Origin of the sequence: Nocardiopsis sp. NPDC050513 (assembly GCF_044457925.1) — a bacterium.
Lineage (GTDB): Bacteria > Actinomycetota > Actinomycetes > Streptosporangiales > Streptosporangiaceae > Nocardiopsis.
On record NZ_JBITHK010000003.1, the window covers coordinates 1 to 114,215 of the forward strand.

107 protein-coding genes and 1 riboswitch (1 of these 108 running past the window's edge) are annotated in these 114,215 nt (G+C 72.1%); of the genes, 60 read left to right on the plus strand and 47 right to left on the minus strand.

Annotated features, from left to right (window positions below; genetic code table 11):
- Positions 1-245: 245 nt before the first annotated feature.
- Both ACIBFB_RS05185 and ACIBFB_RS05190 read right to left on the minus strand, forming a co-directional pair.
- On the minus strand, positions 246-956 hold the full coding sequence (locus ACIBFB_RS05185; RefSeq protein WP_397226450.1) for a DUF4142 domain-containing protein: 711 nt from the start codon (positions 954-956) through the stop codon (positions 246-248).
- Positions 957-961: 5 nt separating this feature from the next.
- Positions 962-1,624, minus strand: a complete 663-nt coding sequence (locus ACIBFB_RS05190) for a hypothetical protein (protein WP_397226452.1) — start codon at positions 1,622-1,624, stop codon at positions 962-964.
- Positions 1,625-2,289: 665 nt separating this feature from the next.
- On the opposite strand from ACIBFB_RS05190, the gene ACIBFB_RS05195 reads away from it, so the two are divergent.
- Entirely contained in the window at positions 2,290-2,760 is a 471-nt protein-coding gene (locus ACIBFB_RS05195; RefSeq protein WP_397226454.1) for a hypothetical protein, read from the plus strand.
- Positions 2,757-4,214: an NADH-ubiquinone oxidoreductase-F iron-sulfur binding region domain-containing protein gene (locus ACIBFB_RS05200; protein WP_397226456.1), complete on the plus strand. Its 1,458-nt coding sequence runs from the start codon at positions 2,757-2,759 to the stop codon at positions 4,212-4,214. The genes ACIBFB_RS05195 and ACIBFB_RS05200 overlap by 4 nt, the downstream gene beginning before the upstream one ends.
- Positions 4,215-4,265: 51 nt before the next feature.
- Here the strand turns inward: ACIBFB_RS05200 and ACIBFB_RS05205 are convergent, their stop codons facing one another.
- On the minus strand, positions 4,266-5,177 hold the full coding sequence (locus ACIBFB_RS05205) for a universal stress protein (RefSeq protein ID WP_397227498.1): 912 nt from the start codon (positions 5,175-5,177) through the stop codon (positions 4,266-4,268).
- A 248-nt stretch (positions 5,178-5,425) separates the two neighbouring features.
- Between ACIBFB_RS05205 and ACIBFB_RS05210 the strand changes: the two genes are divergently transcribed.
- Positions 5,426-6,148 (plus strand): DUF998 domain-containing protein, encoded by a 723-nt coding sequence (locus tag ACIBFB_RS05210; RefSeq protein ID WP_397226458.1) that lies wholly within the window; start codon positions 5,426-5,428, stop codon positions 6,146-6,148.
- Between the two features lie 133 nt (positions 6,149-6,281).
- Here the strand turns inward: ACIBFB_RS05210 and ACIBFB_RS05215 are convergent, their stop codons facing one another.
- Positions 6,282-8,396, minus strand: coding sequence for a HelD family protein (locus ACIBFB_RS05215; RefSeq protein WP_397226460.1), 2,115 nt, complete (start codon positions 8,394-8,396; stop codon positions 6,282-6,284).
- Positions 8,397-8,624: 228 nt separating this feature from the next.
- Entirely contained in the window at positions 8,625-9,530 is a 906-nt protein-coding gene (gene coaA, locus ACIBFB_RS05220) for a type I pantothenate kinase (RefSeq protein WP_397227500.1), read from the minus strand.
- 367 nt (positions 9,531-9,897) lie between these two features.
- Here coaA and glmS point away from each other — a divergent pair, with 367 nt between their 5' ends.
- Positions 9,898-11,751 (plus strand): glutamine--fructose-6-phosphate transaminase (isomerizing), encoded by a 1,854-nt coding sequence (gene glmS / locus ACIBFB_RS05225; protein ID WP_397226462.1) that lies wholly within the window; start codon positions 9,898-9,900, stop codon positions 11,749-11,751.
- A gap of 66 nt (positions 11,752-11,817) precedes the next feature.
- Here glmS and ACIBFB_RS05230 read toward each other — a convergent pair whose 3' ends face one another.
- Together ACIBFB_RS05230 and ACIBFB_RS05235 are read right to left on the minus strand one after the other, a co-directional pair.
- Positions 11,818-12,183: an STAS domain-containing protein gene (locus ACIBFB_RS05230; RefSeq protein WP_397226464.1), complete on the minus strand. Its 366-nt coding sequence runs from the start codon at positions 12,181-12,183 to the stop codon at positions 11,818-11,820.
- A gap of 148 nt (positions 12,184-12,331) precedes the next feature.
- Positions 12,332-12,883: an ATP-binding protein gene (locus ACIBFB_RS05235; RefSeq protein ID WP_397226466.1), complete on the minus strand. Its 552-nt coding sequence runs from the start codon at positions 12,881-12,883 to the stop codon at positions 12,332-12,334.
- Between the two features lie 317 nt (positions 12,884-13,200).
- Here ACIBFB_RS05235 and ACIBFB_RS05240 point away from each other — a divergent pair, with 317 nt between their 5' ends.
- Together ACIBFB_RS05240 and ACIBFB_RS05245 are read left to right on the plus strand one after the other, a co-directional pair.
- Positions 13,201-14,085 carry a helix-turn-helix domain-containing protein gene (locus tag ACIBFB_RS05240; protein ID WP_397226468.1) on the plus strand — a complete coding sequence of 295 codons (885 nt, stop codon included), beginning with the start codon at positions 13,201-13,203 and terminating at the stop codon, positions 14,083-14,085.
- 443 nt (positions 14,086-14,528) lie between these two features.
- Positions 14,529-14,765 (plus strand): DUF397 domain-containing protein, encoded by a 237-nt coding sequence (locus tag ACIBFB_RS05245; RefSeq protein WP_358561955.1) that lies wholly within the window; start codon positions 14,529-14,531, stop codon positions 14,763-14,765.
- A gap of 271 nt (positions 14,766-15,036) precedes the next feature.
- On the opposite strand, the gene ACIBFB_RS05250 is transcribed toward ACIBFB_RS05245, so the two are convergent.
- The gene (locus tag ACIBFB_RS05250; RefSeq protein ID WP_397226470.1) at positions 15,037-16,398 is read right to left on the minus strand and encodes a KamA family radical SAM protein; all 1,362 of its coding nucleotides are present in this window, start codon (positions 16,396-16,398) and stop codon (positions 15,037-15,039) included.
- A gap of 420 nt (positions 16,399-16,818) precedes the next feature.
- Here ACIBFB_RS05250 and plsX point away from each other — a divergent pair, with 420 nt between their 5' ends.
- Positions 16,819-17,916 carry a phosphate acyltransferase PlsX gene (gene plsX / locus ACIBFB_RS05255; RefSeq protein WP_397226472.1) on the plus strand — a complete coding sequence of 366 codons (1,098 nt, stop codon included), beginning with the start codon at positions 16,819-16,821 and terminating at the stop codon, positions 17,914-17,916.
- 156 nt (positions 17,917-18,072) lie between these two features.
- The gene (locus tag ACIBFB_RS05260) at positions 18,073-18,906 is read left to right on the plus strand and encodes an SDR family oxidoreductase (RefSeq protein ID WP_397226474.1); all 834 of its coding nucleotides are present in this window, start codon (positions 18,073-18,075) and stop codon (positions 18,904-18,906) included.
- A gap of 240 nt (positions 18,907-19,146) precedes the next feature.
- Here ACIBFB_RS05260 and ACIBFB_RS05265 read toward each other — a convergent pair whose 3' ends face one another.
- Genes ACIBFB_RS05265 through ACIBFB_RS05280 form a run of 4 tightly spaced genes read right to left on the minus strand, consistent with a single transcriptional unit; the run spans position 19,147 to position 20,007 of the window.
- Positions 19,147-19,305 carry a hypothetical protein gene (locus ACIBFB_RS05265; RefSeq protein ID WP_397226476.1) on the minus strand — a complete coding sequence of 53 codons (159 nt, stop codon included), beginning with the start codon at positions 19,303-19,305 and terminating at the stop codon, positions 19,147-19,149.
- A complete protein-coding gene (locus ACIBFB_RS05270; protein WP_397226478.1) occupies positions 19,302-19,502 on the minus strand; it encodes a helix-turn-helix domain-containing protein in 201 nt (66 codons plus the stop codon). Before ACIBFB_RS05270 ends, ACIBFB_RS05265 begins: the two co-directional genes overlap by 4 nt.
- Positions 19,499-19,738: a hypothetical protein gene (locus ACIBFB_RS05275; RefSeq protein WP_397226480.1), complete on the minus strand. Its 240-nt coding sequence runs from the start codon at positions 19,736-19,738 to the stop codon at positions 19,499-19,501. The genes ACIBFB_RS05270 and ACIBFB_RS05275 overlap by 4 nt, the downstream gene beginning before the upstream one ends.
- Positions 19,738-20,007, minus strand: a complete 270-nt coding sequence (locus ACIBFB_RS05280; RefSeq protein WP_397226482.1) for a hypothetical protein — start codon at positions 20,005-20,007, stop codon at positions 19,738-19,740. Before ACIBFB_RS05280 ends, ACIBFB_RS05275 begins: the two co-directional genes overlap by 1 nt.
- Positions 20,008-20,176: 169 nt before the next feature.
- Between ACIBFB_RS05280 and ACIBFB_RS05285 the strand changes: the two genes are divergently transcribed.
- Positions 20,177-21,034: a helix-turn-helix domain-containing protein gene (locus ACIBFB_RS05285; RefSeq protein ID WP_397226483.1), complete on the plus strand. Its 858-nt coding sequence runs from the start codon at positions 20,177-20,179 to the stop codon at positions 21,032-21,034.
- 11 nt (positions 21,035-21,045) lie between these two features.
- The gene (locus ACIBFB_RS05290) at positions 21,046-21,228 is read left to right on the plus strand and encodes a DUF397 domain-containing protein (RefSeq protein ID WP_397226484.1); all 183 of its coding nucleotides are present in this window, start codon (positions 21,046-21,048) and stop codon (positions 21,226-21,228) included.
- 146 nt (positions 21,229-21,374) lie between these two features.
- Here ACIBFB_RS05290 and ACIBFB_RS05295 read toward each other — a convergent pair whose 3' ends face one another.
- Positions 21,375-22,004, minus strand: coding sequence for a class I SAM-dependent methyltransferase (locus tag ACIBFB_RS05295; RefSeq protein WP_055702157.1), 630 nt, complete (start codon positions 22,002-22,004; stop codon positions 21,375-21,377).
- Here ACIBFB_RS05295 and ACIBFB_RS05300 point away from each other — a divergent pair.
- From ACIBFB_RS05300 to ACIBFB_RS05320, 5 genes are all read left to right on the plus strand, one after another.
- Positions 21,993-22,930 (plus strand): IS5 family transposase gene (locus ACIBFB_RS05300; RefSeq protein WP_397226486.1). Its coding sequence is split into 2 segments (ribosomal slippage): positions 21,993-22,410 and positions 22,410-22,930, totalling 939 coding nucleotides; the frame shifts between segments, so codons are not numbered across the junction. The two genes, ACIBFB_RS05295 and ACIBFB_RS05300, sit on opposite strands and share 12 nt — an antisense overlap.
- Positions 22,931-23,103: 173 nt before the next feature.
- Positions 23,104-23,427, plus strand: coding sequence for a DUF397 domain-containing protein (locus tag ACIBFB_RS05305; RefSeq protein ID WP_397226488.1), 324 nt, complete (start codon positions 23,104-23,106; stop codon positions 23,425-23,427).
- Positions 23,428-23,437: 10 nt separating this feature from the next.
- Positions 23,438-23,629, plus strand: a complete 192-nt coding sequence (locus ACIBFB_RS05310) for a hypothetical protein (protein ID WP_397226490.1) — start codon at positions 23,438-23,440, stop codon at positions 23,627-23,629.
- Between the two features lie 151 nt (positions 23,630-23,780).
- The gene (locus tag ACIBFB_RS05315) at positions 23,781-24,254 is read left to right on the plus strand and encodes a carboxymuconolactone decarboxylase family protein (RefSeq protein WP_397226492.1); all 474 of its coding nucleotides are present in this window, start codon (positions 23,781-23,783) and stop codon (positions 24,252-24,254) included.
- Positions 24,255-24,321: 67 nt separating this feature from the next.
- Complete coding sequence (locus ACIBFB_RS05320) at positions 24,322-25,242, plus strand: RNA polymerase sigma-70 factor (protein WP_397226494.1); 921 nt, start codon at positions 24,322-24,324, stop codon at positions 25,240-25,242.
- A gap of 80 nt (positions 25,243-25,322) precedes the next feature.
- On the opposite strand, the gene ACIBFB_RS05325 is transcribed toward ACIBFB_RS05320, so the two are convergent.
- Positions 25,323-26,144: an NmrA family NAD(P)-binding protein gene (locus ACIBFB_RS05325; RefSeq protein WP_397226496.1), complete on the minus strand. Its 822-nt coding sequence runs from the start codon at positions 26,142-26,144 to the stop codon at positions 25,323-25,325.
- Between the two features lie 87 nt (positions 26,145-26,231).
- Here ACIBFB_RS05325 and ACIBFB_RS05330 point away from each other — a divergent pair, with 87 nt between their 5' ends.
- The 5 genes from ACIBFB_RS05330 (at position 26,232) to ACIBFB_RS05350 (ending at position 32,277) form a co-directional block, all read left to right on the plus strand.
- Complete coding sequence (locus ACIBFB_RS05330; protein WP_397226498.1) at positions 26,232-26,654, plus strand: winged helix-turn-helix transcriptional regulator; 423 nt, start codon at positions 26,232-26,234, stop codon at positions 26,652-26,654.
- Positions 26,655-26,720: 66 nt separating this feature from the next.
- Positions 26,721-27,848, plus strand: coding sequence for a methyltransferase domain-containing protein (locus tag ACIBFB_RS05335; RefSeq protein WP_397226500.1), 1,128 nt, complete (start codon positions 26,721-26,723; stop codon positions 27,846-27,848).
- Positions 27,849-28,485: 637 nt separating this feature from the next.
- On the plus strand, positions 28,486-28,857 hold the full coding sequence (locus ACIBFB_RS05340; RefSeq protein ID WP_397226502.1) for a hypothetical protein: 372 nt from the start codon (positions 28,486-28,488) through the stop codon (positions 28,855-28,857).
- Between the two features lie 484 nt (positions 28,858-29,341).
- On the plus strand, positions 29,342-31,087 hold the full coding sequence (argS, locus tag ACIBFB_RS05345) for an arginine--tRNA ligase (RefSeq protein WP_397226504.1): 1,746 nt from the start codon (positions 29,342-29,344) through the stop codon (positions 31,085-31,087).
- A gap of 164 nt (positions 31,088-31,251) precedes the next feature.
- Positions 31,252-32,277, plus strand: coding sequence for a hypothetical protein (locus tag ACIBFB_RS05350; RefSeq protein ID WP_397226506.1), 1,026 nt, complete (start codon positions 31,252-31,254; stop codon positions 32,275-32,277).
- Between the two features lie 5 nt (positions 32,278-32,282).
- On the opposite strand, the gene rbsK is transcribed toward ACIBFB_RS05350, so the two are convergent.
- Entirely contained in the window at positions 32,283-33,182 is a 900-nt protein-coding gene (gene rbsK, locus ACIBFB_RS05355) for a ribokinase (RefSeq protein WP_397226508.1), read from the minus strand.
- Entirely contained in the window at positions 33,179-33,991 is an 813-nt protein-coding gene (locus ACIBFB_RS05360; protein WP_397226510.1) for an exodeoxyribonuclease III, read from the minus strand. The genes rbsK and ACIBFB_RS05360 overlap by 4 nt, the downstream gene beginning before the upstream one ends.
- A gap of 309 nt (positions 33,992-34,300) precedes the next feature.
- On the opposite strand from ACIBFB_RS05360, the gene ACIBFB_RS05365 reads away from it, so the two are divergent.
- From ACIBFB_RS05365 to ACIBFB_RS05380, 4 genes are all read left to right on the plus strand, one after another.
- Positions 34,301-36,247 (plus strand): acyl-CoA dehydrogenase family protein, encoded by a 1,947-nt coding sequence (locus ACIBFB_RS05365; RefSeq protein WP_397226512.1) that lies wholly within the window; start codon positions 34,301-34,303, stop codon positions 36,245-36,247.
- A gap of 50 nt (positions 36,248-36,297) precedes the next feature.
- Positions 36,298-37,524 (plus strand): winged helix-turn-helix domain-containing protein, encoded by a 1,227-nt coding sequence (locus ACIBFB_RS05370; RefSeq protein ID WP_397226514.1) that lies wholly within the window; start codon positions 36,298-36,300, stop codon positions 37,522-37,524.
- A gap of 107 nt (positions 37,525-37,631) precedes the next feature.
- Positions 37,632-38,264 carry a TetR family transcriptional regulator gene (locus ACIBFB_RS05375; RefSeq protein WP_397226516.1) on the plus strand — a complete coding sequence of 211 codons (633 nt, stop codon included), beginning with the start codon at positions 37,632-37,634 and terminating at the stop codon, positions 38,262-38,264.
- Between the two features lie 8 nt (positions 38,265-38,272).
- Positions 38,273-39,886, plus strand: coding sequence for an FAD-dependent monooxygenase (locus ACIBFB_RS05380; RefSeq protein ID WP_397226518.1), 1,614 nt, complete (start codon positions 38,273-38,275; stop codon positions 39,884-39,886).
- Positions 39,887-39,947: 61 nt separating this feature from the next.
- On the opposite strand, the gene ACIBFB_RS05385 is transcribed toward ACIBFB_RS05380, so the two are convergent.
- A complete protein-coding gene (locus ACIBFB_RS05385; RefSeq protein WP_397226520.1) occupies positions 39,948-40,766 on the minus strand; it encodes an alpha/beta fold hydrolase in 819 nt (272 codons plus the stop codon).
- Between the two features lie 97 nt (positions 40,767-40,863).
- Entirely contained in the window at positions 40,864-41,532 is a 669-nt protein-coding gene (locus ACIBFB_RS05390; protein WP_397226522.1) for a DUF4097 family beta strand repeat-containing protein, read from the minus strand.
- A gap of 226 nt (positions 41,533-41,758) precedes the next feature.
- Between ACIBFB_RS05390 and ACIBFB_RS05395 the strand changes: the two genes are divergently transcribed.
- Both ACIBFB_RS05395 and ACIBFB_RS05400 read left to right on the plus strand, forming a co-directional pair.
- Positions 41,759-42,493: a helix-turn-helix domain-containing protein gene (locus ACIBFB_RS05395; RefSeq protein ID WP_397226524.1), complete on the plus strand. Its 735-nt coding sequence runs from the start codon at positions 41,759-41,761 to the stop codon at positions 42,491-42,493.
- Positions 42,494-42,788: 295 nt separating this feature from the next.
- On the plus strand, positions 42,789-44,213 hold the full coding sequence (locus ACIBFB_RS05400; protein WP_397226526.1) for an FAD-binding oxidoreductase: 1,425 nt from the start codon (positions 42,789-42,791) through the stop codon (positions 44,211-44,213).
- A 78-nt stretch (positions 44,214-44,291) separates the two neighbouring features.
- On the opposite strand, the gene ACIBFB_RS05405 is transcribed toward ACIBFB_RS05400, so the two are convergent.
- The gene (locus ACIBFB_RS05405; protein ID WP_397226529.1) at positions 44,292-45,434 is read right to left on the minus strand and encodes an acetyl-CoA C-acetyltransferase; all 1,143 of its coding nucleotides are present in this window, start codon (positions 45,432-45,434) and stop codon (positions 44,292-44,294) included.
- 226 nt (positions 45,435-45,660) lie between these two features.
- Between ACIBFB_RS05405 and ACIBFB_RS05410 the strand changes: the two genes are divergently transcribed.
- Together ACIBFB_RS05410 and ACIBFB_RS05415 are read left to right on the plus strand one after the other, a co-directional pair.
- Positions 45,661-46,803 (plus strand): acyl-CoA dehydrogenase family protein, encoded by a 1,143-nt coding sequence (locus ACIBFB_RS05410; RefSeq protein ID WP_397226531.1) that lies wholly within the window; start codon positions 45,661-45,663, stop codon positions 46,801-46,803.
- A 33-nt stretch (positions 46,804-46,836) separates the two neighbouring features.
- On the plus strand, positions 46,837-47,004 hold the full coding sequence (locus ACIBFB_RS05415) for a hypothetical protein (RefSeq protein WP_397226533.1): 168 nt from the start codon (positions 46,837-46,839) through the stop codon (positions 47,002-47,004).
- Positions 47,005-47,054: 50 nt separating this feature from the next.
- Here the strand turns inward: ACIBFB_RS05415 and ACIBFB_RS05420 are convergent, their stop codons facing one another.
- From ACIBFB_RS05420 to pdxH, 4 genes are all read right to left on the minus strand, one after another.
- Positions 47,055-47,825 (minus strand): NPP1 family protein, encoded by a 771-nt coding sequence (locus ACIBFB_RS05420; protein WP_397226535.1) that lies wholly within the window; start codon positions 47,823-47,825, stop codon positions 47,055-47,057.
- A gap of 125 nt (positions 47,826-47,950) precedes the next feature.
- Positions 47,951-50,263, minus strand: coding sequence for a SpoIIE family protein phosphatase (locus tag ACIBFB_RS05425; RefSeq protein WP_397226537.1), 2,313 nt, complete (start codon positions 50,261-50,263; stop codon positions 47,951-47,953).
- Positions 50,264-50,409: 146 nt separating this feature from the next.
- Positions 50,410-51,111, minus strand: coding sequence for a metal-dependent transcriptional regulator (locus ACIBFB_RS05430; RefSeq protein WP_397226539.1), 702 nt, complete (start codon positions 51,109-51,111; stop codon positions 50,410-50,412).
- 424 nt (positions 51,112-51,535) lie between these two features.
- On the minus strand, positions 51,536-52,189 hold the full coding sequence (gene pdxH / locus ACIBFB_RS05435) for a pyridoxamine 5'-phosphate oxidase (protein WP_397226541.1): 654 nt from the start codon (positions 52,187-52,189) through the stop codon (positions 51,536-51,538).
- 175 nt (positions 52,190-52,364) lie between these two features.
- Here pdxH and serC point away from each other — a divergent pair, with 175 nt between their 5' ends.
- The gene (gene serC, locus ACIBFB_RS05440; RefSeq protein ID WP_397226543.1) at positions 52,365-53,495 is read left to right on the plus strand and encodes a phosphoserine transaminase; all 1,131 of its coding nucleotides are present in this window, start codon (positions 52,365-52,367) and stop codon (positions 53,493-53,495) included.
- Positions 53,496-53,677: 182 nt separating this feature from the next.
- Complete coding sequence (locus ACIBFB_RS05445) at positions 53,678-54,676, plus strand: glycerophosphodiester phosphodiesterase family protein (protein WP_397226545.1); 999 nt, start codon at positions 53,678-53,680, stop codon at positions 54,674-54,676.
- 9 nt (positions 54,677-54,685) lie between these two features.
- Here ACIBFB_RS05445 and ACIBFB_RS05450 read toward each other — a convergent pair whose 3' ends face one another.
- Positions 54,686-55,135 carry a VOC family protein gene (locus tag ACIBFB_RS05450; RefSeq protein WP_397226547.1) on the minus strand — a complete coding sequence of 150 codons (450 nt, stop codon included), beginning with the start codon at positions 55,133-55,135 and terminating at the stop codon, positions 54,686-54,688.
- A gap of 61 nt (positions 55,136-55,196) precedes the next feature.
- Between ACIBFB_RS05450 and ACIBFB_RS05455 the strand changes: the two genes are divergently transcribed.
- Genes ACIBFB_RS05455 through ACIBFB_RS05470 form a run of 4 tightly spaced genes read left to right on the plus strand, consistent with a single transcriptional unit; the run spans position 55,197 to position 57,984 of the window.
- A complete protein-coding gene (locus ACIBFB_RS05455; protein ID WP_397226549.1) occupies positions 55,197-55,793 on the plus strand; it encodes a CGNR zinc finger domain-containing protein in 597 nt (198 codons plus the stop codon).
- An 8-nt stretch (positions 55,794-55,801) separates the two neighbouring features.
- Positions 55,802-56,251, plus strand: coding sequence for an SRPBCC domain-containing protein (locus tag ACIBFB_RS05460; protein WP_397226551.1), 450 nt, complete (start codon positions 55,802-55,804; stop codon positions 56,249-56,251).
- 30 nt (positions 56,252-56,281) lie between these two features.
- Positions 56,282-56,647 carry a hypothetical protein gene (locus ACIBFB_RS05465; RefSeq protein WP_397226553.1) on the plus strand — a complete coding sequence of 122 codons (366 nt, stop codon included), beginning with the start codon at positions 56,282-56,284 and terminating at the stop codon, positions 56,645-56,647.
- Entirely contained in the window at positions 56,644-57,984 is a 1,341-nt protein-coding gene (locus ACIBFB_RS05470) for a glycosyltransferase family 4 protein (protein ID WP_397226555.1), read from the plus strand. The genes ACIBFB_RS05465 and ACIBFB_RS05470 overlap by 4 nt, the downstream gene beginning before the upstream one ends.
- Positions 57,985-57,997: 13 nt before the next feature.
- Here ACIBFB_RS05470 and ACIBFB_RS05475 read toward each other — a convergent pair whose 3' ends face one another.
- Positions 57,998-59,323 carry a hypothetical protein gene (locus ACIBFB_RS05475; RefSeq protein WP_397226557.1) on the minus strand — a complete coding sequence of 442 codons (1,326 nt, stop codon included), beginning with the start codon at positions 59,321-59,323 and terminating at the stop codon, positions 57,998-58,000.
- Between the two features lie 84 nt (positions 59,324-59,407).
- Positions 59,408-60,499 (minus strand): hypothetical protein, encoded by a 1,092-nt coding sequence (locus ACIBFB_RS05480; protein WP_397226559.1) that lies wholly within the window; start codon positions 60,497-60,499, stop codon positions 59,408-59,410.
- 235 nt (positions 60,500-60,734) lie between these two features.
- On the opposite strand from ACIBFB_RS05480, the gene ACIBFB_RS05485 reads away from it, so the two are divergent.
- The 8 genes from ACIBFB_RS05485 to ACIBFB_RS05520 all read left to right on the plus strand — a co-directional run bounded on the left by ACIBFB_RS05485 (position 60,735) and on the right by ACIBFB_RS05520 (position 69,180).
- Positions 60,735-61,286, plus strand: coding sequence for a DUF6668 family protein (locus tag ACIBFB_RS05485; RefSeq protein WP_397226561.1), 552 nt, complete (start codon positions 60,735-60,737; stop codon positions 61,284-61,286).
- 43 nt (positions 61,287-61,329) lie between these two features.
- Positions 61,330-61,626: a hypothetical protein gene (locus ACIBFB_RS05490; RefSeq protein ID WP_397226563.1), complete on the plus strand. Its 297-nt coding sequence runs from the start codon at positions 61,330-61,332 to the stop codon at positions 61,624-61,626.
- Between the two features lie 22 nt (positions 61,627-61,648).
- Entirely contained in the window at positions 61,649-62,392 is a 744-nt protein-coding gene (locus ACIBFB_RS05495; RefSeq protein WP_397226565.1) for a hypothetical protein, read from the plus strand.
- 62 nt (positions 62,393-62,454) lie between these two features.
- Positions 62,455-63,879 (plus strand): hypothetical protein, encoded by a 1,425-nt coding sequence (locus ACIBFB_RS05500; protein ID WP_397226567.1) that lies wholly within the window; start codon positions 62,455-62,457, stop codon positions 63,877-63,879.
- The gene (locus tag ACIBFB_RS05505; RefSeq protein ID WP_397226569.1) at positions 63,866-65,371 is read left to right on the plus strand and encodes an SCO6880 family protein; all 1,506 of its coding nucleotides are present in this window, start codon (positions 63,866-63,868) and stop codon (positions 65,369-65,371) included. The genes ACIBFB_RS05500 and ACIBFB_RS05505 overlap by 14 nt, the downstream gene beginning before the upstream one ends.
- On the plus strand, positions 65,368-66,984 hold the full coding sequence (locus ACIBFB_RS05510; RefSeq protein ID WP_397226571.1) for an ATP/GTP-binding protein: 1,617 nt from the start codon (positions 65,368-65,370) through the stop codon (positions 66,982-66,984). The genes ACIBFB_RS05505 and ACIBFB_RS05510 overlap by 4 nt, the downstream gene beginning before the upstream one ends.
- Positions 66,981-68,681, plus strand: a complete 1,701-nt coding sequence (locus ACIBFB_RS05515; RefSeq protein WP_397226573.1) for a type IV secretory system conjugative DNA transfer family protein — start codon at positions 66,981-66,983, stop codon at positions 68,679-68,681. Before ACIBFB_RS05510 ends, ACIBFB_RS05515 begins: the two co-directional genes overlap by 4 nt.
- Before the next feature lie 76 nt (positions 68,682-68,757).
- The gene (locus ACIBFB_RS05520; protein WP_397226575.1) at positions 68,758-69,180 is read left to right on the plus strand and encodes a DUF4913 domain-containing protein; all 423 of its coding nucleotides are present in this window, start codon (positions 68,758-68,760) and stop codon (positions 69,178-69,180) included.
- A 34-nt stretch (positions 69,181-69,214) separates the two neighbouring features.
- Here ACIBFB_RS05520 and ACIBFB_RS05525 read toward each other — a convergent pair whose 3' ends face one another.
- From ACIBFB_RS05525 to ACIBFB_RS05535, 3 genes are all read right to left on the minus strand, one after another.
- Positions 69,215-70,084: a hypothetical protein gene (locus ACIBFB_RS05525; RefSeq protein ID WP_397226577.1), complete on the minus strand. Its 870-nt coding sequence runs from the start codon at positions 70,082-70,084 to the stop codon at positions 69,215-69,217.
- Positions 70,085-70,184: 100 nt separating this feature from the next.
- A complete protein-coding gene (locus ACIBFB_RS05530; RefSeq protein ID WP_397226579.1) occupies positions 70,185-72,014 on the minus strand; it encodes an AAA family ATPase in 1,830 nt (609 codons plus the stop codon).
- 112 nt (positions 72,015-72,126) lie between these two features.
- Complete coding sequence (locus ACIBFB_RS05535) at positions 72,127-73,188, minus strand: hypothetical protein (RefSeq protein ID WP_397226581.1); 1,062 nt, start codon at positions 73,186-73,188, stop codon at positions 72,127-72,129.
- A gap of 93 nt (positions 73,189-73,281) precedes the next feature.
- Between ACIBFB_RS05535 and ACIBFB_RS05540 the strand changes: the two genes are divergently transcribed.
- Positions 73,282-74,007, plus strand: a complete 726-nt coding sequence (locus tag ACIBFB_RS05540; protein WP_397226583.1) for a 3-keto-5-aminohexanoate cleavage protein — start codon at positions 73,282-73,284, stop codon at positions 74,005-74,007.
- 115 nt (positions 74,008-74,122) lie between these two features.
- Here the strand turns inward: ACIBFB_RS05540 and thpR are convergent, their stop codons facing one another.
- A complete protein-coding gene (gene thpR, locus ACIBFB_RS05545) occupies positions 74,123-74,713 on the minus strand; it encodes an RNA 2',3'-cyclic phosphodiesterase (protein ID WP_397226585.1) in 591 nt (196 codons plus the stop codon).
- Positions 74,714-74,931: 218 nt separating this feature from the next.
- Between thpR and ACIBFB_RS05550 the strand changes: the two genes are divergently transcribed.
- Both ACIBFB_RS05550 and ACIBFB_RS05555 read left to right on the plus strand, forming a co-directional pair.
- On the plus strand, positions 74,932-76,047 hold the full coding sequence (locus tag ACIBFB_RS05550; RefSeq protein WP_397226587.1) for a hypothetical protein: 1,116 nt from the start codon (positions 74,932-74,934) through the stop codon (positions 76,045-76,047).
- A gap of 42 nt (positions 76,048-76,089) precedes the next feature.
- On the plus strand, positions 76,090-77,640 hold the full coding sequence (locus ACIBFB_RS05555) for a glycosyltransferase (RefSeq protein ID WP_397226589.1): 1,551 nt from the start codon (positions 76,090-76,092) through the stop codon (positions 77,638-77,640).
- A gap of 38 nt (positions 77,641-77,678) precedes the next feature.
- Here the strand turns inward: ACIBFB_RS05555 and ACIBFB_RS05560 are convergent, their stop codons facing one another.
- Both ACIBFB_RS05560 and ACIBFB_RS05565 read right to left on the minus strand, forming a co-directional pair.
- The gene (locus tag ACIBFB_RS05560; protein WP_397226591.1) at positions 77,679-79,082 is read right to left on the minus strand and encodes an MFS transporter; all 1,404 of its coding nucleotides are present in this window, start codon (positions 79,080-79,082) and stop codon (positions 77,679-77,681) included.
- 151 nt (positions 79,083-79,233) lie between these two features.
- Positions 79,234-80,667 (minus strand): NCS2 family permease, encoded by a 1,434-nt coding sequence (locus ACIBFB_RS05565; protein ID WP_397226593.1) that lies wholly within the window; start codon positions 80,665-80,667, stop codon positions 79,234-79,236.
- 269 nt (positions 80,668-80,936) lie between these two features.
- On the opposite strand from ACIBFB_RS05565, the gene ACIBFB_RS05570 reads away from it, so the two are divergent.
- From ACIBFB_RS05570 to ACIBFB_RS05580, 3 genes are all read left to right on the plus strand, one after another.
- Positions 80,937-81,215: a DUF2530 domain-containing protein gene (locus tag ACIBFB_RS05570; protein WP_397226595.1), complete on the plus strand. Its 279-nt coding sequence runs from the start codon at positions 80,937-80,939 to the stop codon at positions 81,213-81,215.
- Positions 81,216-81,266: 51 nt separating this feature from the next.
- Entirely contained in the window at positions 81,267-82,766 is a 1,500-nt protein-coding gene (locus tag ACIBFB_RS05575) for a methyltransferase (protein WP_397226598.1), read from the plus strand.
- Between the two features lie 110 nt (positions 82,767-82,876).
- A complete protein-coding gene (locus ACIBFB_RS05580; RefSeq protein ID WP_397226600.1) occupies positions 82,877-83,737 on the plus strand; it encodes an MOSC domain-containing protein in 861 nt (286 codons plus the stop codon).
- A gap of 27 nt (positions 83,738-83,764) precedes the next feature.
- Here the strand turns inward: ACIBFB_RS05580 and ACIBFB_RS05585 are convergent, their stop codons facing one another.
- The 4 genes from ACIBFB_RS05585 to ACIBFB_RS05600 all read right to left on the minus strand — a co-directional run bounded on the left by ACIBFB_RS05585 (position 83,765) and on the right by ACIBFB_RS05600 (position 89,710).
- On the minus strand, positions 83,765-86,887 hold the full coding sequence (locus ACIBFB_RS05585) for a sacsin N-terminal ATP-binding-like domain-containing protein (RefSeq protein WP_397226602.1): 3,123 nt from the start codon (positions 86,885-86,887) through the stop codon (positions 83,765-83,767).
- Between the two features lie 197 nt (positions 86,888-87,084).
- Positions 87,085-87,840, minus strand: a complete 756-nt coding sequence (locus tag ACIBFB_RS05590) for a DUF3027 domain-containing protein (protein WP_397227502.1) — start codon at positions 87,838-87,840, stop codon at positions 87,085-87,087.
- Between the two features lie 198 nt (positions 87,841-88,038).
- Positions 88,039-88,422, minus strand: a complete 384-nt coding sequence (locus tag ACIBFB_RS05595; RefSeq protein ID WP_397226604.1) for a cold-shock protein — start codon at positions 88,420-88,422, stop codon at positions 88,039-88,041.
- Positions 88,423-88,939: 517 nt separating this feature from the next.
- The gene (locus tag ACIBFB_RS05600) at positions 88,940-89,710 is read right to left on the minus strand and encodes a hypothetical protein (RefSeq protein ID WP_397226606.1); all 771 of its coding nucleotides are present in this window, start codon (positions 89,708-89,710) and stop codon (positions 88,940-88,942) included.
- Between the two features lie 154 nt (positions 89,711-89,864).
- On the opposite strand from ACIBFB_RS05600, the gene ACIBFB_RS05605 reads away from it, so the two are divergent.
- The 5 genes from ACIBFB_RS05605 (at position 89,865) to ACIBFB_RS05625 (ending at position 95,662) form a co-directional block, all read left to right on the plus strand.
- Positions 89,865-92,321, plus strand: coding sequence for a helicase-associated domain-containing protein (locus ACIBFB_RS05605; RefSeq protein ID WP_397226608.1), 2,457 nt, complete (start codon positions 89,865-89,867; stop codon positions 92,319-92,321).
- 118 nt (positions 92,322-92,439) lie between these two features.
- Positions 92,440-92,859 (plus strand): hypothetical protein, encoded by a 420-nt coding sequence (locus tag ACIBFB_RS05610; protein WP_397226610.1) that lies wholly within the window; start codon positions 92,440-92,442, stop codon positions 92,857-92,859.
- A gap of 92 nt (positions 92,860-92,951) precedes the next feature.
- A complete protein-coding gene (locus ACIBFB_RS05615) occupies positions 92,952-93,401 on the plus strand; it encodes a hypothetical protein (protein WP_397226612.1) in 450 nt (149 codons plus the stop codon).
- A 25-nt stretch (positions 93,402-93,426) separates the two neighbouring features.
- A complete protein-coding gene (locus ACIBFB_RS05620; protein ID WP_397226614.1) occupies positions 93,427-93,885 on the plus strand; it encodes a hypothetical protein in 459 nt (152 codons plus the stop codon).
- A 130-nt stretch (positions 93,886-94,015) separates the two neighbouring features.
- Positions 94,016-95,662 carry a DNA repair helicase XPB gene (locus ACIBFB_RS05625; protein ID WP_397226616.1) on the plus strand — a complete coding sequence of 549 codons (1,647 nt, stop codon included), beginning with the start codon at positions 94,016-94,018 and terminating at the stop codon, positions 95,660-95,662.
- A gap of 27 nt (positions 95,663-95,689) precedes the next feature.
- Here the strand turns inward: ACIBFB_RS05625 and ACIBFB_RS05630 are convergent, their stop codons facing one another.
- The gene (locus ACIBFB_RS05630) at positions 95,690-95,926 is read right to left on the minus strand and encodes a hypothetical protein (RefSeq protein WP_397226618.1); all 237 of its coding nucleotides are present in this window, start codon (positions 95,924-95,926) and stop codon (positions 95,690-95,692) included.
- Positions 95,927-96,153: 227 nt separating this feature from the next.
- Here ACIBFB_RS05630 and ACIBFB_RS05635 point away from each other — a divergent pair, with 227 nt between their 5' ends.
- The 3 genes from ACIBFB_RS05635 to ACIBFB_RS05645 all read left to right on the plus strand — a co-directional run bounded on the left by ACIBFB_RS05635 (position 96,154) and on the right by ACIBFB_RS05645 (position 98,289).
- Complete coding sequence (locus ACIBFB_RS05635) at positions 96,154-97,146, plus strand: R2-like ligand-binding oxidase (RefSeq protein ID WP_397226620.1); 993 nt, start codon at positions 96,154-96,156, stop codon at positions 97,144-97,146.
- A gap of 242 nt (positions 97,147-97,388) precedes the next feature.
- Complete coding sequence (locus ACIBFB_RS05640; protein ID WP_397226622.1) at positions 97,389-97,652, plus strand: hypothetical protein; 264 nt, start codon at positions 97,389-97,391, stop codon at positions 97,650-97,652.
- Between the two features lie 112 nt (positions 97,653-97,764).
- Positions 97,765-98,289 carry a hypothetical protein gene (locus tag ACIBFB_RS05645; RefSeq protein ID WP_397226624.1) on the plus strand — a complete coding sequence of 175 codons (525 nt, stop codon included), beginning with the start codon at positions 97,765-97,767 and terminating at the stop codon, positions 98,287-98,289.
- A 41-nt stretch (positions 98,290-98,330) separates the two neighbouring features.
- Here the strand turns inward: ACIBFB_RS05645 and ACIBFB_RS05650 are convergent, their stop codons facing one another.
- Positions 98,331-99,407, minus strand: coding sequence for a zeta toxin family protein (locus tag ACIBFB_RS05650; RefSeq protein WP_397226626.1), 1,077 nt, complete (start codon positions 99,405-99,407; stop codon positions 98,331-98,333).
- Positions 99,408-99,532: 125 nt separating this feature from the next.
- Between ACIBFB_RS05650 and ACIBFB_RS05655 the strand changes: the two genes are divergently transcribed.
- On the plus strand, positions 99,533-99,964 hold the full coding sequence (locus tag ACIBFB_RS05655; protein ID WP_397226628.1) for an NUDIX domain-containing protein: 432 nt from the start codon (positions 99,533-99,535) through the stop codon (positions 99,962-99,964).
- 13 nt (positions 99,965-99,977) lie between these two features.
- On the opposite strand, the gene ACIBFB_RS05660 is transcribed toward ACIBFB_RS05655, so the two are convergent.
- Positions 99,978-100,859, minus strand: a complete 882-nt coding sequence (locus ACIBFB_RS05660; RefSeq protein WP_397226630.1) for a lysostaphin resistance A-like protein — start codon at positions 100,857-100,859, stop codon at positions 99,978-99,980.
- 143 nt (positions 100,860-101,002) lie between these two features.
- Between ACIBFB_RS05660 and ACIBFB_RS05665 the strand changes: the two genes are divergently transcribed.
- A complete protein-coding gene (locus ACIBFB_RS05665; RefSeq protein WP_397226633.1) occupies positions 101,003-102,739 on the plus strand; it encodes an ABC transporter ATP-binding protein in 1,737 nt (578 codons plus the stop codon).
- A complete protein-coding gene (locus ACIBFB_RS05670) occupies positions 102,736-104,541 on the plus strand; it encodes an ABC transporter ATP-binding protein (protein WP_397226635.1) in 1,806 nt (601 codons plus the stop codon). The genes ACIBFB_RS05665 and ACIBFB_RS05670 overlap by 4 nt, the downstream gene beginning before the upstream one ends.
- A 22-nt stretch (positions 104,542-104,563) precedes the next feature.
- Here the strand turns inward: ACIBFB_RS05670 and ACIBFB_RS05675 are convergent, their stop codons facing one another.
- The 7 genes from ACIBFB_RS05675 to thrC form a co-directional block, all read right to left on the minus strand.
- Positions 104,564-104,983 (minus strand): hypothetical protein, encoded by a 420-nt coding sequence (locus ACIBFB_RS05675; protein ID WP_397226637.1) that lies wholly within the window; start codon positions 104,981-104,983, stop codon positions 104,564-104,566.
- A gap of 80 nt (positions 104,984-105,063) precedes the next feature.
- Positions 105,064-106,695 (minus strand): chaperonin GroEL, encoded by a 1,632-nt coding sequence (groL, locus tag ACIBFB_RS05680; protein ID WP_358562114.1) that lies wholly within the window; start codon positions 106,693-106,695, stop codon positions 105,064-105,066.
- Between the two features lie 301 nt (positions 106,696-106,996).
- Positions 106,997-107,797, minus strand: a complete 801-nt coding sequence (locus tag ACIBFB_RS05685) for an ABC transporter permease (RefSeq protein ID WP_397226640.1) — start codon at positions 107,795-107,797, stop codon at positions 106,997-106,999.
- 17 nt (positions 107,798-107,814) lie between these two features.
- Positions 107,815-108,786 carry an ATP-binding cassette domain-containing protein gene (locus ACIBFB_RS05690; RefSeq protein WP_397226642.1) on the minus strand — a complete coding sequence of 324 codons (972 nt, stop codon included), beginning with the start codon at positions 108,784-108,786 and terminating at the stop codon, positions 107,815-107,817.
- A gap of 379 nt (positions 108,787-109,165) precedes the next feature.
- Positions 109,166-109,783 carry a PadR family transcriptional regulator gene (locus ACIBFB_RS05695; RefSeq protein WP_397226644.1) on the minus strand — a complete coding sequence of 206 codons (618 nt, stop codon included), beginning with the start codon at positions 109,781-109,783 and terminating at the stop codon, positions 109,166-109,168.
- A 121-nt stretch (positions 109,784-109,904) separates the two neighbouring features.
- Complete coding sequence (locus ACIBFB_RS05700; protein ID WP_397226646.1) at positions 109,905-110,183, minus strand: ubiquitin-like small modifier protein 1; 279 nt, start codon at positions 110,181-110,183, stop codon at positions 109,905-109,907.
- An 88-nt stretch (positions 110,184-110,271) separates the two neighbouring features.
- Positions 110,272-111,531, minus strand: a complete 1,260-nt coding sequence (gene thrC / locus ACIBFB_RS05705) for a threonine synthase (protein WP_397226648.1) — start codon at positions 111,529-111,531, stop codon at positions 110,272-110,274.
- 13 nt (positions 111,532-111,544) lie between these two features.
- Positions 111,545-111,687, minus strand: a riboswitch (SAM riboswitch).
- Between the two features lie 297 nt (positions 111,688-111,984).
- On the opposite strand from thrC, the gene ACIBFB_RS05710 reads away from it, so the two are divergent.
- A complete protein-coding gene (locus tag ACIBFB_RS05710) occupies positions 111,985-113,421 on the plus strand; it encodes a trehalose-6-phosphate synthase (protein WP_397226650.1) in 1,437 nt (478 codons plus the stop codon).
- Between the two features lie 258 nt (positions 113,422-113,679).
- On the opposite strand, the gene ACIBFB_RS05715 is transcribed toward ACIBFB_RS05710, so the two are convergent.
- A protein-coding gene (locus tag ACIBFB_RS05715; RefSeq protein WP_397226652.1) for a GrpB family protein crosses the window boundary here: on the minus strand, positions 113,680-114,215 show its 3' portion. The gene runs 61 nt beyond the window's last position; 536 of the gene's 597 nt are visible here — the last part of the coding sequence; the start codon falls outside the window, past its right edge; its stop codon occupies positions 113,680-113,682.

Below are 114,215 nucleotides of genomic sequence, written 5' to 3' on the forward strand. Positions count from 1 at the left end.
TCGGGGTGCGGGTGCGGTGGGCGGGTCCGCCTGGAGGGTCGCGGCCCGGTGCGTGGCCGGGTTCTTTCTTGCGGCATTTTCTTACCCCCCTGCGGGCGGGCGCGCGGTGCGCACCGCGCGCCAGCGGGATGGACACGGAAGAAGGGGTGCGGGGCCCGGAGGGGGCGGGCGCGGTGAGGGAGGGCGGGCGCGCCGGGCGCCCCTCCGGGCCCCTGTGGGGAGTGGTTCGTGAGCGTTCGCCCGGGTCAGGGCAGCGGGCGCCGTTCCGGAGGACGCGGCGCGGGCAGTTCCCCGTACTCGACCAGACCGGTGCTCTCCAGCAGCGTGATGTGCCTCAGCACCATGAGCATCGCGTGCTGGCAGAAGGAACGGACGAGCTCGTTGCGCGTTCCCGCCCGGACCTCGGCCAGGACCTGGACGACCCCGCCGTGGGCGGCGCGCAGGCGGTTGGCGAACACCCGGTCGAACTCGGCCCCGGACAGTTCGGACAGCTCGTCCATCCAGCGCTGCTGGTCCCGGTTGGGTGCGTTGGGCAGGCGCACGTCGAGCCGCGCCGCGAGGTCGCGCACCTGCTCGTCCATGAGCGTGTGGTCCTCGGCCAGGATCGCGCCCACCTCGCGGACCCGGTCGAGTTGGGCCCGGTCCCGGGCCTGCTGGCCCACGGGGATCTCCCACAGGCCGGCCTGGCGCACCTTGATCAGCGCGTCGACGTCGGCCGGGCCGAGCGGGCCGGACTCGGTGCTGACCCAGTCGTTCCAGAACACGCCCGCGACGCTCGTGGAGCCGTTCGGGGCGATCATGAACACCGTCATCGACGCGACGACCAGGAAGCCGACCACGCCGAGGAGCTCGATCGAGCGGGGGGACCGCCAACGCGCCCGGCTCCCGCGCGAGGAGGCGCCGGGATCGGCGCGGTGGATGCCCTCGACGCGGCGCTGGGTGCTGCGGAGAGCCATCGCGATCAGGCTCCGGACCGAGCGGGGACGCCCGGGGCCGTCACGCGGTGGGAGGGCGGCTGCCGACCGTCGCCGCCGTATCCGTATCCGTCCGTGCCGTCGGAACCGGCGTCGGTGGAGCCGTCGGCCGCGTCCTGGGCCGCGGTGACCATCCCGCCGTCGGGCGCGACGACGTACCAGGCGTCGGCCACACCCTGGCCGTTGACGTCGCCCGGGGCGGCGTCGCCGGTGTAGGTGTACAGCGGCCATCCGGAGTAGGCCACCTGTAACGACCCGTCGTCCCGCTCGATCGTGGCCACGAGGTCGGCCGTGGCCGCGCCCTCGACGCTGACGGGCGCGCCGTCGTCGCCGACGTCCAGCGGCGGCCAGTTCTCCGCGCATCCGTCGACGCAGGACGACTCGTTCCGCGGGTCGTCGGCGAACCGGTAGAGGACGTTGCCGTCCCCGTCCGTGAGGATGTCGCCGAACCGGTCGTCCCAGACGGTGCCGAGGGCCACGACGTCACCGCCGCCGCCCGTGTCGGGTGCGGTCTCGCCGTCGTCGGCGGAGGCCGCGTCGCCGGGGGCGCCCCCGGCGGGGTCGACGGCGGGATCGCCGGTGGAGCATCCGGTGACCAGGAGGAACAGGGTCAGGCCGAGGGCGGTGGCGCCCTTCACCTCTGTGTTCACATGCCTCTCCCATCAGACTGGGTTACCGAGCGTCTTTATCTGACCGTGATAGCCCGGCTGCCGCACAGTATGGCGCGGAACATCGGCTCGCCCGGCATTCGCAAGTGCGTTCTTTCACCGATCTCACTTCTGAACTGGGGTTTTGTCGGAGGAAAAAACCCACGCCAGGGTCTTGACAACCGGGAACCGCCGGAGGAAAAACCGAGAACACCTGGCGGAGACCGTCGACCGGTGCTACCTTCGGCCGCCACGAGCGTGACTCGCGAACCTCCCACCAATTCGGTCGCGCCGTGCGGAAGCACACCGCACGGCGCAGAACAGAGGTGGACAGCATGTTCGAAAGAAACCGCAGAACCCGCGGAAGTACGCTGGATGTCAGACACCTGATCCGCAGCCGCCGACCGCGCCGACCACGCCCGTGGCACTGGGTTTCACTCCTGGTGGGAGCGGTCACGGCGAACACCCTTCTGGCTCTGACCGCTCCCGAAAGCCTCGTGGTGACCCGCGTTGTCCAGGATCTTCTCTGGACCTATTCGGGCGCGATATCGCTTGCCGGACTCACTGTGACAATGACTCTTGGCATTATCGCCACAGACCGGATTATCAGCACCCCACGCCTGCGAATAGTCCACCAATCATCCCACAAGGCGGCGGCGCTCATTTCCATGGGCTTCCTCTTTCCCCACGTCGTCCTGCAGATTTCGTTCACCCGGTTGAACGCGGCCCACGCGGTACTCCCGTTCGGTGCGGACGCGGCGGTCGCGCACGGGATCATCGCCACCGATCTGTTGATCGCCGTCGCCGTCACGGGAGCCCTGCGCGGACGGTTCGCCGGGACGTCGCGTTCGTGGACGTGGCGCGCGGTCCACCTGGCCGCCTACCTGTGTTGGCCGCTGGCCCTGGTGCACGGGTTGACCGTGGGACGGGCGCCCTCCGCCTGGGTCGTGGTCGGCTACCTGCTGTGCCTCCTGGCCGTCTGCGCCGCCCTCGTCCTGCGCCTGGTGGTGACCACACGGCCCGAACCCGACGAACGGGTAGGCGACCGGGCCGCCTCCGAACTCCTGACCCCGCCCGGCTCCGTCCCCGCCCCCGAACCCGCCGTCCGCCCGTCCCCGCACCGGGAGGGACACCCGTGATCACCCTGACCATCGGCCGCCCCCGGCTGACCCTGGGCCTGGACGAGCACCAGCGCGTCGACTTCGACACCCACCTGCGCCTGCACGGCGAGCTCCCCGGGATCACCGCCGACGACCTCGTCGTCCTCGCCGAACTCGGCGCCCTCCGCGGGTGCGGCGGCGCCGGATTCCCCTTCGCCCGCAAACTCCGCGCCGTGCTGCGCTCCGCGCTCCGCCGGCGCGCGCCCGCGCGCGTGGTGGTGAACGCGGCCGAGGGCGAGCCCGGCAGCGCGAAGGACCGGACGCTGCTCGAACGCCTCCCCCACCTGGTGCTCGACGGCGCCGAGCTGGCCGCCCGCGCCCTCGGGGCGCCCGAGGTCGTCGTGGGGGTCGCCGACCGCCGCGTGCCCGGCGCCGACGAGGATCCGGCCCAGGAGTCGCTGCGCGCGGCGGTGGCCGAGCGCCGGTCGGCCATGGTCTTCCGCATGGTCCGGACACCGCACCGGTTCGTCTCCGGGCAGGCGGGCGCCCTCGTCCAGGCCGTCAACGGCGCGGCGCCGATCCCGCCCGGCGAGCCGCGGCGCGCGAGCGAGAGCGGGGTCGCGGGCCTGCCCACCCTGCTGTCCAACGCCGAGACCTACGCGCACGCGGCGCTGCTCGCCCTCGGCGGCGCCTACCGGTACTCGTCGGTGGGGACCGCGGACCAACCGGGAACGGTCCTGCTCACGGTCGGCGGATCCGTCGTCGTGGAGGCTCCCGCCGGAACCCCTCTGGTCCAGGTCCTGCACCTGTGCGACGTCTCCCCCGGGCAGGCCGTGCTCGTCGGCGGCTACCACGGGGCCTGGCTCGCCCCCGACGTCGTCGCCCGGGCCTGCCTGTCCCGCGAGGGGATGGCGGAGGTCGGCGGCACCCTGGGCGCGGGCGTCGTCCTGCCCCTGTCCGGTTCGACGTGTCCGTCGGGGGAGGTCGAACGCGTGCTGCGCTATCTGGCCGGGGAGAGCGCGGGCCAGTGCGGTCCGTGCGTGCGCGGGCTGCCGTCCCTGGCCGAGTCGTTCGCCGCCCTGGTCGGCGGCGAGGGCGATCCGGAGTCCGTGCTGGCGGCGGCGGAGGTGGGCGAGGGCAAGGGGGCCTGCGCCCACCCCGACGGGAGCGCGGCGTTCGCACGCAGTGCGCTGGCGGTGTTCGCCGAGGACCTGTCCGCGCACGCGCTCACCGGAGGGTGCGGGCGTCCCGTCGCCGGCGAGCTGCCGTTGACGGAGGAACCGGCGGACCGCGGGGCCCGGCTGCACCTGGACTGGTCGCGCTGCGACGGCCACGGACTGTGCGCGGAGCTGCTGCCGGGCCTGGTGCGGCTCGACCGGAACGGGTACCCGCAGGATCGGGACGTCCTCGTCCCGGACGCGCTGGTGGGCGACGCGGAACTGGCCGTGCGCATGTGTCCGGAGCTGGCGCTGCGCCTGCGTACCCGCGGCTGAGGAACGGGGCGGCGGGCCGGGGCGGAGCGGCGAGGGGCCGCCGGGCCGGGGTCAGCGCAGTATCGCCACGGGCCCCTTGGCGCCGTGCAGGACCGAGTGGCTCACCGACCCGAGCAGCAGACCCCGCACGCCGCCCCGCCCGCGGGAGCCGACCACGATGAGGTCGGCGGGGGTCGCCTCCTCCAGCAGCGCGACCACGGGGTGGGCGCGCACCACGCGCGGGGTCACGGCCACCCCCGGGTGCCGCAGGCGCGCGTCGGCGATCTCCTCCTCCAGGGACTGGCGCGCCGCCTCGGCCGCCGTGGTGTCGTCGAACAGCTCGGGCGGGATGGGGCCGGTGGCCGCGGCGAAGGCGACCAGGGGCTGCCAGGCGCACACCGCGACCAGTTCGGCCTGGGCGAACTCCGCCTGGGCGAAGCCGAACTCCAGCGCCCGGCGGCTGGGCTCGGAACCGTCGACGCCGACGATCACCCGCCCCCGGACGCCGTGCGCGGAGGCGTGCGCGTGCGGCATGACCACGACGGGGACGGGCGACCGGGCGGCCAGTTCGATCCCCACCGACCCCACGAACGCCGCGAGGAACCCGCTGAGCCCGCGCGACCCGACCACGACCGCGGCGGCGCCCGGGTCGGCCGCCTCCACGAGCAGGGCGTCCAGCGGACGGGCGGAGGACAGCCGCGGGTCCACCTCCAGTTCCGGGAAGAGGCGGGACACCCAGTCGGCGGCGTACGCCAGGAGGCGCTCGGCCGCGGTGGTGTCGGCCCCGACCACGGGCTGGGGCTCCTCCCCGGGGACGGGAGCGGCGAACACGCCGACGGTGGCCGGGGAACTGGCCGCGACGACGATCCGCAGCCCGAGCCCGCGCAGCACGGCCTGGTGGGCGGTCCACTCCAGCGCGTGTCTGCTGGAGTCGCTGCCGTCCACACCCACGATCAGCCACCGGGTCGTGGCCGCACCGTCCATCACGTGTCGCCTTCCTGTCGGTCATACCCATGACAGCGCGGTTCCCGACGGTCCCGCGCGCGGAGTACTGGTCCTTGCCTGCTCCCCGATCATGGCGCGCCAACACACACCTGTGGATAACGGTGCCGCCGCGAGTTGGGTGACGTAGGTTCGAAAGCGAGCCGCATTCCGTCGGAGGACGGAACGTGAACGCGCCGGGCCACGTCCCATAGAGGAGTAGAGGGCCGTCAGCGGAACCGGAGGGCGCCATGCCTGACACGAGCACCGCGAGTCTGCACTGGGACTACCGCGACGGAAGGGTCGCGGCCGTGGCCGCGGCCGTGGTCTTCAGCCTGTGGGTAGCGGAGATCGTCCTGCCCGGCGGCGGGGCCGCGCAGGGCGCGCTGGCCGAGCCGGGGACCACCTTCGGCCGTTTCCTCGACAGCACCCACCGCATCGCGTCGATCCTGGTCATCGTCGCGGCGGCGCTGGGGCTGTCCCTGGGCGCGCGACAGACGCGGCGCTGGCTCCGGGTCTCCTGGTGGTCGATGGCGGCCTTCGGCGCGGTCTCCCTGGCCACGTCGCTGATGCCCGGCCCGTGCCGGGTGTCCACGGACGTGGCGTGCGCCGCGGAGGCGCTGGCCGAGGGCGTGCACGGTGCGTCGGTCGCGCAGGCGCTGCTGTCGGTGGCGTCGGTCGTCGCGGCGCTGCTGAGCGTCGTCGCGCTGACGGTGAACCGGTGGCGCGCGAGCGATCCCGCGTGGCTGTTCGTGGCGGTCATGGCCGGGCTCCAGGCGGTCACGGCCACGGCCGTCCTGGTCCTGGCGGGGGTGCGGTTCTGGTCCGCGGGCGACGGGGACCCGGGGGTCGCGCTGGGCCTGCTCGAACGGGCGCACCTGGTGACCGTCGCGCTCTGGCTGCTGGCCGCGGGGATCATCCCCGGCCAGTGGAGACGCACGCACGACGGACAGGCGGCGGGGGTCGCGCACTGACGGGACGCCGCTCTGCTCCTCGGTGTCTCGCACCAGCGGATCTCCCAGATCTCGGCCGCCGGTTCGGCCACCGCGAGCTGACGGCCCGGGGCCCGGCCACCGCCACGACGGACACGGGCCCCGGTCCGCGGCCTCACCCGAGTGGTTCGGGGAGGGGCTGGGTGTGAACCACGCGCAGGGTGCTCACCGCGCGGGTCAGCACCACGTAGAGCCGGTTGGCCCCGCGCTCCTCGGCGGCCACCACGGAGGCGGGTTCGGCGACCACGACCGCGTCGAACTCCAGGCCCTTGGCCAGGCTCGCGGGCACGGCCACCAGGCGGCCCGCGTCGGGGTCGGCCGCGCCGAGGAGCGGAACGGACAACCCCTCGGCGGTCAGGGCGTCGCGCAGGGCCGGGAGTTCCCGGTCGGCCGCGATCAGCCCGACCGATCCCTCCCCCTTGAGCGCGTCCCGGCACGCCTCGGCGACGGCCGGGGCGAGCGGCCCGTCCACCGAGGTGACGGTCAGCGCCCCCTCCGTCCGGCGGACGGCGCCGGGCGCGCCCAGTCCGGGCGCGATCGCGGGCAACAGGCGGGCCGCGAAGTCGATGATCTGCGCCGGGACGCGGTAGCCGCGGTCCAGGACGCGCAGATGGCCCGTGGGCTTGCCCAGGTGTTCCAGGAGCGTGGACCAGTTCTTCGCCGCCGACGGGCTGGTCCCCTGGGCGATGTCGCCGAGCACGGTCAGCGAACCCGACACGCAGCGCCTCCCGATCGCGCGGCACTGCATCGGGCTCAGGTCCTGGGCCTCGTCCACGACGACGTGCCCCAGACCGGCGGGGCGCTCCACCAACCCGGCGGCCTCGTCCACCAGCGCCAGGTCCTCCTCGGACCAGTGCGCCGACCGGGGCCCGCGCGGCCGTCCCGGCAGCAGGACGGCGGCCTGCTCGTCGGGGGTGAGCAGCCCGTCGGCGGCGCGGGCGAGGCGCTCGGGGTCGGTGAGCAGGCCCAGCACCAGCGTGAGCGGGTCGACCTTGGGCCACAGGGCGTTCACGGCCGACCTGACCGCGGGGTCGCGGCGCACCTGCGCGTGCGTGCGGTCGTCGCACACCTCCCCTGCTGCCTCCATGAGCGACAGGACGGCGTGCGCGATGCGGTGCGAGAGCAGTTCACGGCCCGACCCGTAGGCGACACCGCGTTCGGCCAACTCCTCCAGCAGGGGGCGCAGGTCCTCCGGGTACAGGCGCCAGCGGCGGGCCCCCCGGCGGACCACCACGGCCTCCCCGGGTGCGCGCAGGCGGGACCACAGGTCGCGGCGCAGGACCTCGGCCATCCGTGCCCCGCCCTTGACGCGCGCGGCGGCGGGCTCCTCGGTCCGGCGCACCCACCCGGCGGCGGGGCGCGCGCGTTCGGGCAGGTCCGCGGTGAGGAGTTCGGTCACCGTGGTCTGGGCGACGTCCACCTCGCCGAGCGCGGGCAGGACGTCGCGGATGTAGGAGAGGAAGGAGCGGTTGGGGCCGATGATCGCGACGCCGGAGCGGGCGAGGCGTTCGCGTTCGGTGTAGAGGAGGAAGGCGACGCGGTGCAGGCCGACGGCGGTCTTGCCGGTGCCGGGCGCGCCCTGGACGCACAGTGTGGTCTCCAGCGGGGCGCGGACCAGGTCGTCCTGTTCGGGCTGGATGGTGGCGACGATGTCGCGCATCGGGCCGGTGCGGGGGCGCTCGATCTCGGCCGCGAGCAGGTCGCCGGCGGCGGGGCCCGCGTCCTCGGCGGTGAGCGGCTCGTCCTCGAAGGCGGTGAGGACGGCCTCCGCGCCGCTGCCTCCGAAGCCGTAGCGGCGGCGGTTGAGCACGCCCATCCGGTCGGTGGGCGAGGCACGGTAGTAGGCGACGCACAGGGGCGCGCGCCAGTCCAGGACCATGGGTCGCCCGTCGGCGTCGTGGACGTGGCGGCGGCCGACGTGCACCCGGTCGGGGGCGTCGGCGCGCCCGGCGTCGTCGTCGTCGACGAAGACGGTGCCGGGGTCGAAGTCGAGGCGGCCGAAGAAGAGCGGGGCGCCGGGCACGTCGGCCAGGGCGGCGAGACGGCGCTCGCGGCCGCGCCGGAGCGCGGCGTTGGTGACCTTGTCGTTGACGACGTCGCCGAGCATGAGGGAGGTGCCCTGGACCTCCTCCCGCATGCGGGTCAGCGCGGCGCGGGCGGCGGCGAGGTGGTCGCGTTCGGCCCGGAGCTCGGGGCTCACGGGCACGTCGGAGGGATCGGTCGTGGTCATGCACGGACCTCGGAGGCGCTAGGCGGGACATGGCACGGCCACGCGCGTGCGCGGGTCCCGCCCCGGTCGCCTCGGAGGCCCGGTTCGTTCCGATCCGTCACAGCACACGGCACCCAGGAAGGGGCGCGGCCGGATGAAGAGGGGCCAACCCTAGCGCCGCCGGAGGCCGTCGGCAACCGGAATCGTCCGTCCGGCGGCGCGGCCTTCGGGCGCCGGGTCCGGCGCGGGTCAGGTCTTGCGCAGGCGGACCCGCTGGACGCGGTGGTCGTCGCCCTTGAACAGGACCAGGGTGGCGCGGCCTCGCGTCGGGCGGATGTTCTCCACCAGGTTGACCTCGTTGATCGTGCGCCAGGTGTTGGCCGCGAACTCCAGGGCCTCCTCCTCGCCGATGGTCGTGGCCATGTGGTGGAAGTAGGAGCGCGGGTCGGCGAACGCGGTGCGCCTCAGTTCCCGGAAGCGGTCGAGGTACCAGCTCCGGATGTTCTCCACCTTGGCGTCCACGTAGATGGAGAAGTCGAAGAAGTCGGCCACCGCCAGGCGCCCGGCGGTCGCCGGTTGGAGGACGTTGATGCCCTCGACGATGAGGATGTCCGGGCGGCGGACGGTCTGCCGCTCGCCGGCCACGGTGTCGTAGGCCAGGTGGGAGTAGACGGGGATGTCGATGCGCTCGGCGCCCGCCTTCATCTCCGACACGAAGCGCACCAGCGCGCGGCGGTCGTAGCTCTCGGGGAAGCCCTTGCGGCGCATCAGCCCGCGCGCCTGGAGGACGGCGTTGGGGTGGAGGAAGTTGTCGGTGCTGACCAGTTCCACGTCGGGGTGGTTGGGCCACTGGGCGAGCAGGGAGCGCAGCAGGCGGGCGGTCGTGGACTTGCCGACGGCGACGCTGCCCGCGACGCCGATGATGAACGGCGAGGGCCGGTCGGCCTCGCCGAGGAAGCCGCGCACGGCGGCGTGCCTCTGCTGGGTGGCGCCGACGTAGAGGTTGAGCAGGCGCGACAGGGGCAGGTAGACGTCCCGTACGTCGTCCAGCGAGGTCGGGTCGGTGGTGCCGCGGAGCGCGGCCAGGTCCGCCTCGGTCAGGGACAGCGGCGTGGAGGCGCGCAGGGCCGCCCAGGCCGCTCTGTCGAGCTCCACGTACGGCGAGGACACGCCGTTCTTCGTCGCGTAAGACACGGTTGACCACACTAGACGAGCCCCCTGAGCGCCCCGGGCGGCCGGTCCCCCCTTGGGCGTGCACGGCGGACACCCGCCCCGCGCCTCCCGGCCGTCCCGCGATGTGAACGTGCCCGAAACCACACGTTCACGCACCCGGCCTCCCAGGAATTTTTTCCCGGTTCCGAACTCGCGAGTACGGTTCCACTCTGCGTCACGACGCCGCCCCCGACCTGCGCGGTCTACCCGCAGTACACCAAATGGTCTATACCGTTACCTGCGAAAACAGCGAGTGGTATGGGGCACTGGTTGGTCGCTTCACCATCCGGTTTGGCCTACGCTGGCGCTCATGTGCGGAATCGTTGGCTACGTCGGGCCGCAACCGGCGCTCCAGGTCGTCGTGGACGGCCTCGCGAGGTTGGAATACCGCGGATATGACTCCGCGGGCGTCGCGGTGCAGGGCCAGGGCGCCCTGCACACCGAGAAGCGGGCGGGCAAGCTCGCCAACCTGCGCCAGGCGCTGGACAACCACCCCGTGGACGGGGACGGCGCCGGGATCGGCCACACGCGCTGGGCCACCCACGGCGCGCCGAACGACGTCAACGCCCACCCCCACGTGGACAACGACCACCGGGTGGCCGTGGTGCACAACGGCATCATCGAGAACTTCGCCGCCCTGCGCGTCGAGCTCGAGGACCAGGGCTGCAAGTTCACCTCCGAGACGGACACCGAGGTCACCGCGCACCTGCTCGCGACCGAGCTCAGGCAGCGCGGCGACGGGGACCTGGCCGCCGCCATGCGCGCGATGTGCCGCCGTCTGGAGGGCGCCTTCACGCTCGTGGCGACCTCGGTCGACGACCCCGGTCTCGTGGTCGCGGCCCGCCGCAACTCGCCGCTGGTCGTCGGCCGCGGCGAGGGCGAGAACTTCCTGGCCAGCGACGTGGCCGCGTTCATCGCGCACACCCGCGAGGCCGTCGAGCTGGGCCAGGACCAGGTCGTGGAACTGCGCGCCGACTCCGTCGTCGTCACCGACTACGACGGCAACGCCGTCGACGTGCGCGAGTACCACGTGGACTGGGACGCGTCCGCCGCCGAGAAGGGCGGCTACGACTACTTCATGCTCAAGGAGATCGTCGAGCAGCCGCAGGCCGTGGCCGACACCCTCCTGGGCCGCGTGACCGCGGACGGCCAGCTGACGCTCGACGAGATGCGGCTGTCCCCCGAGGAGCTGCGCACGGTCGAGAAGATCGTCATCATCGCGTGCGGGACCTCCTACCACGCGGGCCTCATCGCCAAGTACGCCATCGAGCACTGGTGCCGCATCCCGTGCGAGGTCGAGGTGGCCAGCGAGTTCCGCTACCGGGACCCGATCCTGAACCAGCAGACGCTGGTCATCGCCATCTCGCAGTCCGGCGAGAGCATGGACACCCTCATGGCGGTGCGGTACGCCCGTGAGCAGCGCGCCCGCGTGCTGGCGATCTGCAACGTCAACGGTTCGACCATCCCGCGCGAGTCGGACGGCGTGCTGTACACGCACGCGGGCCCGGAGGTGGGCGTCGCCGCGACCAAGACCTTCCTGACCCAGCTCGCCGCGTGCTACCTCATCGGCCTGTACCTGGCCCAGGTGCGGGGGCTGAAGTTCGGCGACGAGATCAGCGCGGTCATCGCGCAGTTGGCCACGATGCCGCAGCAGGTCGAGCGGGTCCTGGACACCGTCGACCCGGTGCGGGACCTGGCGCGGTCGATGTCGGACGCCGACACCGTGCTGTTCCTGGGCCGCCACGTGGGGTACCCGGTGGCGATGGAGGGCGCGCTCAAGCTCAAGGAGCTCGCCTACATGCACGCGGAGGCGTTCGCGGCGGGCGAGCTGAAGCACGGCTCGATCGCGCTGATCGAGGACGGCGTTCCGGTCGTCATCGTGGTGCCCTCGCCCAAGGGCCGCAGCGTGCTGCACGACAAGATCGTGTCCAACATCCAGGAGGTGCGCGCCCGCGGCGCCCGCACCATCGTGATCGCGGAGGAGGGCGACGAGTCGGTGCGGCCGTACTCGGACGTGCTCATCGAGATCCCGGCGGTGCCGACCCTGCTCCAGCCGATCGTGTCGACGATCCCGATGCAGGTGTTCGCGTGCGAGCTGGCCCTGGCCAAGGGCAACGACGTGGACCAGCCGCGCAACCTGGCCAAGAGCGTCACCGTGGAGTAGCCGCCCTCCGGAGCGCGGACGACGGGGTGTGTCCCGGGGAGTTCCGTCCCCGCCGGACGCGCCCCGTCAACGCGTTCGGGCGGCGGTGCGGTCGTGGGCGGCGCGGGCGTCGACGACGTCGGTGTGCGTGGGCAGCACGCCGTGCAGCGACAGGACGTCCAGGATCCGGGAGAGCTGCCGGGGCGGCGCGGCCAGGACCAGGTGGCGCTGGGACCCGGTGGCGGCGTGGACGGCGGCGATGAGGGCGTTCACTCCGGAGGCGTCGATGAACTCCACCGCGGTCAGGTCCGCGATCACGCACGCGCGCGCCGTCGCGGCCACGAGACGGTCGAACACCTGGTCCGCCGTGGCCAGGTCGATCTCGCCGTCCAGTTCGACCACAATGGTCCCACCGCACGCGAACCGGCCCCGTTCCGTGTCCAGCACGGTCACGCCTCGCTCCCGGGTTCGGAGAGGACTCTCGTCACAACGCCGTCGGGCAAATACCGACATGCGCTGACAGCCTACTCCGCCCGAACGGCGGGTCCGTTGTCCCCCGGAGGCATCGGATGACCGTTATCCGGTCGGGAGGGGTCGTATTTCAGTCTTCACCACCACAAACCGCCCAAACGATCTTTCCTTCGCCTCGGACCGGATCCCAACCCCATGTCCGACTGAACGCGGCGACGAGGCCGAGGCCGCGCCCCGATTCCGCGAAATGGTGTGCCTCCACCTTCACCGGCCCGCGTTCCACCTGGTCGGCGACCATGCACACGACCTGGCGCCGCGCGCTCAGATGCCGCAATTGCAGGAGAACACGAGTTTCCTCCGGAGACCGGCCCTCGGGAACCGCGTGCCGACAAGCATTGCCGACCAGTTCCGACACGATCAGCCGCAGATCGTCGCCGACCTCCGCGAGCCCCCACTCCTCGACCGCGCCGGCCGCGAGTTCGCGGGCCGCGCGGACCGAGTCGGGCGTGGCCTCGAAGGCCCTCGCCACGGTGTCGGGCGTGCGCGCGCACTCCCCCGCGTCCAGGCGGCCCAGCGTGCACTCCCACCAACCGCCCAGGAGGCCGCCGGTCGCCTCCGAGAGCGGCGGACGGCTCCAGGATGCCTCGGAGTCGACCCCCGAGGACACCAGCTCTGCGTTCATCACGGTCCTCACGTGGTGATGTCGGTTCACGCGGCCCGGTCCGACGTGGTCAACGTCGCTTACATCCGTAAGTTACGGATGCACGTGCAGCGCAACGGTTGGCAAGACTATAGGACGAAGAGCCCGAAACGGTAGATCCCCGGCGAAGAATTCACTCTCCGGTACACACGATTACGCCTGGCACAGTGGCGTCTTGCACCGCTCAAACCCGATACGCACACCCCTGTCCACTTCCGTGACCTCTGGGTATACTGAGCGGTCGCCAGCGCCGAAGCCGCTACAGGGAGGGTGACGTGGTCGCCGACCGCGCAGAGAATATGCAGGTCACTCAGGATTTCCTGGCGAATTCCAGCGGCGGCCCCACGGTGCTGCGCATTCTCCTCGGGAGCCAGCTCCGACGCCTGCGCCAGGACAGGGGCATTTCCCGCCACGACGCCGGATACGCCATCCGCGCCTCGCACGCCAAGATCAGCCGCATGGAACTGGGACAGGTCAGTTTCAAGCCGCGTGACGTCGACGACCTGCTGAAACTCTACGGAGTCGACGACGCCGGCGAGCGTGAGGCGCTCCTCGGACTCATCTCCAGCGCCAACGCCCAGGGGTGGTGGCACAAGTACGGCGACGTCCTCCCCCAGTGGTTCGGCGTCTACATCGGCCTGGAGGAGGCCGCCTCGATCATCCGCACCTTCGAGGTCCAGTTCGTGCCGGGACTGCTCCAGAGCGAGGACTACGCCCGCTCCGTGATCCGCCTGTCGCGTACCGCCACCTCCGAGGAGGACGTGACCAACCGCGTCAACATGCGCATGCACCGGCAGCGCCGCTTCGTCGAACCCCGGGCGCCCCGCCTGTGGGCGGTCATCGACGAGGCCGTCCTGCACCGCCCCTACGGCGACGACGACGTCATGCGCGGCCAGATCGAGCACCTCATCGAGATGGCGCGCCGGCCCAACATCACCATCCAGGTGGCCACCTTCGCCATGGGCGGCCACGCCGCCGCCGGGGGTCCGTTCAGCATCCTGCGCTTCCCCACCCCGCAGCTGCCCGACGTCGTCTACCTGGAGCAGCTGAGCAGCGCGCTGTACTTCGACAAGTACGACGACACCCACCGCTACGCCCAGACGATGGACCACCTCGCTACCCAGGCCCCTCCGCCGAACGAGACCGAGGGCATCCTGCGCGGGTTCCAGGAGCGGTACTCCTAGCGCGGGCACTCCCGGACGCGACACCCCCGCGCTCACGGTCAGTCACGTTCGGTGATGCCACGGGGGCGGACCGCTCCCCGGTGGGATGCCCACTCCTGGGCGAGTTGTTCTCGAATGACCGACTCCGGCCACGACTCGGACACGATCCGCGCCGCGCGAACCGCCACACGCCCGCCCGCGTAAGGCATGACATGCGACGACACCCGCGGGTGACCCCGGGTTCCGCCTCATGTACTTACCGATGTAATCACGTCTGCACGTGCATGAGTTACGCTTTGGCCGCACCAAGGACGAGACGAACCCGCGCGGATCGCGGGCCATCCTGTACTCCAGGCCCGATCCGCCCGGCGACGGCGCGGTGGTTCGTCCGCGACGGGCGCGACGCACTGGACAGCCGCGTACGGACACCCGCTCACGAGTCCCCGAAGTTCCAGGAGGTTGACATGCATCCGATCTACAACGGCGTTCCCGCGAGCCATCTGCCGAATGTCGTCTGGATCAAGAGCAGCTGGAGCAACCCGGAGGGCAACTGCGTCGAGATCGCCACCCTCCCGGACGGGGACATCGCCGTGCGCAACTCCCGCGACCCCCAGGGCCCCGCGCTGGTCTACACCCCCGCCGAGATCAAGGCCTTCGTCAACGGCGCCAAGACCGGGGACTTCGACGCGCTGATCGCCTGAGGCGCCCCGCCCGGCCCCCCGGCCGGACCCCGCCGAGAGCGCGCCCCGACCCTGCCCCCGTCCCCCCGGTACCGCCTCGGCCCTCCGGGCCCTCCCGCCCGGCCCTCCCCGCCTCCCGGGCCCTCCCCCACACCGAGACCTGCCCGGAGAGCGTCCAGGCCGTCGGTCGCCAGCCCATCCCACTTCCGGCGGCCGCCGTCCACGGTCCGGACGCGCGTGGAGCCCGGCACCGCGAACGGTGCCGGGCTCCGTGTTCCTCACACGCTCCCGCCTACAGGCGGGTGGGGTCCACCAGACCGTTGACCGCGGCGGGCGGGTTCTCCCACGGGAAGTGGGTCGCGCCCAGCGCGGGCTTGAGGTCGAACAGCCAGGCCGCCTTCTCGTCGTACTTGGCGAAGAAGGGCCTGCCGACCAGCTCCGGGTCGCGCGCCTGGATGAAGTGCAGGACGAACACCTTCTCGCCCGCCACCTCGGTGACGCCGTCCACGCACACCTTGCCCGGGGTCGCCGACATCGACGGCCCGCGGACCGTGCGCGCCAGACCGGACACCTTCTGGTACGCGCCGCGGAAGATCTCGTAGGCCTCCGCGAGCGGCACGGCGAAGTAGTCCTGCGGACCCGTGTCGCGCTCGACGAACATGTAGTAGGGGACCATGCCGTGGCGCAGGTGCGTGCGCCACATGCTCTCCCACGTGGCCGAGTCGTCGTTGATCGTGCGGATCAGGGGGGCCTGCGTGCGGATGACGGCGCCGGTCGAGCGGATACGGCGCACGGCCTCCTGCACGAGTTCCGGACGCATCTCGTTGGGGTGCGAGAAGTGCGCCATGAACGCGAGGTTCTTGCCCGAGGCGACGACCTTCTCGAACAGGCGGAGGGTGTCGTCGGCGTCGGGGTCGGTGACGAAGCGCTGCGGCCAGTAGGCGAGGGCCTTGGTGCCGATGCGGATGGCCTCGAGGTGCTCGATCTCCAGCAGCGGCTCGATGTACTTGGAGATCACCCCCTCGCCCATGATCATCGGGTCGCCGCCGGTGAACAGGACGCTGGTGACCTCGGGGTGGCTGCGGACGTACTCGACCAGCTGGTCGATCTCGCTGGAGGCGAACTTCAGGTCCGCGTCGCCGACGAACTGGGCCCAGCGGAAGCAGTAGGTGCAGTACGCGTGGCACGTCTGGCCCTGCTTCGGGAAGAAGAGGACCGTCTCCTTGTACTTGTGCTGCACGCCCGGGATGGGTTCCTCGTTCACCGTCTTGGGCACGTTGAGGTCCATCTGGCCCGCGGGGTGCGGGTTCAGGTCGGCGCGGATCCGGTTGGCGGCCTCGTTGAGCTCCTTGCGCGAGGCGCCGGAACGGATCAGATCGGCGATCCTGGCGACATCGCCAGAGGGCAGCATGTCTGCCTGCGGGAAGACGAGCCGGTAGATCGGATCGTCCGGTGCCGCGTCCCAGTCGATCAGCTCGTCGACGACGTAGCTGTTGACCCGGAACGGGAGCACGTTGGCCACCGCTTGCACCGCGAGCCGCTCGTCAGCGTCGAGTCCTGCTCGCGCCGTGAGCTCGTCGAGGTGTTTCGTCGTGTAGGCACGAAACCGACGTCCGGCGGACGGGGACAGTGCCGCGTCTGGCGTTACGCTCACGCCTCTCCTCTCCTGCATACGTGCAGGGCCGTGACGGAGTACCGTCAGGCAGCCCTGATCAGGCGGGTCCGGTGTGCGGGGACACCGGCGGTCCACCTGTGACGGAAATTCAGTGTGTGGGTCGATCCCGGTGTCGCTCGAACACCCGAACCGGCAAGCGGGTATACCCCGACAAGGGGTTTTGTACCCACCAACCGCAATATCCAGCCCTGACCTGGACATACGGGAAGTATCCTCGCACGAGGATACGAACCCACCGAACCCAGGCGTTCCAGGGGCGACCCGATACCGTGTCTGCGGGCCCGTCGCGCACGCCCGCACCGCGTGTGACACGCGTCTCCGGGCCTTCCCGACCGACCCGCGCGAACGTCGGGGGCCGCACGCCCGACCACCGACCTCACCCGTGAAGGACACACCCAGTTGAGTGGCACATCCGACGCGGCCGCCGACGCTCCCGTCGCGCCGCGCACGTCCCCGCCGATCGTCGCGGTGGACGCGATGGGCGGCGACCGCGCGCCCGCGGAGATCGTCCGGGGCGCGGTGCTCGCCGTCCGCGAGCTCGGGCTGCGGGTGGTGCTGGTCGGTCGGCGACCGGAGATCGCCCGGCTGCTCGCCGAGGAGAACGCCCTGCGCGACGTGCCCGTGGTGCACGCCGAGGACAGTCTGGCGATGCACGAGGGCGCCCTGGCGAGCTGGCGCCGCCCCCGGTCCAGCGCCGCCGTCGCGTGCCGTCTGATCCGCCGCGGCGACGCCGACGCCCTCGTCTCGGCCGGGTCCACGGGCGGTGTGGTGGCGACCTCCACCGTCCGGCTGCGGACCCAGCCCGGCGTGCTGCGCCCGGCGCTGGCGGTGACGCTGCCGACCGGGGAGACGCCGACGGTGCTGGTGGACGCGGGCGCCAACGCCGACGCCAAGCCGGAGATGCTCGTGCAGTTCGCCCACCTGGGATGCGCCTACGCGCACACGGCGTTCGGGGTGGAGCGGCCGCGGGTGGGGATCCTGACCATCGGGTCGGAGCCGGGCAAGGGCAACAAGCTCGTGCGCAGGGCGACGGAGCTGTTGGCGGCCACCGCCGAGGAGTCCCACAGCATGGACTTCCGGGGCAACATCGAGGGCCACGACCTGCTGGCGCGGCGGGTGGACGTGGTGGTGACCGACGGCCACACGGGGAACGTGGCGCTGAAGTCGGTGGAGGGCACGGCGACGTTCGCGATGGAGGCGTTCCGGGAGGCGCTGACCTCGTCCGCGGCGGCGAAGGTGGGGGCGTTCCTCCAGCGCAGGGCGCTGCGGGAGCTGCGGGACCGGCTGGACAGCGAGACCTACGGCGGGGCCGCGCTGCTGGGGTTGAACGGGACCGTGGTGATCGCGCACGGCGACAGCCGCGCCTGGGGCGTGGCGCGCGCGTGCGGGCTCGCGCACGATCTGGCCGTCGGCCGGATCGGCGAACGCATCCGCCGACGCGTCCACCACCGCCCGCCGAACTGGCTGCACCGCCTGGCCCAGTCCGAGGAGCGCTGACCGCGCGCCCCGCGGTGTCGCGGCCCTGGAGCGGTGCGGCGTCTGCCCGGACCCGCGACCGCGGACGTTCACGGCCCTACCGGCACGGTTGACCTCAATAAAGGTTGACGTTCTAACGTCGTGCCAGCCCATCGGCCGACGGTAGGAAGAGAAGACATGATCCTTGTGACCGGCGCGACCGGAAACATCGGACGCGCGTTGCTGAACGAGCTCCAGAACCGCGGCGCCGGACCGTTCAGGGGCCTCACCCGTGACATCGCGCGGGCCGGGTTCCCGGCCGCCGTCGAAGCCGTCGAAGGCGACATGGGCCGACCCGGCTCACTCACGCCCGCGTTGGAAGGCGTGCGTTCCCTGTTCCTGGTGCCGGGCATGGGCCCGGACGCCGAGATCCTCGACCTCGCCCGGCGGGCCGGTGTCGAGCACGTGGTGCTGGTGTCGTCCATGACCGTCCAGAGCCACCCGCACCTGGGTCCCGCCGCCGCGAACCTGGCCGTCGAGCGCGCGCTCAAGGACAACGGCATGGCGTGGACGGTCCTGCGGCCGACCCAGTTCGCCTCCAACGCCCTGTGGTGGGCGGAGGCGATCCGTGAGCGCCGACCGGTCCGCGTGCCCTACGCGGACGTCGGGCTGCCCGCGATCCACCCCGCGGACATCGCGTCGGTGGCCCGCGCCGCGCTGACCGAACCCGTCCACCGGGGACAGACCCACGCGCTGACCGGTCCACGACGGATCACGCCCCGACAGCAGCTCGAAGCCGTCGCGCGGGAGCTGGGACGCGAGGTGCCGTTCGTCGAGATCAGCCGGGAGGAGGCCCACCGCGACATGGCCGCGTTCCTGGGCGACGAGGTCGCGGCGGCGATCCTCGACATCACGGGCGGCGACGTCAACGAGGAACTGCTCACGGTGCGCGACACCGTTGCCCAGGTCAGCGGAGCCCCCGCCAGGACGTTCGGGCAGTGGGTCCGGGAGAACGCCGACGCGTTCCGCTGAGCCTCCCGTGGACCCGGACGGTACGGCGTGCGGGCCCGCACCGGCCGGGTCCCGGCCCTCGCCGCCGCGATGGTCTCCGGGGCCGCCGCACGCGACGGCGTCGAGGAAGCGGCCCCGGTGAAAGGTCGGACGGACCGCCGACCGCAGGAGGAGAGGTGGAGGGGGGCGGGCGGAGGCCGCCCGGTCGGCCACGACGCCGCGCCGTACGAGGACCGCGACGCCGCGCGCCCTGTCCGGCCTCTAGTCGCCCCACGCGGCGTTCTCGAACGGACCCGGCACCCGCTCGCCCCGGGCGCGGAGGTTCTCCTCCCAGGCGATCCGCAGCGCGACCCAGCGCCCCTGGGTCTCGACCGCGCGCTCTTCCTCGGGCGTCAGAGGGGAGTTCTCCCAGTCGTTCACGGCCGCCCGCCCGTCTGGTCGCCGACGACGCGGCGGATCTCGGCCTCGTCGAACCGCTGACCGCCGCCCGGCGTGCGCACGCACCGCACCCGGCCCTGGCGGACCCACCGGTTGACGGTGGCGCTCGCGACCCGGAACATCGCCGCGACCTCACCGGCCGTCAGCAGCCTCGGCCTGCCCTCGATGTTCTCGCTCACCGGTAGCCCCCTTCGCGGGGAGGAGGGACGACGCGCAGCGTACGGCGCGCGATGACCGAGAACAGCTCCTCGCGCGAGAGGGCCTCCAGCCGCTCGAAGGGGTCGCCGTCGCCGGACCAGCCGACGGGGCGGGTCGCGGTGTAGGTCCTGGCCCCCTCGTCGTCGACCTCGAACGAGACCACCCAGCGGCCCGCGATCAGTTCGTCCAGGGCGCGGCGCACCTCCGGCCGGTCCATCACCGCCACCCCGCCCTCAGCAGGCCCGGAACGGCGGCGGCCAGTGTCGGACCGGGGAACAGGCGCAGCAGGTCACCCGGCCCGGACACGATCGACGGCAGCGCGGGCCCCGGACGGGCGTAGCGCCGGGCACGGGCGGCACGGCGGGGGCGGACGGCGTCGCGCACGAGCCGACGCACGGGGCCCGGGGCACGGTCGGCCTGCGGGGGACGGACGACGGCGCGGGCAGGGGGCCACAGCGCCAACAGGAACAGGAGCAGGTAGCGCACAGAGCGCCTCCTTCAGGGAAGGCCACGAGGGCCATGTCTGGGTTAGGTATGGTCCATCTAAAACGGTGAATCACCGTTTTCTAAGTCCTACTCATGAAGTGGTGACAGTGAAGAGGAAGAGGTGAATCAGACATTGGCCCCAAAGGGAACACGGCTTTACCATGCACACATGCCAGATCCCAGTGGTGACTACAGCCCAACCATCAGGCGCCGACGCCTGTCCGAGGAGCTGAGGCAGCTCCGGGCCGCCAAGGGCTACACCCTGGAACAGGCAGCCGAGAAGCTCGAATGGTCCCGCGCCAAGATCGCGAACATCGAGACTGGGAAGCGGCTTCGCCCCTACGTCAGCGACGTCGGTCTGCTCCTCGACGTCTACGAGGTGACCAACCCAGCCCGCCGCGAAGCGCTCCTCGAACTGACCCGACAGTCACGCGCGAAGGGCTGGTGGACGTCCTACGGCGACCTCCTCGCCGGTGCCTACATCGGGCTGGAGGCTGAAGCATCCTCGATTGCCACCTACCAGGTCGGTGCCATCCCAGGACTGCTACAGACCGCCCACTACGCGGCTGCCTCAGCGCGTGCGGCACTGAACGCCCCCGATGACGTCGAACGCGGTGTCGATATCCGCATGCGACGCCAACAGATCCTCCGACGCGACAATCCGCCGCGGCTGTGGGCCATCATCGACGAAGCGGCTCTAGTGCGTCCGGCCACCTCGGACGCCCCTGAGGTGATGCGCGAGCAGATCCGGCACCTGATCGCCTGCGCGAAGGGGGCGAACACGATCACGATTCAGGTGCTCCCCTTCTCCAAGGGTCTCCACGCTGGGACCGGCGGCCCGTTCGTCCTGTTGGACTTTCCGAACCCTATGGACAGGCCGATCGTCTACCTGGAGACCCGCAACGACGGGTTGTACCTGGAGAAGCAGGAGGAGATCGCCGACTACCGAGACGTTCTCGACCACCTGAAGGGGACTGCATTGTCCCCAAGCGAATCCATCGCGCACCTGACCCAACGCATCGACTAGGACAACGACCCGTGCACCTCACCCAACCCTTGAGATTCCGTAAGTCCAGTTACAGCACAACCGTGCAGGAGTGCGTGGAGGTGGCCGACACTCCGGGCGCATCTGCTGTGCGGGACTCGACCCAGCCAGAGCGCGGACACCTCGCGTTCCCGTCCACTGAGTGGACCGCGTTCCTGGAAGCGGCCCAGCGCTAACTTGCGCGCGCAAAAAGGAGGGGTCCTGACGTCACGCCAGGACCCCTCCTAGAGCTGTCTGACAATTGCCGTCCAATCAGCGAGGTTCGGCCGAGTTGGCAATCGGGAGGTGCGCCGACGGTCCGGCGGGAATTACCGGGCAGGGCCTACGAACGGCGGGCCAGCAGATGGGCGTCGAGGAAGCCCCTTTCGGAGGCTGGATCGTGGAGCAACCGGGCGAAGGGAACGAGCCCGGCGTCGGCCAGCAGTTCGGCGAGGCGATCCGCCGGCCAGCTGTAGGCAGGCGCCACCTTGTGGTCGAAGCGGACCGGTTCTTGTTCGTCGGTCCCGAAGAAGGAGACCAGGAGCAGGCCATCCGGCGCCAGGACGCGTGCCTGCTCGGCGAGCAGCTCCGGTAGTTCTCCCGGAGGGGTGTGGATCATTGAGTAGTGGGCCAGTACGCCGCCGAGGGCGGCGTCCTCGATCGGCAGGGATTCCATCCGCGCCTCCTGGAAGCGCAGCGCCGGATGGGCCTGCCGGGCGTGGTCGATCATGCCGGGGGCGAGGTCGAGTCCGAAGGCGTCCAGGCCCAGTTCGTGCAGCATGGCTGTCAGATGTCCAGGCCCGCACCCGACGTCCGCTGCCCGCGGGTTGCCTGTCGCGCGCACCAGTTCGGCGAAGGTGCCGATCATGGTCCGGGAAAAAGGCTGTGTCTCCAGCCGGTTTGCGAACAGCGATGCGTACAGCTCGACGACTCCGTCGTAGGCCGTCCTGGTCTCGTCCTGATGATTCACCACGGGCAGGACTCTATAGCCGGTCTGATAATTGATCTTGTGTCAGGTCGAGGTGAGTTGACGGATGCGGCATGGGGGCGGATAGAGCCCTTTTTGCCCCAGGCGGACGGACGGGGCCGTCCGTGGCGTGATCACCGGCAGGTGGTCAACGGAGTGCTGTGGCGGCTGCGGGCCGGGGCTCCTTGGCGCGACCTGCCCGAGCGGTATGGGCCGTGGCAGACCGTCTACGAGCGGTTCGCCCGCTGGGAGGCCGATGGCACGTGGGCGAAGCTGCTGGAGTATGTCCAGGTCCATGATGACGCGGGGGGCCGGGTGGGGTGGATCGTCGCCGTTGACTCCACGATCAACCGGGCTCATCAGCACGCCGCGGGCGCCCGTAAAAGGGGGACGCAGACAGGGACGAACCGGAAGATCCGGGCCGCTCGCAGGCGCATCAGGCACTCGGTCGGTCCCGGGGCGGGCTGACCACCAAGGTCCATCTTGCCGTCGACGGCCGGGGACTGCCGCTGTCGATCGTGCTCACACCCGGAAACGTCAACGACGCCACCGCGTTCGCCGACGTCCTCGACGGGGTCCGCACCCCGCGCGTCGGCACGGGCCGCCCGCGCACGACACCGGACCGTGTGCTAGGTGACAAGGCATACTCCAGCAGGGCCATCCGTCATCTGCTGAGGCGTCGGGGCATCGCCGCCACGATCCCCGAGCGCCGCGACCAGGTGGCCAACCGCCGACGCAGGGGGCGCTTCGGTGGCCGGCCACCCGCCTTTGACAGGGAGATCTATCGCGACCGCAACGTGGTCGAACGATGCTTCGCTCGCCTCAAGCAGTTCCGTGCGATCGCAACCAGGTTCGACAAGCTCGCGGACCGCTACCGCGCGGGAGTCGTCCTCGCCTCCCTAATACTCTGGCTCCGCGAAAGGGCCAGGTGATCATTTGTCAGACAGGCTCTAGGGACCTAACCCGCCGCTGAGTCTACCCAGCGGGCGTCTCCCCGAACAGAAGGACGACGCGCCTGGACGGATCGAGTCAGTTGGATTCGGTGCGCCATAGAGAAATCCACGCGGGGTACGGGAGGCAGGAAGGCGAGCAAAGGAACGCGACCATGAACCCCTCCACGAACCCGACCTTCCGCACGTCGAGCTACAGCGACCGGAACGACTGCGTCGAGGTCGCGGACCTGCCCGGCAGCTCGGTGGTCCGCGACTCGCAGAACCCCGGCCTCGGCCGCCTGGAGGTCCCCGCCGCCGCATGGAGCGCGCTGGTCACCACCGTGCGCGCCGCAGAGCGGCACGGCGTCCAAGCCCGCCCGAAGGAACCGGACCCGGCTTCCCGCACGCCCAACAGAACATCCGGCTCTCCACGTTGTGCTTGCCGCACTCGCACTCCCACCGCACGGCCGGGTCTACGGGCCAGCCCCGACAACTAGCGTGTCCACCATGACCGCTCACCAGGATCTCTCCTTCAGGCACCCTGAGGTGACCATCACACCCATGCGTCTCGGCGAGCACGGCAACGGCGCCGCCTGGCGCATCGAACCCACATACGGCGACAGCCCCGTCATGTACGCGTACACCGACGAGGAAGCCGACCGGTACGCCGCGACGATCACCACCATCAATCGACGGTAACTCGCGTCCGTCCGGCACGCCACGGGCGGGCCCGTGACGTCCACTCCTCCACCACTCCGAGGAGACCCAGGTCACATTCCTCCGTGTCACAGGATCCCGGGCCACCCCGTCTCGGGGGGTGTAGGCACCGACGAACACGGAGGAGCACACCATGGACGCCCGACTGAACCTTCTCGGCAGCAAGGCCGCCGGACCGGTCATCAAGCACCTCATGACGGCGGGCAGGGCCCTCAAGGAGGTGCCGCTGTCGCCCACGACCCAGGAGCTGGTGGCCCTGCGCGTCAGCCAGATCAACGGCTGCGCCGTCTGCGTCGACATGCACACCAAGGAGGCCGTCGCGGCCGGTGAGACCGCGCTCCGGCTGAACCTGGTGGCGGCGTGGCGGGAGGCCACGGTCTTCACCGACGACGAGCGCGCCGCGCTGGAGTTCGCGGAGCAGGGCACCCGGGTCGCGGACGCGGGAACCGGGGTCAGCGACGAGGTGTGGGCCAACGCGGCCAAGCACTACGACGAGGACCAGCTCATGGCCCTGGTGATGCTGGTCTCGTTCATGAACGCGGCGAACCGCATGAACATCATCACCCAGCAGCCCGCGGGCGACTACGTGGCCGGACAGTTCCACTAGACGACATCGGCCGCTGGCCCGGGGTCCGGACGCGGACCCCGGGTCCCCGGCTCGGAAGGGACGCGTTGTGGACAAGGTCGAGGAGTTCGAGGAGCTGCGGCCGCTGCTGTTCTCGATCGCCTATCGGATCCTGGGCAGTGTGGGCGAGGCCGAGGACGCGGTGCAGGAGACCTGGCTGCGCTTCGACCGCTCGACGACCCTGCCCGAGTCCACCAAGGCCTTCCTGTCGACCGCGGTGACGCGGATCGCGATCGACGTGCTGCGTTCGGCGCGGGTGCGTCGGGAGGAGTACGTCGGGCCGTGGTTCCCCGAACCGCTGTTGAGCGACCCCTACCAGGATCCGGCGCGGACGGCGGAGCTGGCGGACTCGGTGTCGATGGCCGCTCTGTTGCTGCTGGAGCGGCTGAGCCCGTTGGAGCGCGCGGTGTTCGTGCTCCGGGAGGTGTTCGGCTTCGGCTTCGACGAGATCGCCGCGACGGTGGGGCGGTCCGAGGCGGCCTGCCGACAGCTGGTGGTGCGGGCGCGGCGGCACATGGAGGCCGGTCGGCCGCGGTTCACGGCCGACCGCGAGGAGCGGCGGGAGCTGGCGACGCGGTTCTTCGACGCGCTGGAGGACGGCGACGTGGGCGGGTTGAGGGAGCTGCTGGCCTCCGACGTGCAGCTGGTCGGGGACGGCGGCGGCAAGGCCCCGCAGCTGGCCCGGGCCATCGTGGGCGCGGACAAGGCGGCCCGCCTGCTCGGCGCGTTCTTCCCCTGGCTGAGCCGGGTCGACGTGTCGTGGGAACCCCGCGAGGTCAACGGCCAGCCCGGCGCGCTCTTCCGCGACCGGGACGGCAGGGTGCTCTACATCATCGCCCTCGACGTCCTCGACGGGCGAATCCAGACCATCCGATCGGTGATCAACCCCGACAAGCTCGCCCACCTCGGCCCGGTCGGCGACGCCTGGTCCGTCGACCGCGAGGTGCGGCGGGCCCGCGGACGGAACTGACCGGCCACGCGTCGGCCCGAGCGCGGGTGGGGCGGGTCCTCCCGGGGGTTCCCTCGGGAGGACGCGCCCCACGCATGCGGCTACGCGACCACTCTGGGCCGCACGGCGGTCGCGACCGCGGCGGCCGTGGCCAGGGGGTGGGTGGCCGGGCGGCTGAGGAGGGCGGCGAGGTCGGGGCCGCCGTCGCCCAGGAAGCCGTGCCGGACGGCGGTCGCGATCGACGCCATCATCGGCGGCTGGAACGGGAGCAGTCCGGCTGCCTCGTCGAGGAGTCTGCGCCGGTACTCGCCCAGACCGATCGTGCGGTGGACGACGCCCAGCTCCCCGGCCACGTCGGCGGCGGTGATCGGGGCGCCGACGAGGTCGTAGACGCGACCGGCGTGCGGCTCGGGATCGGCGGCGACGACCGCCGCGGCCTCCGCCAGGTCCGCACGGGTGACCGCGGCCAGGGCGCCGTCACCGAAGGCGGACTCCACGCCGTCGTCGGCCCACGTGAGCAGCGCCCCGAACAGCTCCGCGTACAGACCGTTGCGCAGGACCGTGTACGGCAGGCCGCTCGTGTGCAGCAGCCGTTCGGTCGCGCGGTGCGCGAGCGCGAATCCGAGATGGTCCCCGGCACTGGTCAGGCTCGTGTACACGACGTGCCGGACGCCGTCCCGGACCGCCGCGTCGAGGACAGCCGCGTGCCGCGCGACCACCTGGTCGTCCTCCGCGTACCCGGCGGAGACCAGCACCAGCGTCGCCACCCCGGTGAGGTCGAGGCTCGCGCGGTCGTCGAAGTCCAGACGGCGCGTCCCCTCGCCCGGGGTGCGGCTGCCGCCCGTCGCGGCGGCGCCGCGGGCACGCAGCGCCGCGAGCGCGGCCGCTCCCAGGTTTCCGTTGGCTCCGGTCACCAAGATCATGTCGGTCGCCGTCCTCCGTGGTGGTTCTCTTCGGTCACTACGGTTGATCCTGGACCGCTCGTCCACCCCCGACAAGAAGGCAGTCTCATGTCACCCACGCACACCGAGGTAACCGCCGCGCCCGCCGGGCTCGAACCCTGCGGGCGCGAGGACCACCCGGACTGCGGCATCCGCGACGTGTTGGACCGCATCGGGGACACGTGGTCGGTGCTCGTGATCGTCGAGCTCGCCGGCGGCCCGCGCCGGTTCCGCGAACTGCAGCGCGCCATCGACGGCATCTCCCAGCGCATGCTCACCCTCACCGTGCGCAGGCTGGAGCGCGACGGCCTCGTGCTGCGCACCGTGTACCCGACCGTCCCGGCCAAGGTCGACTACCGGCTGACCGGGACCGGCGCCAGCCTGACCCACCTGGTCAAGGCGCTCGCCGAGTGGTCCCTCGCCCACCACGACGGCATCGCGGAGGCCCGGCAGGAGTACGACCGGGCGCACCCCGGCCACGACATCCGGTAGAGGGGCCGGCTGGCCGGGTTCGGACACTTCAATGACGCAGCGTGCTGGTCGAGTTACCGTCCCCCCATGACCCATGACGGCCCAGGCCCCGAGGAACTGTCCGCCGTCGCCGGTCCGGAGTGGGCGGACGTCTTCCGCGCGGTGCCGCGTGAGCACTTCATCCCCGACCGCGCGAACGTCTCGCCCCTGACGGGCGCCCCTCGGTGGATCGACCGCGCCGCCGACCCCGAGGGCTGGCGGGCCGCGGTGTACAGCGACTCGACGATCCTCACCCAGGTCGACGACGGCACGACCGATCTGACCGAGGAGACCGCCACGACCGGTGTCCCCTCCAGTTCGTCCACCGCACCGAGCGTGGTGGCCGGTTTCCTCGACCTGCTCGGCCCCCGCCCCGGCGACCGGGTGTTGGAGATCGGCACCGGCACCGGTTGGACCGCGGCACTGCTGTCGGCCCGTCTCGGCTCCGCGGCGGTGACGACGGTCGAGGTCGACGACCGGGTCGCCGAGCAGGCGGCGGACAACCTGAGCCGGGCGGGGTTCGCGCCGACCCTCGTGGTCGGCGACGGCGCGCTCGGGCATCCGGACGGCGCGCCCTACGACCGGGTGCACGTCACCTGCGGTATCCGACGGGTTCCCTACGCGTGGGTGGAACAGACCCGGCTGGGCGGTGTGATCGCGCTTCCGTGGCTGCCCAACAGCGTCCGGGGGCACCGGTTGGTCCTCACCGTCTCCGATGGTCAGGCAATCGGTCGGTTCCACGGCGACACGACGTTCATGGTGCTGCGCGCTCAGCGCACGGGGTATCCGCCCCCGAGCGGGGAGCCGCGCGGTTCGTCGGCTCGCGTCGAGCCGGAGCGCATCTTCCAGGCCGGTCCCGGGTTCGTGGTGGCCCTGTCCGTGCTCCTACCCGGAGTGATGCTGACCAACTGGGGTCTGGGGCCGGACAGCGGGACCCTGAGGGATCCGGCCAGCGCGTCCTACGCGTCGGCGTCCGGATCCGGAACCGACGGGACGGCGGAGGTGACCCAGTTCGGTCCGCGCGACCTGTGGACCGAACTGGAGGATGCCTACCTGGCGTGGGTCGAGTCGGGGAGCCCCGGAGTGGAGCGCTTCGGCGTCACCGTCGACGCCGAAGGACAGCACGTGTGGATGGACTCACCCGAGAACCGCATCGCTGGAAGGACAGCAGGCTGATGGGCCACCGCAAGGAAGTCAACTGCTTCAACTGCCACGGCAGGAAGACGATCCAGGAGTCCCGGGACGGCGTTGTCGTGACCGTGCCCTGCCCGATGTGCAACGGCACCGGGAAGCAGCCGTCGTAGTCCACGGACAGCAATCTGCCCCTTCCCCCGGTCGCGCCACCGTGGTCAGGTTTGTCGGCGGCGCAGACCCCGTCCTGCAGGGCGGCGACAACCACCCCACCCCGGAAAGTCAAAGGCCCCGCCAGGATTCCGCCCTAGACCAACGCCGCCAGACCGCGAGACAGGTAACAGCGCGGATACGACCTGCCCTACTGCGGCATCCGCGACGCCCTGGACCGCATCCGGGACAAGCGGTCGGTGCGCGTGACCGCCGGGCTTGTCAACGGCCCGCGCCAGTTCCGCGAACTGGTCCGCGCCATCAACGGCATCGCCGAAGGACGACACGAGTACGACCGAGCGCACCCGGCCCACGACACCCGGCAGGAGAGCCGCCGCCACCGCGCGCCGGAAGTACGAAAAATACCCCGGTTTGCCTCAATCATTTGCGGAGAAGCAGCGGCCTCGGCATCCCAGTATGGGACAATCAGAACAGCACCGATGCACATCCCCCTGAGTATGGAAAATCCCCTATGAACAATCGTGTGACCCTCTCCGCAACTGCGCTGATGCTCTGCGTGGCCGGGTGTGGCCTGGTGGATAAGCCGCTGGAATCCGCTGTGGCTGACTGCGGTCTGGACGAGGCGCCAGGAGCTGTCCTGGGTGACGACGGGCATTCTCTGCGTCTTGATGGCCGAGGCGAAGAAGACCAGATTGGTCTGGACTTCGCGGACATCCAGTGTGTGCTCGACGAGCTGGATACTCCCGACTACGTCATGAACCGGATCCTCCAGACCCGAGCACTGGATGGCACCCAGGCGGGATCGTGGGACGACTTCCATGCCACCTGGAGTTACCACCCTAATTCCGGCACAAGCATGACGATTTCACCCCTAGAAGGCTAAAGATGCGCACTCCCCTTCCGCCAAGCTCCCAAGCAGTCCCTTTCACGGGAGCGAAGGCCGGCATCGGGTGTGCAGGACATCGCCTTGGACAGCCACCGGTTCCACGACGCCCCCGGAATCGAAGGGGCAGTCTTCCTTCAATACGCCGGCGCACAGTTCGTCCCCACGCATGACGTGACCACAGGCCACAGCTACATGGAGCGGCACCGGGTACTCCACCAGATCGAAGGATCTTCCTGAGTTATCCGAAATCGCCACCATGGTCATCTGGGACTCCCCTGACTGGACGAGTCTTCGGTGGCGTTGGACAGCGTGAGCACCCTCACCGACATGATCACGGGCGACGTGCTCGCTTTTCCCTCGGCGTCCGAGCGTGACCGAAGGGAAATCGGGGGTTCCCTGGACCCCGGACCGCCTCGCCGTGCCCTCTCCCACGCCGCCGACACCGGCCGGGAAGGCCTGGGACGGTCGGTACGCTTGTGCCATGGCCGACCCGCAGGAAGTACTCTCGCGACGGGTCCAGTCCGCTCTCGGCGCCGCCTTCGGACCCGAGTTCGCCGACACCGACCCCGTCATCCGCCCGTCCCAGTTCGCCGACTACCAGGCGAACGCCGCCCTCGCCCTCGCCAAGCGACTGGGCCGAAAGCCGCGCGAGGTCTCCGCGGCGATCATGGAGCACCTGGACGTGGCCGACGTCTGCCGCGACGTCGAGGTCAGCGGGCCGGGCTTCATCAACCTCACCCTCCGCGAGGACTGGATCGCCGCGCGGACGCGCGACCTGCTCGACGACCCCCGCCTGGGCGTCCCCCGGCAGGACGCGCTCAACATCCCGATCGACTACTCCGCGCCCAACGTGGCCAAGGAGATGCACGTCGGGCACCTGCGCACCACCGTGGTCGGCGACTCCCTGGCCCGCACGCTGGAGTTCCTGGGCCACAACGTCATCCGCCAGAACCACATCGGCGACTGGGGCACGCCCTTCGGCATGCTCATCGAGCACCTGCTGGCGGTCGGCGAGGACTCCGCCGAGGCCGACCTGCTCACCACCGACCCCAATGCCTTCTACCAGGCGGCCCGGGTCGAGTTCGACGGCTCGGGTCCCGGACCGGACGAGTTCGCCGCCCGGGCGCGCCGCCGCGTGGTCGCCCTCCAGGGCGGCGACGAGGAGACGCTGCGGCTGTGGCGCAAGCTCGTCGGCCTGTCCCGCGTCTACTTCAACAAGGTCTACACCAAGCTCGGCGTGACGCTCACCGACGACCACCTGGCCGGGGAGAGCACCTACAACGCCATGCTCGCCGACGTGTGCGACGAGCTGGAGACCAAGGGCATCGCCGAGATCAGCGAGGGCGCGCTGTGCGTCTTCCTCGACGAGTTCACCGGCCGCGAGGACAAGCCGGTCCCGCTCATCGTCCGCAAGAGCGACGGCGGCTACGGCTACGCCACCACCGACCTGGCCACCGTCCGCCACCGCGTGGACGACCTCAAGGCGGACCGCATCCTGTACGTGGTCGGCGCCCCGCAGTCGCTGCACTTCAAGATGGTGTGGGCGACCGCGCGCGAGGCCGGGTGGCTGCCGGACCGCGTGGAGACCACCCACGTGCAGATCGGCAACGTGCTCGGCGGCGACGGCAAGATCCTGCGCACCCGCAGCGGCGCGCCGATCCGGCTGATGTCGCTGCTGGACGAGGCGGTGGAGCGGGCCACGGCCGTCGTCGCCGAGAACCGCCCCGACCTCAGCGCCGAGGAGCAGGCCGCGATCGCGGGCAAGGTCGGCATCGGCGCGGTGAAGTACGCGGACCTGTCGGTCTCGCACGACACCGAGTACACGTTCGACTTCGACCGCATGCTGGCGCTGACCGGCAACACGGGCCCCTACCTCCAGTACGCGCAGGCCCGCATCCGGTCCATCTTCCGCAAGGGCGGGCTGGACCCGGAGCGGGCACGCGGTCAGATCACGGTCGCGGAGGGCGCCGAGCGCGACCTGGCGCTCAAGCTGCTGGCGTTCGGCGGGGTCGTCGCGCAGGTCGGCGACCTGCTCCAGCCGCACCGCCTGTGCGCGTACCTGTTCGATCTCGGTCAGGCGCTCACCGCGTTCTACGAGCACTGCCCGGTGCTGTCCGCCGAGACCGAGGAGCAGCGCGAGTCGCGGCTGGCGCTCGTCGCGGTCGCGCTGCGCGTCCTGGTCCAGGGTCTGGACCTGCTCGGCGTGGAGGCTCCCGAGTACATGTAGGCACGCGCCCGACGCGTACCGGGGAGGCCGGGGCCGTGAGGCTCCGGCCTTCCGCGTGTGCGGCGCGCGTCGGGCGCCCGTGGAGGGCGCGTCCGCGGGGAAACCGAACCGGTGCGGGGACCATCCCACCCCTGAAACACCCCACTCGCCCTACAGGACACACCTTGCGCAGGCAGACCATCACCGCCACCGAGGGCTCGACGATCCTCGCCTACCGGGCCGCCACGTGGCTGATGACGGACCCCTCCGACCGCCGGCCCGACGCCCGGTTCCCGTGCTCGGGGCTGTCCCGGAGCGAGGCCGTGGCGCCTGACCTGCGCCGGGCGGTGTACACGACCGCGCGGAGCGTCGTCGGCGTGGACACCGACGGGACCGTGTCCTGGCGGTTCGACCTCGGGCGCCGGGAACCGCCGGGGACGGCGTGGCCCGCGTTCTCCTCCGACGGATCGGTGCTGTGGCTCCACGTGCCCGTCCGCGACACGGCGGACGGCCGCCACGGCGCCCTGTACGCCCTCCGTTCCGCGACGGGTGAGGTCCTCGCCCGAGCCGAGGTGGGTCCCTACGGCGAGCAGCCGGAGATCAGCACCCCTCCGGATCCGGCGCTCGCGCTGATCGAGTCGGCCCACGACGGCGGATCGGGAGTCCACCTCGCCCGTCTCGACGGGAACGCCCTGACCGTCACGGAGTACGACTTCGACCACGGCGGCGGGAGCAGCGTCGCGGACATCTCCCCCGACGGCCGGACCATGGCCGTCGTCGGGCCCGGCCCCGCGTGTGCCGTCCGCTTCCGCTCGTTCCCGGACGGAGCGCTCCTCTCGACCGTCACGCCCGCCGACCTCGGCTACGACGAGGACGCCCTCGTCGGTCCGCTCCTGGGCTACGACACCGGATTCCTCGACGCCTCCACGGCCGTCGTCGACCTCGACGGAGAACCGGCCGGAAGGCTCAAGGACGCACTGCTGGGCTGCGACTGCGACACGGGGTACCCCTGCCACACGGACGGGGAGTTCCGCGAGCACCACGCGGTGGACGTCCGTACGGGCCGGGTCCTCGGGCTCCTCCCGCGCGGTTCCCGGCACGCCGACGCCGTCCACCCCCTCGGCGACGGCACCTGGGTCAGTGTGCACACGGGCCCCCTGGGCACGACCGTGCGGCGACGCCACGACGGACCGGTCCCGGGCCGCCCGTGACCGGCTCACCCGGCCAGCAGGGCCTCGACCTCGTCGCGCGCGGGCATCGACGAACTCGCGCCCGGCCGCTGCACGGACAGCGCGGCGGCAGCGGCGGCGAAGCGCATCGCCTCCTCCGGCGAGCGACCCTCGGCCCGGGCCACGGCGAAGGACCCGCAGTAAGTGTCCCCGGCCGCCGTCGTGTCCACGGCCGTCACCGTGCGCGCCGGGACGTGCACCGGCTCCACGCCGCGCCGCCCGAACAGGCACCCGTCCTCGCCCAGGGTCAGCAGCACCTGCGGCACCCGCTCCAGCAGCGCGTCCAGGGCCTCCCGGGGCTCGACGCGCCCGGTGATCGCGGCGGCCTCGTGCTGGTTGGGGACGAGCACGTCCACGCACTCCAGCAGCTCGTCGGGCAGCTCGCGGGCGGGGGCCGGGGTCAGGTACACCGGCACCCCCAGCGCGCTTCCGGTCCGCGCGGCGGCCAGGACCGCCTCCATCGGCAGTTCGAGCTGGAGCAGCAGCGCGGCGCTGCCGTCGATGATCTCCGCGTCGCCGTCGACCGTGCCCCGCACCTCGCCGTTGGCGCCCGGGACCACGATGATCCGGTTGCCGCCCGAGCCGTCCACGACGATGTGCGCCACGCCCGACACCCCCGGCGCCGTGCGCAGGCCGGACACGTCGACGCCGCTGTCGACGAGGGTGGCGCGCAGCTGCCCGCCGAAGGAGTCGTCGCCGACCGCGCCGAGGAAGGCCACGCCCGCCCCGGCCCGCGCGGCGGCGACGGCCTGGTTGGCGCCCTTGCCGCCGGGCACCTGGCGGAAGTCCGTGCCCGCGACCGTCTCGCCGGAGGACGGCACCTGGTCGACGTAGGCCACCAGGTCCATGTTCACACTGCCGAAGACGGCGATCCGCGGTGCGCTCACGCTCCCGCCTCCTTCTTCTGTCCGTCGAGGTCGACGATCACCGGGGCGTGGTCGGACGGTCCCTTGCCCTTGCGCTCCTCGCGGTCGACGAGGGCGCCGCTCACCCGGCCGCTCAACGCCGGGGAGGCGAGCACGAAGTCGATGCGCATCCCCTTCTTCTTGGGGAAGCACAGGTTCTGGTAGTCCCAGAACGTGTACACGCCGGGACCGGGGGCGTACTTGCGCACGACCTCGTCGAACCCCGCGCCGACGAGCTCGCCGAACGCGGCGCGCTCCAGCTCGGTGACGTGCGTCTTGCCCTCGAACTCGGCCATGTCCCACACGTCGTCGTCCTGGGGGGCGACGTTGAAGTCGCCCATGAGAGCGATCTGCGCGTCCGGGTCGGCGGCCAGCTCCGCGGCGCCCGCCTCGCGCAGCGCCGCCAGCCAGCGCAGCTTGTAGGCGTAGTGCGGGTGGTCGATCTCGCGGCCGTTGGGCACGTACAGGCTCCAGACCCGCACGCCGCCGCAGACGGCGCCGATGGCCCGCGCCTCGATCTCCTCGGGCTCCCCGTAACCCGGCTGGCCGGGGAAGCCGGTGCGGACGTCCTCCAGCCCGACCCGGGAGGCGATCGCGACCCCGTTCCACTGGGAGAAGCCGAAGTGGGCCACCTCGTAGCCGCGGTCGGTGAAGACGTCGGCGGGGAACTGGTCGTCCCGGGCCTTGGTCTCCTGGACGGCGAGCACGTCGACGTCGCTGCGGTCGAGCCAGGCGCCGATCCGCCCCGCCCTGGCCCGGGCACTGTTCACATTCCATGTCGCGATACGCACAGGAGAAGGCTAGGCCATGCGGCCGACAACGGCCCACGTCACGGCTGCGCGCCGGGGAAGGGCCGAGGGTGGGCCCCGGCGCGGCCGTCCTCCGCACCGGGGCTGTGCGACTCCCAGCACGTACTCGGTGGATTGTGTCGCGTCTGTTTTGACGTGCCGGGCGTCACGACGGTTCGCATCCGCGACGACTTTTCTCCAGGGAGGCCCGTGCGGCCGTCCACAGGGCGGCCACATCACGCGTCAGACCGAACACGGACGGGTAGTGCTGTGATACAGGACACAGCCCATTCCTCATGAGGTGAGCCATCCATGTCGACCGTCGAACCCGGCACCACACCCACCGACGCACCCGTGGTCGACGAACGGCGGGCACGTGCCGTGGCGGAGCAGGCGCGCGAGGCGGAGTGGACCCGCCCCAGCTTCGCCAAGGAGTTGTACCTGGGACGGCTCCGCCTGGACCTGATCCACCCCCTCCCCGGACCCGATCCGGTCGCCCGCGCCACCGGCGAGGCGTTCCTGGCGGAACTCCGCGAGTTCTGCCAGGGCATCGACGCCCAGCGCATCGAGCACGACGAGCGCGTCCCCGACGAGGTGGTCTCCGGGCTGCGCGACCTCGGCGCGTTCGGCATGAAGATCCCCACCGGGTACGGCGGCCTCGGCCTCAGCCAGCTCTACTACAACCGCGCCCTCATGCTCGTCGGCTCGGTCTCGCCCGCGCTCGGCGCCCTGCTCTCGGCCCACCAGTCGATCGGCGTCCCGCAGCCCGTCTCCATGTTCGGCACCGAGGAGCAGAAGCGCGCGTTCCTGCCCCGGTGCGCGCGCACGGACATCAGCGCCTTCCTGCTCACCGAGCCCGACGTCGGCAGCGACCCCGCACGCCTGCGCTCCACCGCCGTGCCCACCGAGGACGGCGAGGAGTACGTCATCGACGGCGTCAAGCTGTGGACGACCAACGGCGTGGTGGCCGACCTGCTCGTCGTCATGGCCCGCGTCCCCGAGAGCCCCGGCCACCGGGGCGGCATCACGGCGTTCGTGGTCGAGGGCGACTCGCCGGGGATCACCGTCGAGCACCGCAACCGCTTCATGGGGCTGCGCGGCCTGGAGAACGGCGTCACCCGCCTGCACGGCGTGCGCGTCCCGGCGGCCAACCGGATCGGGAGGGAGGGACAGGGGCTGCGGATCGCGCTGTCCACCCTCAACACCGGGCGGCTGTCGCTGCCCGCGCTCTGCGTGGCCGCGGGCAAGTGGTCCACCCGGATCGCCCGCGAGTGGTCTCGCGAACGCGTCCAGTGGGGCCGCCCGATCGGCAGGCACGAGGAGGTCGCCAAGCGGATCTCCTCCATCGCCGCCACCACCTACGCCATGGAGGCGATGCTCGACCTGGCCAGTCAGCTCGCCGACGACAAGGCCGCCGACATCCGCATCGAGGCGGCGATCGCCAAGCTGTGGGCGTCCGAGCACGCGTACACGATCGCCGACGACCTCGTCCAGATCCGCGGCGGGCGCGGCTACGAGACCGCCGGGTCCCTGGCCGCGCGCGGCGAGCGGGGCGTGCCCGCCGAGCAGCTGCTGCGCGACCTGCGGATCAACCGGATCTTCGAGGGGTCGTCGGAGGTGATGCACCTGTTCATCGCGCGCGAGGCCGTGGACGCCCACCTCTCGGTCGCCGGCGACCTCATCGACCCCGACGCCGACCGGGCGGACCGCGCGCGTGCCCTGGCCAGGGCGGGCGGGTTCTACGCGAAGTGGCTGCCCACGCTCGTGGTCGGACAGGGCCAGGTGCCGTCGGCGTTCTCCGGGTTCGGTCCGCTCTCGGGGCACCTGCGGTTCGTCGAGCGGACCGCGCGCAGGCTCGCCCGGTCGACGTTCTACGGGATGTCGCGGTGGCAGGGGCGGATGGAGACCAAGCAGGGGTTCCTCGGCCGGATCGTCGACATCGGCGCCGAGCTGTTCGCGATGAGCGCCGTCGCGGTGCGCGCCCGGTACGACGCCGACGCCCACCCCGAGCGCGGGGACACCCCGTTCGAGCTGGCCGACGCGTTCTGCCGCCAGTCGCGGCTGCGGGTCGAGGCGCTCTTCACCGATCTGTGGTCCAACACCGACGACGTGGACGGCAAGCTGTCCCGCCGTCTGATGGACGACTCCTACACCTGGCTGGAGGAGGGGGTCCTCGACCCCTCCGTGCCGGGCCCGCTGATCGGCCCGGCCGAACCCGGCCCCTCCGAGCTGCCGAACCAGCACCGCCGGATGGGATGACCGGGCGTCCGGCGTTCCGGAATGTCGTCGTCGGGGGTTAGCGTGTTCGAATGGCCGAACCGCACCCCCGCCGCGACGCGGAGCTCTCCCTCGCCCAGGCACGCCGGATCGCCCTCGCCGCGCAGGGCTTCGCCGACCCTCACCCCACCGGTCGGCCCACACTCGCCCACCTGGCCAGGGTCGTGCGCAGGGTGGGGATCGTGCAGATCGACAGCGTGAACGTGCTGGCGCGCAGCCAGTACCTGCCCGTGTTCGCGCGCATCGGCGCCTACGACACCTCGATGCTGGACCGGGCCACCACGACCCGGGCGCGCACCGGCGCCGCCCGCCTGGTGGAGTGCTGGGCGCACGAGGCCAGCCTGCTGCCGCCCGCCACGCGGCAGCTGATGCGGTACCGGATGGAGCACAACCGGGCGCGCACCGACGCTGGGTGGATCAACGCCATCCAGCGCGAGAAGCCGGAGCTGGTCAAGGCCGTCCACGAGGAGGTCGCCCGGATCGGGCCCGCCACCGCCCGCGAGGTGGAGGCGGCCCTGGCCCACGACCTCCCGCGCGCCAAGGAGCACTGGGGCTGGAACTGGTCCGAGGTGAAGCGGTGCCTGGAGTTCCTGTTCTGGGTCGGCGACGTCATGGTCGACGGACGGAACGGGCAGTTCGAGCGCCGCTACGACCTGACCGAACGCGTCCTGCCCCCGGACCAGCGCGACGCTCCCCTGCCCGAGCCCGCCCACGCCCACCGCGAGCTGGTCGCCGTCGCCGCCCGGGCGCACGGCGTGGCCACCGAGCCGAGCCTGCGGGACTACTTCCGGATGCGCCCCGACGAGTCCAAGGCGGCCGTCCGGGACCTCGTCGACTCCGGCGACCTCGTCCCCGTCGGCGTCGAGGGGTGGACCCGGCCCGCGTACCTGCACAAGGACGCCCGGGTGCCGCGCCGGGTGGACGCCCGCGCGCTGCTCAGCCCGTTCGACTCCCTCGTCTGGCACCGCGAGCGCACCGAGGAGCTGTTCGGGTTCCGGTACCGGCTGGAGATCTACGTTCCGGCGGCCAAGCGGGTGCACGGCTACTACGTGCTGCCGTTCCTGCTGGGCGACCGGCTCGTGGCCCGCGTCGACCTCAAGGCCGACCGCGGTTCCGGGGTCCTGCTCGCCCAGCGGATCACGTTGGAGGACCACGCGCCCGCCGACACGCTCGACCAGCTCACCGACCAGCTCGCCCAGATGGCCGCGTGGCTGGGGCTGGTGCGCGGGGTCGGGGGTCCGGCGCTCATCCGGCCATGACGCGCGTGCTCCGCCGAGCCCCCGCCCCGTCGTCCCCTGAACCACGGCCCGAAAATTGCCTATCCGGCATCTTTTCTGGATAGGCAATTTCTTGTACCCTCCTTCGCATGACGACGAACGGGCCCCGGGAGCCGGGCCTACGGGAACGGAAGAAACAGCGGACACGGGACGCTCTGAGCACGGCGGCGGTCCGGCTCATCGTCGAGCGCGGCTGGGCGGGCGTCACGGAGGAGGACATCGCCGCTGAGGCGAACGTCTCCGTCCGCACCTTCCGCAACTACTTCTCCGGCAAGGCGGAGGCGGTCGCCGCCCGGCACGTCGACCGTGTCCGGCGGATCGCCGACGCACTCCGCGCGCGGCCGGCCGACGAGCCCCTCTGGGAGGCCGTCGCCGCATCCGTGGCGGAGCAGTTCGCGCCGGGGCAGGACCTCGGCCGACCCGCCGGGGACCCGTGGAGGGCGGACGGCGTCCGGCTGATGATCGGCGAACCGGCGCTTCGGGGGGAGCTCGCCAGGGCCCACACCGCCGCGGAGGCCGAGCTGGCCGCCGCGGTGGCCGAACGCACCGGCACCGACGCCGCCAGCGACCTCTACCCGACGCTCACCGCGGGGGCGATCGGCGCCGCCATCGGCGCCGCGCTCGGGCACTCCCTGCGCGCCGAGCCGCCCCTCCCGGTCGGCCCGGTCCTGCGCGAGGCCCTCGACCGGCTGTCCGCCGGGCTGCCCGCCGAACCACGATAGGAGCCCCCGTGGAGAACACTGACGTCATCGTCGTCGGAGCGGGCCCGAACGGGCTCACGCTGGCCTGCGAACTCGGTCTGGCGGGTGTGCGGGCGGTCGTGCTGGAACGGCTGCCGGGGCCCGGCGACGAACCCAAGGCGAACGGTCTGCTCGGGCAGGTCGTGACGATGGTCGACCGCCGCGGCCTGTACGGGCGCCTCTCCGGCGCCGAGGGGAGCCCGGCTCCGCTTCCGGCCTTCGTGTTCGCCGCGATGCCCCTGGACCTGAGCCTGCTCGCGGAGAACCCGGTCCTCAGCCTGCCCGTGCCGCAGCCGCGCCTGGTGCGCGTCCTCGCCGACCGCGCGGCCGAGCTCGGCGCGGACCTGCGGTGGGGGCACGCGATGGTGGGCCTGGAACAGGACGGCGAGTCGGTGACCGCCGAGGTCGAGGGGCCGGACGGGCCGTACCGCCTCCGCGCGCGCCACCTCGTCGGAGCGGACGGCGGGCACAGCGCGACGCGCGCTCTCTCCGGCATCGGCTTCCCCGGAGTCAGCCGCGACCGCACCACCACCCGAACCGCCAGCGTGACCGTGCCCGACACGTGGCTGGACCCGGCGACGGGCGGTCTGAACGTGCCCGGCCACGGGACCGTTCCGCCGTTCCTGGGACAGCGGACCGAGAACGGCGGATTCACCTACGCGCCGCTGCCCGGGCAGCCGCCCCTCATCGTCACCGTGGAGTGGGACCGGCCAGGGCCCGAGGGCCCGATGAGCCTCGCGGAGCTGCGGGACAGCGTCCGCCGGGTGCTCGGCGTCGACATGCCCCTGGGACCGCCGACGGGGCCGGGCCCCCACGTGCTGCGTCGGCGGACCGGGGGCAACGACCGGCACGCGGAACGCTTCCGTGACGGGCGCGTGTTCCTCCTCGGCGACGCCGCGCACGTGGACACCGCCGGGGGCCAGGGCCTCAACCTCGGCATGCAGGACGCGATGAACCTCGGTTGGAAGATCGCGGCCGGGATCCGCGGTGACGCGCCCGCCGGGCTGCTCGACACCTACGACTCCGAACGGCGCCCCGCGGCCGAGCGCGTCACCGTGTACGCGCGGGCGCTCAACGCGCTGCTGGCCCCCGGCGGCGACGTCACGGCGCTGCGGGAACTGTTCGGCGAACTCCTCACGGACGCCGACTGCGTGCGGCGCGTCGCCGACCTCATCGCGGGGACCGACATCCGCTACGACATGGGCGGGGACGATCCGCATCCGCTGGTCGGCCGCTGCGCCCCCGACATGGAGCTGCACACCCGGGAAGGCCCGGTCCGGCTCGCGGAGCTGACCCGCACCGCACGGCCGCTCCTGCTCGACCTCACCGACGGCGGCGTCCTGGCCGAGGCGCTGTCCGGGGCGGACGAGCGCGTGGACGTCGTCGTCGCGAGCCCCGGGTCCGGCACGCCCGCGGCCACCGGCCTCCTGCTGCGCCCGGACTGCTACGTCGCCTGGGCATCGTCGTCGCCGCGCCCGGACCGGACGGAGGCGGCGGCACTCCGCTCCGCCGTCCACCGCTGGTTCGGCGCGCCCGGGGGCCCGGTGGGTGAGGGTCCGGCACGCCTCCGCGTCCCCGCGGAGGCGTGCCGGGGGCACCGGTGACCCGCTCACCCACCGCGGGTGCCACGTGTGGCACCCGCGCGGCGCGCGACCCGCCCGTGCCTCAGCTCCGACCACCGTCGAGGGCGGCGACCACGCGCACGGCCTCGGCGACGGCACGGAAGTCCTTGCGCAGGACCGCGCCGTGGTCGCTGGCGACCTTCGCGTGGGTCCGGATGTTCGGGTTGCGGGCGCTCACCCCGTCGAGGCTGGTGCGGATCCGCTCCTGCTCGTCGCCGCGGCTTCCGAAGGAGGTTCCCGAGGCGACCACGTACCTCACCGGGACGGTGACGGCGTCCAGCACCGGACCCAGTTCACGCTCGCGCGAGAGCCTGCCGAGCTCGATGTTGCTGTCGGCCTGCTGTTCGGCGGTCATCCGCGGGACCAGACCCGTCGGACGCAGCAGCGGCGCCAGCCAGCCGATCCGCCGGAACAGCGTCCGGATCCGCCGTTCCATGGCCTCGTCGAGCCAGTCGTAGGGGAACGCGCCGTCGACCAGGACCGCGCCCACGGCGCGGTCCGGGTTCCGGCTGGCCCAGTGCGCCCCCACGAACGCCCCGTAGGACCAGCCCACCACCAGCGCCCGGTCCACCTCCCTGGCCGCCAGGACGGCGTCGACGTCCCGGACCGCGGCCTCGAAGGAGTAGTCCGCCGAGACCCTCGACTTCCTGCCTCTGGCGCGTTCGTCGTAGGTGATGTGCCGCCACCCCGGCCCCAGGTCGGCGACGACTCGCCGCCAGTACCCCTGGGTGGCGAACTGGCCGTTGAGGTAGACCACGGGGGCACCGGGGCCTCCGGTGTCGGTGACGGCCAGAGCCGTGTCGTCGACCGGCACCATGCCGGTCCACGCCGCGTGCTCGGGGGAGGAGCCGTTCCTCGTCATGGGGATCCTTCCTTCGGTGTCGGGCGTCCGGTGATGCTCGCGCGGGCCCCGGGTCCGGACCGGGGGCCCGGAACCCGGTGGGCCGCGGCCGGGTTCGTCACAGGCTGCGGGCGGTGATGTCCCCGTGGCCGGTGGTCGCGCTGATGGTCAGGGCGGCGTCGGCGCCGTCGGCGTTGGCCAGGGTGTTGTGGATCCGGCCGTAGGAGGTCCCGGCGTCCAGGGAGGCGGAGACCCCGTGGGCGGCGTCGACGGTCACGTCGCCCATCTGGGTGGTGAGTTCCAGGGCGCCGCTCACGGCCTCCCTGACGCGGATGTCGCCCTTCTGGGTACTGATCCGCGCGGGGCCGGTGAGGCGGCCCAGGGTGACGTCACCGAAGGCGCGCAGCCGCACGCCCGCGGCCTCGTCGATCTTGACCTGGCCGTTGCCGTGCTCGAAGGCGACCTCGCCCAGCCGTCCCACGGCGCGGAACTCGGCGCACGCGGACCTGGCCTCGACGCTGGAGTCGGCGGGGACCTGGAGGGTGACCTCGACGGAGCCGGTGGGGCCCAGGTACGGGTTCCCGGCCGGCGCGGTCGTGACGCGCAGGACCCCGTCGGCGTACTCGACCGCGGTCCGCTCGGCGGCCTTGACGTCGCGGCCCTTGGCGGGGTTGGCGGGCACGACCTCGACGGTGGCGTCGGCGCGGTCGGCGGCGATGACCTGGACGCGTCCGGCGGGGATGTCCAGGACGGCGGCGATGGGGGCGGGGGCGGTGAACGTGCGCATCGTGTGCTCCTCGTGCGATTGCTGTTTCCAACACCAGAAACGCTACGTTGCGTTCGTGAATCTGGCAACTACTTCGTTGCACACTATTCATATCAACGCAGTTCAGAGCAGCAATTTCATTGCAACGAGCTTGGAGTTAACGCAATGATCGGCGGCCCGCGTGTTGCATTGGACTGTGCGTGAACGCTACGCTGGCCCCACCTGCCAACGACGAGGGGAGACCACGGTGCCGGGAGGCAGACTCACCCAGGCCGAACGCCAGCAGATCGCGCTGGGCCTGGCCGACGGCCTGGCCTACGCCCAGATCGCCCGACGCCTGGACCGCCCCACCTCCACCGTCACCCGCGAGGTGATGCGCAACGGCGGCCCCACCGCCTACCGTGCCGACCTGGCCCAACGCGCCACCGAACGGCGCGCCCACCGCCGCAGGCAGACCCCGTCTCCGGGCCGGCGGACACCAGGCCGGGACCAGGGCCGCGACGACGCGGCCGTGCGCGAGTACGAGGAGACCTTCGCCACGCTGATGATGCACCAGGGCGTGCCCAAGATGATGGCCCGGGTGCTGGCCTGCCTGTTCATCGCCGACTCGGGCAGCCTGACCGCGTCCGAGCTCGCTCAGCACCTGCAGGTCAGCCCGGCCTCGATCTCCAAGGCGGTCTCCTTCCTGGAGGAGCAGGCCCTCATCCGACGGATCCGCGAGCAGGGACGCCGTGAGCGCTACGTCGTCGACGACGACGTCTGGTACCGGTCGACGATCGCCAGCGCCCACGGCCTGCTCCAGGTCGCCGAGACCGCACGGCAGGGCGTGGGCATCCTGGGCCGCGACAGCCCGGCCGGCGCGCGTCTGGAGAACGTCGCCCGCTTCAGCGACTACATCAGCGAGAGCATCCTGCGCGCCGCCGAACAGAGCCACGACGTCCTGTACACCCAGCGCCCCGACACGGACACGGAGCACCCCTGAGGGCGCGGCGACCCGACCCGCGTACGGTCATCCCGCGCGGCGCTGCCTCTCCGGCAGCGGAGCGAAGCCCTCCATCGCGGCCGCGCCCCTGAGGTCCTCGTCGAGGACAGCGAAGGTCGAACAACCCGGATCCGCTGAGCGAACGGCCTTCCCCGAGCACGCATGATCAGGCAATTTTCCTTCAAAATGGGCTTATTCTGCCTTGGGTGCCCGGCCTAGGCTGAAGGGGTGGGGAACCGCGAAGCGACCGCCCCGCGCCGCTCCGCGCCAGCCCCGTCATCCGAGGGGGACAGCGATGGCCCAGCTCAAGACGGCGATCTCCGACACCGGGCTCGACGCCCTCCGGTCCGGCCTGACCGGCCCCGTGCTCACCCCCGGCGGCCCGGAGTACGAGGACGCCCGCGCGGTGTTCAACGGGATGATCGACCTGCACCCGAGCGTCATCGCCGAGTGCAGGACCGTGGACGACGTGCGCCGCTGCGTCGAGTGCGCCCGCGAGGAGGGTCTGGAGCTCGCCGTACGCGGCGGAGGCCACAGCGTCGCGGGCATGGGGCTCACCGAGGGCGGCCTGGTGATCGACCTGCGCCGCATGCACACGGTGGTGGTGGACCCGGAGTCGATGGAGGCCCGGGTCGGCGGCGGCGCGCTCATGCGCGACCTGGACGCGACCACCGACAGGTTCGGCCTGGCCACCACGGGCGGCCGGGTCTCGACCACGGGCGTCGCCGGTTTCGCGCTCGGCGGAGGGTCGGGGTGGCTGGAACGCAAGTTCGGTCTGGCCTGCGACAACCTGCTCAGCGTGGACCTGGTGACCGCCGGGGGAGACCGGGTGCGCGCGTCCGCCGGGGAGAACCCCGAGCTGTTCTGGGCCCTGCACGGCGGCGGCGGCAACTTCGGCGTCGCCACCCAGCTGACCTTCCGCCTCCACCCGCTGCCGCGGTTCGCGCTCGGCGTTCTCCTCTTCCACCCCGACACCGGTCCGGGCGTGGTCCGCGCGTGGCGGGACCTCATGGACGAGGCGCCCGACGAACTCGGCGGCGCCGTGATCTACCTGGTCCCGGGTCCGGAACCGTTCGTCCCCGACACGCTGGTCGGCACGCTCATGTGCGCGGTCGTGCTGACCTGCGCGGGCGACGCGCGGACGCTCCGGGACCTGGCCGCCCCCGTCACCCGGATGGGGCCCGAGGCGGAACTCCTCACCGAAATGCCCTACGCGGAGGCGCAGAAGGCGCTGGACGACCCGCCCGGATACCGCAACTACTGGTCGGTGGAGCACCTGGCGACGCTGCCGGACGAGTTCGTCGACCTGTTCTGCTCCCGCGCGCACCAGATGGTGGTCCCCTCCCCCACGCAGCACATCGTCTTCCCGCTCGGAGGGGCGATGGGACGGTCGATAGCCGACTACCCGGTTCCCTGGCGGCACGCGAAGTGGAGCGTTCACCCCCTGGCGATGTGGGAGGACACCGCGGACGACACGCGCGCCCGCCAGTGGGTACGCGACGTGCGCGAGGACACCAAGCCCTGGCGGACCGGGGACGTCTACCTGAACTTCGTCCCGGAGGAAGGGGCCGAACGCGTCGTCGCCGGGTACGGCGTGGGCAACCACGAGCGCCTGGCCGAGGTCAAGCGGGAGTTCGACCCGGACAACGTGTTCCGCCGCAACCACAACATCTGGCCCGCCCAGACGGGATACCGGCCGCCGAGGCCCCGCGGGTCGTGAGGCCGTCCCCGACAGCCCCGCGCGCGATCGTGTGAACTCCGGTCGCACGCGGGGTCGACCACGGGCGCGGAATCCGCCTCAGACCCGTTCGACGATGGTGACGTTGGCCTGACCGCCGCCCTCGCACATGGTCTGCAGGCCGTAGCGGCCGCCCGAGCGGTGCAGCTCGTTGACCAGCTTGGTCATGAGGACGGCCCCGGTCGCGCCGAGCGGGTGGCCCAGGGCGATCGCGCCGCCGTTGGGGTTGACCTTGGCGGGGTCGGCGCCCAGCTCCTCGATCCAGGACATCGGCACGGGGGCGAACGCCTCGTTGATCTCGGTGACGTCGATGTCGTCGATGGTCAGCCCGGCCCGGTCCAGCGCGATCCGGGTAGCCGGGATGGGCGCGGTGAGCATGTAGACCGGGTCGTCGCCGACCAGGGACAGCTGCACGATCCGGGCGAGCGGGGTCAGGCCGTGCTCGCGGACGGCGCGTTCGGAGGCGATCAGGACCGCGCCGGCGCCCACGGAGATCTGGCTGGCCACGGCGGCGGTCAGCTCCCAGCCCTCGCGCAGCGGCTTGAGGCCCGCCATCTTCTCCAGGGTGGTGTCCGGACGCACGCCCTCGTCCTGCGCGACCCCGGCGAGGGGCGCGATCTGGTCGTCGAAGCGGCCGTCCTCGATCGCCCGCGCCGCCCGCCGGTGGCTCTCCAGGGCGAAGCGCTCCAGTTCCTCGCGCTTGTAGCCCCACTTCTCGCACATGAGCTGGGCGCCCCGGAACTGGGAGATCTCCTGCGTCCCGTACCGCTCGACCCAGCCGTCGCCGTACAGGTCCAGACCGTTGTCGACGGCGAACTGGACGTTGGCGCCCATCGGGACCATGCCCATGTTCTCCACGCCGGAGGCCACCACCAGGTCCTGGGTTCCGGACATCACGCCCTGGGCGGCGAAGTGCACGGCCTGCTGGGAGGAGCCGCACTGGCGGTCGATGGTGACACCGGGGACGGACTCGGGGAACCCGGCGGACAGCCAGGCGGTGCGGGCCAGGTCGAGGGCCTGCGGTCCGGCCTGGGTCACGCAGCCCATGACGACGTCCTCGACCGCGGCCGGGTCGACGCCGGTGCGCGCGACGAGTTCCCTGAACACGTGCGCTCCGAGGTCCGCGGGGTGCACGGCCGCGAGCGCGCCCTTCCTGGTGCCGACGGGGGTGCGGACGGCGCCGACGATGAATGCCTCGGCCACGGGGACCTCCAGGGACGTGGGTACGACGTTCTTAACCGAACTGTATTCGGTTTGGCTCCCGTGGCAAGCCCTCGCCCCGCCGTTTCCGCGTCCTGGCGGGTCGGTGGGGCAGCGCCGGGCCCCGGTCGCGGGAACTTCCGCCCGTCCTCGCCCGCCCCCTTCTAAACCGAATCCGATTCGGTTACCGTGTGAGCGCACGCGACCGCCGACACCCTCGGAGCAGCACATGAAGCGGGAACTCTTCGACTCCGACCACGACCTCTTCCGCGAGAGCGTGAGGGAGTTCCTCACACGCGAGGTGGTCCCCTTCCACGCCACGTGGGAGAAGGACGGCATCGTCCCGCGCGAGGTGTGGACGCGGGCGGGCGAGGTCGGCCTGCTCGGCCACGGCGTGCCCGAGGAGTACGGCGGCACCGGGCTCCACGACTACCGGTACAACACGGTCGTCAACGAGGAGATCTGCCGCGCACACGCCAGCGGCCTGGGCATCACCCTCCAGAACGACGTCATGGCCCCGTACATGGTCGGACTGACCACCGACGAGCAGAAACGGCGGTGGCTGCCGGGGTTCGCCAGCGGCGAGCTGATCACGGCGATCGCCATGACCGAGCCCGGCACCGGCAGCGACCTCCAGGGCATCCGGACCTCGGCGGTGCGGGACGGCGACGAGTACGTCGTCAACGGCCAGAAGACCTTCATCACCAACGGGATCAACGCCGACGTGGTGATCGTGGTCTGCCAGACCGACCCCGACGCGGGCGCGCAGGGCTTCTCGCTCATCGCCGTGGAGCGCGGCGCCCCCGGCTTCGAGCGCGGGCGCAACCTGGACAAGGTCGGGATGAAGGCGCAGGACACCGCCGAGCTGTTCTTCTCCGACGTGCGCGTTCCGGCCGCCAACCTCATCGGTGCGCCGGGCCGGGGATTCGTCCACCTGATGGAGAACCTGCCGCAGGAACGGCTGTCCATCGCCACCTGCGCGGTGGCCTCCGCCGACGCGATGCTGCGGCACACCGTCGAGTACTGCCGGGAGCGCACCGCCTTCGGCCGCCCGATTGGGCGGTTCCAGAACTCGCGTTTCGTCCTGGCCGAGATGGCCACCGAGGTGGACATGGCCCGCGTCTACGTCGACCGCGGGGTCGAGCTGCTCAACCGGGGTGAGCTCACCGTCGAGGACGCGGCCATGGCCAAGTGGTGGACCACCGAGATGTGCAACCGGGTGATGGACCGCTGCCTCCAGCTTCACGGCGGGTACGGGTACATGATGGAATATCCGGTGGCGAGGGCCTGGCAGGACGCCCGCGTGCAGACGATCTTCGGTGGCACCACCGAGATCATGAAGGAGATCGTGGGGCGCGGCCTGGGCCTGTGACACAACCCCCGTTCGGGAAGGGTCGGATCGGTCATGAGCGGTGCGTGGGACGGCCTCATCGTCATGGGCCTGCTGGTCGTGCTGCTCGTCATCGGCGTGCGCAAGCTCCGGCCCAAGGTGCACATCCCCTGGACGACCGGCGGAATCGTGATCTTCTTCGTGTTCCTGTGCCTGCTGCTGTGGGCGTGGTCCTGGCGTTGAGCGCCGCCGGGGCGCGCGTCCGCGGCGCGGCGCCCCGGCCGTGACGGGTCTCAGGCCGCGTCCGCCGCGTACGGGTCGAAGTCGATCCCCGAGGGCCTGGCCCGCGCGAGCGCGTCGCCGAACCGGTCGTCCCTGAGGTCGAGCTGGGCGTCCCCGAAGTCCGCCGACGCGAGGATGTCGCGGATGCCCGGCGGGTAGTGGTCCCACCCGACCAGGTCCGGGTACTGCCAGACGCCGTGGTGGTTCTCCGGCGGGTCGTCGTGTCCGGCCGCGAACCGGAAGGCGTGGGTGGACCAGCCGTCCTTGTGGTAGACGATCTTGGCGTGCGTGCCCTCCCAGCGCACCTCGGAGGCGGGCCGGGTGTCGTAGTCCCCGTGCGCCGACGCCGACACGTACCGCGCCTGCCCGTCCAGGACCCACACCACCACGTGCTCCAGATCGTGGCGGTGGCCGCAGCAGCCGGGGAGGACCTGGTCCTTCTCGAAGTACAGGGCGTACATGTACGCGCACCAGCCGCTGGCGTCGCACCGGGATCGGGAGTAGGAGTTCGTGTTGTCCAGGTCGTGCGCGTCGCGGCAGTCGCCGTTGAGCGCGCCGGACGTGTTGAGGCCCTCGTTCAGCGTGCCGTCGGGACCGATCGCGGGCGTGGGGTAGCAGCCGTCGGTGTCGTAGTCGAAGGCGGGCTGCCAGCGCCCCTCGGCCTCGGTGTGGCCGGCGGGCAGGGACGTCGGCGGCGCGGCCAGAGCGTGTCCGGGCAGGGCCAGGACGAGGAGCAGCGCTCCGACGAGGGCGGGGGCGCCGATCCGCAGGGAGCGGGGCATGGGGGTCCTTCCGGCGAGGGGAACCGGTCATGCGCGCGGGGGCACGCGTCACGGCGCAAGCTAGTCAGCCCGCGCCCGCCCGGCAAGGGGGCCGGAGGGAATTTCCCGCGCCGTTCGCGCGGCGGTCAGGCGGACTCCTCCGCCGCAGGCGCCGCCTCGGCCAGGTCCGCGTCGGCCGACTCGCCGTCGTCCCCGCCGTGCATCGGCATCTCGAACCACACCGCCTTGCCGTCCGGGGTGGGACGGGAGCCCCAGCGGGTGGCCAGCTGTTCGACCAGGTACAGGCCCCGGCCGCCCTCGTCGTCGGCGGCCGCGCTGCGGATCCGCGGCAACCGGAGGTCGTGGTCGAAGACCTCCACCCACACGGCGGACGCGCCGCGGCGCAGTCGGAGCAGGAACTCCTTCTCGGACTGTTCCCCGTCCGGCTCGTCGGTGGAGGCGGCCTCCTCCAGCAGGTCGGTCCAGTCCTCGTCGAACTCGTCGACCAGGCCGCCGGCGTCGAAGGGGGTCTCGGAGTCCAGCACGCCGTTGCCGGTGAACTCGCGGTGCACGGGGTGCGGGGTGGCGTGGATGACGACGTTGGTGACGATCTCCGAGACCAGCAGGCACGCCAACTCCGCCTGGTCGCGGTCCATCCCCCACTCCTCGAACGTGTTGGCGGCCAGGTGGCGCGCCTCGCCCACGGTGGAGGCCTCGGATCTGAACCAGCCCTCGCACAGCGCCAACTCCTCGGAGTGGGTGCGCACGACGAGCAGCGCGGTGTCGTCGTCCATCTCGCCGGGCACGCTGTGCACCGCCGCCTCGGCGATCTGCTCCACGTCCTTGTCGGCGACCTCGGTGACGCGCTCGGCCAGGCGGAGCAGCGCCCCCTCCGGGTCGGGACGGCCGCCCGCCGGCCGCCGGTCCACCAGGCCGTCGGTGTACAGGACCAGGGTGACGCCGATCGGCAGCCGCAGGTTGGCCTGGTGGTAGACGACGTCCTCGCCCGCGCCGCCGCGCGCGCGGACGCCCAGCATGCGGTCGGTGACCTCCAGGTCGAGCTTCTCGACCGCCTCCGAGCTGACCAGGAGCGGCGAGGCGTGCCCGGCGTTGGCGTAGGACAGTTCGCGCGACCAGGCGTCGTAGACCATGTAGAGGCAGCTGACGCTGGGGATCCAGGTGCCGCCGTCGCCGTCGGGCTGCCCGAGCTGGCGGACCCATTCGTCGAGTTCGCGGAGGATGTCGGCGGGTTCTCGGTCGGCCTGGGCGAACGCGCGCAGGGCGGCGCGCAGCTGGCCCATGACCGCGGCCGCGTGCGGTCCGCGCCCCTCGACGTCCCCGACGACCAGGCCCACGCGCCCGGCGGACAGCGGGATGGCGTCGTAGAAGTCGCCGCCGACCTGGGTCTGCACCCCGTAGCCGTGCGCCTGCACGGGACCGGCGGGCAGGTACCGGTGCGCGATCGTCAGGCCGTCCAGCTGCGGGAAGCTGCTCGGCAGCAGGCTGTTCTGGAAGGCGACCGCCGTGGTGCGCTGCTCCTCGAACAGGCGGGCGTTGTCGATGGCCAGGGCCACCCGCGAGGCGATCGCGCCGACCAGGTCGCGGTCGAAGCCGCCGTAGGTGCTCTTCTGCCGGGGTGAGAGCCCGGACAAGGCGAGGGTGAGCACGCCCAGCACCTCGCCCCGCGCCCGCAGGGGCGCGGCGATCGCGGAGGTGACGCCGACCTGGCGGGAGACGCGGTCGGAGCGGTCGGTGGGCGAGCTGTCGAAGAGGTAGTCGCTGCTGACCACGGTCTCCAGGCGGCGCAGCGCCTGGGTGACGAAGTGGCGTTCGGGGTAGCGGACCTCGTCGCCGAACTCGAACCAGCTGCGCGCGGGCGGGATCCATCCCTCGGCGTGCACCGAGACCTGCCGGACCAGGCGGTCGTGGTCGTAGAGGTCGATGAAGCAGTGGTCGGCGAACTGCGGGACGAGGATGCCCGCCACGCCCCTGACCGTGGACTCGAACTCCAGCGAGCTGGCCAGGCGGCTGCTGATGCGCTCCAGCAGACCGTACTGCTCCTCCACCCGGCCGCCGCGCAGGGCCTCGCGCGCGATCAGGGTGATGCCGTCGATCTCGCCGTGCTCGTTGCGCAACGGGACGGCCTGGGCGCGCACGTGGATCCAGTTGGCGTCGCCCTTGAGCACCGCGAAGGTGCCCTCCCAGGGCTCGCCGCGCAGGACGCGGCGGGCCAGCTGGGAGGCGTGCTCGCGGTCGGACTCGTGGATGCCGATGTCGAGCAGGGAGAGCCCCACGTAGTCGCGGCCGTCGACGAAGCCGAAGAGTTCGCGTGCGAAGGGGTTCCAGTACCTGAGCAGGCTGAATCGGTCGATGACGACGATGGCGATCTGCGCCTGGTCCACGACGGCGGCCGTGGCGAGCGCGTCGCTCTCCCGGAAGGGCTCACCCCACCGTGTCATCTAGCCGCCACCTCGCCGTCATGAGCTGCGCACATGCCCGCTCCCGGTACCCGAACGACCGCACCTTGGGGCGAGCGTAGCAACACCGTCAACGTTCCCGCAGCGCATTGAGACAATCCCGATGTGCCACCCATCCACCGAACGGTTCACGGCTTGGCGACGAAGATGTGTCCGGCGACATCCGCCGGCAGGTCGGCGGATCCGGCCTCGCCGCCCGTCACGCGCACCCCGTCGTCCGTGGACCGCAGGACCACTTCCTGATCCGGTTGTACCCCGGATCTGCGGAGCGTGAGCATGATGTCGGCGTCGGACTGCAACTGCTCGCTGATGCGCCGGACGGTGACGGTGGTGTCGCTGTTCCCCGCGACATCGACCATGGGCACGATCGAGTCGTCGGTGAACGGCTCCGGCGAGTAGTCCTCCAGGCCCAGCTCGTCCAGGCCGGGGATGGGGTTGCCGTGCGGGCACACCGAGGGGGCGTTGAGCAGGGTGACGAGCCGCTCCTCCACCGCCTCGGAGATGACGTGCTCCCAGCGGCAGGCCTCGATGTGGACGTCCTCCCAGGGGAGGCCGATGACGTCGACGAGCAGCCGCTCGGCGAGCCGGTGCTTGCGCATGACGTGGGTGGCCAGGCGGCGGCCCTCCGCCGTCATGACCAGGTGACGGTCGTTCTCGACGCGCAGCAGACCGTCGCGCTCCATGCGGGCCACGGTCTGGCTCACGGTGGGGCCGCTCTGGTGCAGGCGCTCGGCGATGCGGGCCCGAAGCGGGACGATCCCCTCCTCCTCGAGCTCGAAGACCGTCCGGAGGTACATCTCCGTGGTGTCGATCAGCCCGTGTGCGGTCAAGTCTCCCCTCCCAAGGCTCTGTGCCCGTCGCGATCACGGCGGGCACGGCAGGTCTCTCACAACACAGGCCGGGGGTACGTGATTCCCAGAGGCCGAGTGGGGACCGGGACGTCCGCAGGACCGCGGGAGCGACCACCGATACCGCAAGCATATCGCGACGGCGACGGCGCGATCTTCTGGTCTCACAGTGCGGACGCGTCGCCCCCGTCGGGGGTTCGGTCGGAACCCGGCGCCTGGAGGGCGGTCCGCACCCCCTGCGCTGCGGACCCCGCCGATCGGGGGACACGGGTACACGGGTGGGGGGGTTGGGTGTCCTGGGGCTCAGACGCGGCCCCGGCTCGACCCACGATATACCGAACGGGCGTACGAAGTGGCCCGAAAGGACGTGTGCCGGGGGATTCGGGCGGGCGGGCCGCGCGGCGGGTCAGGGCGCGAGACGCTCGACCCGCCACCCGCCCCGCCCGTCGGGCGTGTAGACGAACCGGTCGTGCATGCGGTCCGCGCCGCCCTGCCAGAACTCGACCTCCTCGGGGACCAGCCGGTAGCCGCCCCAGTAGGCCGGTCGGGGGATCTCCTCCTCGGCGGCCCACACGTCGTCGAACTCCCGGTACAGGCGGTCGAGCTCGGCGCGGTCGGCCACCGGCTGGGACTGCCGTTCGCTCGCCCAGGCGCCGATCTGGGATCCGCGCGGCCGGGACGCGAAGTAGCGGTCGTTCTCGGCGTCCGACAGGCGGGTGACGCGACCGGCGAAGAGGACCTGGCGGCGGACGGCGTGCCAGGGGAAGACGACGCCGGCGCGCGGGTCGGCGTCCAGGGCCCGCCCCTTGCGGGAGGTGTAGTTGGTGAAGAAGCGCAGTCCCCGGCGGTCGTAGCCCTTCATCAGGACTGTCCGCGCGCGCGGCATGCCCGTGGGCTCGGCCGAGGCGAGCACCATGGCGTTGGGCTCGGCCAGGTCGGAGGCGTAGGCCTCGTCGAACCACAGGTGGAACTGCGTCATGGGGTGGTCGGCCAGGTCGGCCCGGTGCAAGGGTTCGCCCATGTACGGTTTCCGCAGTTCGGCAGGGTTTCGGTGGTCCACGAGGGGCATCCTCTCGCGCCGCGCGCCGATCGCGCCACCCGCCCCACCCGTCGACGCGTCGGCCCGGTCCGCGCGTCCGCCCGCGGACGTGTGACGCCCCGTGCCCCCGTCACGGATGTTCACGCCGCCAACACGTGCCCTGACCGGCCGTGTCGAGGACCTCACCACTACCCTGGTGACCGTGACCGACGACATTCAGATTCCCGCGAACCTGCTGCCCTCCGACGGCCGCTTCGGCAGCGGCCCGTCCAAAGTCCGCCCGGAACAGCTGGAGGCGCTGGCCTCCTCCGGCACCCGCTACATGGGCACCTCCCACCGCCAGAAGCCGGTGAAGTCCCTGGTGTCCCGGGTGCGCTCGGGTGTGGGCGAACTCCTCTCCCTCCCCGAGGGCTACGAGGTCGTGCTCGGCAACGGCGGCACGACCGCCTTCTGGGACATCGCGGCGCACGGTCTGCTGCGCTCGAAGTCGCAGCACCTGGCGTTCGGCGAGTTCTCCAGCAAGTTCGCGAAGGTCGCCCAGGGCGCTCCGTGGCTGGAGGAGCCCTCCGTCATCAGCACCGACCCGGGCAGCCACGGCGAGCCCGTCGCCGAGGCCGGTGTGGACGTGTACGCGCTCACGCACAACGAGACCTCCACGGGTGTGGCCGCCCCGATCAAGCGGGTGGCGGGCGCCGACGACGACGCGCTCGTGCTCGTGGACGCCACCAGCGGCGCCGGCGGCCTGCCGGTCGACATCGCCGAGACGGACGTGTACTACTTCGCGCCGCAGAAGAGCTTCGCGGCCGACGGCGGGCTGTGGATCGCGGTCATGTCGCCCAGGGCGCTGGCGCGCGTGGAGGAGATCGCGGCCGGCGGCCGGTACGTCCCGGAGTTCTTCTCGCTGACCACGGCGGTGGCCAACTCCCGCAAGGACCAGACCTACAACACCCCGGCCGTGGCCACGCTGCTGCTGCTCGCCGAGCAGCTGGAGTGGATGAACGCGCGGGGCGGTCTGGATTGGACGGTGGCGCGCACGGCCGAGTCGTCGTCGATCCTCTACACCTGGGCGGAGAAGTCACCGGTGGCGACGCCCTTCGTCACCGACCCGGCCAAGCGGTCGCAGGTGGTCGGCACGATCGACTTCAGCGACGAGGTGGACGCGGCGGCGGTCGCGAAGGTGCTGCGCGCCAACGGCGTCGTGGACACCGAGCCGTACCGCAAGCTCGGCCGCAACCAGCTGCGGGTGGCCATGTTCCCGGCGGTGGAGCCGAGCGACGTCCAGGCGCTCACCGAGTGCGTGGACTTCGTGCTGTCCCGGCTGTCCTGAGGGACGCCGGGCGGGGGCCGGTCCGCGGCGCGCGGGTCCGGCCCCGCCGTGTGCCGGGAGGCGCCGGGCGCGGTCGGGTGGCGGACTCGGGGAGAATGGTTCCTCCGGCCCCTCCGGGGGGTCGGCCGTAGATCCCCCCGAGGACTCTGTCGTCTACTCCGCTTTCCCAGGACGGTTCGGCTGTGCGCAGGAACAAGAAGGAACTCCCGATCAAGGTCATCTCGCACCGGGGGGCGTCGGGCCACCGCCCGGAGCACACCCTGGCCTCCTACGAGCTGGGGGCGCGGTACGGGGGCGACTTCATCGAGATGGACCTGGTCGCCACGAAGGACGGGAAGCTGATCTGCCGCCACGAGCAGGAGATCGGCCGGACCACGGACGTGGCCGAGCGTCCGGAGTTCGCCGACCGGCGCACGAGGCGGACGGTCGACGGGCGCGAGGTCGAGGGGTTCTTCGCCCAGGACTTCACCCTGGCCGAGATCAGGACCCTGCGCGCGGTGGAGCGGCTCCAGGACGTACGCGCGATGAACGCGCTGATGGACGGGGCCTACGGGATCCCGACCCTGGACGAGGTCATCGAGCTCGCCCTCGCGCTCACCGACGAGCTGGGGCGGCCGATCGGGATCTACCCGGAGACCAAGCACCCGGCCTACCACGTGTCCCAGGGGCTGGAGCTGGAGCCCGCCCTGGTCGCGACCCTTCGCGAGGCCGGGCTGACCGGCCCGGAGCCGAGGGTGCCGGTGTTCCTCCAGTCCTTCGAGGCGGAGAGCCTGCGCAAGCTCGCCGAGACGGAGCTCCCCCTCGTCTACCTCATGGGCACCGAGGAGCACTGGCTGCACTACACCACCCCGGACGGCCTGGCGGAGGTCGCCACGTTCGCGCACGCCATCGGGCCGCACAAGAGCCTGGTGATCCCGACCACCGAGGACGGCGGGTTGGGCGAGCCCACGCATCTCGTCGAGAACGCGCACGCGGCGGGCCTGCTGGTGCACCCCTACACGTTCCGCAGCGAGAACCACTTCCTTCCCGAGCAGCTGCGCTCGGACGGCGAGCCGGGCGACTACGGGGGCTTCGCCGCCGAGTACGAGGCGTTCTTCGAGGTCGGCGTGGACGGGGTGTTCACCGACTTCTCCCGCCACGCCTTCCTCGTCCGCGAGCACTTCCTCACGCCCGAGGGGTAGCCCGGCACGTCACTGGACGTCGAACTCGTTGCCCTCGGGGTCGAGCATGGTGACGTGCGAGGCCCCGGGTTCCTCGACCGTGCGCACGGCCGTCGCGCCGAGGGCCTCCAGGGCCTTGACCGTCGCGTCGCGCCGGTCGCGGCCCACGCGCAGGTCGAGGTGGAGGCGGTTCTTCACCGTCTTGCCCTCGGGCACCCGCTGGAAGAGCAGGCGCCGGCCCAGGCCGATGCCGGTGTCCTCCTGCACGGGGTCGTCGGGGTGGCGGATCGCGGCGACGGTGACGAACGCCCTCAACCCGTCCACGACCGTGTAGTCGTCCTCCCCGACCAGACCCTGGTCGACGAGGCGTCCGATGAGGGCGTCGTTGTCCTCGGGCTCGTACTCCAACGCCGTCGCCCAGAACCGGGAGAGCGAGAGCGGTTCGGCGCAGTCCACGACGAGCTGGACGTTCACGGCCATCGGTGATCCCCTCAACCTCCGGGGGCCGGACGCCCCCGCTGATTCCAGTTATACTGGTTACATGAAGACGAGCGCAACGGGCGTGCCGATGCACCCTCCGGACGGGGCGGACTTCCTGTTCGATCCGGGGGCGCTGTGCCTGGAACTGCTGACCACGGGCGGGCCCGACGAGCTGGCCCGCTGGGAGATCCTGCACGCGCCCGGCGACCTGGCCGCGTGGACGCGGGTGTCGAGGCTCCGTCTGGAGGACGTGCGCGTGTCGGAGGCACACGTGACCGACGCGCGCCGCCTGCGCGACGCCGTCCTGCGCGTGACGCGCGCGGCGGCCCGGGGCCGGGCGTTCCCGGAGGAGGACGTCGCCGAGATCAACCGGTGCGCGGCGGAGCCGCCGCTGGCGCCGGTGATGACCCCCGGCGGGACCGCGTCCTGGGCCGTGCCCGCCGACGGATCGCGGGTGCTGTCGACGGTGGCGCGCGACGCCGTCGCCCTGTTCACCGGACCCCACGTCGACCGCGTGCGCGAGTGCGCGGCGCACGACTGCCTGCTGCTCTTCGTCGACACCTCGCGCCCCGGCAGGCGCCGGTGGTGCTCGATGGAGCGCTGCGGGAACCGCGCGAAGGCGAGGGCGCTGCGCGCCCGCCGGGAGAACCAGGAATGAGGAGCCCGATGGAAGAGGTCGGACTGACCCGGGACGCCGGATACCAGATCGGCGTGTCACGGACCCTGCCGCTGCCAGCCGAGCGGGTCTGGCGGTTCATGACGAGCGGGGAGGGGCTGGAGCTGTGGCTGGGCCCGTCGCCCTCGATCGAGCTGAGACAGGGAGGCGTGTACCGCACCGCGGACGGCACGGAGGGCGAGGTCCGCGGATTCGGCGAGGGCGCGCGCCGCCGCGTTCGGCTCACCCACCGGCCCCCGGGCGGACCGGAGACCACGGTGCAGGTCAGAGTGACGCCGAAGCACGGGCGCGCGGTGGTGGGCTTCCACCAGGAACGGTTGGGCGGCCCCGAGGAACGGGCGGAGCGCCGCGAGCACTGGAAGCGGGTCATGGCCGCGGTGGAGGCGGCGCTTCTGCCCGACGGAGAACCTACCGGCGCCGAATACCCGTGGGTAGAGTGAAACGGCTTCGGAAAGCACCCGGACGGAGATGTGAACGTGACGCAGAAGAGCTCGCATGATCCGCGCAGACACACGCTCAGTCGACACGGCCACGCGTTCGGCGACGACCCCGGGGCGGACGCGGCCCCCGAACCGCTGAGTTTTCCGGAAGAGGTCGAGAGCCTTCGGACCGCGATCAGGAACGAACTCGACATGAAGGTGGAAGACAGAGGAGGAAAGGTCGGCGTCCTGGGTTCTGAGGCGGTGACGATCGCCTTTCTCCTGGACGAGTTCTCCGCACGCACCAGACTGCAGATCGAGAAAGGCGAGATCGACGGCAGCGCCGAGTCGATGACACGACTCGCCGACGACATGTCCCGGCTGTTGAAGGCCTCCCTGTGGGTGGAGGACGAGTGACCGCGGACTCCCCCGAGCGCTTCCTCACCCTCGCGACCGCCTGGGTGGGCCACAGCGGTGGCGTCACCGTCAACCGCGAGCTGTCGATCGCCCTGGCCGAACTCGGCCACGACGTCTACGCCCGGGTCAGCGTGCCCAGCCCCGGGCATCCGCTGGTCCACGTGCAGGGCCTCGACCCGGTTCCGGGGATCACCGACGAGCGCGGCCAACTCCTGCGCGCGGACGGCCTGCCCAGGAACGTGGACGTCATCATCGGGCACGGCCGCTTCACCGGCGGGGCCGCCTCCTATCTCCGGGAGAAGTTCTACCCGCGGGCCCGGGTCGTCCACATCACGCACGCGCTCACGGACGAACTCGACCGCCTCCGCGGCGACCCCCAGCAGGCGACGCAGCACGCCGAGACCGAACGGCTGCTCATCTCCAAGTCCGACCTGGCCGTCGGCGTGGGGCCGCTCCTGACCGACGACACCGCGCGACTCGCCCGGATGTGCGAACACCCTCCGCCCGTCAGGGAGATGATCCCCGGTGTCCAGCTGGGCCGGCCGGCCGCACCGGATCCGCTCCAGAAACGCGTCAACCTCCTGCTGTTCGGACGCGCCGACGACCCGCTCAAGGGCGTGGACACCGCGGTCGGGGTGCTCGTCGCGTTGCGTCACAAGGGAGTCGACGCGCAACTCACCATCCTCGGGGCCAAGCCGGGAGCTCTGAAGGCCGGCGAGGAGATGATCCGGAAGGAATTCGGGCAGAACGTCAAGCTGAAGCCCTTCACGAGCGACCGTTCCGTCATCGAGGCCGAGATCCGCGGAGCCGATCTCATGCTCATGGCGTCACGCCACGACGGGTTCGGCCTGACCGCCACCGAGGCGGCCGGATACGGGCTTCCCGTGCTCGTACCGAGCAATATCGGAGCCGGGATGTTCCTGAGCGATCCGAAGAAGGTCCCGCCGGAACTGGGACTTCCCTCCGTGGTCCAGGTTCCGGCGGGCGCGCACAGTGCGCCCGCGGACGTGTGGGCCGATCGCGCCGAGGCGCTGATCCAGGACATGGCGCGAACCCGCCACAGGGCGCTCGCACTGCGGGAGCATCTGGGAAACCACTTCACCTGGAAGCACACCGCGCAAGCCCTGACGGAGGAACTGAACAAGCTCGGGCCGAAGGACCCGCCCTCACTCGGGAAGGGCCAGCAGTCCGCGAGTCTGGTCAACACGCGCGCCAAGGCGGGCGCGGCGTCGCCGCGGAAGGCGGAGGGACTCCTGTCGCCGGAGGCGGAGACTCCCAGGAACAGCCTGCCGGCGCCGTGGCACGGAACCGGAAGGGGCGACGGAATCGTCAGGTGACGGACAGCACCGCTCAGCCGTTCCACAGGACGGGGACCATGTTCGGGTACTCGGCGGGCAGTGCGCCGATCTCGACCGGCTCGCCGCTCCCGTCGACGGGCACCGAGTACCAGGACGCCTCGCCCGAGTCCGCGGCCGAACGGAACAGGACCCGGCTGCCGTCCGCCGACAGAACCGGGTGCCCGTTGTCCCGGCCGCCGCCCGGCAGGAGCGTGCGGGTGGGCGCCTCACCGATCCGCAGCGTCTCAGGGTCGAGCGACACCACGCTGAAGGGTTCGTCGTCGAGCAGGATGTCGTACTCGCCGACCATCATGACGGGCTGGCCCGGGAAACGCTCGTCCGCCCTGGTCCCCAACCTCTCGAGACTCCAGTCACCCGTGGGAACGATCTGGGGATCGGAGCGGCCCATCCACGAGACCGCGGGATCCCCCTGCCCCAGGTTCCGAGCCCTGAGATCCCCGCCGAGATCGTTCACGAAGTAGCCCACCACGGTCCCCTGCCGGTTGGAGAACCGTGGGAAGTACATGTTGTCGTACGGGTGCAGCCGACCGCTGTCGTCCATGAACCCACCGGGAAGGTCCTCGAAGGACTCGGGGTAGGCGGAGTAGATGTGACCGCTGTGGGGATCGACGACGACCCGCCCGCAGCCCTCGTCGCACGCCTCCACGACCTCGGTGGCGCCGCTCTCCGGATCCAGGGACATGACCGTCCGCTCCCGTGAACCCTCGTCGAGTTCCAGGTAGTAGATCCGCCCGTCCAGGTGGTTGTACTGGGGGGAGATCCGGTGCACCGCGTCGGAGAACTCCGAGTCACCCCCCGTCGGCAGCAGGGCCTCCACCGTGCCGTCCGAGGACATGGCCCCGATGGTCACCGCATCGGTGCCCTGGACGTTCTCGGTGACCGTCACCAGCAACGAGGAGGACTCGGGGATCACGCTTCCCGCGAGTTCGTGCGCCCGGTTCCGGTGGTGCGCGAGGTAGTCGTACTCCCCGACCTGGTCGGTGACGCAGTCCGGCAACGCGACCGCGCGCATCATCTCCACGGGACGCCCCGCGCCCAGAACCGGGGTCCGCGCGCTCACCGCGTCAGCGGCCGTGAAGGTGTGGGTGGCCTGGACCGACCCGTCCTCGTCGGAGACACGGGAGACGGTGACGCTCCCCTCACCGCACTCCAGCCCGAGGAAGCCCTCACCGGCCAGAGGCGCGGCCGCCCCGTCCGCCGACGGGCTCTCCTCTCCCTCCGGCCCCGGTCCGGACTCAGCGGTGCACGCCGCGGCGAGCAGCAGGGCCGCGAGCGCGGCGCCCGCCTTCCAGGGAACGGACGAACGCGTGTCACTCATGGTCGGTCCTCGTCGTCTTCCGGGGGTCGGGGGGCAGGCGGGGAGGGCACACGGGCGGAAGGGCCCGTGCCCCCGAGAGCCGAATCACCGCATCCCCCCGTCACCGGCGGCGAGGTGGATGTGGTCCACGTGGTTCTGGGTGATGCTGCCACGGTCGCTCAGCGGCCGACGTACGGTCGTCCAGTCCCCGACCGGGTCCCTGGCGGCGTTCCAGATGTGGAAGTTGTAGATGAGCCCCTTGACGTTGAGCTCCTCGTGGTTGGCGATGACGTAGTTGATCACCAGGATCGCCATGGCGTCGCGCTCAGGGGTGGGGACGGCGCCGAGGTCGGCCATCATGTAGTCGATCGCCTCGCCGGTGTGGTGGTCGCTTCCCGGGTCGTTCCGCCGCCCGCCGGCGCTGACGTAGAAGCGGCCGAACCGTTCCTGCAGGTGCTCGTGGACACCGCACATGTAGGGGTGCAGCTGGCCCAGATCCGCGCAGTCCACCAAGGTCCCGTCCGCGAACTCGGCGCCGTCGGGGCCGACGTGCAGCGAGTCGTAGTAGGCCTTCCGTTCCATGACCGCGTCGACGTACTCGTCGCTGTTGTTGTAACCCCGGACCGCCCGGCGCATCGCCTCGTCGGTGGTCAGGTCGTTGTCCCCGCTGGAGCACAGATGGGCGACGGCGGCGGCGGTCGCGTCGAAGATGTTGTGCGGGTCCTCCTCGCCGTCGTCGTCGCCGTCCTGCCCGAAGGTCTCCCACGACCCCGGGATGAACTGCATCGGCCCGACGGCCCGGTCGTACTCCTCGTCGTCGTCCAGATCGCCGTCGTCGGTGTCCTCGATCTCCCGGAGGTCGCCGCTGCCGTCCAGCCGGGGACCGAAGATCTCGGGCGCCACGTTCCCGTCCTCGTCGACCTCCGCCCCGCCGAGTGTCGCGTGGTCGGACTCCTCGTTGCCGATTCCCGCCACCAGACTCCAGGTCATCCCCTCACAGCCCGGTGCGATGTCGTCGGCACGGCCGGCGGCGATGACATACGCGGCGAGAACGGTCTGGGGTATGCCGGCCACCTGGTTCGGCGCGCTCGACGAGGACGTCTCCGCGTCGTCGACGAAGATGAGCAGAAGAAACAGGGGAATGAGAAGAACGACCGCGATGAAGCCGATGGGGACGATGACCAAGCCCTGCTTCATCCGCCCCTCCCGCCCGTGCCTTCCATCCGCCCGAAACTCCGACGAAGTTTGACCCATTCATCTGCGGATACACAAACCCACAGATCAGAGCGGCCATCTGGGCCGCATGGCACCGCATCCGTGTACTCTTCACTTCGCCCCCTCGACCATCGAAGGTGAATGCGCAGTGCCCGACCCTCACAATCCATGGGTAACCCCAGATCAGGGCCCCGCCTCGGACTCCCAGACAACGGAAATGGCCGTCGGCGACTCCGACGACCTGGCAACCATACCGACAGGCCCGGTCCTCCCCCTGGGCAATATCGGCGCACCCGGTTCGGGCGGCCTTCCCCTTCGGGAAGTCACCCGTCATGCCAGGTTGTGGTGGGTGGGAGCGCACGGAGGGGCGGCGGAGAGCACCCTCGCCCGGCTGTTCTCCGAGTCCGCTGAGAGTCATCATTCCTGGCCGAAATCGGCCACAGGTCATGACAACGCGGATATCCCCGTGGTATTGACGGCACGAACTCACCTGGACGGACTCCGGTCCGCCCAGGAAGCGCTCACCCAATGGGCCTCGGGCCAGGTGCCCGGAGTTCGCCTTCTCGGTCTCGCTCTGGTGGCGGACGCACCGGGAAAGTTGCCGAAACCGCTGCGCGACTACGCACGTCTAGTAGGTGGAGGAGCTCCACGAGTGTGGAACGTCTCCTGGATCGAACAATGGAGAACGGACCCCCCGGGCTCCCCGGGGAACGGCTCCACGAGCTCCGAGGTGAGAAAACTCCTCAAGAGCGTCAGAGCCCTTCTCTAGACAGACCTCAGATCCACCGACCGGAAGGACCGGAGTCCCCCGCATGAACGAAACGATCACGCTCGCCGCGGAAGCCGCCGCCATGGTTCCCGCCTTCGACATCGAGGTACAGACCCAGGCCCCCGAAGGCCTCCAGGGCGGATTCACCACCATTCTCGGCTGGGCCAAGTGGGTGGCCCTCGCCGTCTGCGTCCTCGGCCTCATCGTCGCGGGCGCGGTCATGGCCATCCAGTCTCGCCGCGGCGAGGGCGGCGAGCACATGAGCAAGATCGGCATGGTGCTCGCGGGCGTCATCGTCATCTCGGGGGCGACGAGCCTCGTCTCGTTCCTGGTGAGCTGATCTCGGCGGAGAGGGGAGGGCCATGAGCGACGAGCAGCCGTTGGCCACACCGTCATTCATCGTGTCGGCCGCGTTCGTCGCGCTCGTCGTGGTGGCCGGGGCGGCGATCAGCCTGTGGCCGAACGATGACGGCGCCGGGCCCTCCGGGACGGGCGGCACCGCCGGGGAGGAGTCGCCGAGCCCGCCCTCCCCCGTGGAGGAGCGGTCGTTCACACCCTCGGAGAGCGGCAGCCTCTGCGGCCTGGAGGCGCACACGACCGAGTTCGAGTTGCTCCTGCCCATCCAGGACACGACCTGGACGGCGATCAACGGCATGCGCGCCCCCGAGTCCGCGGAGTTCGGGCCCGGCGTGCTCGACGGCGGTGTCCGGTACTGCTACGCCCGCACACCCGAGGGCGCCGTACTGGCGGCGGCGAACTTCCTCGTCCTGGCCAACTTCGGCCGGGAGGAGATGGTCGGCCGCTGGGACCTCCTGGTCATCCCCGGCCCCGGGCGGGACGCCTTCGCGTCGGTGATGGAGGCGCAGACCGAACCCGCCGAGGTCGAGGGGCAGATCAGCGCCGCACGCGTCGTCTCCTACAGCGAGGACGAGGCCAGGATCAGCATCGCCATCGCCCTCGCCTCCGGTGAGCGGGCGAGCATGAGCTTCGACCTCGAATGGACGCAAGGGGACTGGAAGATCGTGGTCGACGATTCCGGTGAGAACGACTCCAGTTTCACCGTCCTGGAGGACCTGACCGGCTTCACCCCCTGGGCGGCCATCTGATGTGCGGATTCACCGATATCTCCTGTCATGTGGGAAACGTCGTCTCCGGGGTGATCGAGAGCATGATCGACAAGTTCGTCGACGCGGTCGAATCGGTCGTCACGAACATGCTGACGTTCTGGATCGACGTTCCCTCGATGGGCATCGAGGACGGCGAGGTCGCCGCGGCCGCGTCGGACCCTCCCTCCGCGGGGCTCGCGACCCTCCTCGGATACTTCACCTGGATCGGCCTCGGCGTGGCCGTGCTGTCCCTCATCATCCTCGGCGCCATGCTCGCCATCGCCAGGTCCAGGGGGGAAGGCGGCCAGCACCTCGGGAGAATCGTCATCGTCCTGGGCGCGGTGGCGTTGATCAGCGGCGCCGCGTCCCTGATCTCGGGCCTGCTCAACACCATGGACTCCACCAGCGCCGGTGGAGCGGCGGGGTTCCTGCAGAGCAGGCTGTTCTTCTACGTCGGGATCGCGGCGACCGCCTCCGCGATCTTCGGGGGCGTCAAGATGGCCTGGGAGCAGAGGGCCGAGCCGGGCAAGGACCTCCTGAAGTCGCTCCTCACCCTCGTCGTCGTCTCGGGAGTGAGCGTCACCGCCATCAGCACCGCGATCGGGGTGGGCGACGAGTTCTCGGAGTGGATCATCGACGAGGCGGCGGCGCAGAGCGACATCGGCGAGATCACCACGGGGTTCGTCGCGGTGATGGGCTTCGGCTCGCTGGCGACGGGACCGGGCGCGCTGGTCCTCGTCCTCGTCCTCGGTCTCATCATCGTCATCGCCGGACTCGTCCAGATCGTCCTGATGATGATCCGTGACGGCATGCTCGTCCTGCTCGCCGGCGTGCTGCCCCTGACCGCGGCGTTCACCAACACCCAGATGGGCAAGTCCTGGTTCCAGAAGGCCGTCTCCTGGGTCGTCGCCTTCCTCCTGTACAAGCCCGTGGCGGCGATCATCTACGCGCTGGTCTTCGTCCTCCTCCAGGTACCGGACGGCGACCAGAGCTTCGGAGAGGCCCTGAGGAGTGTCCTCCTCGCGGTGACGATGCTGTTCCTGGCGATCTTCGCGCTCCCAGCGCTCATGAAGTTCGTGACCCCGATGGTGGGCGCGACCGCGGGCGGAGCCCTCGCGGCCGGTGCGGCGTCGATGGCCTCCCAGATGCCCACCGGGGCCGGATCCGGCGGCGGAGGCGGCAGCAGCGGGAGCGGCGGCAGCAGCACCGGGGGCGGCGGCCCCACCGGCGGCAAGAACGCCCCCGGTGGTCCGTCCGGAGGCAAGGCCCCGTCGACCAGGGGTTCCACCGGCGGCACCGGCGCGCAGACCGGAACCCAGGCCGCCACCCAGGCGGGAAGCTCCGGCGCGGGGTCGGCGGCCATGAAGTCCAACCCCAAGACCGCGGCGATCTACGCGGCCGCCAAGGCCGTCCAGAAGGGCGCCGAGAAGGCCCAGCAGTCCGTCGACGACACCGCCGGGGGAGACGGTCCCAGTGGCAGCGCATGACGACCTGACGCGGACGGTCCGGACCTACGGCAACTGGAGACGCCCCGCGTCGGCCGGGATCATGGGGCTCGGCACCATCGGTACCGCCTTCCTCCTGGCCAGCCTGATCATCGTCGTCTTCGTCGTCATGGTCGGTGGTCTCCTGCGCGGGGCGATCGCCGGAGCGATCCTCTCGGTCGTCCTGCTGGCCGTGCTGACCAAGGACAAACACGGCAAGAGCACCTTGTCGAAGATCGGAGTGCAGATGCTCTGGTGGAAGGCCCGGGCTCTGGGCGCCCACCTCTACCGCTCGGGGCCCCTGGGTCGAGTGCCCTGGGGCCGCTACCAACTCCCGGGGATCGCGGCTCCCCTCCGGCTGAGCGAACACCAGGACTCCTACGCCCGCCCGTTCGCCCTGCTCCACATGCCGGTCAACGGCAACTACTTCACGGCCGTCATCGCGACCGAGCCCGACGGCGCCGCCTTGGTGGACCCCGAGCAGATCGACTCCTGGGTCGCCGAATGGGGGCACTGGTTGGCCAACCTCGGCGACGAACCCGGCCTCGTCGCCGCGTCGGTGACGATCGAGACCTCCCCCGACACCGGGACCCGGCTGCGCCGCGAGGTCGTCGGCCAGATCGACGAACAGGCGCCTGAGTTCGCCCGGCAGGTGCTCCTGGAGACCGTCGAGTCCTACCCGCACGGCTCCTCCCTCGTGCGCGCCTACATCGCGCTCACCTTCAACGCAGGCAAGGACAAGAAGACCGCTCCCGAGGAGATGGGGCGCGAACTCGCCGCCCGCCTCCCCGGTCTGACCGGAAGCCTGTCCGCGACGGGCGCCGGTGCGTCCCGCCCCCTCGGCGCCCAGGAGCTGTGCGAGGTGGTGCGGATCGCCTACGACCCGGCGGCCGCGGTGCTCATCGACGAGGCGCGTGCCGTGGGAGAGATCCCCGAGATCGAGTGGCCGGACGTCGGCCCCACCGCCTACCAGGCCGGTTGGGACAGGCTCCGGCACGACAGCGCGCTGTCCGTGTCCTGGACGATGACCGCCGCCCCGCGCGGCAACGTGCAGTCCAGCATCCTGACCCGGCTGCTCGCACCGCACCCCGACATCGCCAGGAAGCGCATCACCCTGCTCTACCGCCCCCTGGATCCGGCGAAGACCGCCGCGGTCGTGGAGTCCGACCTGCGCGCCGCCCAGTTCCGCGCCAGCTCGAACGACCGGCCGACCGCGCGGGACATGATGGCGTCCCGGTCGGCCCAGGCGACGGCGGCCGAGGAGGCCGCGGGCGCGGGCCTGGTGAACTTCGGCATGGTCGTGACGGCCACCGTCGACGACCCGGCCAAGGAGGCCGACGCCCGCGCCGCCGTCGCCAACCTCTCGGCCGCGTCCCGGCTCCGCCTGCGCCCCGCCTACGGCGCCCAGGACTCGACGTTCGCCGCCGGACTGCCGCTGGGCATCGTCCTGCCCTTCCACCTGAGGATTCCCGTGGAGATCAAGGAGCAGATGTGAGTATCCGACGCGGCGGAGGGCACCGGAAGAAGTCGGCCGAGGCCAGGGGAAGATACCGGAGCGCGCCGCGCGCCGAGCAGTCCAGGATCACCCCCAAGCGCCCCGGGCCGCGCGGCTGGTCGTCCTACGGCGCCGGTGAGTCGACCGTCGTGGAGATGGCTCCCGAGTGGCGGGGCACCACCGTGCAGGTGTGCGGTCTGTGGCCGTTCGCCGTGGGCACCGGAACGCCGATGGTCGGCGTTCCCATCGGGCGCAACATCATGTCGGGCGCGACCCTGTGCTGCGATCCGATCTCCTGGTTCCAGCGCGCCAACCTGATCTCCAACCCGTCGATGTTCGTCCTCGGCAAACCCGGGCTGGGCAAGTCGACGATCACCCGGCGGATGGCCACCGGACTGTCCGGGTACGGCGTGCAGCCCTTCGTCCTCGGCGACCTCAAGCCCGACTACGTCGACCTCGTCGAGGCCCTGGGCGGGCAGGTGATCACCCTCGGCCGCGGCCGGGGCCACCTCAACGTCCTCGACCCGGGTCAGAGCAGCGAGGTCCTCGACCGCCTTCCCGCGTCGGAGCGGGTCAAGGTCGTGGCCGACGTGCACGGACGGCGGCTCACCATGGTCACCGCTCTGCTCACCATCATGCGCTCGGCCCCGGTGAGCGACCGCGAGGAGACGATCCTCGACCGGGCGTTGAAGGTGCTCGACGAACGCCACGAGGGAACCCCGGTCCTCAAGGACCTGTTGCAGGTGATCCAGGACGCGCCCGATCCGGTGCGCCAGGTCGCCCTGGACCGCGGCAGTCTCACGCGCTACCAGGAGATCACCGACCACCTGGAGGCGTCGCTGATCGGTCTCGTGGGGGGCGGACGCCTGGGGGAGATCTTCTCCCACCCGACCACCACACCGATGCTGCGCGACCGTCCGGTGGTCTTCGACGTGTCCAACATCGACGACACGGAGATGGACCTCCAAGCCGCCGTCCTGCTCGCCTGCTGGTCCACCGGGTTCGCCACCATCAACCTCTCGCACGCCCTCGCCGACGCCGGGCTGGAGCCCCGCCGCCACTACTTCGTCATCCTCGACGAACTGTGGCGGGCCCTGCGCGCGGGCCACGGGATGGTCGACCGGGTGGACGCCCTCACGCGCCTGAACCGTCAGCGCGGTGTCGGCATGGCGATGATCTCGCACACGATGAGCGACCTGATGTCGCTCTCCAGCGAGGAGGACCGCAGCAAGGCCAAGGGCTTCGTCGAGCGGTCCGGAATGGTGATCTGCGGGGGCCTCCCGCGCGCGGAGATGCCCATGCTGTCCTCGGTCATCCCGTTCTCCACGGCCGAGCAGGAGATGCTCGGCTCCTGGCAGGACCCGCCCGCCTGGGACTCCCACGCCGGTACGGAGAGCGCGCCCCCGGGGCGCGGAAAGTTCCTCGTCAAGGTGGGCGGCCGACCGGGCATCCCCGTGCAGGTCCAGCTGACCGAGGCGGAGAAGGGCATCAACGACACGAACAAGCTCTGGCACAGCGTCTCCCGGACGGGGACGGTCGAGCCGGAGGACGCCACCACCGCCCAGGAGCCCCAGGCCTCGGCGCCGGACCGGTCTGAGGAGGCCATGTCATGAGCAGAGCGAGCAAGGCTCCGACCGGTATGAACACCGAGGCGGTGCTGATCTGGGTCCTGATCGTCACCGTCGTGCTCACCGTCGGCACCGTCTGGGTGACCGTCCAGGTCGGCGCACGGCTCGGCGACGGCGCCGACCCGGTCCCCGCGAACCCGTTCGACGCCGTCTTCGGCGTCCTCGGCGGAGAGATCGCGTGGACGGGCGCGCACACGCTCGTCCTGGTCGGGCAGTGGGTGGTCCTGGGGCTGCTCGGCGTCCTCGTCCTGGTCCTGCGCCGCGGGAAGCGAGGTCGGGTGGACTCCTCCGCCTCCCACATGGGCGGAGGGAACGATCTGGAGAGGATCACGGAGAAGGGCGCCAGGGCCAGGGCCGAGCGGCTCGGCGTGGTCGGTTCCCCCGGGGTTCCCATCGGCCGGTCGGTCCGCGACCGCCAGATGCTGTACGGCTCCTGGGAGGACATGCACGTCGACATCTGGGGCCCGCGCACCGGTAAGACCACCTCCCGGGCGATCCCCGCCATCCTGGAGGCTCCGGGGGCGGTCCTGGTCACCAGCAACAAGCGGGACGTGGTGGACGCGACCCGGGGTGTGCGCGAGGCCGCCGGCCCGGTGTGGGTCTTCGACCCCCAGGCCATCGCCCTGGAGGAGCCGGACTGGTGGTGGAACCCGCTGTCGTACGTGACGGACGAGGTGAGGGCGGCCAAGCTCGCCGGCCACTTCGTCGCGGGATCCAGGGACGCCGACGCCAAGACCGACGCCTTCTTCGACGGCGCCGCGCAGGATCTCCTCGCGGGACTGCTCCTGGCCGCGGCCCTGGACGACCGGTCCATCCTCCAGGTGTACACGTGGCTGACCCGGCCCCACGACGACGAGGCGGTCGGCATCCTGGCCGGCCACCGGTTCGATCTGGTGGCGGACAACGTCTCCGGTGTCGTGAACTCCCCGGAGAAGCAGCGCGGCGGCGTCTACGGCACCGCCATGCAGATGGTGTCGTGCCTGATGAGCCGACAGATCGCCCCGTGGATCTCGCCGCGGCAGCCGGGCGCTCCGGACCCGCGCAGGCACTTCGACCCCCGTGAGTTCGTCGCCCGGGGCGGCACGCTCTACTCCCTGTCGAAGGAGGGCAAGGGCAGCGCCGGACCGCTGGTCACCGCCCTGACCGTCGCCGTCGTCGAGGCGGCCGAGGAGTTGGCCACCACCCAGAGGGGCGGACGCCTGAGCACACCGCTGCTCGGAGTCCTGGACGAGGCCGCGAACGTGTGCCGGTGGAACGACCTCCCCGCGCTCTACTCCCACTACGGCTCGCGGGGCATCGTCCTGATGACGATCCTCCAGTCCTGGTCGCAGGGCGTCGACGTGTGGGGGCAGAGCGGCATGCGCAAGCTCTGGTCCGCCGCCAACATCAAGGTCTACGGCGGGGGTGTCTCCGAGGTCGAGTTCCTCAACGAGCTGTCCCAACTCATCGGCGACCACGAGGTGGACAAGGCGTCGTACTCGGGCGGCAGGGGCGGGCGCTCGGTCTCCTGGCAGGTCGACAAGGAGCGCACGATGGACGTCTCCGACCTGGGTTCGATGCCCCCTGGCCGTGCCGTGGTGATCGCCTCCGGGACCCCTCCGACGCTCGTGGAGACGGTCCCGTGGATGGCCGGACAGTACAAGGAGCTGGTGACCGCGTCCCTCAAGCGGTACGAGCCCTGACCCTCCCGGGCCCGGAACGGCCCCGGCACGACGGCGCGACGCGGTGCCGCCCCAGAGCGGACGGAAGGACGGACAGGTGGCCGGAAACGAGGACTGGCTCGACGAACTCGACAAGCTGGCCGACGGAGCGGAGGAAACCACGGACTCGTCCGACCAGCCCGTGCACGGCAACGCGGTCGACTTCTTCGAGAGCTACTTCCGGCACGTCTACAAGCGCAGGGTCGGCATCCGCAACCAGTACCGCTGGTCCGCCAGGTGGTGGGAGAACCCGGAGGCCCTCATCCGTGTGGACGCCGTCTGGCGCGCCTGGGAGAGCCTGAGCGCCGACCCGTCGACCGGGATGAGCAGCTGGCTCCGCGACCACGCGGACTACCACATGGGGATCCTGCTCTCGCCGGACGGGCCCATGGGCGGTGCGGAGGACCAGAACCAGGCGGGAGAACCCCTCCCCCACGATCCGCCGCCTCCGGGGCAGTTCCCGGACGTCCGGGACCGGTAGGCCCCGTCGTCCGCCCGAGGGCCGGGAACACCGTTCAGTCGCCGCGGCCCCGACCGGAGCCCCGCATGATCCGCCGCGCGTCGAGGCGTCGGCGGGCGGCCTGGTCCTGTTCCTGGGGCGCCGCCTGTCGCGTCGGCGGAGACGAGGTCCTGCCCCGGCCCAGGAGGTCCTGCGCGCTGGTCCGGCCCTGCTCGCCCCGGTGCCCGTCCCCGCCCGCCTGGACCTGCTCACCCTCCTGAACCGTCTGCGGCTGGAGGGGTTGTCGATCCTGCTGGTGCGCCCGCTCCTCGTCGGCCTGCTCGTCCTGCTGGACCGGCCCGCTCCGCTCGCCCTGCCGCTGGGGCAACCCCAGCTGCTCCGCCAGGTACTGCTCGTCCTGCTCCATCCGCTCCAGCTTGCCGAAGAGCGCGTCGAGACCCTCCTGCTCCCGAGCGTTCCCCGGGACGATGCTGGCCGCCTCGGCACCCATGCGTTCCAGATCCGTCCACGTGCCGGGGGCGTCGGGGCCGTTGTTCTGGACCAGTTCGTCGAGGCTGGCGCCGAAGCGCCTCTCGTACCCCCGGTTCAGGTTCCAGCCCGCGATGCGGGCCCGCCACCTGTCGTCGCGGTGTCTGTGCGCGGCCAGGGCGGCGTCCTGGATCTTGGCCGGGGTCGCGTCCTTCCACCAGGAGTCCCGGCCGACCCCCCTCAGCGTCTTCCTGTCCTCCTTCCACCGAGCCCGCGTCTGCTTCCGCTCCCGCCGCTCCCGGCGCCCCGGCGCCTGTTCCCTCCTCCTCTGGTCACGCAGTCGTGCGGCGATCCTGGCGTTCGCTGAGCGACCGACCGCCCTGGCGATCTCCATCTGGAGGTGGATGGCGTGGAGCAGCGCCTCCTCGGCACCGTCCGACCTCTCGTCGATCTGCACCTGGTCTTCCCCATCTGCTCGGAGGCGTCGGATCCGTCACGGACCCGGGTCGCGGCCGCGGTCGGACCGCGCCAAGGGCGAGGACGCCGGAGCCGCCCGCTCACGCCCCCAGACTGAGCGCCGCGAGACGGTGGGAGGCTGCCCGGGTCTCCTCCCGGAGGTCGCCGAGATGGACGATTCCGCCCCTGGCGAGGTGTTCGTCGAACGGCACCCGGACGACCCCGGCGACCCTTCCGTGGAAGAAGCGCTCCAGGCCCGCCAGTTCCTCCGGGCCCACCACCCGGGGATCGACCCGGGAGACGGCGGCGAGCGCGGTGGATCCCAGTCGCTCGTATCCGTTCCTGGACAGCCATTCCAGCGTCGTGACGGCGGCTCGCGCCGCGTCCAGGGCGGGCTCCAGCACGATGACGACCCGGTCCGCCAACTGGAGGACGTGGTTCATGCCCGGGTTGCCGAGGCCCGTGCCGCAGTCGGTGAGGGTGATGTCGTAGTACTGCTCCAGGACGTCGGCGGCCTTCTTGTAGGCGCCCCGCTCGTCCAGCAGGCCGGTGCTCTGCTCCGGGTCCCCGACGAGCGCGTGCATCCTCGCGCCGTTGATCGAGACGTACCGCCGCAGGTCCGAGTACCGGGTGATCCTGCCCGCGTTCTCGTAGAGGTCCCTGAGGGTGTGGGGGTTCTGCAGCGGCACGCGGTCGCGCAGCGTCCCGCTGTGCGGGTTCATGTCGACGGCGATCGCCCGGTTCTCGCTCGCGGAGGCGAAGACCGATCCGAGCAGCACCGTGGTGGTCGTCTTGCCCACCCCGCCCTTGAGACTCAGAACGGCGATCCGTGTGTGGGAGCCCACGACCGGGATCGGAGCCGCCGACACCGGGGGCACGGGGACGGGCGCGCCCGCACGGCGCTCGAAGACACCGGTGACCCCGGATCCGGTCCCGTAGCCCTGGTTCGCTGGCCCGTACCCGACGGGGGGAGGCGGTGCGGGGGCCGCCCCGCGCTCCTGGTTGATCTCCTCGATGACGGAGGCCCACAGGTTCTCCGACTCCGATTTGCTCAGCGGCGCCGGCGGCGCCGAGGGGCCCTGGGCGGGCGGGGCCCACTCCGAGGTCCCGGAGGTGCTCTCCCGGGCCCGCTGGTCGTCGCGCTCCCTCTCCTCGAGACGGCGCCTGACGGCGCGGAACAGCACGGACGAGGCCGAGACGCGGGGACGGCCGTCCTCCGTGGGACGCTCGCTCCGGCCCTCGTCCAGTCCCGCGTCGGGCTGGGGGTCCGACGTCACAGGAGAGGCCGGAGGCGGGGGGAACGGCGGGCGCTCCATCGGCGCCGCGCCGGTGTCACCTCCCGGCGTGCTGGAGGGCTCCGGGATCGGCTGTGTCCCCGGAGCGGCCGCGGCCTCGGAAGCCCCGGCCCCCTCCCGCTCCGTCGATGCCGCCTGCTGCTCGGGCCGATCGCCCCTGGACCTGGTGTCCCGGATCTTGCCCTGGGAACCGCGCCGACCCTGCGCGGCCGACCTCTTCCTGCCCTGGCGCTTGCCCGGCTCGGCGGTGGAGTCGTTCTCGACCAGGCCGTCGGGGTACACGACGAGCGACCACTCGTCCTGATCGTCCACCGTCAGCGCGCGGACCGGGCGCCCCAACTTCTCCGCGGTCTGGGCGATGTGCCGGATGATGTTCGTGCGCGTCTCCGGAAGATCCCTTCCCGTGACCGAGGTCGAGACACCGTTGACGATGACCTCGGCCGCCTCGTCGTGGAAGACCGTCGCCGTGATCTTCGGAAACGAAGGCACCTGCTTGTGGTCTACGCGCACGGCCATCCCCTCTGCTTCGTCGTGCTCGTCCTGGGCGGCGTCGAGGATCGGTGCGAGTGCGCCCGCTTCCCCCGTCGTCCGGTTCGGGCCCGCCCCCGTCACGGCACGGGACAGGACGAGAGCCACGCGTATTCTGACTCACGGGGAGGTCTTTTCGTTCACCTGATCGTCGTGCGAATGTGAGGAACGGTCACCGGAACGCGCGATCGGTCGTCCTCCCGCGCCGCAGGAGGCGCCGCTACCCCCGGCGGGCGAGCAGCACGATCCCGCCGATGAGCAGCGCGGCGACCACGACCCCGCCCAGGATGAACGGCAGCGCTCCCGCTCCTCCGCTGCCCGCCTCGGCGCCCGCCTCGCTCTCCTCCGGCGTCGGCTCCGGATCCGCCCCGGTGGGCTCTCCGGACAGGTACCTCTCCTCCAGGGGCACCCGCCACACGGGGGCGTCCACCCCCTCCGTCCCGGCCATGAGCGCGGTCCCGTCGGGGGTGAAGGCGATCGACTCCCCCTGGTCGGACTCGGGCAGCTCGAAGGAGCCCAGGGAGGTGCCCGGCACGCCCTCGGCGGCGTCGTAGACGTTGACCCCCCAGTAGGTGCGGATCACGTAGCGGCCGCCGTCGGGCGAGAAGGCCGCGTCGGTGGCGAACAGCGGCGCCGAGTCGATCCGCTCCAGGGTGTTCGCACCCGCCGGGTCGAGTTCCTCGGGCGCCGCGTACACGCCGCCGGAGAACTCCTTGGACACCACGTACAGGCGGCCGTCGCGGGGGTCGACCATCATCGCCTCCGCGTCGCGCCCTCCGTCGGCGTAGGCGAGGGTGATCTCCTCCGGTTCGACGGTGGCGTCGGCGAGGGCCGCGGGTTCGGGGAACCGGTAGACCGAGACGTCCGGCCAGCTCCCGCCGAAGTTGTCGCCGATGTCGCCCACGAGCACCCGCGGGGTCCCGTCCGCGCCCTCCGTGACGGTGATCGCCTCCCAGTCGCGCAGCTGTACGGCGAGGGTGATCGTCGCGAGGGTCTCGCCGTTCCCGTCCACCGCGTACACCTCGGGCGCGATGGGCCCGCTGTCGTTGTGCGTCCACCACACGCCCTCGTGCAGCCGGGACGGGGCGATGCCGCTCGACTCCGCGATCCTCGGGTCCTGGAGGGTGAACGCGGTCTCCGACCCCTCCGGCCCCTCGCCGCCGCGCGGGTAGTCCAGGCCACCGGTGCCCCCGTCGCCCGGTTCGGCCGTCGAGGCGGCGGCCGGGACGGCGGAGGCCGCGACGAGGAGGGCGGCCACGGCGAGTGCGAGCGGTCGTGTCATGGTCGCCATCCTGCCAGGGCGTTGCGCCCCCGGTGCTTGCACCCGCTGGGGAGCGGGCACATTCGGCATACGGAGCGCCGTGAGGAGAGCCAGATGAGGATCGTCGCCTGTCTCAACGGAGACCGCCGTCCCGGCGCGCATCCCGCCCTGCCCGTGTCCGCGGACCAGATCGTCGCGGACGCGCACGCCGTGGTCGAGGCGGGCGCCACCGCGATCCACGTGCACCCGCGCGACTCGGGAGGCGCCGAGTCGCTCGAACCGCAGGTGGTCGCGCCCCTGATGGAGAGACTGCGCGCCGACGGGCCCGAGGTCCCCGTGTCGCTGACCACCTCCCTGTCCGCCGAGTCCGACCCGTGGCGCCGGTACGACCTGGTGCAGAGGTGGGCGTCGTCCGCGTTACCGGACTCGGTGACGGTGAACCTGCACGAGGCGGGGTCGGTCGACCTCGTGCACCTGTTGGACGACCGCCGGGTGGCGGTGGAGGCCGGGGTGTGGACGGTGGAGGCGGCGCGCATCCTGGTCGCGACGAGGATCCCGGTGACCGCGGTCCTGGTCGAGCCCACCCAGGTCACGGTGGCGGACGCGCGCGCCAACGCCGACGCGGTGATCGCGCTCCTGGACCGGGCCCGGGTGACGGCGCCCCGGATGCTGCACGGATCGGACGCGACCGCCTGGCCGATGCTGGAGGAGGCGGTCGAGGCGGGCTACGACGTGCGGATCGGGCTGGAGGACACGATGCGGCTGCCGGACGGCACGGAGGCCCACGACAACGCGGCGCTCGTGGCGCACGCGGTCGGCCTGGTCTCCGCCAGGGCGTGAGCACGCCCCTCGGGCCCGGATCAGCCGAAGAGCGCCCCGAGCACCACGATGAGCATGATCGAACCGAGCACCACGGGCAGCAGCCAGCGCTGCTTGCGGTTGTTGGTGAGCATGCTCATGGCGTGTCCAGCTCCGGTGGTCGCTCCGAATCGGCTTCCCAGCCTAACGCCCAGGTCTGGACGGTTCGGTAGCGGTCGGCCGAACCGGGACGGCTCTCGATGAGGTGCACGTCGCGCGCCCGCCAGCGGGCTCCCCGCAGCTCGCCGAGGTCCTCGACGACCTCGGCGAGGTCGCTGGGCGGACGGCTCCGGGCGACGGTGAGATGCGGCACGTAGGGGCGCCGTTCGACCGGGATCCGCACCGACCGGGCGGCCCGGCGCATCCCTCGGGCCAGGGCGTCCAGGGCGTCGAGGTCCCCCGTGACACCCGCCCAGAGGACGGACGACCGCCGGCCCCGCGGCGGGAAGCGGCCCCAGCCCTCGACGGCGAGGGACAACGGCCGTTGGGTGCGCGCCGCCGCGCCGATCGCCTCCGTGAGCACCGGCAGGCGCTCCTCCTCCACCTCGCCCAGGAACACGAGGGTGATGTGCCAGTCGTCGCTGTGGGTCCAGCGCAGGGGACGCCCGTGCGAGCGCCCCCGGTCGACGGCCTCACCGAGCGCCCGCAGGACCTCGGTCGGGGGGTTGAGCGCGACGAAGAGTCTCATGCGGTGGTTCCTTCCCCTCCGCCCCTGGCCCGACCCGCGGCCACCGCCGCGGCGGGCCCCGCGTCTCGGGGTGTCCCCTGTCCGAGGACCCCTGTACCGTCGGCGGTCTGGAACCGCGACCGTGCCACGCGCGTCCCACCGAAGCGGACGCGGAAGCCCGGCACGCCCACGAGGCACGTTCCCCGTCCGTCGGCGACGAGATCACCAGAGAGGTGACGGTGCACGATCACGACGCAACGCTGACCGAGTACGAGCGGATCTACTCCGCGGCCGCACGCATGCTCTTCCTCGCTGACGAGAAGTGGCGGGGCGAGCGCAGCCCCTGGCCCGCGCGGCGTGTCTCGGCGTGGCGGAAGCTGGCGGGGATCCTGGGCGCGGATGCCACCGTCGGCGCCGAACCCGGCCAGCCCTCCGACCCGACCCGGCACGTGCTGACCCAGCGGACGCCCGACGACCGTCCGGTCCCGCTGGCCAGCGCGGCCACCGCGTGGCAGACCCGTCTGGACCAGGGCAAGGGCGTCCAGAACCCCGCGTACATGCTCCTGGAGCACCCCGAACTCCATCCCGTCCACTACGAGGCGCACGCATGCGTCATCGTCTCGTCCGGTTGGGCGGGAAGCCTCAGTGAGATCGTCGCCGAACTGGGCAGGCGTGTCGCCCCCGGACGCCCCGCGTACACCGTCGGCCCCAGCGCCGAGGGGCTGTCCGTGACCCTGCACGAGATCGCCGACCACCTGCGCGGAGCGTTCACCGGAGCGGGGCCGACACCCCATCCGGCCGGGGCCGCCCGGGTCAGTGGGACCCCTGCCGCACTGGTCACGGACATCACGCGGGAGCACTGTGAGCGGCTGCGTGCGGCCGCGCTCGCCGCCGCGGCCGAGATCCCCGTTCTCGAGGAGTTCACGGGGTCGAAGGACGTGTCCATGAACCGGGACGTCGTCGACGCCGCGGAGATCCTGCGCCAGATCGCCCGTGGTTCCGGGGGCGACCCCTGGCGTGAGCGCGGCCAGTCCACCGACCCGTCATCCCAACGGTTGGGGACATGGCGGCGTACCACGTTCGCGGAGTTCGACCACGAACTGCGGGAACGGCTGTTCACCGGCGCTCCGCCGCCCCGTGTGCCCGAGGTACGGGAGCTGGCCGCCCCCGCCCCACCGCGTGGCGGTCTCCGATTCGGTGCGCTGTCCGAGTCGGCGGCGTTCGTCGTGGCGGAGATGGTCGACGAGGTGGCAGCGCGGCTGTGGCCCGGCCGATCGGTCGGGACCATCGGGATCGACGCCTACCCCCTCGCGGAGACGGCACACCGGGTCAGGGGACAGCTCAGATCCATCTGACGTGTCCTCTTCCCTCGACCGGAGCATCCTTCAGCGGGAGTCATGGCCAGCTACCTCTTTCTCATGTTCCACGCGGAGCACAAGGACGGCGGCATCGTCCTCAACGAGCGGTTGTGCCAGGCCATGGCCGAACGGCACGACGTGCATCTCCTGAGTGTCGGAAACCATCCCGACATCCCGGGGGTGAACGTCGTTCCGCTGCTCGACGACGCCGTTCCCGAACACCGGCGGGAGGAATTCGAGAGCCACACCGGAACCGTCGGCGGCTACTCGGAGAAGATCAAGATCCACCTCGCCGACAGGAGCCCCGCGGAACTCGGTCTCCCCTCAGGGCCCGACGGCGTCGACTTCGTCGTCGGGTACAGCGACGTGACCGGTGGCGCCGCGCTCTGGATCCGGGACCGGTTCTATCCCGAAGCGCGGGTGGGGGCCGCGCTCACCATGGATCCCGAAGCGGTCCTCGCCGTCCATGGGAAGCCGGAGTTGGGTCGGCGTCGCGTCGAGAGACACCGTGAGGTCTTCCTGGAGTCGGACGTCGTCCTGGCGCACGGGGTGAAGACAGCGGACGACGCGAAGAGGATCATCGGCGCGGACGAGGTCGGAGGTGCGCGTCCCCCGATCCACACCTTCATCCCCGGGAACGACGTGGGCGGACCGCCACCCCCGCCGCGCGGACGCGACGACCCCTTCAACGTGCTCATGCTCGGCCGCATGGACGATCTGAACAAGGGAGCCGTGGACGGGGCGCTGGCCGTCCAGAACATGCGGAGAGGAGGCTACGCGGACACGAGGCTCACACTCCTCGGAACGCAGAACATGGACATCGACGCGTTCCACGCATGGCTGGGTGAAGACCTCGATGCGGATTCCCGGGAGTTCGTGGACATCAGGGACTTCACCCCGTCCCGGGAGGAGATCTCCGCGGCGATCGCCGAGGCCGATGTCGTGCTCGCGAGCCCCGTCAGCGAATCCTACGGGCTCGCCTACGCCGAGTGCGCCTCCGCCGGCACACCGGTGGTCGCCACGGAGGGCAACGGCAACGGCTTCGCGAGCGTGCTCAAGGACGGCAGGCTCGTACCGCCCGAGGTCGGGGCCATGCTCGTGATCGACGACAACGGCAGCACCAACCACGACAACGCCCGCATGGGGACCGGACCCGCGACACGGCTCAAGCGGTTCGAGGTCATCTCCGCCAAGCTCATGGACGTACACGACAACCCGGACGCCTACCACCAGGCGGCCCTCGCACTCCAGAACGAACTGAGGAACTACTCGCACCGCGACGCCGCGAACGGGATCCACGCCGCCATGGAACACGTACGCGACGGAGGAACCCAGGACACCTTCCAGCGGCCGGGCGGACGGATCGACAGGGTCACGGCCGTCGCGCACGAGGGCGGCGGGTCCGGACCGGGCGCTTCGCGGACGCACGACCGCTCGTCCGACGCGCCCCGCGCCATGGACCTCCTGGGCAGGGGACGGCCCGTGAACCCTCCGGCGGCACGGGCGTCGGAGGGCGCTTCGCCCGGCTCTCTTCCCCCGGACACGCGGAACCGCGCCCGCGAGGAGCGCGGCTCAGGCATCGGAGACTGAACATGTGGCCGGTGGCGCCGCCTCCCCCGTTCCTCGGCTCACACCCGCGTGCCGGTCTCCTCCGAGGAACGCCGGTCCGCATCGACGTCGCCACCGCAAGGCCCCGGCGCCTCTGACGCAACGTCAGCCCCCCGAGCCCCCTCGGTCTCCTCGGTCTCCTCGGTCTCCTCGGTCTCCTCCGTCACGTCCGGGCTCTCCAGACCCGGACTCCTGCCGGACACCAGGTCCCGCAGGGGCGCCCCCGTGGCCCTGGCCAGCAGCGCGCCCAGCGCGCACACGACCGCGATCGTCACCGCGCCGCCCACGGCCAGGCTGACGCGCGGGCCGAACGCGTCGGCGAGCAGGCCGACCACGGGGGCTCCGATCGGTGCCACACCCATGAACACCAGCATGAACATGCTCATCACCCGGCCGCGCATCCGCGGGTCGACGCTCAGCTGGAAGGTCGCGTTGAGTGTGGTCACGAACGTGATGAAGGCGACGCCCATCGGTATGAGCACCACCACGAACGACACGTAGCCCGGCATCGCTCCCGCCACTATCTGGAACACCCCGAAGCCCAGGGATCCCAGCAGCACCAGGCTCAGCCTCGGGCGCTCCCGGCGGGCGGCGAGCAGCGCGCCCACCAGCGCGCCGACCGCCAGGGCCGCGGCGGCCACCCCGAACGCGGCGGCGCCCGTCTCGAACACGTTGTTCACCATCAGGGCGATCTGGTTCTGGCCGTTGGCACCGAAGAACTGCACGCACGCGGCCAGCACGAGCAGCAGCACCAGGTCCCGCCTACCGCTGACGTAGCGCAGTCCCTCGCGGATCCGCCCCTTGCCGCCCGGCACGGGGTCGGTCCTGTGGAGCTCGCCGGTGCGGATCATCAGCAGCGCGACGATCGTGAAGCCGAACGACAGCCCGTTGACCATGAACACCGGGCCGCTGCCGATCCACGCGATGAGCAGTCCGGCGATCGCGGGTCCGGTGACCCGCCCGAGCTGGAAGCTGGCGCTGTTGAGCGCGATGGCGTTGCTCAGGCGCTCCCGGTCGACCATCTCCGGGACGAAGGCCTGACGGCCCGGGTTGTCCAGCACGGTGATCAGCCCGAGCGCGAACGCGAAGAGGTAGACGTGCCACACCTGGGCGGCGCCCGCGGTGGCGAGCACGCCCAGAGCGACGGCGAGCAGACCCATGGAGCCCTGGGTGAGGACCAGTAACCGCCGTTTGTCGATGCGGTCCACGAGCGCCCCGCCCCACAGGCCGAACAGCAGCATCGGCAGGAACTGGAGCGCCGTGGTCATGCCCAGCGCGATGCCGCTGCCGCCGCTCAGTTGCAGGACCAGCCAGTCCTGGGCGATGCGCTGCATCCAGGTGCCGGGGTTGGACATGAGCTGACCGAGCGCGTACAGGCGGTAGTTGCGCACGGACAGGGACCGGAACATCGCCAGACGCGGCATCAGCCCCCCACCGCCCGTCCGGGCTCGTGGTGCGGGGCCGTGCCGGTCGGGCGGAAGGTGGCGCTACGTAAGCGTAAACGGCGTTGACTCATTACTGGAGACAACGCCGTCCACGACCGTGCGCATTCCCGTCACGGGGCCGCGGGCCGGATCAGCCGAGGAGGGCGTAGATCGGGGCCTCGGCGAAGTGCACCAGGAAGATCACCGAGATCACCCACAGCAGCGGGTGCACCTGGTTGGCCTTGCCCTGCACCAGGCGGACGAACGCGTAGCCCAGCAGGCCGAACCCGATGCCGTTGGCGATGGAGTAGGTGAACGGCATCATGATGATCGCCAGGAACGACCCGATGCCGAGCGCCGGGTCCCGGAAGTCGATGTTGACGACCTGGGTCATCATCATGAAGCCCACCAGCACCAGCACGGGTGTGGCCGCCTCGAACGGCACCAGGCTCACGAGCGGGGTGAAGAAGGTGGCCAGCAGCATCATGCCGCCGGTGACGATCGGCGCGACTCCGGTCCGGGCGCCCTCGCCGACGCCCGCCGCCGACTCGGCGTAGACGGTGTTCACCGACGCCGAGCCGAGGCCGCCGAGGATCGTGCCGAAGGAGTCGGCGACGAGGACGCCGCGCGTGTTCTCCATGTCGCCGTCCTCGTCGACCAGCCCGGCCTCGTAGGCGACGCCGACCATGGTGCCCATGGTGTCGAAGAAGTCGGCGAGCAGCAGGGTGAAGACGAGCATCAGCACCGTGGCGAAGCCGATCTCGTTCCACCGCGCCAGGACGTCGCCTCCGCCCTCGGCGAAGAGGCCGACGAGGCTGAGGTCCGGAAGGGCGACCACGTCGCCGACACCGGTGGGCAGGCTCGGGACGGTCAGGCTCCAGCCGAGGCCGTCCGCCTCGCCGCTGCCGAGCACGGTCTCCACGAGGATCGCGACGACGGTCGCCAGGACGATGCCGATGAGCAGCGCGCCCTTGACCCTGCGGACGTACAGCGCGACGCTCACGAGCAGGCCGAGCACGAAGACCACGATCGGCCAGCCGTTGAGGCCCCCGTCGCCCAGCTGGACCGGGGTTCCCTCGCCCGCCTGGACGAACCCGGCGTTGACCAGGCCGATGAGCGCGAGGAACAGGCCCACGCCGACCGCGATCGCGGTCTTGATCCCGGGCGGGATCGCGGCGAAGACCGCCGTCCGGAACCCGGTCAGCACCAGGACGAGCAGCAGGACGCCCTCGATGATGACCAGCAGGAAGACGTCGGCCCAGGGCATCAGCGGGGCGAGCCCGTAGGCGATGACCGCGTTGAGGCCCATGCCCGCCGCGATCGCGAACGGGTAGCGGCTGACGATGCCCATGAGGACGCAGGAGATCGCCGCGACGAGGGCGGTGACGGCCGCGACCTGGGGAATGCCCAGGGTCTCGCCGTTGACGTCCTCGGCGGTGCCGATGATCAGCGGGTTGAGGACGACGATGTAGGCCATGGCGAAGAAGGTCGCCAGGCCGCCGCGGAGCTCGGTCGAGAGGTTCGAGCCGCGTTCGGTGAAGCGGAAGTAGCGGTCCATGAAGCCCGATGGGGCCTTGGACGGCATGGAGGGGGATGTGCGTGGAGTCTTCACGTCAGCCTGACCTGGTCGCGTTATGGGACAACAAGGATTCTGGGCCAGGTTAGTTGCGTCTTCGTACAACAGATGTCACAGCTGACGCTCGTGTTTCGGAGGAAACACCATATGGTCGGATGATCGGCTGCACGAATGTGACCGAGCACACCGCCTGCCCAGCCCTGTCCGAACGCCCCCGTCCGCCCGGGGCGGAGGGGCGCGCCCGGGTCCGCGGCGCCGCCAGCCGATAGCCTGGGCACGTGCGCAAACCTCGCCAGCCCGACCCCGACGTCCACGAGAGCGACTACCGTGTCCCCGCCGCCCTCGGCACCGTGGCCTGGACGGTGGCGCTCATCGTCCTCGTCGCCCTGGGTGACGGCCTCCCCGACACCGAGCGGTGGTGGATCGGCGTCTGTGTGACCGGGATCGTCCTGGGCGTGTTCGGTTTCCTCTACATCCCGCGGCTGCTCCGCAAGCGCGCCGAGGCCGCCGAACGCGCGCTCCCCAGCACCGACGGTGACGCCGCCGACCCCTCCTGAACCAGCCCACCGACCAGCGCGGCACCCGTGCGCCTGACCGATAATGGGCGGGTGTCTGAGACAGAATTCCCGCGAGCGCTCGCCGACCGCCTCCGCGGCATCCTCATCGACGCCGACTACACGGTGTCCGGCGTCCGAGACCGGCTCGGCGACGCCGCCGCACGGGCGCTCGCCCGCGAGGAGCTGGTGCCCGCGCTGCGCGCCACCGGCGGGGACGAACGCCTCGGACTGCTGCTGCGGCTGTGGTGGCTCCAGGCGCCCATCCCCGAGCGGGCCGCCCGCGCCATCCTGCCCGTCGACGAACTGGCCGGGGCCGGGCTCGTCACCGTCGACCGGGACGCCGCCGACGGCCCCGTCGTGCGCGCCCTGGTCCACCTCGGCCCGTGGGAGCTGGAGGAGGGCCGCCCGGGGTTCGTCGTCTCCGACCCCAAGGTCCGACCGGGCAGCGGGACCGTGCCCCGGCCCGACCACGTCGTGGGCGCCGGGGGCGCGTCGGCGACGCTGTCCCAGCTCATCGTGGACGGCCCGGTCGACCGCGCCCTGGACCTGGGCACGGGCTGCGGTGTGCAGGCGCTGCACCTGGCCTCCCGCGCCCGCGAGGTGGTCGCCACCGACCTCAACCCGCGCGCGGTGCGCCTGGCCGGGATCAGCCTCGCGCTGTCCGGCGTCACCGGGGCCCGTCTGGAGCAGGGCTCGATGTTCGACCCGGTCGCGGGCGAGCGCTTCGACCTGATCGTCTCCAATCCGCCGTTCGTCATCACCCCCGAATCGGCCCGGTTCACCTACCGCGAGTCCGACCTGCCCGGCGACACCGTCTGCGCCGAGCTGGTTCGGCGGGCCCCCGAGCACCTGGCCGACGGCGGCTGGTGCCAGATCCTCGCCAACTGGACGCACTCCGACGGCGACGACTGGGAGGACCGGGTCGGCGGCTGGGTGACCGGCACCGGGTGTTCGGGCTGGGTGGTCCAACGGGACGTCCAGGACCCCGCGGAGTACGTGGAGCTGTGGCTGCGCGACTCCTGCGAGCACGGCACCCCCGAGTACACGCGCCGCTACGACGCGTGGCTGGACTACTTCGAGCGCGAGGGCATCAAGGGGATCGGTTTCGGCTGGATCTGCCTGCGCAACGACGTCGCGCAGGACGCGACCGTGCGGGTGGAGGAGCTGCGGCACGAGATCGAGCGGCCCGTCGGCCCGTACCTGCCGGACGTGGTGGACGGCGCGATGACCGCGCACCGGCTCACCGACGCCGCGCTGCTCTCCGCCCACGTGGCGCTCGCCCCGAACGTGGTGGAGGAGCGCGTGGGCCGGCCCGGCGCCCCGGACCCGGAGAAGATCGTCCTGCGCCAGCGCGGCGGCCCGCACCGGGTCGCGCGCATCGGCACGGTCGAGGCGGCCCTGGCCGGGGTGTGCGACGGCACCATGCCCGTCGGGCCCCTCCTGGACGTGATCGCCGAACTGATGGGCGAGGACCCCGAGGTCATCCGCGAGCGCACGCCCGACGCCCTGCGCACCCTGATCTCGGAGGGCTTCTTCCGCGTCGCCCGGTAGGCGCCGTGTCCGCCGCCGCCCGCGGAGGCGGCGACCGCCCGGTCCGCGGCCGACCGTCCGCCCTCGGCCCTCGGCCCTCGGGGCCCGCGCCCACGCGGTACCTTCGGCTCATGGCTCGAATCACCGAACTCGTCCACTACCCCGTCAAGGGCTGCGCCGGCACCACCGTGACCAGCGCGCGGATGACGTCCGCCGGGATCGCGCACGACCGTGCGTTCATGGTGGTCGACCCCGAGGGGAACTTCCGCAGCCAACGCGTCGACCCGCGCATGGCGCTCGTGCGGGCGGGTGTCGACGCCGAGGGCACCGGCCTGAGCCTGAGTCAGGACGGGCTCGACCCCTTCGACCTCAAGGTCGACCCCGACGGCCCGCGGGTCGGCGTGACCCTGCACAAGAGGCCGTTCGTCGGCGTCGACCAGGGTGACGAGGCGGCCGGGTGGCTGTCCGAGGCACTCGGCGCCGACAGCCGCCTCGTGCGGGTGCCCGACGACCACGACCGCAGGACCGGTGGCCTGACCCCCGGGACCAGCGGATTCGCCGACAGCACCGCCGTGCTCGTGGCCTCGCTCGCCTCCCTCGACCTGCTCAACGAGCGCATCGTCGCCCGCGGCGGCGAGGCCGTCCCCATGAACCGCTTCCGCCCCAACGTCGTCGTCTCGGGCTGGGCGGAGCCGCACACCGAGGACCGCGTCCGCGCCGTCCGCCTGGGTGACGCGGAGCTCGGCTACGCCAAGGTGTGCATCCGCTGCGCGGTCACCACCGTGGCCCAGGAGCGCGGCGAGAAGGACGGCCCCGAGCCCCTGCGGACGCTCGCGGGCTACCGCAGGGCCGACTCGGGCGGTGTCGCCTTCGGCGCCAAGTTCGCGGTCACGCGCCCCGGGACGCTGTCCGTGGGCGACGAGGTCCACGTCACGGCCTGGGGCGACCGGGAGGAGGGCCTGGGCGGGCGACTCGCCGCGGCGCTGTCCTGACCGTCCCGCCCCGGACCCGGGCCGCCCTCAGTCCAGGTCGGCCTCGGCGAGCAGGGCCGCGGCGGCGGACGGGTCGCGGAGCACCGCCGACACCACGTGGCGGCGGTCCCACTGCCCCGACCGCCAGCACAGCGCACGGGCCAGACCGTCGGTGGTGGCCGCGTGCACCGATCCGTCGCCCACGTACCACTCCACCTCGACGCCGTCCACGGTGAGCGTCTGGTGGTGCAGGTAGGTGCGGTCCGGCTCTCCGTCGGGGTCGAGGAACAGCTCGGCCTCCCCCGGCACCTGGCGCATCTCCCCGCCCGACCCGACCTTGCCGTCGACGGACTCGCTCGCCAGGTCCAGGTCGAGCACGTCCGCCAGCGCCTCGGCCGCGTCGGCGGACGCCAGCACCAGCGGGCGGTCGCCGAGCAGCGGCAGCAGGTCCGGCGAGTCCACGACCACGGCGTCCTCCGCGTCGGCGACGACGATCGCCCCGCCGTGCACCGCCCGCACCCGGCTCGGCGGTGTGACCAGCTCGGTCTCCACCCCCGAGAGCGCGGTCCACAGCCGCCGCAGCGCCACCCGGTCCACGTGCCGCGCCGGATCCGCCAGCCTGGCCAGGAGGTCGTCCGGCCCGTCGGGGTCGGCCACCAGCTCGGCCAGGGTCGTCCGCACGCCCAGGGCGTGGGCGAACTCCAGGTCGATCTCGGCGGGCACCTCGTCGTAGAGCCCGACCAGCGCCGCCTCCGCGTCGTCCGTGCGCAGCTCGACCGGCGGACGCCCGCCCAGCAGGGCGCGCGTGCGCAGCCACCAGGCCGTGTAGGACGGCACGTCGACCACGCGTCCGTCCGGCATCAGCACCCGTGCCGGTGCGGTGACCGCCTCGCGCAGCGGCATCCGCGCGAGCATCGCCAGCGCCGCGGGCCACCGGTCGTCGGCCACGTAGTCGAGGTCGGCCACGCACACGAGCTCGGGCGCCACCGGCGGCAGGTCCGGGTCGCCGAGGCGTTCCAGCACCTCGTCCGCCCAGTCCTCCAGCCCGTCCGGGCCGCCGTCCCCCGCCCCGCCGTCGAAGGCGGACGCCAGCTCCTCGCCGAGCGCGACCTCCTCGGCCCGGACCACGGTCAGCTCCCAGAGGGCGCCGACGGCGCGCAGGGCCCCGGTGCCGTGCCGCTCGACGACGTCCGCGTGCACCGTCCCGAACGGCGCGTCGTCGACGAGCAGGTCCGCCAGGGGCGCGCCCGGCACGAGCAGTTCGGCGGCCACCGAGTAGCCGTCCTCGTCGTCGCGCAGCGCCAGATCGGCGAGCCAGGGGGCGTCCGCGACGGACATCCCGGAGGCGGCCACCAGATCCAGGACGGCCTCGGCGACGGGCTCGGGGTCCTCCGCCTCCAGGGAGTCGCGGACGGCGGCCTCCGTGAGGGGGTCGGACAGGACGGCGGCGGGGCTGGCGTCCAGGGCGCCGAGGCGGCGCAGGAGCGGGCTCACGGCGTCCGGGTGGACCACCCGCACCCCCAGGGCGGACAGGGCGGCGGGATCGAGCCGCTCCCCGTGCGCGTCGCTGACGTCGGCCCAGTCCTCGGTGGGCAGGAGCAGGGAGCGGGGACCGCGCACGAGGCGGCCGTCGGCGAGCGGGACCGGCAGGGCGCCCAGTTCGTCGAGGTCGGCGCCGCCGCTGCCCGCGATCTCCAGCGCCGCGTACAGCTCAGCCCACCACCCGGGCGCCCGTTCGGTGTCCCCGAGCAGGTCCGCGAGGTCGGCGAGCCCGACGCGGCGCACGCGCAGGGCGGTCAGGGCGGGGTGCCTCGGGTTCCACGTGCCGGGCAGCAGGCGCGGGGCGAGTTCGGCCAGGACGTCGACCAGCTCTCCCGCTCCGCCGGAGCCGCCGGTGTCGAGGAGCACCGCGTCGCGCGGGGCCACGGGGGCGCCGGTGGCGGTGGTGAGGAACGGGGTGTCCTGGAGCGGCTCGGCGACGCGGGCGCGGAAGACCGCGTCGATCGCTCCGCCGCCCACGCGGGTGCCCGGGACGAGGTCGAGGGCGGCGCGGGCGTCGAAGCCGCGCAGCAGCGCGCAGTAGGCGCGGGCGGCCTCCACCAGCAGCAGGTCGGTGGCGGCGCCCGGTTGGACGGTACGGCGGTCGGTGCTGAGCGGGAAGGCGCCGATGAGGACGGCGGGCAGGTCGAGGCCGGTGTCGGTGGGCGTGGGGGCGTGCACGACGGGTTCGACGTCGGCGGGCAGGGTCGCCACGACGCCGTCCTCGTCGACGGGCACCGCCCAGGTCAGCGACCACTCCGTGCGGCTGCGCTCCTCCACGGGGCGGTCGGCGAGCAGGGCGGGGTCGAAGGTGCCCGAGCGCGACAGCACACGCCAGTGCGTCAGCCGGGTGCCGTCGGCGTCCCGCAGCGTGGTGACCGGACCGGAGGGGTCGGTGTCGTCGCGGGTGAGGACGCGCTCGACCCCGTCGACGCTCAACCGGACCTCGGTGAGCCCGGGCAGGGCCAGCATCAGCGCCTCGCCCGTGGCGTCCAGGAGGCCGCGCACACGGGCGCGCGCGGCCTCGTCGCGCAGGACGAGCGTGACGACGGTGTCGTAGTCCCCGGCCCCGACCGGCTCGGCCGGGAAGGGCAGCCGCAGCATCGGCACGTGGCCGGAGCGGTGCCGGACCTCCTCGGACAGGCCGCCGTGGGCCGTCCCGTCGGCCAGGAGCGCGGCGACGGCCGCCCCGGCGTGCTCGGCGCTGAAGCGCACGGCGGAGCCGCCGGAGGAGACGGTGACGTCGTCGCTGATCGCGGCGACCGCGGAGAACCCCACCCCGAAGCGGCCCGCCGTTCCGCGTTCGCCGCGCTTGGTGGAGGCGCGCAGGGTCGAGAGGGACTCCACGCCCTCGGCTGTCAGGTGGGCGCCGGAGTTGGCGGCGGTGAACCGGTCGCCCTCCAGCGTCAGGGCCAACCGGCCGGGGACGTCGGCGCGGCGGGCCGCGTCGGCGGCGTTCTGGGCCAGTTCGACGACGACGCGGTCGCGGTAGCCGCCGAGCGCGAAGTCCTCCTCGGCGTTGGCGTCCTCGCGGAACCGGGCGGGGGCGTCGGCCCACGCCGCGAGCACGCGTCGGCGCAGTTCGGCGGTGTTGAAGGGATCGGCCGCCGAAGCGGTCACCGACTCGGCCATCGTGGGTTCCTCCTGCGGTGCGGACCGGCTCGGCGCGACGCGCCCGCGGATCGCACGCGGACGGCAGAACGACCTTAGGCCATGCCCGCCCGGCGCACACTTCGGTACGCGCCGAACGGGACGACCGCGCCCGCGCGCGTGCCGCGGCCGCGGTGCGGCCGCCGGTGCCCGGGCGGGCGGGAGGAGACGGGGAGGACTCAGGAGTCGGCGGAGACGAGCTCCAGCTCAGCCGTGTCCTCGAAGGTGATGTGGTCGTAGCCGACCTCGTCGACGACCGGGGCGACCGGCTCGTTGCGGTCGGCCGGATGGCGTACCTCGGAGTGGGCGCCGCAGCCGTGGTCGAGCGAGACGACCTTGCCGTCGTCCGGGGCGAACCCGTTCGTGCACACGCCGAACATCTGGCGCAGCTCGCCCGCGAGCGGCGTCAGGAAGCCGCAGGTGGCGCAGCGGGCGGGTGCGGCGGTCGCGATAGGGCTGTGCGGACCGCCCTCGCCGTTGTACCAGCGCTCGGCGGCCTGCTCGCGGCCGGTCTCGGAGAGCACGTGGCGACGGCCCAGACCCATCTCCCACAGCATCTGCTGGTCGGCGCCCTCCTCGTCCAGTTCGCCCTCGGGCACCTGCGCGAAGCCGGGGACGAGGCGCTCGTCGTCCTCGTCCGTGGGCAGGAGGTCGCCCACGCCGAGGTCGCCGGGGCGCAGCCGCTCCTTCCAGGGGACCCATTCGGGCGCGACGAGGGCGCCGTCGCCGGGGAGCAGCACGACCTCGTTGACCGTGACCGTCCTGGCGCGCGAGGCGCGGACCACGGTCACCGCGTAGTTCCACCCCGGGTAGGCGGGGTCCAGGCAGGTGAAGTAGTGGGTGACCAGGCGGGTGTCCTCCACCTGGGGGGTGCGGTGCTCTCCGACCCACTCGGGCCGCCCGACCTCGGCGGCCACCGAGCGGGCCAGGTCCACCGCCTCGATACAGGCCTTGTCCGGTACAGGAGAACGTCGAGAAGGGCTCACGTTCCCCATTCTCACTGATCGCGCGCACCGATTTGACCATGCCGACGGTCAAGGTTCGCCCGACTCATCCTCCCGATCGGGTCTCGTCGTCCGGGGAAGGGCCGCGCCCGGGGCGGCGCGGGAAGGCGGGCAGCGGGGGATCCCCGGTCAGACGTCGAGGTCGTCCGCGACCACGCGCAGGACGGACGCGATCCTGGACGCGTCGCGGCGCTCGGGGTGCCGACCTCGGCGGTAGCCCTCCGACAACCCCTCCAGGAGCTTGATCAGGTCCTCCGTGATGACCACCATCTCGTCCGGCTTCTTGCGGCGGGCCTTGGCGACCGAGTGCTGACCGTCGAGGAGCTTCACCTGGAGCGCCTGCGCGCCCTTGCGCCCCTCGGCCACGCCGAACTCGACCCGCTGGCCGGGCCGGAGGGACGTGGTGCCCGCGGGCAGGGAGGAGGAGTGCACGAACACCTCACCGCCGTCGTCACGGGTGAGAAAACCGAAACCCTTGTCTCCGTCGTACCACTTGACCTTGCCGGTGGGCACGTAGTGACCTCATGCTTTCACTGACGGACACCGCGGGGCCGGACGACCGGGGAGCGTCCGATTCCGCCCTCCCACCCGTTCCCGTGGCGCTCCTGGATTGCCGGGGACGAGGACCAAGGTACTGGGAGAGACCCTTCGGGCGCGAGGGCATATCTCACCCCCCGTGGCCGGGCGGACGCGCCCCGGGCACGGCGGTGCGGGCCGGGCACGGCGGCCCGTCGGCGGTGCGGCCAGGCCCGGAGGACGGCTCGTCCGGGCCTCGTACGACGGCGGTGGCCCACGCGCCGCTGAGCGCGGAGTGTGGGACGGAGCTCGGCGGGGGCGCGGGCCACACGACCTGTGCGGTGCCCGGTCTGGACGCCGGGCCACCCGTGGGGACGCGACCGCCGCCCGTGCGGTCGCGTCGGCGTGGGGACAGGTCTACCGGAAGCCGCGGGTCAGGGCAGGCCGTCACAGGCGGGGCGGAGAAGGCTATTCCCAGCGTTTGCCAAGCGATGACCCGCGGGCTCCGGGCGGCTCAGCCGCCCACGGCGCGTTCCCGGGCGCGTGCCCCGGCCAGAGCCGAGCGCAGGGCCCTCGGGTACAGGTACAGGAAGGTCGCCAGGCAGGCCAGCCCGAGCCCGATCACGCCCGTGGCGGGCAGGGACTCCTGGATGTACCGGTCGATGAACTTGGCCTCGCCGTCCCACAGGACCATCGCGACCGCGCAGGACGCCAGCGGGAGCCCCACGCCGACCCACTTGTCCCGCGTACTCCAGACCTGGCTGAGCACGATCAGCGCGGCGGCGAGCACCCAGACGAACGCCAGGCCCCAGTGCCACGGCACCGTCAGCAGCATGAGCCCGAGGGCGGCGGCCTCCGCCGGGTGCGTGCGGACCACGAGCACGGCCCCGCGCACGGCCCCCGTACGCCGTGGCCGGGGAGGCGCCGCCGCTCTTCTGCCGGTCCCGTCCAGGAGAGACAGGAGCCCCCGGCTCGGCCCGCCTCGCCACGGCGGCGGCACGCGGTCGGCGTGCGCGGGCTTGGGCGGGATGAGCTCGTCGTCCTCGATGTCGAGGTCGCGGCCCTCGCACTCGCGGCGTACCAGGTCCTCCGGGGTGCCGAAGCAGCGCAGGACGTCGCGGACGCCGTCGGGCCCGGGGTCGCCCGCGGCCGCCCGGCGGGCGTCGATCCGGGCGCGGAGGCCGGCCAGGTACGCGGTGCGCTCCCTGGCGGTCATCCGACCGTGCAGGACCAGGCCGACCTCGGAGAGATAGTCGAGTACCAGTTGTTCCGAGCGCTGGGACATGACCCCATATTGGCCCACAATGACCTGGCTTTTAACCCTCTTTCTCGGTTTCGGCCATCCGGGTTCGTCCGAATTCGGCCTTCTGCCCCGTGACGAACGGTGCGGGGAGGCACCCACGCGATGCGCGGGGCCGACATCGCTTAGCGTGGACACGATGAGCGAGAACGCACAGCCCGACGCGCGCCGACCGGGGACGGAGAGCCGCCCGGCGGCTTCCCCGGGTCGCCCCCCGACGTTCACGTCCTGGCTGCGCGGCCGCTCGGACGACGACCTCACCGCGCTGCTGGCCGCGCGCCCCGACCTCGCCCAACCGGTCCCCGCCGACATCGGTGCGCTGGCCGCCCGCGCGACCAGCCGCAACGCCGTCCTGCGCGTACTGGAACGGCTCGACCGCTTCACGCTCCAGGTCCTGGAGTCGGTCGTGGCGCTCGGCGACGACCGGCTCCGCGAACCCGTGGGCGTCCCGACCGCCGACCTGGCCGCCGCGCTCGGCCTGGCGCCCGTACCCGACCCGGCCGGCGATCCCCTGGTCCGGGCCCTCGACACCCTGCACCGCCTCGCCCTGGTCTGGCCCGACCAGGGCCGGCTGCGCCCCGTGCAGGTCCTGCGCGACCTGCTCCCCCATCCCGCGCGCCTCGGCCCGCCCTCACGCGCCCTCCTGGCCGCGCTGCCGCACGGGACGGTCAAGCGCCTCGTCGACGACCTCGCGCCCGGCGGCACCGCCGCCACACCGGTCGAGGCGCTCGCCACGCTCCTGTCCGATCCGGCACGGGTGACCGGACTGGTCGCCCAGGTGGGGGACCAGGCGCGCAGGCTCCTCGACAGCATGGCCTGGGGGCCGCCCAACGGCACGGTGTCGGACGCCCGGCGCGAGGTCAGCCTGGCCACGGCCGCGTCCCCGGTCGAGACCCTCGTCGCGCGCGCCCTGCTCATCCCCACCGGGGACGACACGCTGACCCTGCCGCGCGAGGTCGGGCTGGCGTTGCGCGCGGGGCCGCTGTTTCGCGAGGTGACCACCGACCCGCCGCCGTTCCAGGGCACGGAGAACCCCGGGGACACCGTCACCCGGGCCGCCGCCGGGCAGGCGTTCACGGTGCTGCGCGCGATCGAGGAGCTGCTGGAGCGCTGGTCGCAGGATCCGGCCGCCGTCCTGCGCAACGGCGGGATGGGGGTCCGGGACCTGCGCCGCGCCGCCCAGACGATGGACACCGACGAGGCCACCGCCGCCCTGCTCGTGGAGACCGCGCACGCGGCCGGGCTGATCGGGTCCGACGACCGGGTCGCGGGCGAGTGGCTGCCCACCCGGGAGTACGACCTGTGGCGTGAGAGCCCGCCCGAGCACCGGTGGCTGCGGCTGGCGTCGGCCTGGCTGGACTCGGACCGCGTCGCCGCGCTCACCGGGGCACCGGACTCCGGCGGCCGGGTACGCAACGTGCTCGGCCCCGACCTGGTCCGCCCGGCCGCCCCGCAGGCGCGCCGGGACGTGCTCGGCGAGCTGGGGAGCGCGGCGCCGGGGTTCGCCCCGCTGCCGGAGTCGCTGGCCGCGCGCCTGGCGTGGCGCCGCCCCCGCCGCCAGTCCCCCGTGTACACCGAGCTCGTGCGGGCGGCGGCGGACGAGGCTGCGGCGCTCGGGCTGACGGGACGCGGAGCCCTGGCCGAGCACACGAGGCCGCTGCTGGACGGCGACGAGGACGCGTCCGCGCGGGTGCTGGCCGCCGAACTGCCGCGCCCGTTGGACCACGTCCTCCTCCAGGGGGACATGACGGCGGTCGCGCCGGGTCCGCTGGTGACGGAGCTGGCGCGCGAACTCGCGCTGGTGGCCGACGTGGAGTCGACCGGCGGCGCCACCGTGTACCGGTTCACCGAGGGCTCGGTGCGCCGGGCCCTGGACGCGGGTCGGGGCGTCGCCGACATCACCGCGCTGCTCGAACGGCACTCGCGTACTCCCATGCCCCAGGCGTTGCGGTACCTGGTGTCGGACGTGGGCCGCCGCCACGGAAGGCTGCGCGCGGGATCGGCCTCCAGTTACCTGCGGTGCGACGAACCGGCGGTGCTGGAGGAGCTGGTCGCCGACCGCCGCGTCGGCGAACTCGGTCTGATCCGCCTCGCGCCCACGGTGGTGGCGAGCCGCGTGAACCGGTCGACGCTGGTGGAGCGGCTGCGGCAGCTGGGGTACCACCCGGTGGCCGAGAGCGGCGACGGCAGCATGCGGCTGAGCCGGCCCGAGGTCCGGCGGGCCGAGCCGGTGGACGTGCCGCCCCCGGCCGAGGCGGGGGCGCCCGCCGAGCTGGCGCGGGCGGCGGTCCGGGCCGTGCGCGCGGGGGACGAGGCGGCCACGGCGGCGCGGCGGCCCATCCCGCTCCCCGAGGACGGGCCGCCGGGTTCGCGCGCCAACGCGGCGATGGAGGCGCTGGCGCACGCGGCCGAGGAGGGGCGGCGGGTGTGGATCGGGTACACGGACACGGACGGGCGGCAGGTGAGCCGGATCGTGGAGCCGTCGAGCGTCGACGGGGGCTTCCTGACCGCCTACGACACGACCCGCGCCGCCGTGCACCGGTTCGCCGTGCACCGCATCACCGCCGTCGCCGAACTGGAGGAGGCCGCGGACTAGTCTCTCCCCCGGACGCGCGGACCACGGTGGCACCACACGCCGCACGTGTGGCATCCGCGTGCGGGGTGCGGGCTAGGGTGGTCCCGTTGGTCCACCCACCGACGGCGAGAGACTCCCCATGAGCAACGCACCGCTGCCCCCCGGGGCATCGTCCCCCCGTGACCGCGGACGCGACGGCGGGCGTGGCCGCGAGGCGACGCGCCGCCCCGACGACTCCCGCGGCGAGGACCGGGACGACCTCCGGCCCGTCGGCACGGGCGGGGCCAGCAGCTCCAGCATGGCCCTGATCCTGCACGCGATCACGTTCGTGTGCTGCGCCAACTGGCTGTTCGGGGTCGCCGGGATCGTGTTCGCCGTGCGGGCGGCGCACGCGCGCGACCGCGGGCGCCCGGAGCAGGCCGAGACACTGACGCGGTACTCGTGGTACTGCCTCGGCGCCGCGGGGGTGATGCTGTTCGTCATGACGGTGTTGACCTTCGTGATGCTGACGCAGGCCGGTTCGTGGGTCCAGGGCATCGTCCCGGTCACCAACTTCTGAGGGTGGCGGGTGAACCAGGGCTCCGTGCGCCGCGTCCGACCGGGAGGGACGACTGTGCGACGGGACGCGACGACCGGGGAGGGCGACGAGCGGTGAGCGGCGGTGGCGGCCCGAGGGACTTCTGGGAGAGGGAGCGCGGCTCCGCTCCGCGCCCCACCGTGCCCGCGGGCGCTCCCGTGTACGGGGCGCGCGCTCCCCGGCACCCGTCCGGCGCACCGGCCCCCGGTCCTTCGGCCGCTCCCCGCCCGGTCGGCCCGCCCCCGCGGGTCGGCGGCGCGGTCGCGGCGCTGGTGGTCGCGCTCCTCACCCTGGCGGTCCCCGTCACCGGGATCGCCCTGGGGCAGTTCTACTTCGTCCTGCTGGCCAACATCCCCGGGATCGGCCTGGGCGTCGCCGCCCTCGTGAAGATCCCCGACACCGCCGAGGTGGAGCGGTTCCTCCGATACACCTGGGCCTGCAACTTCGCGTACATCGCGGTGTCGGCCGTCCTCCTCGCCGCCTTCGCGCTGCTGATGGTGATCGTGCTCGGCCTCCCCGCCTGACCCCTCCACCGGCCACGCGCCCCCCGTGCGCGGCCCCACCCCCGAGACCACGGAGAACCCCACGATGAAGGACGACTGGCAGTACGGTCAGCCTCCCGGAGGCGACCCCTACGGATCGGCCGGCTTCGACCCCTACAACGCCGGGACCGGAGGGTACGGTCCTCCGCCCGGCGGCTACGGCGACCCGGGCTTCGCGGCCCCGGGCGGCTACCCCGGGCAGCCCCACGCGCAACCGCCCGGCGAGGGCGGGATCATCGGCGCCCTGGTGATGGCCATCATCCTGATGGTCACCTGCTGCGGCGCCTTCTCCGTCGTCGGGGTCATCTTCGCGGCCCTCGCCCTCGGGGAGAAGTACGACGTGGAGAAGCAGGCGCGGTACAAGCGCTACGCCTGGGTCTCCAACTGGATCAACCTCGGCATCGTGCTCCTGGTCGTCGTGTTCTACGTCGTCGCCATCGTGATCGCGATCGCCTCGGAGGCCTGACCCCCCGCCACCAGCGCGAATCCGACCCCGGCCGCCCAGAGGCCGCTCGGACCGGGCATGATCGGAGGGCGGGGCGCGTTACACATGGCGCCCGCCCGCCGCCCTCCACCAGCCGCATGAGAAGGTCCGTGTGTCCTGCCTGATCGTCCAGTCCGACAAGACCCTCCTCCTCGAGGTCGACCACGGGTCCGCCGAGGAGTGCCGCCGTTCCATCGCCCCCTTCGCCGAACTCGAACGCGCTCCCGAGCACGTCCACACCTACCGGATCACCCCGCTGGCGCTGTGGAACGCGCGTGCGGCCGGGCACGACGCCGAACAGGTCGTGGACGCGCTGATCCGCTTCTCCCGCTTCCCTGTCCCGCACTCGCTGCTGGTGGACATCGCCGAGACGATGGACCGCTACGGGCGGCTGCGGCTCGTCGGAGACCCCGCGCACGGCCTGGTGCTGGAGTCCTCCGACCGGGCGGTGCTGGAGGAGGTCGTGCGCTCCCGCAAGCTCAAGGGCATGCTCGGCGACCGCCTCGGCGAGGACTCCGTCGCCGTGCACCCGAGCGAGCGCGGCAACCTCAAGCAGGCCCTGCTCAAGATCGGCTGGCCCGCCGAGGACCTGGCCGGGTACGTGGACGGCGAGGCGCACCCGATCGAGCTCGACCAGGACGGATGGGAGCTGCGCGGCTACCAGAAGGAGGCCGCGGAGAGCTTCCACGCGGGCGGCTCGGGGGTCGTGGTGCTCCCGTGCGGCGCGGGCAAGACCGTGGTCGGGGCCGCGGCGATGGCGCTGACCGGCGCGACCACCCTGATCCTCGTCACGAACACGGTGTCGGTGCACCAGTGGCGTTCGGAGCTGCTGCGGCGCACGTCGCTGACCGAGGACGAGATCGGCGAGTACTCGGGCGCGCGCAAGGAGATCCGCCCGGTGACGATCGCGACCTACCAGGTGATGGCGGCGCGCCGGAAGGGCGTGTACACACACCTGGAACTGTTCGACGCGCGCGACTGGGGCCTGGTCGTCTACGACGAGGTGCACCTGCTTCCCGCGCCGATCTTCCGGATGACCGCCGACCTCCAGGCCCGCCGCCGCCTCGGCCTGACCGCCACCCTGGTCCGCGAGGACGGCCGCGAGGGCGACGTGTTCTCCCTCATCGGCCCCAAGCGCTACGACGCCCCGTGGAAGGACATGGAGCACCAGGGGTGGATCGCCCCGGCGGACTGCGTCGAGGTGCGGGTGGACCTGTCGGAGTCCGAACGCCTCGCGTACGCGACCGCCGAACCGGAGGACCGCTACCGGTTCTGCGCGTCGTCGGACTCCAAGACGACGGTGGTGCGGGAGATCGTACGGCGCCACCCGGAGGAGCAGGTCCTGGTGATCGGGTCCTACATCGACCAGCTGGACGAGCTGGGCGAGTCGCTGGACGCCCCCGTGATCAAGGGCGAGACCCGCAACAAGGAGCGGGAGCGGTTGTTCGACGCCTTCCGCGCGGGCGAGCTGCGCACGCTGGTCGTGTCCAAGGTCGCGAACTTCTCGATCGACCTGCCGGAGGCGGGGGTGGCCGTCCAGGTGTCGGGATCGTTCGGCTCCCGCCAGGAGGAGGCGCAGCGGCTCGGCCGGGTGCTGCGGCCCAAGTCGGACGGTCGGGCGGCGCGGTTCTACGCCGTGGTGGCCCGGGACACGCTCGACCAGGACTACGCCGCGCACCGGCAGCGGTTCCTCGCCGAGCAGGGCTACGCGTACCGGATCACGGACGCCGGGGACCTGATCGCGGGAGACGAGGTCTGACCCGTCCGGGGACGCCCGTCCGCCCGGTCACAGCGACGGCAGCCCGCCCATGACGTACGTGCCCACGGCGATCCCCCAGGCGATGAGGGAGTAGGTCAGGGTGCGGGTGCGCAGCAGGCGGTCGCCTCGGACCGAGGGGGCCGTGAACGCGGCGACGAGCAGGGCCATGCCGAGGAGCGCGGGCACCGCGGACGCCAGCGCGAACAGCTGGGTCTGCGTCGCGCAGGCCGTGTAGCCCTCGCTGCCGGGATCACCACAGAACACGTCGTCCCCCGATCGATGCGGTCGGTCTGGGCGGTACTCCCTGACCGTACCGTTTCGGAAGGGCGGCGATCGCCGCCGGGGACGACCGTTTCCGGGCGGAGGGGGGATCCCCACCAGTCATACCGAACCAGATTCTGTTTTTTCGTGACGGACACCACGTTTTCTCTTTACACGAGAGGGCCTGGTGTCCAATCATGAGGGCAGTACGCCCCACGGAGGTCATCCCCATGTCCGACACCCCAGCCACGGCGGCGACCACAGGCGAGCACCGGTCCGGCTTCCACTCGCTCCGCAGCGGAGGCCTGAACTGGGACTCGCTCCCACTCCGACTGTTCACCAAGGGCAACGCCCGTTTCTGGAACCCGGCCGACATCGACCTGAGCCAGGACGCCGAGGACTGGAAGCGGCTCGACGACGCGGCGCGCACGCGGATCCTGCGCCTGTGCGCGTTCTTCGTGGCGGGCGAGGAGGCGGTCACCGAGGACCTGCAGCCGTTCATCCGCGCGATGGCGGCGGAGGGCCGGCTCGGCGACGAGATGTACCTGACGCAGTTCGCCTTCGAGGAGGCCAAGCACGTCCAGGCGTTCCGACTGTGGCTGGACGCGCTGGGCGTGTACGACGACCTGCACGAGCACGTCGACGGCAACCCCGGCTACCGCGCGCTGTTCTACGAGGAGCTGCCCGGGTCCCTGGACGCGCTGCTGCACGACCCCAGCCCGCGCAACCAGGTGCGGGCGTCGGTGACGTACAACCACGTCATCGAGGGGTCGCTCGCCCTGACCGGCTACTACGCGTGGAACCACCTGTGCACCGTGCGGGACGTCTTCCCCGGCATGCGGGAGATCGTGCGGCGGATCGGCGACGACGAGCGCCGCCACATGGCGTGGGGCACCTTCACCTGCCGCAGGCACGTCGCCGCCGACGACGCCAACTGGGAGGTGGTCCGCGAGCGCCTGGACGAACTCCTGCCGCACGTGATGACCACGGTCAAGCGCGGGGACACCCCCTCCGACGACCCGGCCGACCAGCGCTACGAGCTGCCGCGGGGCGAACTCGTCCGGTACGCGGGCGACCGGGCCCTGCGCCGCCTGGGCGCGATCGAGTCCGCGCGCGGGGTCCCGCTGGCCCAGATCGACGTCGACGCCTCCCCGGAGCAGCTGGAGGAGCGGTTCGGCGAGGAGGACCGGGAGGCCATGGCGCGGGTCGGCCCCCGGGACTGACCGGCCCCGGCCCCAGTCGACGGGGACGGAATTCCACCCCCAATCCACCCAAAGAATGCATTTCAAAATAAAAACCACAAAGCATTTGCAAAAAGCGGCTTTACTTTTGCTTTGCCCTTGCTTTACCTGATGCGTTTCTATGATCGGCCCGGGTCGTCCCCGGCATCCCGGCACGACCCTCTTCGTCCCACTGCCCGGGAGGGCGGACCTCCGCCGCCCCGGGCTCGCGATCGAGGTGGTACATGAAACTCACCAGGGCACTCGCCGTCGCCGCGCTCACGGCCGCCGCCACGCTCGGATGGGCCGCGCCCGCCGCGGCCGTCGAGCCGACTCCGCAGTGTGAGAGCAACGGCAACAAGCCGCCGTGCTGGGAGTACTACTCCTGGTACTGGACCTACGAGCGCTGCCACGAGGTGGGCAAGCAGCAGGTGTCCGCCCACGCCAGGTACGACGACTACACGTGCGACGGCGGCGCCACGGTCTACCTCTGGCTCCACCGCGTCTGACCCGACGGCTTCCCCGCCCGTGGCTCCCTGGACATCGGCGCCGCCGCCCTGTCTCCTGGGGGCGGCGGGATCACACGATCCATCCCACCGGGCGAAGGGGGGCGGCGACGCCATGGCCGCAGTGGACACGGTGACGCGTACGGGACGGGCGGTCCGAGGCGCGGGGCTGGCGGCGCTCGTCGCGCTCGCCCTCTCCGCCTGCGAGGGGGCCGACGACGGGCCCGCCCCTCCGCGTTCCGACACCGCCACCCCCTCGCGGTCCCCCTCTCCCGAACCGTCTCCCGAGGTGACGGCCTTGGACGGGACCGACACCGCCGCCTGCGCGGACGGCGACTGCCAGGTCGCGGTGTCCGAGCCCGTGGCGTTCCCGTTCGAGGGACCGAACGGCCAGGCGGAACTGTCCGTGACCAGCGTCGGCCCGAACACGGTCGAATACACGGTGACCAGGGAGGACGGTGAGATCAGCGGCGGGTCCCGCGGGCAGGGGTCCGGCTGCGTCTCCAGCCTCTACGACAGCGGCGGAGGCACCTCGTGCGGTCAGGTGGGCGCCCCGCCGAGCCCCGCGGAGAACGCGGTGTTCGTCCAGGTGGAGCCGGGCGAGGACGGTACCGCCGTCATCACCATCGTCTCGGGCTGACGGCCCGCCCCCGGCCACCGCGGACCGCCCCGACGTGCGGTTCACGCGCCGTCGCCGGCCTCCCGGGTGTGCCACAGTTCGCGGCGCCCGCGCTCGGCCTCCAGGGCGATCCGGCCGAACGGCTCGCTCCGCCAGTCGCCCTCCCCGGTGAGGTGGTTGGCGTACAGCACCTCGCCGAGCCTGGAGAGCACGAACAGCGAGTCCACGAGCCGGTGCGTCTCCAGGAACTCGACCGTGTTCGGCACCCCCATGTAGAACCGGTCGTGGTCCCGCGGGGTGATCCACCGGCCGAACCCCTGGTCGCGCCGGGCGCGCGCGTGGCGGTCGACGATCCCGAACGCGCTGTTGCTGCTGTGCGTGGCCACGAACGCGACCTCCACGCGGTACCCGGCCGAGCGGAACCCCTCCACCCAGGCGGCGGCCCAGTCCGCCCGCCCGAGCGGATGGCTGCACACGACGTCCACCCGGCCCTCGCGCACGTGCTCCATCGCCAGCTGGTGCAGGCCGCCGACCTGCCGCCCCAAGGTCCGTGACGCGACGCGGTCGTCCGCGCCCATCGCCCACTCGTAGTCCGGCGCCAGGCGCAGCAGGTCGTCCCCGTCGTAGCTGACCGTCCCCTCGGGCAGCACCGGCAGGAGCAGGCGCTGGAGCGTCGACTTGCCCGAACCCGGCTGGCCGCCGAGGAGGAGCACCCGGGGCCGCTCCCGGGCCGGGCCGGTGAGGCGGGAGCGCAACGCCAGGTCGAACAGGGCCTCCAGCTCGTCCCAGTCCAGGTCCCGCCCAGGGTCCTCGGACGTGGCGCCCTCGGGCGCCCGGACGGGGTCGCGGCGCAGCTCGGCCACGGTCACGGGGAGTTCCGCGTTGATCCGGTCGAGCTGGTCGGGGCTGAAGAACGGCAGCCGGGCCTCCTCGTCGAGCAGGACCCCGGCGCGCGCCGCGTCGCCCCGGGACAGGCACGCGCCGATCGCCGCGCAGTAGAGGTTGTAGGCACGCTCCCTCGCCTCGCGCTGGACGTCGGTCTGGGGCGGGACGCCGCCGCTGGAGGTCTCGGACAGAAGCGGCGGCACGCCGCCCGCCCCCTCGGGCGCCCTCCCGTTCCCGCTGCCCAACGTGGTCATGTCCCCTGCCCTTCCCCTCGGCCCGCTCACCGGGTCCGGTCGGTCGCCGCGGATGGGGATGCTAGTCCCTCACGCCCTCCCGTGCGGGGGTTTCCCGGAGACGGGTGTGGCCTAGAGTGGCCAGCATGACAGCGAGTCCTGCCACCCCCGCCGGAGTACCCGCCGTGATCGACGCCCTGGCCTGGGTCCACGTGCGCGACGGCCGTCTCCTGTGCGTCCGGTCGGAGGACAAGGATCTGCTCTATGTTCCCGGTGGGAAGCGTGAGCCGGGCGAGAGCGACGAGGCCGCCGTGGCCCGGGAGGCCCGGGAGGAGGTCAGCGTCGAGCTGCGCCCGGGGACCCTCCGCCGCGTGGCGGTGATCGACGAGGCCGCGCACGCGCAGGCCCCGGGGACCCGAGTCCGGCTGACCTGCTACACGGCCGAGCACGACGGGGACATCGTGGCAGACAACGAGATCTCCGACCTGGAGTGGATCGGGTTCGCCGAACGCGACCGCTGCGCCCCGGCCGTGCGCAGGCTCGTCGAACTCCTGCACGCCGAGGGCGCCCTCCGCTAGCGCGCCGACGGCCTCAGCGCGGCAGGCCCTCCGGGGCGATCGGGTCGGGCTCGCGCCGCCGCCACCGGCCCGCGCCGGGCGTCAACAGCATCGCGGTCGGCACGCCGAACACGAACGGGGCGAGGAACGCCGTCGCCGCGAGCGCGTCGACCCCCTGGACCTCCACGTACCCGCTGCTCAGCACGGTCTGGGCGACCGTCTGGAAGACCAGGTGGAAGCCCACGCACGCCCACACGTTCCCGGTGACCACGCGAACGCAGCCCAGCACGGTCCCCATGACGAGGAACAGCGGCAGCCGCTCCGCCAGCACGCCCCAGCCCTGGGACAGCACCCACAGCGTGCTGCCGAACAGGGCGAACAGCGCGGCCTGCGCCAGAACAGCGAGCCAGGCGGGCATGGCCGTGTTGAGGTTCCGGAACAGGTAGCCGCGGAAGACCAGCTCCTCCGGCACCGCCTCGAACACCAGGACCAGCACCGCCAGCAGCGCGATCCCGGGAACCAGTTCGGTCCAGGGCGCGGCGGCCCCGATCGACGACCACCCCACCGCGAGGCACACGGCGACCGCCGCCGCGCCGGGCAGTCCCCAGGCCGCCGCCCCGACCAGGAACGGCCGCCAGCCCTCCCGGACGCCGGTCAGCCCCAGCCCTCTCCACGGCCGCCGGTCGAGGTAGCGCCGCGCGGCCCACACCATGGGCACGGCCAGGACGAAGACGACCAGCGCGTTGACCACGTGGTTCGCCGTGGTCAGCTCCTCCCCCGGGAACAGGGCGCCGTCCAGCCACCCCATCACCTGCCAGATCAGTTGTGCCGCCGCCACGACCACCGCGATCCGGACGAGCAGGTGCGGTCGCTCCGGCCGTGCGCTCACCGTCGAACGCTCGTGCATTCCGTTCATGCGGACCACGATCCCGCGCCGGAGTTCCGTCCGGCATCCGGAATCACCCTGGATCGCCCCTGAGACAGGCCCTGGCGGCCCCGGAACCGGGTGCCGGAAAAATGGGTGGCCCCGCCGGGGACCCCTGGCTAGGGTCCGGAGTCGTGCGCCACCTTCCCGAACCACCGGGGGTCCCCGACCACCGGTCCGCCCGCCGCTTCCTGCTCTGGCTCGCCCGACGCCAGTGGCGCTCCCTCGCGTGGGCGTCGCTGACCACGGGCGCGTTCACCGCCTGCACCGTGCTCAGCGCGGCGGCGCTCGGCGCGGCGATCGACTCCGGCCTCGCCGACGGCGACGTCGGGGCGCTCCTGTTCTGGTTCGGCGTCCTCACCGCCCTCGTCCTGGCCGCCGTCGGCCTCCTCCACCTGCTCCACCGCGCCCAGGCGTTCAACTGGTACGCGTCGAGCTACCGGACCGTGCAGTCGGTGACCGACCGCGCCGTCGACCTGGGGCCCACGCTCACCCGGCGGCTGCCCTCCGGCGAGGTGGTCGCGGTCGGCACGGACGACATCGACCAGATCGGCGACTTCTACGAGATGAGCGCCATGGCGCCTGGATCGGTGGTCTCCATCGTGGTGGCCAGCGCCCTGATGCTCACCTCGCACGTCACCTTCGGACTGGTCGTACTGGTGGCGGTGCCGCTGATCATGCTCTCGACGGTGCCGCTGCTGAACACGCTCTCCGACCGCCAGGAACGCCAGCGCGACCGCCAGGCCGAGCTGACCACCATCGCCAGCGACCTGGTGGCGGGCCTGCGGGTCCTGCGCGGTGTGGGCGGGGAACGCACCGTCGGCCGCCGCTACCGGGACGAGTCCCAGCGCGTCCGCGCGGCCGGGGTGCGGGTCGGGTGGACCGACGCGGCCCTCCAGGCCGTGCGCGAGCTGCTGCCCGGACTGCTGCTGGTGGGGATCGTCTGGTACGGGGCGCGGCTCGCGCTCGCGGGTGAGCTCACCGTCGGCGAGCTGGTCGCCTTCTACGGGTACACCATGACCCTGGGCACGGCCGTGCGCTATCTGACCGTGACGGCGACCGCCTACGTCTCGGCGCGGGTGGCCGCCGACCGGGTGGTCGGCGTCCTGTCCCTGGACCACGACCACCCCGACCCCGGGACCCCGGCCGCGCCGCCCGAGGCGCCGTGCGACCTGCGCGACCCGGTCAGCGGGGTCACGGTCACCGCGGAGCGGGCGACCGGGGTCGTGTGCGCAGACCCCTCCGACGCGACGGCGATCGCCGAACGGCTCGGCCGCTACCGCGAGGACGGGGACGCCGAGCTGGTCGAACGCTCCACGGGCCGCGCCGTGCGGCTGAGGGACCTGCCGCGCCGCACGGTGCGCGCCCGTGTCCTCGTCGCGACCAACGACGCCCATCTGCTCTCCGGCAGGCTGCGGGACGAGCTGTCGCCCGACGGCGGCCTGTCCGACGAGCGGCTGGCCCGGGTGATCGACGCGGCGCACGCCGACGACGTCGTACGGCAGTCGCCGCGAGGGCTGGACACCGTGGTCACCGAGCGCGGACGCGAGTACTCGGGCGGACAGCAGCAGCGGCTGCGGCTCGCCCGGGCCCTGGGGCTCGACCCCGAGATCCTCGTCCTGGTGGAACCGGCCTCCGCGGTGGACGCCCACTCCGAGGCCGCCATCGCGGAACGGCTCACCGCGGAACGCGGGGGCCGGACGACCGCCCTGTTCACCACCAGCCCCCTGCTGCTGGCCCACACCGACCACGTGCTCTTCGTCCACGAGGGCCGGGTGGCCGCCCAGGGAACGCACGCGGAGCTGCTGGCGGGCGTCCCGGACTACGCCGCCGCCGTCCTGCGCACGATGGCCACCGAGGAGATGCCATGACCCGGACAACCGAACGCTCCCGGCCGCACCTGCCCGAACTCACCGAGTGGCAGCCGGTCGACGGCCTCCCGGTCGCCCCGTCCGCCCTGGTGTGGCGGAGGCTGCGGCGCGCTGGCCGCGAGCACGGGTGGACGCTCACCGGGGTCGTCGGGCTGTACGGCATCGCCGCGCTGAGCGCTCTGGTCGCTCCGTGGGCCCTCGGCCGCATCATCGACACCGTCCGGGCCGGCGGCCCGCCGGACAGCGTCGACCTGCTGGCACTCGCGATCGTCGGCGCGCTGCTGGTCAACGCCGCGTTCATCCTGGTGTCGGTGGCGCTGTCGATCCGCTTCGGCGAGGGGGTGCTGGCGGAACTGCGCGAGGAGTTCGTGCACGACGTCCTACGCCTCCCGCTGGGAACGGTGGAACGCGCCGGGACGGGCGACCTGGTGGCGCGCACCGGACGCGACATCGGCCACCTGAGCCACACCGTGCGCAACTCCATCCCGATCATGGTGGTGAGCGCGGTGACGGTGGCGGTGGTGGTCGTCGCCATCGGCGTGGTGCACCCGCTGCTGCTGCTCGCCCTGGCGCCCTCGGTCGCGGTGCTGTGGGTGTCCACCCGCTGGTACGTCCGGCGGGCGCCGGACGGGTACGTGCGGGAGCTGGCGACCTACTCCGACCTGACGCAGGGTGTGACGGACACCGTGGAGGGGGCGCGCACGATCGAGGCGCTCGGGCGGCAGGCGCGCCAGATCGCGCTCAACGACCAGCGGGTGCACCGGGCCTACCTCGCCGAGCGGTACACCCTGTGGCTGCGGACCGTGTGGTACCCGCCGCTGGAGTTCTCCTACCAGTTCCCCACCGCGATGACGCTGCTGGTCGCGGGGGTGCTGCACATGAACGGCGACATCAGCGTGGGCGCGGTCGCGACGGCGGTGTTCCTCAGCGCGCAGCTGTCGGGACCGGTGGAGCGTCTGATCGACGAGATCGACAGCGTGATGATGGGGTTCACCAGCCTCCGGCGCCTGCTCGGCGTCGGGTTGGCCGAGGAGGAGCGGACCGCTCCGGCGGGCCCCGAGCCGACCGCCCCGGGCACGGTGGAGGTGCGCGACGTGCGGTTCGCGTACACGGACACCGAGGTGCTGCACGGCGTGGACCTGGTGGTGCGCCCGGGAGAGCGGCTGGCGATGGTCGGGCCGAGCGGGGCGGGCAAGTCGACGCTCGGGAAGCTGATCGCGGGCATCCACCCGCCGACCTCGGGCGGTGTCCGGGTGGGCGGCGCGGAGCTGTCGGGGCTGCCGCCGGAGGAGCGGCGGCGCCGGGCGATCCTGCTGAGCCAGGAGAGCCACGTGTTCCGCGGGACGATCGCGCAGAACCTGTCGATCGCACTGGACGGGGAGGAGGCCGACGAGGACGCGCTGTGGAAGGCCCTGGCCGCCGTGGACGCCGAGGCCTGGGTCCGCGCGCTGCCCGACGGGCTGGCCACGCGGGTCGGCTCCGGCCAGCTCACGCTGGACCCCGCCCACGTCCAGCAGCTCGCGCTGGCCCGCCTGGTGCTGGCCGACCCGGAGGTGCTGGTGCTCGACGAGGCGACGTCGCTGATCGACCCGCGCTCCGCCCGCCACCTGGAGCGCTCGCTGGGCGGCGTGCTCGCGGGCCGCACGGTGGTGGCGATCGCGCACCGCCTGCACACGGCGCACGACGCCGACCGGATCGCGGTGGTGGAGGACGGCCGGATCAGCGAGCTGGGCACGCACGACGAGCTGCTCGCCCGCGGCGGGGCCTACGCGAGGCTCTGGCGCGCCTGGCACGGGGACTGAGCCCGGCGCCGGGCCAGCGGGTCTACCACGTGTCGGAGCCGGGGAACCTGGAGGTGTCGAGCTCCAGACCGAAGGGCTCCGGCAGGCGGATCTTCGCTCCGGGCTTCACGGCGGTGACGTGGTTGTGGCGTCCGTCACCGAGCAGCTCGTCGAGGGTGACCGAGGGATCCTCCCCGTCGAAGGCGTCGACGAGCGGGTACAGCGGAACCGGGACGTGCGGCACGGTGGGTGTGATGCCGCGGTCATCGAGGATCGCGGCTCGCCAGCCCCCGGGCACGCGCCATTCCCGCCAGATGCTCAGCGAGGAGTCCCGACGAGACCACGGCTGTGCCGAACCGTCCCCGGCTGTCTCCGAACGCACCTCGCGGTACACCTCCGAGCAGAAACCGTACTGCTCCGTACACGCGTTCGCCCGGTGCTCCGCGAAATTGCCTTCGGACACGGCGAAACCGGGCGGCCCCGGAGGGCCGCCCGGTCGTCGCGGGCGAGGTCGCGTACCCGACCTCGGACTCCAGGCGGGACCTAGAAGTCCATGCCGCCCATGCCACCGGTCGGGTCGCCGGCGGGAGCCGCGGCCTTCTCCGGCTTCTCGGCGATGACGGCCTCGGTGGTCAGGAACAGACCGGCGATGGACGCGGCGTTCTGGAGAGCGGAACGCGTGACCTTGGTCGGGTCGATCACGCCCTCCTTGAACAGGTCCGCGTACTCGCCGGTGGCGGCGTTGAGGCCGAACCCGGGCTCCAGGTTCTTGACCTTGTCCGCCACGACGCCGCCCTCGAGGCCGGCGTTGACCGCGATCTGCTTCAGCGGCGCGGCGATGGCGCGGCGGACGATGTCGGCGCCGATGGCCTCGTCGCCGTCCAGGTCGAGCTTCTCGAAGGCCGGGACGCTGGCCTGGAGCAGCGCGACACCACCGCCGGGGAGGATGCCCTCCTCGACCGCGGCCTTGGCGTTGCGGACGGCGTCCTCGATGCGGTGCTTGCGCTCCTTGAGCTCCACCTCGGTGGCGGCGCCGGCCTTGATGACGGCCACGCCGCCGGCCAGGCGGGCGAGACGCTCCTGGAGCTTCTCGCGGTCGTAGTCGGAGTCGGTGCGCTCGATCTCGTTGCGGATCTCGTTGACGCGACCGGCGATCGCGGTGGCGTCACCGGCGCCGTCCACGATGGTGGTCTCGTCCTTGGTGACGACGACCTTGCGGGCGCGGCCGAGCATGTCGAGCTCGGTGTTCTCCAGCTTGAGGCCGACCTCCTCGGTGATGACCTGGCCGCCGGTCAGCACGGCGATGTCGCCGAGCTGGGCCTTGCGGCGGTCACCGAAGCCCGGGGCCTTGACGGCGACGGACTTGAAGGTGCCGCGGATCTTGTTGACGACCAGGGTCTGCAGAGCGCCCTGCTCGACGTCCTCGGCGATGACCATCAGCGGACGGCCGGCCTGGAGGACCTTCTCCACGACGGGGAGGAACTCGTTGTTGTTCGAGATCTTGGAGTTGACGATGAGGATGTAGGGGTCCTCGAGGACCGTCTCCATGCGCTCGAGGTCGGTGGCGAAGTAGGGCGAGATGTAGCCCTTGTCGAAGCGCATGCCCTCGGCGAGCTCCAGCTCGAGCCCGAAGGTCTGCCCCTCCTCGACGGTGATGACGCCTTCCTTGCCGACCTTGTCCATCGCCTCGGCGATGGTCTCGCCGATCTGGGTGTCGCCGGCGGAGATCGAGGCGGTGGAGGCGATCTGCTCCTTGGTCTCGACGTCCTTGGAGAGCTTGCCGAGCTCCTCGTTGATGCGGGCCACGGCGGCCTCGATGCCGCGCTTGAGACCGATCGGGTTGGCCCCGGCGGCGACGTTGCGCAGGCCCTCGGAGACGAGTGCCTGGGCGAGCACGGTGGCGGTGGTGGTGCCGTCACCCGCGACGTCGTCGGTCTTCTTGGCGACCTCCTTGACCAGCTCCGCCCCGATCTTCTCCCACGGGTCCTCGAGCTCGATCTCCTTGGCGATGGAGACACCGTCGTTGGTGATCGTGGGAGCGCCCCACTTCTTCTCCAGAACGACGTTGCGGCCCTTGGGGCCGAGCGTGACCTTGACGGCGTCCGCGAGCTGGTTCATGCCGCGCTCGAGGCCGCGACGGGCCTCCTCGTCGAACGCGATGAGTTTGGCTGCCATTGGGTTCTTGTCCTCCCGTGACCGGGCTGGTACGCGATGGGACGAGGTGTGCGCCCGCGACGGACGACCGCGGCCGCACCGACAACCCCTCTGCCGGTCGCCGCGATCTCGCAACCTCGATCCGGGTTAGCACTCCAGAATGGCGAGTGCTAACCCGGTCCCTTTTTAGCACTCGCCCTGGGAGAGTGCAAACGATGTGGTCACGATTTCCCCGTCGCTCTCACCACCGTTTACCTGGGACGATCCGGCGCGAGCTGCGGATTTCGCGGTCAGTGGACACGCCCGGGCGGGCCGCTCCGGCTCAGCGCGCCGACCAGCGGGTCGCGCGGGCGCCGAACGCGAGCGCGACCACCGCCAGGCCGAGCGCCACGGCCCAGCCCACGCCCGCCGTCGCGCCCCACTCACCGGCGAACAGGGCGCGCTCGGCGTCCACGACGTGGGCGACCGGGTTCAGGCGGGAGAGCGTGTACAGCCACCCCGGCGCCAGGTCCATGGGCAGCAGCACGCCGGAGAGCAGCATCAGCGGCATCAGCACGGCATTGATGATCGGCGCGAAGACGTAGGTCTCCCTGACCGCCATCGCCGTCAGATACGACACCGTGGCGAGCCCCACCCCGAGGACGGCGAGCAGCGCCAGACCCGCGGCCGCTCCCAGGGGCGCGACCCGGAACCCGAATGCGACCACCAGAACCAGGATGAGCAGTGCCTGCGCGAGCATCAGCGTCACGTCCCGCAGCACGCGGCCCAGCAGCAGCGACACCCGGCTCGCCGGGGAGACCAGCATCCGTTCGTACGCGCCCGAGGCCATCTCCGGAAGGATCCCGAACCCGGCGAAGCCGCTGGTGAACAGGGCGAGCATGACGAGGAGCCCTGGCACGAACCACCGCCAGGAACCCTCGCCCGCGGGTCCGCCCAGCCCGTCGAGCAGCGGTGAGAACAGCGCCAGGTAGAGCACCGGCTGCAACATCCCGAACAGGAGCATCGCCGGGCGCCGCAGCACCGGTTGCGCCTGCCTCTGGAACACGACCCAGGTGTCGCGCACGGGTGTCCCCCTTCGTCTCGTCTCCGGTCCCGTCGCCCTCGTCACGGATTTCCCTCCCATGCGCTCTGACTCCGTGGTCACCGCTCTCCCTCGCGCAGACTGCGGCCGGTCAGGGAGAGGAAGACGTCGTCGAGTGTCGGCCTGCTCACGCTCACGGCGAGGGGGACGACCCCCTCCTGGTCGAGCGCTCGGAGCAGGCCCGGCAGGGCGGCGTCGCCGTGTTCCACCCGGAACCGCACCTCGGGTTCGCGGCCCGCCCGCGCCACGACCTCCGCCGTGCCCGCGGACAGCACCCGTTCCGCGACCTTCGCCCCCGTGCGCGCGGCGTCCCCGTCCTCGGTGGTGAACGTCACGAGGTCGCCGGACACCCGGCCCTTGAGCGCGTCGGCGGAGCCGTCGGCGATGACCCGGCCGTGGTCGATGACCAGGACCCGGTCGGCCGCGCCGTCCGCCTCCTCCAGGTAGTGGGTGGTCACCACGACGGTGGTGCCGAACTCCTCCCGGAGACGGGCGACGCGCTCCCACAGGTGGGCGCGGCTCTGGGGGTCGAGGCCGGTGGAGGGCTCGTCGAGGAACAGCAGCCGGGGGTGGTGGATGAGCCCCATGGCGACGTCCAGGCGGCGGCGTTGGCCTCCGGAGAGCCCGGTGACCGCCCGATCGGCCGCGCCGTCGAGCTCCAGCAGGTCGAGCAGGTCGTTCGCGCGGCGGCGCGCGGTGCGCCGGTCGAGCCCGTACAGCAGGCCTTGCGCGTACAGCTCGTCGCGGGCGCGCTGGTCGTCCGCGGCGCCGTGCCCCTGACCGACGAACCCGATCCGCCGCCGCACCTCAGCGGGCTCGGTGCGCACGTCGTGACCGGCGACGCGGGCGGTGCCCGAGGTGGGTTGGAGCAGCGTGGTGAGCATGCGCAACGTGGTGGACTTGCCGGCCCCGTTGGGCCCGAGGAGGGCGACCAGTTCGCCCTCGTGGACGTCGATGTCGACGCCCCGGACGGCCTCGACCGTCCGCTTGCCGACCCGGAACGTCCGGGTCAGCTCGCGTGTGTGGATCATCCTCACTCCTGTATTAAAACTTGAATACTGGGATGAGTGTGCCCCATCGACGGATGGTGTTCAAGTTTTAATACGAACCTCTCGGGCGCCCGGTTCCGACGGCCGGGGCGCGCTCCCGGTGCTCTGCGAGGAGGAGCGGCGGTCGGCGGAGTCCACGAGGCTTCGCCCCGCTCACGGAGACGATCGGCGACCTGAACGCGGAGGCCGCCTCAGACCGAGTCCGCGGCGCCATGCGCCCGCGGGGCCGCCCGGACCGACACGTGGCCGCGGAGAGCTGTCTGGGAAGGGCGGCGATCGCCGGGGACCGGTCGGCGGGTCGTGGCCGCGGGCGCCGCGAGCCGGTCGGCGAAGGGGGCGGCAGGCCGAAGGCGTGGAGGGCTCAGTCCGTGACAGGCGGCAGGCCGAAGGCGTCCGGGCCGTCGTCGGCCATCGTGTAGCGGCCCTCCCGCAGAGCGTCGAGCAGCCGCCGGGTCCAGTCCGCCGACGCGTCGACGGTCACCCGCCACAGATCGTACAGCTCCCCCACGTGTTCGGGCTTGTGCTGGAGTCCCTCCGCCGCCGCGGCCCCCCGCAGGTCGGACCGCTTCCCCTCCAGAGCCGCCAGGCGCCGTTCCAGCGCCTCGACCGCCTCGGCCCGGGGCAGCGCCGTCATCAGCGTGACCCCCGCGAACAGCAGCGCGCGGTCGTCGCCCGGGTCGCCCAACGCGTTGCGCAGCAGCCGGTCGGCCTCAGCCTCCCCGTCGGCGGTCAGCTCGTAGGAGGTGCGGTCGACGACGTCGTCGCCCTCGGCCACGAACTCCCGCAGCTTCCCCTCCTCGCTCAGCTTGCGCAGCGCGTGGTAGATCGACCCCCACTTGACGTTGGCCCAGGCGTCGGCGCCCCACGCCATGAGTTCGCGCCCCACCCGGTACCCGTGTGCCTGCCCGTGCATCCGCACCACACCCAGGACCAACAGCCGCGTCGCCGACATCTCCACCCTCGTCCGTCTCGATGCCACCAGCCTACGAGCGGTGCCGACGGGGGCCGACCGGTCCCGGACACGACGAACGGGGTGACACCGTCCCCCCGAGGGGAAGGGGACGGCGCCACCCCGCTCCGGAACGGCGGCGCGCGGCGGCTCAGCAGCCTCCGGCGACCGCCGGGATGATCGAGATCTGGGCGCCGTCGGCCACGTCGGTCTGGAGGCCCTTCTCGAAGCGCACGTCCTCGTCGCCCACGTACACGTTGACGAAGCGGCGGACCTTGCCCGCGTCGTCGAGGATCCGGGCCCGGATGCCCGGGTAGTTGGCCTCCAGGTCGTCGATGACCTCGGCGAGGGTCGCGCCCTCGGCGGACACCTCGGAGGCGTCGTTGGTGTAGGTGCGCAGGATCGTGGGCACGCGGACGCTGGCGCTCATGTCGTGTCTCTTCCTTCGTCGGGTGGGGTGCGGGGACCGGGACGCGTCACCGGGCCCCGCGAGGTCGTCGGGGTGGCCGCCGCGGCCGTCAGGCCAGGCCCGCCTCGGTGAACGCGGCCAGGGACGGGGCGATGGTGGCGGTCACGCCCGCGTCCACGGCGCCCAGGGTCTTGAGCCCGTCGCCGGTGTTGAGCACGACCGTCTCGGCCTTCGGGTCGAGCTTGCCCTCGCGCACGAGCTTGCGCAGGACGCCGGTGGTGACGCCGCCCGCGGTCTCGGCGAAGATCCCCTCGGTGCGGGCGAGGAGGTTGATCGAGTCGACCACCTCGGCGTCGCTCACGTGCTCCACGGAGCCGCCGGTGCGCCTGGCGATGTCGAGGACGTAGGGCCCGTCGGCCGGGTTGCCGATGGCCAGCGACTTGGCGATGGTGTCGGGCTTGACCGGCTGGATGACGTCGTGGCCCGCCTCCCACGCCTTCGCGACCGGCGAGCAGCCGGTGGCCTGGGCGCCGAAGATCCTGTACGGGCGGTCCTGGACCAGGCCGAGCTTGACCAGCTCCTGGAAGCCCTTGTCGATCTTGGTGAGCTGGGAGCCGGAGGCGATCGGGATGACGATCTGCTCGGGCAGCCGCCAGCCGAGCTGCTCGGCGATCTCGTAGGCCAGCGTCTTGGAGCCCTCGCCGTAGTAGGGGCGCAGGTTGACGTTGACGAAGCCCCAGCCCTCACCGGCCGGGTCGCCGATGAGCTCGGAGCAGAAGCGGTTGACGTCGTCGTAGTTGCCGTCGATGGCCACGACCTTGCCGCCGTAGACGGCGGCCATGACCACCTTGCCCTCCTCCAGGCCCGCGGGGATGAACACGCAGGACTCGAAACCGGCGCGGGCGGCCGCCGCGCCCACGGCGCCGGCGAGGTTGCCGGTGGAGGAGCAGGACAGGGTGGTGAACCCGAAGGTGCGGGCGGCCTCGACGGCGATCGCGACCACGCGGTCCTTGAAGGAGTGCGTGGGGTTGCCGGAGTCGTCCTTGATGTGGAGGGAGTCGAGGCCGAGTTCGGCGGCGAGGCGGTCGGCGCGGACCAGCGGGGTCAGGCCGGGGTTCATGTTGGGGAGTTCCGCGACGTTGGCCGGCACCGGGAGGAGGGAGCGGTAGCGCCAGATGTTGTTCGGGCCGCTCTCGATGTCGGCGCGGGCGACGGTCCCGAAGTCGTAGGCGACCTCGAGGGGCCCGAAGCAGAACTCGCACGCGAAGCGGGGGGTGAGGTCGTAGCGCTCGCCGCACTCGCGACAGGACAGCGCGGTCGCGGGGCCGAAGGAGCGGACGGAGGTGGGTTCAGTGGCGGCAATCGCCATGGCGAGGCGTCTCCCCTCATCTTCCCTGGTGGCCACCTTGACCCCAGGCCGGAGTTGGCACCTGCCCCAGCCGCCTCGCGAGGAGCGCGAGTATCGCATGCTGAGATGGTTGCCGGGGCTTCGTAGGGCCGGTCCCTCCACCCCTCTGGATGAGCAATATGAAATTGTGCGCCGACCCTGTCGGATCCGCACGGTCACTGTAACGGACACGTTGACCGGCTTTCCACACCGGGTGACCCGGAACACACGAACCCGCTCGTATGGTGAGACGTCCCCGGTCGGCGGCGTGGCCGCGGAGCCGCCGCGTTTCGTCGGTGTGACGTTCGCACGCGGTGGCCCGGCGCGCGTTTGGGCGCCCGGTCCACAGGCGAGACATTAGGGAACACCCCGCCCCGCACCCGCACCCCGCTCGCGGGCGGCAGATCCGATCCGCTCCACCGAGAGGACGAGTACGTGGACAAGGCGCAGATCCTCATCGCCTCCAACCGGGGACCCGTGTCCTTCGCGACCGCCGACGACGGCTCCCTGGAGCACCGCAGGGGCGGCGGCGGACTCGTGTCGGGGATGATCTCGGTGGCCTCGGAGATCGACGGCCTCTGGGTGTGCGCCGCCCTGTCCCCCGCCGACCGGCGCGCCGCGGCCGAGGCCCCCGGGGCACGCCTGGACCGGTCCCACGACCTGGGCGGCATGCGGGTCCACATGCTGGACATCCCCGAGGACACCTTCGCCGGCGCCTACACCGGCATCGCCAACTCGACGCTGTGGTTCACACAGCACATGCTGTACGACACCCCCGGCAAGCCCTCCTTCGGCTCCGGGTTCCGCCGGCGCTGGGAGGACTACGCCGCCTACAACAACGCGTTCGCGGAGGCCCTGGTGGCGGGGGCCGCCGACAACGCCCGGGTGGCGGTGCAGGACTACCACCTGGCCCTGGTGCCCCGCATTCTGCGCGCCCGCCGCCCCGACCTGCGGATCGCGCACTTCTCGCACACGCCGTGGGCGCCGCCGGAGTACTTCCGGATGCTGCCCGACCAGGTCGCCCGCGACCTGTTGGAGGGCATGCTCGGCGCCGACCACCTCGGGTTCCTCAGCCCGCGCTGGGCCGACGCCTTCCTGCGGTGCTGCGCGGAGATCCTGCGCGCCGACGTGGACACGGCCAAGCGCACGGTCGAGCACGGCGGCCGGGTGGTCGACGTGGGCGTGCACGCGCTGGGCGCGGACGAGGAGGGACTGCGCGAGAGCGCGGCGGACCCCAGGGTCGCGGCACGCCGGGAGACCCTGGAGGAGGTCGTCGGCGACACCCGGCTCATCGTGCGGGTGGACCGCACGGAGCTGTCCAAGAACATCGTGCGCGGGCTGGAGGCCTACCGCGAACTGCTCACCGGGCATCCGGAGTGGCGCGGGCGGGTCACCCACCTGGCGTTCGCCTACCCGAGCCGGGGCGACGTGCCCGAGTACCGGGAGTACACCGACGCGGTCCTGCGCGTGGCCAAGGAGATCAACGAGGAGTTCGGCACGGCCGAGTGGGCGCCGCTGGTGCTGGAGGTCAACGACGACTACCCGCGGTCGCTGGCGTCCTTCCAGATGGCGGACGTGCTGCTGGTCAACCCGATCCGCGACGGCATGAACCTGGTCGCCAAGGAGGGCCCCGTGCTGTCGGAGCGCGACTCGGTGCTGGTGCTGTCCCGTGAGGCGGGCGCGGCCGACGAACTGGGCGAGCACGCGCTGACGGTCAACCCGTACGACACGGTGGAGACGGCGGAGGCGCTGCACCGGGCGCTGTCGATGGGGCCGGACGAGCGCCGGAGGCGGCGTGAGCGGCTGCGGGAAGCGGCCGTGGCGCTGCCGCCGCGCCGGTGGTTCCAGGAGCAGCTGCGGGCCCTGGGCTGAGACGCCGGGCGCGCTGGCGCGGCCGGGGTCCGCGCCGGGAACGGGGCGGACGGCCGGGGTCCGGACCGGGGGCGGCGGTCGGTTCCGGGCGCCCGGGGCGGATCCGCGTCGGGGCGCGCCCGCCGTCGTGTGAGGGCGGGGAGCACCCCGGTCGCGGTGTCGCGGTCGGCGGACGGTGGGCGCGCGGGGGCCGCGGAGTGTGTCGGGACTGGCGGGGCGGAGGGCTCAGGGCGCGTCGGGTTCGGCGTGTTCGCCCCCTCAGCCCTGGTCGGGGCCCGGCGCTCCGGCCGCGGCGAGGATCTCCTCGATGACCTCGGACTTGGCGTCCGCGTAGTCCTGGATGCGGTCCCAGGTCCGTTCGGCCAGGTCGCGCTTGTGCGCCTCGTAGCGCGCGCGGGCGTCGGCGTCGGCGACGAGGTGGTCGCGGAACCGGCGCATCCGCTCGATCTCGGCGCAGCCCTCGGGGAACACGTGCAGGTTCAGGTTGACGTCGGGGCCCTTGAGGACCCGGTGTTCGTTCCAGTCGGGTTCGCGGATGACGAGGCTGTACCCCGCCGCCTCCAGGTCGGGGAGGTAGGCGGATTCGTCCGCGGAGTCGGCGACGACGAGCAGGAGGTCGACGCAGGGTTTGGCGGCCAGCCCCGGCACGGCGGTGGAGCCGACGTGTTCGAAGAGCAGGACGCGGTCGCCGAGCGCCGCGTGGACCCGCTCGGACTCACGCCTGAACAGGTAGGGCCACTTGGGGTCGTACTGGGACAGGTGCACACGCCCGCTGACGAGGTTGCGGTGCTCGG

Coding starts and splice junctions, on each gene's coding strand:
- ACIBFB_RS05400 (WP_397226526.1), top strand. CDS start 42,789: ATGGCCCAGCTCAAGACGGCGATCTCCGACACCGGGCTCGACGCCCTC.
- ACIBFB_RS05490 (WP_397226563.1), top strand. CDS start 61,330: ATGAACGAAACGATCACGCTCGCCGCGGAAGCCGCCGCCATGGTTCCC.
- thpR (WP_397226585.1), bottom strand. CDS start 74,713: ATGAGACTCTTCGTCGCGCTCAACCCCCCGACCGAGGTCCTGCGGGCG.
- ACIBFB_RS05555 (WP_397226589.1), top strand. CDS start 76,090: ATGGCCAGCTACCTCTTTCTCATGTTCCACGCGGAGCACAAGGACGGC.
- ACIBFB_RS05310 (WP_397226490.1), top strand. CDS start 23,438: ATGACCGCTCACCAGGATCTCTCCTTCAGGCACCCTGAGGTGACCATC.
- ACIBFB_RS05325 (WP_397226496.1), bottom strand. CDS start 26,144: ATGATCTTGGTGACCGGAGCCAACGGAAACCTGGGAGCGGCCGCGCTC.
- ACIBFB_RS05610 (WP_397226610.1), top strand. CDS start 92,440: ATGAGCAACGCACCGCTGCCCCCCGGGGCATCGTCCCCCCGTGACCGC.
- ACIBFB_RS05645 (WP_397226624.1), top strand. CDS start 97,765: ATGGCCGCAGTGGACACGGTGACGCGTACGGGACGGGCGGTCCGAGGC.
- ACIBFB_RS05260 (WP_397226474.1), top strand. CDS start 18,073: ATGATCCTTGTGACCGGCGCGACCGGAAACATCGGACGCGCGTTGCTG.
- ACIBFB_RS05390 (WP_397226522.1), bottom strand. CDS start 41,532: ATGCGCACGTTCACCGCCCCCGCCCCCATCGCCGCCGTCCTGGACATC.
- ACIBFB_RS05365 (WP_397226512.1), top strand. CDS start 34,301: ATGTCGACCGTCGAACCCGGCACCACACCCACCGACGCACCCGTGGTC.
- ACIBFB_RS05655 (WP_397226628.1), top strand. CDS start 99,533: ATGACAGCGAGTCCTGCCACCCCCGCCGGAGTACCCGCCGTGATCGAC.
- ACIBFB_RS05285 (WP_397226483.1), top strand. CDS start 20,177: ATGCCAGATCCCAGTGGTGACTACAGCCCAACCATCAGGCGCCGACGC.
- ACIBFB_RS05685 (WP_397226640.1), bottom strand. CDS start 107,797: ATGGGAGGGAAATCCGTGACGAGGGCGACGGGACCGGAGACGAGACGA.
- ACIBFB_RS05660 (WP_397226630.1), bottom strand. CDS start 100,859: ATGAACGGAATGCACGAGCGTTCGACGGTGAGCGCACGGCCGGAGCGA.
- ACIBFB_RS05540 (WP_397226583.1), top strand. CDS start 73,282: ATGAGGATCGTCGCCTGTCTCAACGGAGACCGCCGTCCCGGCGCGCAT.
- ACIBFB_RS05605 (WP_397226608.1), top strand. CDS start 89,865: ATGAGCGAGAACGCACAGCCCGACGCGCGCCGACCGGGGACGGAGAGC.
- ACIBFB_RS05580 (WP_397226600.1), top strand. CDS start 82,877: ATGGCTCGAATCACCGAACTCGTCCACTACCCCGTCAAGGGCTGCGCC.
- ACIBFB_RS05340 (WP_397226502.1), top strand. CDS start 28,486: ATGAACAATCGTGTGACCCTCTCCGCAACTGCGCTGATGCTCTGCGTG.
- ACIBFB_RS05480 (WP_397226559.1), bottom strand. CDS start 60,499: ATGAAGCAGGGCTTGGTCATCGTCCCCATCGGCTTCATCGCGGTCGTT.
- ACIBFB_RS05560 (WP_397226591.1), bottom strand. CDS start 79,082: ATGCCGCGTCTGGCGATGTTCCGGTCCCTGTCCGTGCGCAACTACCGC.
- ACIBFB_RS05640 (WP_397226622.1), top strand. CDS start 97,389: ATGAAACTCACCAGGGCACTCGCCGTCGCCGCGCTCACGGCCGCCGCC.
- ACIBFB_RS05420 (WP_397226535.1), bottom strand. CDS start 47,825: ATGCCCCGCTCCCTGCGGATCGGCGCCCCCGCCCTCGTCGGAGCGCTG.
- ACIBFB_RS05245 (WP_358561955.1), top strand. CDS start 14,529: ATGCATCCGATCTACAACGGCGTTCCCGCGAGCCATCTGCCGAATGTC.
- groL (WP_358562114.1), bottom strand. CDS start 106,695: ATGGCAGCCAAACTCATCGCGTTCGACGAGGAGGCCCGTCGCGGCCTC.
- ACIBFB_RS05425 (WP_397226537.1), bottom strand. CDS start 50,263: ATGACACGGTGGGGTGAGCCCTTCCGGGAGAGCGACGCGCTCGCCACG.
- ACIBFB_RS05210 (WP_397226458.1), top strand. CDS start 5,426: ATGCCTGACACGAGCACCGCGAGTCTGCACTGGGACTACCGCGACGGA.
- ACIBFB_RS05335 (WP_397226500.1), top strand. CDS start 26,721: ATGACCCATGACGGCCCAGGCCCCGAGGAACTGTCCGCCGTCGCCGGT.
- ACIBFB_RS05205 (WP_397227498.1), bottom strand. CDS start 5,177: ATGGACGGTGCGGCCACGACCCGGTGGCTGATCGTGGGTGTGGACGGC.
- ACIBFB_RS05500 (WP_397226567.1), top strand. CDS start 62,455: ATGATCGACAAGTTCGTCGACGCGGTCGAATCGGTCGTCACGAACATG.
- ACIBFB_RS05385 (WP_397226520.1), bottom strand. CDS start 40,766: ATGACGAGGAACGGCTCCTCCCCCGAGCACGCGGCGTGGACCGGCATG.
- ACIBFB_RS05455 (WP_397226549.1), top strand. CDS start 55,197: ATGAAGACGAGCGCAACGGGCGTGCCGATGCACCCTCCGGACGGGGCG.
- ACIBFB_RS05700 (WP_397226646.1), bottom strand. CDS start 110,183: ATGAGCGCCAGCGTCCGCGTGCCCACGATCCTGCGCACCTACACCAAC.
- ACIBFB_RS05235 (WP_397226466.1), bottom strand. CDS start 12,883: ATGAACGCAGAGCTGGTGTCCTCGGGGGTCGACTCCGAGGCATCCTGG.
- glmS (WP_397226462.1), top strand. CDS start 9,898: ATGTGCGGAATCGTTGGCTACGTCGGGCCGCAACCGGCGCTCCAGGTC.
- ACIBFB_RS05185 (WP_397226450.1), bottom strand. CDS start 956: ATGGCTCTCCGCAGCACCCAGCGCCGCGTCGAGGGCATCCACCGCGCC.
- ACIBFB_RS05515 (WP_397226573.1), top strand. CDS start 66,981: ATGAGCAGAGCGAGCAAGGCTCCGACCGGTATGAACACCGAGGCGGTG.
- ACIBFB_RS05370 (WP_397226514.1), top strand. CDS start 36,298: ATGGCCGAACCGCACCCCCGCCGCGACGCGGAGCTCTCCCTCGCCCAG.
- ACIBFB_RS05585 (WP_397226602.1), bottom strand. CDS start 86,887: ATGGCCGAGTCGGTGACCGCTTCGGCGGCCGATCCCTTCAACACCGCC.
- ACIBFB_RS05535 (WP_397226581.1), bottom strand. CDS start 73,188: ATGACACGACCGCTCGCACTCGCCGTGGCCGCCCTCCTCGTCGCGGCC.
- ACIBFB_RS05240 (WP_397226468.1), top strand. CDS start 13,201: ATGCAGGTCACTCAGGATTTCCTGGCGAATTCCAGCGGCGGCCCCACG.
- ACIBFB_RS05485 (WP_397226561.1), top strand. CDS start 60,735: ATGGCCGTCGGCGACTCCGACGACCTGGCAACCATACCGACAGGCCCG.
- ACIBFB_RS05375 (WP_397226516.1), top strand. CDS start 37,632: ATGACGACGAACGGGCCCCGGGAGCCGGGCCTACGGGAACGGAAGAAA.
- ACIBFB_RS05565 (WP_397226593.1), bottom strand. CDS start 80,667: ATGCCGTCCAAGGCCCCATCGGGCTTCATGGACCGCTACTTCCGCTTC.
- thrC (WP_397226648.1), bottom strand. CDS start 111,531: ATGGCGATTGCCGCCACTGAACCCACCTCCGTCCGCTCCTTCGGCCCC.
- ACIBFB_RS05670 (WP_397226635.1), top strand. CDS start 102,736: ATGACCCGGACAACCGAACGCTCCCGGCCGCACCTGCCCGAACTCACC.
- ACIBFB_RS05475 (WP_397226557.1), bottom strand. CDS start 59,323: ATGAGTGACACGCGTTCGTCCGTTCCCTGGAAGGCGGGCGCCGCGCTC.
- ACIBFB_RS05275 (WP_397226480.1), bottom strand. CDS start 19,738: ATGGACCGGCCGGAGGTGCGCCGCGCCCTGGACGAACTGATCGCGGGC.
- ACIBFB_RS05195 (WP_397226454.1), top strand. CDS start 2,290: ATGGGCTTCCTCTTTCCCCACGTCGTCCTGCAGATTTCGTTCACCCGG.
- ACIBFB_RS05650 (WP_397226626.1), bottom strand. CDS start 99,407: ATGACCACGTTGGGCAGCGGGAACGGGAGGGCGCCCGAGGGGGCGGGC.
- ACIBFB_RS05495 (WP_397226565.1), top strand. CDS start 61,649: ATGAGCGACGAGCAGCCGTTGGCCACACCGTCATTCATCGTGTCGGCC.
- ACIBFB_RS05690 (WP_397226642.1), bottom strand. CDS start 108,786: ATGATCCACACACGCGAGCTGACCCGGACGTTCCGGGTCGGCAAGCGG.
- ACIBFB_RS05415 (WP_397226533.1), top strand. CDS start 46,837: ATGAGCGGTGCGTGGGACGGCCTCATCGTCATGGGCCTGCTGGTCGTG.
- argS (WP_397226504.1), top strand. CDS start 29,342: ATGGCCGACCCGCAGGAAGTACTCTCGCGACGGGTCCAGTCCGCTCTC.
- ACIBFB_RS05635 (WP_397226620.1), top strand. CDS start 96,154: ATGTCCGACACCCCAGCCACGGCGGCGACCACAGGCGAGCACCGGTCC.
- ACIBFB_RS05450 (WP_397226547.1), bottom strand. CDS start 55,135: ATGGCCGTGAACGTCCAGCTCGTCGTGGACTGCGCCGAACCGCTCTCG.
- ACIBFB_RS05315 (WP_397226492.1), top strand. CDS start 23,781: ATGGACGCCCGACTGAACCTTCTCGGCAGCAAGGCCGCCGGACCGGTC.
- ACIBFB_RS05215 (WP_397226460.1), bottom strand. CDS start 8,396: ATGACCACGACCGATCCCTCCGACGTGCCCGTGAGCCCCGAGCTCCGG.
- ACIBFB_RS05410 (WP_397226531.1), top strand. CDS start 45,661: ATGAAGCGGGAACTCTTCGACTCCGACCACGACCTCTTCCGCGAGAGC.
- ACIBFB_RS05305 (WP_397226488.1), top strand. CDS start 23,104: ATGAACCCCTCCACGAACCCGACCTTCCGCACGTCGAGCTACAGCGAC.
- ACIBFB_RS05330 (WP_397226498.1), top strand. CDS start 26,232: ATGTCACCCACGCACACCGAGGTAACCGCCGCGCCCGCCGGGCTCGAA.
- ACIBFB_RS05600 (WP_397226606.1), bottom strand. CDS start 89,710: ATGTCCCAGCGCTCGGAACAACTGGTACTCGACTATCTCTCCGAGGTC.
- ACIBFB_RS05460 (WP_397226551.1), top strand. CDS start 55,802: ATGGAAGAGGTCGGACTGACCCGGGACGCCGGATACCAGATCGGCGTG.